This is a genomic window from Xanthomonas sp. 60 (genome assembly GCF_011761925.1).
Genome location: NZ_JAASQW010000003.1, coordinates 181,031 through 296,373, shown reverse-complemented (window position 1 = coordinate 296,373; position 115,343 = coordinate 181,031). Strand labels below are relative to the sequence as shown.

Genomic DNA, 115,343 nt, shown 5'->3' with positions numbered 1-115,343 from the left:
TGGTGGCCCAGGCGCAGCGGTTCGCCCCGCAGGCGACGGATGTGGCGGCCGGCCTGAACATCGCCGCGTTCAACGTGGGCATCGCGCTGGGTGCCTCACTTGGCGGGCTGGTGGTGCAGCACCTCGGGTTGATGCATACGCCCTGGCTGGGTGCGCTGGTGGTGCTGGGCGCCCTCGCACTGACCGTGCTCAGTGGCCGCCTGGACCGCCTTGACGCGGCAGCGGCCGCACTGGACGCGCTGGCGCCTGCCCCATCGGGCCTTGCACACGCTGACACGTGAACGCGACAGGCTGTTGCCCGAGCGCCCACATGCCCTGCCCTACCCTGCCTGCATCCCCCCACGCTGGAGATTTCCCATGACCCTTCCCGCCTTTGGCCTCGGCACGTTCCGGCTCAAGGACCAGATCGTGATCGATTCGGTGCGCAATGCCCTCGACGTCGGCTACCGCGCCATCGATACCGCTCAGATCTACGGCAATGAAGCCGAGGTCGGCCAGGCCATCGCCGAATCCGGCGTGCCCCGTGACGAGCTGTTCCTCACCACCAAGGTCTGGATCAGTTCATTCACCCGCGATGCGCTGCTGGCGAGCCTGCGCGAAAGCCTGCGCAAGCTGCGCACGGACCAGGTGGACCTCACGCTCATCCACTGGCCCTCGCCCGACGATGCGGTGCCGATGGAGGTCTATCTCGGTGCCCTCGCCGAGGCCCGCGCCGAAGGCCTGACCCGCGCCATCGGCATCTCCAACTTCACCATCGCGCAGACCCGGCGTGCGATCGACATCCTGGGTGCGGACGCGATCGCGACCAACCAGATCGAGATCCATCCGTACCTGCAGAACCGCCTGCTGGTGCGCTACCTGCAGGAACAGAACATCCCGGTCACCGCCTACATGAGCCTGGCCTATGGCGAGGTGCTCAAGGACCCGGTGATCCAGGCGATTGCCACGGGCCATCAGGCAACACCTGCACAGGTCGCACTGGCCTGGGCGCTGCAGCAGGGCTTCGCCGTGATTCCCTCCTCCACCCGGCGCGAGAACCTGGCCAGCAACCTGCAGGCGGCCTCGCTGCGGTTGACGGACGAGGACATGGCCCGCATCGCCACGCTGGAACGCGGGCACCGGCTGGCCAATCCGGACGGCATCGCGCCGGCCTGGGACTGAGATCGGCCTGGATGCGGTGGCCGTGCGCGCGCGTGGCGCGCGCACGGCCTAGTCCAGCAACTGCGCGGGCACCTGTTGCACCGGCAGGCTGACCAGCATCACCGTGGAATCGTCCGGATCGAGACGGGTGTTGAAGCCAAGGCTCTGGCACATGGCGATCATGGTGCTGTTCTCGCGCAGCACCTGGCCTTCCACCACGTCCAGCCCCAGCCAGCGGGCATACTCGATCATGATGGTCATCAACCGCCAGCCGATGCCGTGACCCTTCAGGTCCGAACGGATCAGGATGCCGTACTCACCGCGGTGGTAGTCCGCATCCGCATGCAGGCGCACCGCGCCGAGCATGTCGCCGCTGCGTGGATCGATCGCCACCAGGGCGATGGAACGCGCGTAATCGAGCTGGGTCAGGCGCGCGATGAACTCGTGGCTGAAATGCTTGACCGACTGGAAGAAGCGCAGACGCAGGTCTTCATCGGTCACGCGCGCGAAGAAGCTGCGGAACAGGGCATCGTCCTCGGGCCGCACCGGGCGCACGAATGCCGTGCTGCCATCGGAGAGCTGCAGTGTGCGCTCCCATTGCTTGGGATACGGGAACACCGAGAACCGTGGATGGCCACGGCCCTTGTGCAATATCCGCGACGGCGCGATGGCAACGCGCGCATCGAGCGCGAGAATGCCGTCTCGATCGGCGAGCAGCGGATTGATGTCCAGCGTGCGGATCTCCGGGATGTCGGCAGCGAGCTGCGCCAGTTTGACCAGCGCCAGGGCCACCACGCGTTCGTCGGCGGCGGGCACATCGCCATAGGCCTTGAGGATGCGCGAAACGCGGGTGCGGCCGATCAGTTCGTGCGCCAGCCGCAGGTCCAGCGGCGGCAGCGCGAGCGCCTTGTCGTTGATCACTTCCACGGCGGTGCCGCCGCGACCGAACACGATCACCGGCCCGAAGGTGGCGTCGTCGGCGATACCGGCGATCAGCTCGCGGGCCTTGGGGCGCACGATGGTGGGCTGCACCAGCAGGCCGTCGATGCGCGCATCCGGACGCTGCTCGCGGGCGCGGGCGAGGATGCCATTGGCCGCGGCCTGCACTGCTGGCAGCGTGGCCAGGTTCAGGCGCACGCCGTCGACCTGCGACTTGTGCGGAATGTCGGGCGAGAGAATCTTCAGTACCACGCTCGCACCGGCCTCGAGCAGCGTCTGTGCGTGGTCCATGGCTTCATGGGCATCGCGCGCATGCATCACCGGCGCTGAGGGAATGCCGTAGGCCTGCAGCAGCGCGTGGGTCGCCAGCGGATCCAGCCACGGCTGCCCGGCCGCCAGCGCCGCGTCGACGATCGCACGCGCGGCCGCGGTATCGACGACGAAATCCTCCGGCAGGCTCGGCGGCGTCTCCATCAGCGCGTTCTGTGCCTCGCGGTACCGCACCAGGTGCTGGAAGCCGCGCACGGCCTCGGCTTCGGTGGGATACGTGGGCACGCGTGCGGCGTTGAGAGTGGCGGTGGCGCTTTCATCGTTGCCCAGCCACACGGCGAAGATGGGCTTGTCGCGCTGGTGGCGGGGACGCTGGCCTAGCGTGCGGGTCAGCGCCTGCGCCGCATCGGCAGAGGAGGTGAACGCGGTGGGCACGTTGACCACCAGCAACGCATCGTTCTCGGTGTCGGCCAGCAGCGCCTCGATGGCCGCCGCGTAACGGTCGCCGTCGGCGTCGACCACGATGTCCACCGGATTGGCGCGAGACCAGCCCTGCGGCAGGACCTTGTCCAGCTGCTGCACGGTGGCCTCGGAGAGCCCGGCCAGGGTGCCGCGCAGTGCCGCCAGCTGGTCCACCGCCAGCCGTCCGACGCCCCCCCCGTTGCTCAGCACCGCCAGCCGGCGCCCGGGGAACGTGCCCAGCCGGCCCAGCGTTTCGGCGGCGGTGAACAGTTCGTCCAGTGCGCTCACGCGCAGCAGCCCGGCGCGGTTGAACGCCGCGCCATAGACATCGTCGGCGCGGGCCAGCGCCTGCACATGGGTGTCACTGCCGGGGACGATGCGCTCGGCACGACCGGATTTCACCACGACCACGGGCTTGGCGCGTGCCGCCGCCCGGGCGGCCGACATGAACTTGCGCGCGTCCTTGATCTGTTCGACGTAGAGAAGGATCGCGCGGGTACGGTAATCGGTGGCGAAGTAGTCCAGCAGGTCACCGAAATCGACATCCAGCGTGTCTCCGAGCGAGACCACGGCGGAGAACCCCACCGAGCGCGCGACGCCCCACTCCACCAGCGCCGCCGCGATGGCGCTGGACTCGGAGATCAGCGCCAGGTCACCGGCCTGGGGCGCATGCGCGGCGATGCTGGCGTTGAGGCGTGCGTGCGGTGCGATCACGCCCAGGCAGTGCGGACCGAGGAGGCGCAGGCCCTTGGCGCGCGCGGCCGCTTCCACCTGGGCGGCCAGCGAGCCGGGACCTTCACCGAGGTGCGCGGTCAGGATGATCGCCGCGGCCACGCCGAGGGCGGCGGCCTCGGCGATGACCTGCGGCACGATGGCCGCCGGCGCGGTCACCACCACCAGCTCCGGCACCCAGTCCAGGTCCTTCAGCCGCCGCGTGGTGCGGATGCCATCGATCTCCGCATGCCGCGGATTGACCCACGCCACCTTGCCGGCGAAGCCCGCGCCCCGCAGGTTGCGCATCACCGCACGGCCAGCGGAGCGCTCGCGCGGACTGCCCCCGATCACGGCAACCGACTGCGGACGGAATACAGACTGCAGGTGGTAGGTACTCATGCTCCAAGCATAAAGGGGACGGAGGGGATTGAGTCGGCCTCGCGCGCACGTTGCGTGCCTGTCCCCCCCCATTGTCCTTTCAGAGGAGGGTGCCGTGGAGGATGGCGGCGGCGATGCTGAAGTAGATGACCAGACCGGTGACGTCCACCAGCGTGGCGACGAACGGGGCCGAGGCGCTGGCCGGATCGAAGCCCAGGCGCTTCAGGGCGAACGGCAGCATCGAGCCGGACAGCGAACCGAAGGTGACGATGCCCACCAGCGCCGCGGCCACCGTGGTCGCCAGCAGCAGCCAGTGCTCGCCGTAATCGTGCAGTCCGCCGAGTTGCCAGATGACGATGCGGATCATCGCCAGCGTGCCCAGGATGGCCCCGAGCACCATGCCGGTCGGCACTTCGCGCAGCGCCACGCGCCACCAGTCGCGCAGCCGCAGTTCGCGCAGGGCCAGGCTGCGGATCAGCAGCGAGGTGGCCTGCGAACCGGAGTTGCCGCCGGAACTCATGATCAACGGGATGAACAGGGTCAGTACCACCGCGCGCGCGAGTTCATCTTCGTAATGCTGCATGGCGCTGGCAGTGAGCATCTCGCCCAGGAACAGCACGCTCAGCCAGCCGCCGCGCTTGCGCAGCATTTCCACGAAACCGATCTGCATGTACGGCTTCTCCAGGGCCTCCATGCCGCCGAACTTGTGCGCGTCTTCCGTCGATTCTTCGATCAGTGCATCCAGGACGTCATCCACGGTCACGATGCCGAGCAGCCGCCGCTGCGCATCCACCACCGGAATCGCGAGCAGGTCATGGCGACGGATCAGCTGGGCGACCTCTTCCTGGTCCATCAGCGGATCCACCGTGACCGGCGCATTGGTCTGCGCCACGTCGAGGATGGATGCTCCGGGCTGGCCGGTGATCAGCCGGCGCAGCGTCACCACCTGCTGCAGCTGCGCGCTGGCCGGGTCGAGCACGTAGATGGCGTACACCGTTTCGCGCGTCCGCTCGACGTCGCGGATGTGCTGCAGCGTCTGCGCCACCGTCCAGTCCGCCGGCACGCTCACGAACTCGGTGGTCATCAATGCACCGGCGGTGTCCGGGGCGTAGTTGAGCAGGGTCTGGATCACCTGCCGCGCCTGGATGCCGATCAGCGGCAGCAATTGCTCGCGCTCGGCCGGCTCCAGTTCAAGCACGATGTCGGTGGCGCGGTCATCGGCCATCAGGCCCAGCAGCGCCGCCGCGCGGACGCGCGGCAGGCGCGAGACAAGGCGGCCGGCCCGGTGCAGTTCAGGCGCTTCAAGCAGTTTCACGGCACGCGGCAGCGGCAAGGCGGCAAGGGTGTCGGTGGCGCGGTCAAGCGTGAGCGTGTTGAGGAATTCCACCGCATCGGCGGTGTTGCAGCCGGCCAGGGGCGCGGCGAGGGCTGCGTCAGCGTGTGCGCGCAGCATCTGCTTCTGGTTCATTGGATCTGCCTTCGTGGTTGCAGGAGCAACGCCAACGCAGGCAGCCCCCCGTCAGGCGGTCGCCTTCGCTGGCGTCGATCGAGGTCGACTTCGACTGTCGCTGGACATGGGGTTGGACTCCGGAAGGGTATGCAGGCAACGGACGCACCGGGATCGGCACGGCGTCGACTGCGCTGCCGGCGGTGCGGCAGCGGTGGGCAGGATGGACCTGGGAGGTTACCGGGTCAACCCCGGAGGCGGGCGCTACCCACCGTCGGTCAGCGGCGGTATGGGCAGCACGCTTGGCGCTGACGATGCCACGTCGATGCAAGCCAATGCACTGGCCGGGAGCGCGTGGCCCCCTTACTCGCGGAGGAAGCGAGCCATTGAAGACACGCCCGGTACGCGCGGTTCGAACTCGGCGGCCACGTCGATGAAGCCGCGCATCACTGCGATATCGCGTGGACTGCGGTTGAGCGTGTCGCGTGCGTCCGGGTCGGCACCGGCGCGCAGCAGCCGCTGCACCACCTGCAACAGGCCATGCAGCGCAGCCAGATGCAGCGGACCGAACCCACGCGGATCGCGCACGTCCAGCGCCACGTCTTCGTCGAGCAGGCGTTCCAGGCCCGCCAGCACCACCTGCTCATCGCAGGGCGTGCCGGGCTCGGCACGCGCCCCCAGCAGCAGCAGCAGGGGGGTCACCGAGCCGGCGGCGGCCTTGTCCGCTTCCGCGCCGGCCAGCAGCAGGGTGTCCAGCAGAGCGAGCAGCCGGGAACGGTCACGCGCAGAGAAGCCGTACAACGTGGCGCAGTGCAACGCACCCAGCTGCTGCGCATCGCAGGCGTGGACGTTCGCACGCGCACCCAGCAGACGGCCGACGATGTCCGGCAGCCCCAGCGCGGAGGCCAGCATCAGCACGGTCACCCCGCCCGGCAGTCGATGTTCGATGTCCGCACCGGCATCAAGCAGCGCCGCCACGATATCCACCTGGCGCATGCTGACCGCCGCCGACAACGGCGTGGCGCCGCTGGCCGCCGCGTGCTGCGCATCGGCCTTGCGCGCCAGCAGCAGGTCAACCACCGCCAGGTGGCCACCACCGGCCGCGCGCAGCAGCGCCGTGCAGCCCTGTGCGTCCACCGCGTCCACCGCGAAGCCCAGATCGATCAGGCGACGGACCGCATCGACATCGCCGGCCATGGCCGCGGCGGGCAGATCCTGCGCGCGCAGCGTGCGGCGCGGCAGCGGCCACACCCGCCAGTCCAGCCAGTCGGCCAGGTCACGGCGACCGCTGGCCAGGGCGACGCCAAGCGGCGTCTGGCCATCGGCGGCGCGCGCTTCGGGCGAAGCGCCGTTCTGCACGAGCATCTTAAGTGCAGCTTCGCGACCGAGCGCGGTGGCCAGGTGCAGCGCGGTCATGCCATGGCTGTCACGGGCCTCGCGGTCCACGCCCAACGCCAGCAGCGCCTGCTGCAGACGCAGCCACCCCAGCCGCACGGACAGCGACAACGGGGGGTCGCCGGTCGGTGCCGCAGCGAAGGGATCCGCCCCGCGCTCGAGCAGTTCCAGCGCGAGCTGCTCCAGCCCACGGCTGGCATGGTCCTGCTGCACGCAGGCGACCAGCAGGCGGGCGAGGCCCCCACGGCCGGCCGGCGACACACCATGGCCCAGCAGCGCCTGCAGCGAAGGCACCGCATCGACACCGCGCGAGAGCAGCGCGAACATCGGCGTGTCGCCGCAGGCATCGACGACGTTGGCATCGGCGCCGTGCGCCAGCAGCCAGCTGACCGCGCCCGGATCCAGTGCGATGTCCGCTTCGTGCAGCAGGGCGCCCAGCTCCTGCGGCTGGCACAGCTGTGCCATCGGCGCCATGCCCTGCACATTGCCGAAGCCGAGCGCTTCGCGCAGCAGATCCAGCGGGGGACGATCCGGGAGCAGCGGTTCAACGCCGGCGCCTTCTTCCCCCCCGGGCAGGCCATCGCTGACCGCGGCGGGCAGCGGGTAGGCGGGGTCGAGCATCGCTACGATCGCCCAGCGGCCGGCGCCGGCGGCGTAATCCACGGCGCTGCGTCCCAGCGGATCGCGCAGGTCGGCCACTGCACCGAGCTGCAGCAGCCGACGCACCAGCAACGGCGACACTTCATCGGCCATCACGGCGAGCAGCAGGGCGTTGCGGCCTTCGGTATCCACTACGCCCAGGTCGGGGGCGTGCGGCAGCAGGTGTTCGATGACAGCGGTACGACCGGCCGCAGCCGCTTCCAGCAGCGGGGTGCGCCCGGCCGCATCGCGTGATTCCAGATTGGCCCCGGCGGCAACCAGCGCATCGATGATCGCCACGTGCCCGGCGGCGGCCGCTTCGTGCAGCGCGCTGCGGCGCTGGCGATCGCGCGCGTCGGCACGGGCACGGTGCTTGAGCAGCAGCTGCACGCCCACTGGATCATCGTCTTCGGTCGCCGCAGCGGCCAGCAGCACGGGCGTACCATTGGCCGGCTCGGCACGCGCACCGCGCTCGATGAGGAAGCGTGCCATGCGCCAGTTGCCTACTTGGCAGGCCACCGCGAGCGGCGACCAGCCTTCGTTGTTCAGTGCGTCGATCTCGGCAGCGGCATCGCGCAGCAGCGCGGCAACGCCGGGATCGGAGCTGCGCGCGGCATGGTGCAGCGGCGTATTGCCGTCGGCATCGGTGGCGCGCGCGTCGGCGCCGTTGGCCAGCAGGGTCATCACCGCTTCGGGGCGGCCATGCCAGCTGTCGCGCGTGGCGGCGAGCAGCGGGGTCATGCCCCGGTGCGGTGCGTTGACATCCACGCCGCGGGCGATCAGCTCGCGCAGCAGGCGCAGGTCGGGCAGCACCGCGGCGAGCACCGGCAGGTGACGCTGGTCGCGCCATTGCGGATCCGGCAGCTGGCGCGGGTCTGCGCCAGCCTGCAGCAGCTGCAGCGCGCGGTCCACACGGCCCTGCCGCGCCGCATCGTACAGCGCAGGGGTCAGTGCGTCCTGGGCCATCGGCTCCAGCGGCGTTTCGATGCGCTCGGTGGCCAGCGCCTCATCCCATGCCGGCATCGGCGTGGCGTTCGCCATGCCTGTCACGGCAGGACGCGTCGAGGCATCGGCGGGTTCGATGCGCTGCAGCAGCAGATGCAGGACCGGCGCGAGCACCATGTTGGCGATCACCGATGGCCAGCGCCAGGCAGCCGGCAGCAGGTCCGGCCAGGCCGGAACCAGCACCACCGCGCACAGCGCCAGCACGCAGGCGGCCACGCCCAGGCCACGCCATGCACCGAGCCCACGCCCGGCAAGCGCCGCCGCGTGCTGCGGCAACGTGCCCTGCACGCGCTCGACATCGCTCCACAATGGCCACGTGCGCCAGGCCGCCAGCAGGCCGATGCTCAACAACACGGCCAGGCCCAGCGCCGCGGCCAGACTGCCGCTCTCGCGCAGCGCCGCCAGCGGCCAGGCCATCAACAGTGCGACGGCAGCCGGGCCGATGGCCCACACCACCAGCAGCGCCGGGAGGTCTTCGCGCAGCACGATCGGCAGAGCGCGAACGCGGCGCGTGCCACGCGCCCACGAAACGGCCAGTGCGAACGCCGGCTGCGCCAGCACGGCGAGCAGGACGCCCGGCAGGCCACCGAGCGCAGCCGCGCAGGCCAGCAGCACACCCACGCCGAGTGCGAGGGCGACCGGCCGGATGGGCCGTGGGTCAGTCATAGTGGCGCGCCAGCATGGGGACCACGCTGGGCGGCACCTGCAGGAAGAACCCGTTGCGGGTCAGCTCGTCACGGACGCGCACCGGGTCGGCCACGGCCAAGCGGCGGTCCTCGGTCAATGCGACCTCGAGCACGAACTGCAACGGCCCCAGCGACTGCGCCAACGGGGCCGGCAGAACCTGGAAATCATCGCGGCGTGCGAGGTAGACGTAGGTGCCTTCTTTGCGTTGGCTTTTGTAGACGAAGGCGTGCATGCCAGCGGAATCACCCGTAAAGACATGATTGTGTAGGAAAGCCGTCACCGGCGAAAGGCGTCAACCGTGGTCGACGGCACTTTCGCAGGTGTCCCGGCGCGATCCGATCAGCAATGTGACGATGGCGTAGAGAACGCCCGCGTGTGGCCGACGTTGCGCACCCGCTTCAGCGGACCTTGGCGTAGGTGCCCTTCAGCGCGACGCCCGCCATCAGCGTACCGGCGTAGCACTCATAGTGGGTGGCGCTGCGGAACTCGTTGCGCTTGTAGAAGCTCACCACGTCCACCACGGCGTTCGCACCACGCGCCTTGGCACCGTCCTGCAGGGCGAGCAGGGCGGAAAGCGCAACCCAGCGGCATGCCTCTTCATCGCTCTTGTTGGCCGCGTTGGTCTTCTTGTTGGTGACATCCTCACCGAAGCGCTGCTCGACGCTGACCGGCTGCCCTGCCAGGTAGAAGCGGACGCTGCCGTCGATGCCGACTTCGCGTGCCTGTGGCGAGGACAGCAGCGCCTGCAGCGACTGCTCGACACGGGTATCGCGGGCCTGGGCGGTGGTGGTGGCGGCCAGCAGGCCAGCGGCGAGGAACAGGATGGAACAGCGCATCAACTCATCTCCTTGTTGGGGTGCGGGGTGGATCAGTCCTGCCAGCGGCGGAACACCAGCGAGGTGTTGATGCCACCAAAGGCGAAGTTGTTGCTCATCACGTAGTCGGCCTGCAGCACGCGGTCGCTGCCGGTGATGTAGTCCAGCTCGGCGCAGCGGGGATCGACGGTGGACAGATTGAGGGTAGGCGCGAACCAGCCTTCGCGCATCATTTCGATGCTCAGCCAGGCTTCGTAAGCGCCGCAGGCGCCGAGCATGTGGCCGACATAGCTCTTGAGCGAACTGATCGGCATGCCGCTGCCGAACACCTCGGCAGTGGCCTGGGTCTCGGCGATGTCACCGTGTTCGGTGGCCGTGCCGTGTGCGTTGACGTAGCCGATCTGCGCGGCCTCCAGGCCGGCATCGTCGAGCGCCAGCCGCATGGCTTCGGCCATGGTGCCGGCGCTGGGCTGGGTGACATGCTGGCCGTCACTGTTGGTGCCGTAGCCGACAATCTCCGCAAGGATGGTCGCACCGCGGGCCTGCGCATGTTCCAGATCCTCGAGGATGAGCGTGCAGGCGCCCTCCCCCAGCACCAGCCCATCGCGGCCGGCGTCGAACGGGCTCGGCGTTGCCTGCGGCGTGTCGTTGCGCACGCTGGTGGCGAACAAGGTGTCGAACACCGCGGCTGCGGTGGCATCGAGCTGTTCGGCGCCGCCGGCGACCATCACCGTCTGTTTTCCGCTGCGGATGGCCTCATACGCCGAGCCGATGCCCTGGCTGCCCGACGTGCAGGCGCTGGAGGTGGTGTACACGCGGCCGGACAGTCCGAAGAACACGCCGATGTTGACCGGCGCGGTGTGACTCATCATCTTCAGATAGGTATTGGCGGTGATGCCGTGCGTGTTGAACTCCCTCATCATCCGCACGAACTCGCCGGTGGCGGCGTGGCAACCGGAAGACGAGCCATAGGCCACGCCGGTGCGCCCGCTGCGCAGCACGGGGTGGTCGGCGAGCTGGGCGGCCTGCAGGGCCAGCTCGGTCGCGCGCACGGCCATCAGCGCCACCCGTCCCATGGAACGGGTGGTCTTGCGGTTGTAGTGGTCGGGCAGCTCGAAGGCCTGCGCCGGCGCGGCCAGCTTGGTGTTCAGGCCCGCGTAGACATCCCATTCGGACATCCGGCGTACCGCATTGCGGCCGCTGCGCAGGTGCGCGCGGATGCTCGGCCAGTCGTGTCCCATCGGGCTGATGGCCGAGGCACCGGTGACCACCACGCGTCGTTCCTGGCGGGCCATCAGACCATTCCCCCGTTCACTGAAATGACCTGGCGGGTGATGTAGCCGGCCGGTTCGGACAACAGGAAGGCCACCGCTGCGGCGACTTCCTCGGGACGGCCCACGCGCCCGGCGGGAATCAGCTTGAGCGCATGCTCGACCACTTCGTCATTGAGCATGTCGGTGTCGATCAGGCCCGGGGCCACGCAGTTGACGGTGATCTGGCGGCTGGCCAGTTCCAGTGCCAGCGCCTTGGTGGCGCCGATGATGCCGGCCTTGGCCGCGCTGTAGTTGACCTGCCCGCGATTGCCCACCAGTCCGGACACCGATGAGAGCGTGACGATGCGGCCAGGCGTGCGCCGGCGCACCATCGGCATGATCAGCGGGTGCAGGACGTTGTAGAAACCATCCAGGTTGGTATGCACCACCTCGTCCCAGTCCTCGCCGGACAGCGCAGGGAATGCACCGTCGCGGGCGATGCCGGCATTGCACACCACGCCGTAGTAGGCGCCATGGATTTCCATGTCGGCTTCCAGCGCGGCACGCGTGGCGGCGCGGTCGGCCACATCGAAAGCAATCTGGCGTGCGCGGCCCCCTTCGCCTTCGATCAGGGCGACGACCTCGGCGGCCTCGGCCACGCGGCTGCGGCAATGCACCACCACGTCATGGCCATCGCGCGCGATGCGCAGCGCGACCGCCCGTCCAATGCCCCGGCTGGCGCCGGTCACCAGCACGCTCGTATTCCCTGTCATGCTTTTCCACTCTCCAGATACGCCATCGCGTCGTTCGGCTGGAACACCGAGACATTGGCGGCAGCCCATTGCACTCCATCCGCCTCGATCACGCAGGCGAACATCCCCAGACCATTGTCACCCAAGAGCTCGCAGTGCGTCCGCACCCGCAACAGGGTGCCACTCGGGAACAGGGTCCGTTCGCAGGCATAGCGGCGGCTGCCCAGCAGGAAGCCGATGCCGGGCGCGCGCCCCTCTGTCCGCGCGCGGCAGCCAGCCCACGCGGCGATGGCCTGGGCCATGTATTCGATGCCGACCCAGGCCGGCACGCCCCCGTCCTCGACGAACAGGCCGGCGTGCGGCACCACCAGTTCGGCCACCAGGGTGCTGTCGTCCCACGCCAGCACGCGGTCAAGCAGGCGCATCGGGCCCTGGTGCGGCACCACGTCTTCGATGGGGTAAAGGCTATGCGTGCTCATGGGCGGGCCAGCGCCAGTACGGCGTTGCTGCCACCGAAGGCGAACGAACTGCTGAGCACGCGCCGGGGCGGGTGCGGCAGGCGATCCCCCGGCGCGACCAATGCCAGCGCTGGCAGTGCGTCGTCGGCCTGCCCGTCCCACCAGTGCGGCGGAAGCCGGGCCTGCGGGTTGTCGGCCAGCAGCAGCCAGCACAGCGCCGCTTCGATGCCACCGGAGGCACCCAGCGTGTGGCCGGTCAGCGGCTTGGTGGAACTGGCCGGCACCGCGCCGCCCAGCACCTGTGCGATGGCCACGCTCTCCATTGCATCGTTATGGGGAGTGGCGGTGCCGTGCAGGTTCACGTAATCCACGTCCTGCGGCGCCCAGCCGGCACGCTGCAGCGCCTGCTGCAGGGCATCGATGGCCCCCAGGGCCTGCGGGTCCGGCGCGGACATGTGGTGCGCATCGGAGGATTCTCCCCAGCCGGCCAGGCACACCGGACCGGGTTCGCGGGTCAGCAGGAACAGGGCGGCTCCTTCGCCGATGTTGATGCCCGAGCGGTTGCGGGAAAACGGGTTGCAGCGCTGCGCGGATACCGATTCCAGCGCGCTGAAACCGGCCACGGTGAAGCGGCACATCGAATCGGCACCACCGGCGATCACCGCATCCACGATGCCCGCCCGCAGCAGCCGCGCGGCCGACATCAACGCCTTGGCGCTGGACGAGCAGGCCGTGGACAACGTCCATGCCGGTCCCTGTGCACCGATGCGCTGGCGCACGAACTGCGCGGCCGAGCCCATCTCCTGCTGTGCGTAATCGAAGCCTTCCGGCCAGTGGCCATGCTCGGCGCGGGTGCGCAGCGCCTGCTCGGATTCACCGATGCCCGAGGTGCTGGTCCCCAGTACCACGGCCACGCGACCGGCCCCGTACCGGGCGATGGCGGCATGCGCGGCCGGCGCGATCTGCGCCAGCGCGACATCCAGCAGCGCGTTGTTGCGCCCGCGCAGGGCCAGCGGCACATCCTCCAGCGATGGCAGCGCGGTGCGCACCTGGCCCAGCGCCAGCGTGCGCCCCGGCAGCAGCTGGTCGTTGTCGCTCAGGCCACCGGGATGGTCGGCGAACAGCGCCGCAGACACCGCCGCGCGGCCTTCACCGAGCGCGCAGACCACGCCCATTTCGTTGAGGAACACCGTGTGGCTGGCTGCGGACACGCTCAAGGCTCCTGCGGGTTCATGTCGATCGACTCGATCCGCAGCGAATAGCCTTCGGCACGGTTTTCCAGCTGCATGCTGCCATCGTTGCTGCGCTCCAGCTGCAGCCATGTGTGGCCCTGGTGGGTAAGCCTGCGCAGGCGGCCATCGTCGGCCACCTGCCAGCCGGCCGGCAAGGCCGAGGCAATGGCCTCGGTGGGCCACAGGGCGAACTGCAGATCGTCCAGCACGCGCTCGCCACGCACCTGCGGCGGCAGCCACGGTGCGCGCTGCTGCGCCAGTTGCCGGCCATCCCACTGCAGGCGTACACCGGTCTGGCCCATGGCCTGCACGGCCAGCCGCACCTGCTGCGCGTCCGCTTCCAGCAGCGCATCCAGATCACGCTCGTGGCGGCCGAAGCGGAAATGCAGCTGCTGCTGCAGCGCCAGCGGCGCCGGCAGGCTGGAAGGCGGCAGGCGCAGCGGCGGCAGGTCCGCCAGCGGGCGCGGCACGCGGCTGGCGCAGGCCGCCAGCAGCAGGCACAGCAGCAGGGCGGTGACGCGGACGATCAGGCGCTGCACAGTTCCTCCAGCACCCGCATGCGGCGACCCGTGGGGTCGGCCACGTAGGGGTTGTTGGTGTCCCAGGCGTAGCCAGCCAGGATGGAACTGATCATTTCGCGCACTTCCGGCTGCTGCGTAGGGTGGTAGATGATCTTCTGGAAGCCGCCCTGGTACCAGCTTTCCACGAAGCGGCGGAAGGTCTTCACGCCCGCGCGCAATGGAATGGAGAAGTCCGCTTCCCAGTCCACGGTCTCGCCGGCATAGCGGCGCGCCAGGCAATCGCTGGCCAGCTGCGCCGATTTGAACGCGATGGTGACGCCGGAGGAAAACACCGGGTCCAGGAATTCGCCGGCGTTGCCCAGCAGCGCATAGCCCGGTCCCCACAGCGAACGGACGTTGGCCGAGTAACCGGTGATGCGGCGCACCGGCAGGACCGCCCATTCGGCATTGGCCAGCAGGCCGGTCAGGTTCGGATCCTCGCCGACGATGGCCTGCAGCGTCTGCAGGTCATCGCCGGGGTAACGTTCGAAGAATGACGGTTCGGCCACCACGCCGAGCGAGCAGCAGCCGTTGGAAAACGGGATCGTCCAGTACCAGACGTCGATGTGCTCGGGATGGGTGGTGATCAGGATCTTGTTGCGGTCGAAATCCGCTTCGGCCGGGATGTTGTCGCGCACGTGGCAGAAGATCGCCCCGCGCACCGGGAAGTTGGATGGTGATTCCAGGTCCAGCAGGCGCGGCAGCAGGCGTGCGAAGCCGGAGGCGTCGAGGATGAAATCGGCTTCGATGCGGTACTCGCTGCCATCGGGGCGGCGTACCCGCACCACCGGCTGCTCGCCTGGCTCGACCGCCAGTACTTCGTCACCGAAACGCAGCGTGGTGCCCATGCGTTCGGCGCCACGCGCCAGCACGTTGTCGAAGTCGGCGCGCTGCACCTGGTAGGTGGTGCCCCAGCCCGGCGAGAACTTCTTCCTGAAGTCGAACGCGGTGCGCGCGTCGCCATGCACGAAGGCCGCGCCGTTCTTGTGCTGGAAACCGGCCTCCACCACGTCCTGCAGCAGGCCGGCCGCCTCGATGTATTCCATGCTCTGCGGCAGCAGGCTCTCACCGATGGAAAAGCGCGGAAACTGCTGGCGCTCGATCATCAGCACCTGGCGGCCCTGCTGGCGCAGCATCGCCGCAGCCACCGAACCGGCCGGGCCGGCGCCGATGATCAGGATTTCGGTACGTTCCACGTCTTCGTGGCTGGATAAATCAGCGGCATCCACAGCGGTAGTCATCGGTGCGTCCTTGTTGCTCGATCAGGTGGAAAAGCGGAGGAAACAGCATGAAGCGTGCCCGCTCAGGTCGGCGGCACGGCATGCGGCGCGGGCCGGAACAACGGTGATATCAGCCACACCAGTCCGATGCCGAACAGCAGCGTCAGGCCGAAGGCCCGCAGGGCAGGGGTCGCCGAAAGGCCCAGCAGGCCAAACGACAGCCAGGTGCTGGCCGCGCCCACGCACACCGCCAGCCACGCCGAAGGATCACCCTGGTGTTCCACCAGGAAGATGCCGTAGTCGATGCCCATGCCCAGCAGCAGCATCAACGCCAGCACATTGAACAGCTGCAGCGGTTGCCCGAACAGGCCCAGCAGCCCCAGGGTGAGCGCGCCGGCGATCAGTGTCGGAGCGAACACGCGCCAGGCCTGGCGTCGGTAGCGCAGCCACAACGCAGCGAAGATCAACACCACGCCGACCAGCAGCAGCCCGCCCATGAGCTTGCGGTAATGGCCCAGCAGCTGCGAGAAATCGGCCGTACGGTCGACCCAGCGCACGCCGTCCAGGCCTTCGGCAGTGCCACGCAGGGTGGCCAGCGCATCGGCACGCGACAGGTCATCGACCATCACCACACTGATCATCTGCCCTCCCACCTCGCCCACCCACAGGTGGCGGAACGGCTGCGACGCCGGCGAGGCAAGGAACGCCTCGGCGCTCAGTGGCGCGGCAGCGAACGCGGGACGCTGCAGGGACTCGCCCACGGCCTCACCTACGGCCGCCAGCACCGCAGGTTCCACGCGTGCAGTCAGGGCTGCATCGGCCTGCTGGCGGTGCGGCGAAGGCAGCCAGTCGCTGATCGCGCGATACCCGCCGATGCGCTTTTCGTCGGCCAGCGCACGCAGGCGTGCGGTCAGCGCCTCTTCGCGCTGCAACAGCTGGCCTGCGTCAGCGCCCTGCACCAGGTAGAACTGCGCCGGGCTGGGCATGCCCAGCAGCCGGCTCAGGCGGATCTGTTCGGCCATCAAGGCCGGCGGCGAAGACTGCAGGCTCCGCAGGTCGTCATCGCTCTGCAGCCGCGCCATGCCCAGCGCCGCGAAGGCCAGTGCGAGGACAACGAACAGCCCGACCTGCCTGCGCCGCTGCAGTCGGGGCCAGCGCCGCAGCGTACCGCCCAGCCATTGCGAAAAACGCGTCGGCCGGATGTCACCGCCGTCCAGCCACGGGAACCAGAGGATCACAGTGAGGAAAGCCGCCGCCAGTCCGACGACCGAGAACACGGCCATCTGCCGCAGGCCGGGGAACGGCGCCAGGCCCAGCGCCAGGTACGCCAGCGCACTGGTCAGCAGCGCCAGCCACAGGCCCGGCAGCAGGTGCCGCAGCAGTTTCCAGCGGCGGTCGGCCGGCTCGGCCTGGCGCGAAGCGAACCAGTGGATGCCGTAGTCCTCGGCCACGCCAACCAGCGAAGCACCGAACACCAGGGTCAGCACATGCACCTTGTCGAACACCAGCACGGTCACCGCCAGCGCCACGCCACAACCGATCAGCAGCGAAGCGGCCACCAGCAGGATCGGCCGCAGCGAGCGGAACGCCAGCCACACCAGCAGCAGCACCGCCGCCAGCGAACCCCAGCCGATCGTGTTGATCTCCTGGTTGGCCTGCACGGCAGCCGCCTCGGCATGCAGCGGCACGCCGGCATGCAGGATCTCCAGATCCGGTGCAGCGGCCTTGGCCACCTGTCCGGCGCGTTCGAGCTGGCCATCGAGATGGCGCTCGCCATCGAGCCTGAAGGCCGAGCCCGGCGTATCGAACTGCAAGGCTGCCCAATGCTTGCCCTCGGCCTCCAGCAGACCGTCATCGCCCAGGCGCAGCCCGGAGCCCTGCGCCTGCTGCTGCCACCACTGCGGCCACAGCGACAGCGGATCCTGCCGCCACTCGGTCAGGCGCGGCGCGCCCATCGGGCCGTACAGCGCACCGAGCGCCTGTTCGGCCAGCGCAGCGGGTTCGGCCTGCTGCAGCTGCCCGCGCTGGGCCGGGGTCAGCAGACGATCGCGGTACGGTGCGTAGAACGCACGCGCCTCATCGAACCAGCCTTCGATCGAACCACTGGGTACCAGCAGCGTGCGGTCTGCATCGGTGGCCATCGCGTCGGCGAAGGCGGCCTGTGCACGCTTGGCCGCGGCGCTGTCCCGGCTGCCGAGCAGCACAACTACCTGCCGCGAGCTGCCATCGGCGATGCGCCGTGTGACATCGCTGATCAGGCGGTCATGCGCGTCCTGTGGCAGCAGGGCAAGGATATCGGTATCGATCCGCGACTCCTGGCTCCACAGCCGCCACTGCTGCGCGCCCAGCACCAGCAACAGCAGCAGCCAGGCGATGCCCAGCCAGTGCCACCAGCGGCGCAGGCGATCCGGTGCGGCGCTGTCACTCAAAGCGGCGCGCCTCGTCGGCGTTCAACGTGGCCGGCGCTTCGCTCAGCGCGGTGAACTGGATGCGGGTGCGATCCTGGTTGGCTTCGACGATCTCCACCTGGCGCACGTAGCGGTCGCCCTGCAGCGTCAAGGACTCGAACGCCTTGGCCAGCATCGCCGACTTCGGCGTCAGCCGCAGCCGCCAGCCCTGCCCTTCGCGTGTGGCCGCCACCGCGAACTGGCTGGACAGGGCCTGCACATCGCCGCTCATCAGCGCGAACATGATCGCGTTCACCGAGCGCATCGCCGGCTGCTGGCGCGCATCGAGCTCCACGCGGCTGCTGCCGTCACGCTGGCGGCTGAGGATGCGGTCGGCGGTGACCACCACTTCGGACGGGAACGGCTTGAGCGTGGTCCAGATCACGCCGTGCTGGCGCGCCACCACGAACCGCCCCTGCGAACGCAGTGGGTTCCTGAAGCCGCTGACCTGCTTTTCCTGGGTGAACTGGCCGCGCAGCACGTCCGGGCGGGCCACCGCCTGGGTGATGGCATCCACCGCCGGATCGGCCGCGTACGCCTGCGGTGCGCACGCCGCGAGCAGCAGCACGCACAGCAGCAGGCGCGGCAAACGAAGCAGAGGGGTCATGGCGCGGGTACTCCCAGACGCTCCCACAGCACCGGCGGGCAGAGGTAGAGCATCTCGTTGCTGGCCGCATCCACCGCGACCTGGATGGTATGGGCGCGGGTCAGCACCTGGCCGCTGGCGGCGTCGAGAATCTCGTACTGGATCTTCAAGCGGTTCTCCCATTCGACGATGCGTGCGACCACGCGCAGCGGCTGGTTGAACAGCAGCGGGCGGATGTACTTCACCCGCGCATCCACCACCGGCCACATGTAGCCCGATTCCAGCATCTGCGGGTAGTCGTAGTCGTAGCGTTGCAGCAGTGCGCAGCGTGCGAGTTCAAGGTATTTGAAGTAGTGGCCATGCCAGACCACGTTCATCGGATCGCAGTCGTGGAAGGCGGGGGCCAGCGTGACCTCGCCGGTCAGTTCGTGGTGCTCATTCACCGGCATACAGCTCCCAACGTTGCGCGCGGATCTCCACCAGCAGTTCCCGCAGTTCGCGATCCAGCGCGCGGTCTTCCTCGACCAGGGCGATGCGCTGCCCGAGGTCGGCGTACATCTCGGCCAGACGGCCATGCAGCTGCGCGTTCATGCCAACCCGTTCACGCAGGGCCAGGCCCTGGCGGGCAGCGATCAGCATCGCAGCCACCACCTGTTCGGTCAGTTCGATCACCCGCAGGCAGTCGCGCGCGGCGATGGTACCCATGCTGACCTTGTCCTGGTTGTGGCATTCGGTGGAGCGCGAAAACACGCTGGCCGGCATGGTCTGCTTCAGCGCTTCGGCCGTCCATGCCGACACGCTGATCTGCAGCGCCTTCAGGCCGTGGTTGATCGCCGCGCGCGGCCCGGTGGCGGCCGACAGGTTGGCCGGCAGCCCATGGCTGTAGCGGGCATCGACCACCAGCGCCAGCTGCCGGTCGAGCAGGTCGGCGATGTTGGCCACGGTCGTCTTCAGCGTGTCCATCGCCAGCGCGATGTGGCCGCCGTAGAAGTGACCGCCGTGCAGGATGCGCTCGCCGTCGGCATCGATCAGCGGGTTGTCGTTGGCGCTGTTCAGTTCGGTTTCGATCAGCTGGCGCAGGAACGGCAGGGCGTCTTCCAGCACGCCGATCACGTGTGGCGCGCAGCGCAGCGAATAGCGGTCCTGCAGGCGTTGTTCGTTGCGTGGCGGGCGCTCGCTGTGCAGGTCACTGCGCAGGCGCGCGGCAATGCGCGACTGCCCCGGGTGTGGCTTGGCGGCGAACAGGGTGTCATCGAAGTGGTGCGCGTTGCCGTCGCTGGACAGCACGTTGAAGGCGGTGAGCCGGGTCGCCATGCGGGACAGGTAATCGGCACGCTGCCAGGCCAGGCAGGCCAGGCCGGTCATCACCGCCGTCCCGTTCATGATCGCCAGCCCTTCCTTCGGACGCAGTTTCAGCGGGGTCATGCCGATCTTCGCCAGCACCTCGGCCGCCGGCTGCACGCGACCGTCGTGCAGCACCTCGCGTTCGCCGCACAGCACGGCCGCCACGTACGACAGCGGGGTCAGGTCGCCACTGGCGCCCACCGAGCCTTCGGCGGGAATCAACGGCAGCACATCGTGCTGCAGCAGCGTGGCCAGGCCTTCCAGCAACGGCACGCTGACGCCGGACATGCCACGCACCAGGGAGGCCAGGCGTGCGGCGAGCACGGCGCGGGTCTCGGCCGGGTCCAGGTAACGGCCCAGCCCACAGCCATGATAGGTGTACAGGTGGTGCGGCAGCTCGGCGACCAGTGCCGGCGGGATGTTCACCGTGCACGAATCGCCGTAGCCGGTGGTCACGCCGTAGATCACCCCGTCCTCGCGCAGCAGCCGGTCGAGGAAATCCGCGCCCCGCTGGATGTGCGCGCGGAATGCGGGTGCATCGCTCAGCACGGCGTCGCACTGGCGCCGGGCGAGTGCGGTCACGTCTTCGATGGTGATCGGTGCATCGCCGAAACGGCACGCGGGTACAGCGTCAGTGGTCATGAGGAGCCTGGTCCCAGAAGGGGAAGAAATTGAACCAGTCCAACGGGGACTGGATGACCTGCAGTTCCAGCCAGCGCGCGAAGCGCTGCGCGTGTCCGGCCAGCGCGGCATCGCGCGAACCACGCGGCAGCACCACCCGCTCGGCGAACGTTTCGAACGTCACCCGGTAGCCATCACCGTCGTGCAGGCAGGCCATGGTGTACACCGGGCACCCGAGTGCGGCGGCCAGTACATAGGCACCGATCGGAAACGGCGCGCGGTGGCCGAGGAAATCGGCCATCACGCTGCGCCCGCCCTGCACCGGCACGCGGTCGCCGACGATGGCGACAAAGCCACCGGAGGCGACCTTGTCGGCCAGCAGCATCGCCGTGGCCGGGCCCATTTCGGTCACCTGCACCAGCTCCACCGCCGCCAGCGGGTCCAGCCGCTGCAGCAGTTGGTTGAAACGCTGCGCGTGCGCGGTATGCACCAGCACGGTGATGCGGAAGCCGGGCACCTGTTCGGCCAGTACCTGGCACAGTTCCAGGCAGCCGATGTGCGCGGTCAGGATCAGCCCGCCTTCGCGCCGCGCGATCTTCTGCAGTACCAGGTCACGCTGCAGGCGGAGGCGCTGCGGTGGATAACGTCCACCCAGGCCGAGAATCTTGTCCAGCATCGTATCGGCGAAGGCGAAGAAGTGCCGCAGGCTGTCACGCTGGCGCGGCACGCGGCCCAGCACGCCGGTGTGCGCCTGGAGCCGCTGCAGGTACTGGATGGATGCACGTCGGCCAACGCCATTGCTCAGCCAGTGGCAGGCCACCACCGGCCACACGCACAGCCGGAACGGCCAGCGCCCGAACCAGCGGTGCACCCAGCACAGGAACAGCACGCCGGCCACCGAGGTGGATTCGCCGATGTCGGCCCAGTGCGGCGCGTGGGGCAAGCGGTCCACGTCAGCCCTGCCCCTGCACGCGGCGCCACAGCAGGCGCGGTGCCCGCCGCAGCATGCCGAAGAACAGCCGGGTATGCATGCAGCTGATGCGCACGTTGTCACGCCACACATCGAAGTGCGAAACGCCGTCGGCCGGGTAGGTCACCCGGGTGGACAGGTGTTGCACCGGCACCTGCCGCCAGTACAGGCGGACCATGATCTCGGTGTCGAAATCCATGCGCCGTCCGATGGTCTCCTCGCCCATCAGGCGCAGCACCGGCGGCAACGGGTAGATGCGGAAACCACACATGGTGTCGCGCAGGTGCAGCGACAGCGTGTTGATCCACACCCAGATGTGGGTCGCATAACGACCGTAGAGACGCGCCTTGGGCACGCTGTCATCGTAGGCCGGGATCCCGCAGATCACCGCCTGCGGGTGTGCACGCGATGCCTCGGCGAAGCGCGGCAGGTCAGCGGTGTCGTGCTGGCCATCGGCATCGATCTGCAGCACATGGCTGTATCCGCGCTGCGCAGCTTCGGCGAAGCCGGCCAGCATCGCCCCACCCTTGCCCTGGTTCACCGGCAGGCGCAGCACCGCCACGCCCTCGCGCTGTGCCTGCTGCTGCAGCACGGCGGCACACGAAGGCTGCGATCCGTCATCCACCAGCAGGCACGGCAGGCCGGCGGCGCGTACGCCGTCCACCACCGCCGCGATGGCCTGTTCATGGTTGAACACCGGAATCACCACCAGCAATGGCAACGGTGCGTGCGCGTCAGCTGGCATCGGCGAACACCACTTTGCCGCTGGCATGGACGCCGTGCGCGGAGGTGAAACGGAACCCCAGCACGCTGCGCTGCACATCCCAGTCCAGCTGCAGTGAGAGCACATCGCCAGGCCGCGCCACGTGCTGGAACTTCACCGTGTCCATGCGTACGAAACGCGGCGGGATGGCGAACGCCTGGCGACCAAAGCGGATGGCCCAGTCAAGCTGCGCCACCCCGGGTAGGATGCGTGCCTGCGGGAAATGTCCTTCAAAGACCTGCAGCGCAGGGTCCAGGGTCATCTGCAGCATGGCCTGCGCCGCTTCGCGCTGCAGCCAGCGCGGATGCGGCACTGAGGGCTGGAATGTCGCCTCCAGCGCCGCCTGGGTCACCTTTCCCTGCGCATTGATGGGCAGCGCCGACAGCAGGCGCCAGCGCCGCGGACGGGTCACCGCATCGTGGCCACGCGCCAACACGTGGCCCAGCTCGTGCTGGAACGCGCGGCGCGCGGCGTCGTCGGCCTCCAGCAGCGAACGATCGGTCGGTACCACCGCCGCCGCCAGCTGTTCACGTGCCCCCGGCAGCACCAGCACACGCACGTCTTCGACCCGCGGATCGGCACGCAATGCCCGTTCCAGCGCATCCAGCGAGACACGACGTTCTTCGATCTTGACGATGCGGTCGGCGCGGCCAAGCAGGCCAAAGCAGCCCCCGTCCAGCGCTTCCACGCGGTCCTGGGTGCGCCACCAGTCACGGCCGGGCAGGTGCGGCGAGGCCACCGCCAGGCACCCATCCTCGATGCGCCACTGCACGCCAGGCAGCGGCTGCCACGGGGGCGACACCACGTTCCAGCAACGCCATGCGATGCCGCCGGTCTCGCTGCTGCCGTACACCTCGGTCGGTGCCACGCCCAGCAGCTCGCGCACCTGCAGGGCGGCCTCCGCGGGCAGCGCGCCGCCGGAGGAAAACACCGCATGCAGGCGCCCGTGCAGGCGCTGCCAGTCCAGCTGCGCCGGCAACCGCTTGAGGTGGGCCGGGGTGGCCACCAGCAGCGAATCGGTGCTGGCCAGGGCGGCCACCAGGTCTTCGTGGAAGAAACGCCGCGGCTGGATCACGCGGCCAGCGGCCAGCGGCCACAGCACGCGGAACAGCAGCCCGTAGATATGCTGGTGGGAGACCGTGCCCTGTACCTGCGCGTTGCCCAGCTGCGCCCCGAACGCGGCCTGCAGGGCCTCCACCTCCCGTGCCAGCTGGTCCAGCCGCTTGCCGATGGCCGTGGGTTCACCCGTACTGCCGGAGGTGAACACCACCAGCTCGCACTGGCGTTCCTCCAGCGCCTGCAGCGCGGGCGCGGGTTCGGCCGATGGTCCGGCAGGCCGCAGCGGCTGCCAGGCCGCGTCGATGTCGCCAACGAAGCCGCTTACATGGGGCTTCAATGCCTGCAGCGTGGCCGGCAGGTTGTCCGCTCCCAGGAAGACGCGCTTGCCCGCATGCCAGGCCCCGAACAGGGCGGCGGCGAAAGCCAGCGTGTCATCGAAGTACAGCGCCCAGTCGCGGCCCGGCGCGGACGCGAACGCCGATTGCCAGCGCAGCACCTGTGCGTGCAACGCGGCGTGGTCCAGCGCGCCACCGTCGGCCAGCACGCCGACCACGCGGGCCGGCAACGGCTGCAGCAGCAGGCGGTCCAGGGCAATCCACTCAGCCATGCGCGTGGGCCGCCTTGACCCTGCGCCGCACGCACCACTCACCGGCAAACAGCACACCCATCATCACGTAGGCCAACACTCCGTTGTACAGCGCCCAGACCCGGTCCGATGCATACAGCGCGGTGACCAGGGCGAGCCCTCCGTTGAGAACGAAAAAACCGCACCACACCTGGGTGACGCGGCGCGTGTAAACCACCGCGAACGGCGGCAGGTCCGGCTCCTGCAGGCGCGCCAGGCGTTCCACCAGCGGCGGGCCGAAGCGCAGGCTGGTGGCGAACATCGCCAGCATCACCGCATTGACCAGCGCCGGGTACAGCTTCAGCGGCAAGGCTTCGTTGAACACCGTGGCGGCCACGGCCAGCAGGCCGGCCCCGGCGGCGGCGCACCACCACAGCGCCTGGCGGGTGGTCAGCGCACGCAGCACCGCCAGCGCGAACAGCAGCAGCGCCAGCCAGCGTGGCTCGAAACGTCCCATGGCCAGGTAGACCAGCAACGGATAGGCCAGCGACACCAGGCCGAAGGCAGCAACGCGCGCGCGAGCCATGCCGGCGCTGCAGCCGGCGTCAGGCGGCGGCCTGGTCGGGCAGCAGACGGTGCACGACATCCACGATGTCCTGCACGGTGCGCACGGCCTTGAAGGCTTCCGGCTGCAGATTGCGGCCCAGCAGCGGCTTGAGCTGGACGATCAGGTCGACCGCGTCGATGCTGTCGATGTCGAGGTCCTCGTACAGCCGCGCGTCCGGCGTGATCCGGGCCGGCTCGATTTCGAAGCTGTCGTTCAGAATGCGGACGATGTGCTCGAACAGTTCATTCTTGGTCATGGCAGATCCTGGCGCCATTACGGCTGGCGGGCGGCGACGAACGCACTGAGCGCGCGCACACTGGAAAAATGACGACGGGTCTCTTCCGAGTCGGCGGACAGACTGACACCGTACTTCTTCTGCAGGGCCAGACCCAGCTCCAGCGCGTCGATCGAATCCAGGCCCAGCCCTTCGACGAACAACGGCGCGGTCGGATCAATGTCGTCCGGCACGATGTCTTCCAGCGAAAGCGATGAAATGATCAATTCCTTGATCTCGTGCTCAAGTGCCTGCACGGCGGTTGTCTCCAGACATGTCGAAGTAGCGGGTGAGGTGCTCGGTGAGCCGCCTGGCGGCCAAGGCTTCCCCCCTCGGCGCGTCCTCGGCGGTGGTCAGGAACGGGGCGATCGGAATGTCCTGCCCGACCTGCACCCGGACGTGAAAGCGCCGTGATGGAACACGATACCATTTCTGCCCCTTGGCAAGTGTCGAGGGGGTGCAGGTGATGGTGACCGGTGTGATGTCCAGCCGGCCCCGGACGGCGATGTTCGCCGCGCCCCGCTGCAGCCGCGGCGGCTGTCCGGGCACGGTGCGCGTGCCTTCCGGAAAGATGACCAGGTTGCCGCCCGCCTTGACCGCCGCGATGCAGTCGTCCACCAGTCCTGCTCCATCGTCGTTGGAAACGTAGCCGGCGGCACGTACCGGGCCGCGCATGAACGGGTTGCAAGCGACGGCCCGCTTCACCACGCAATCTGCATTGGGCAACAGCGAGATCAGGAAGACCACGTCGATCAGCGTTGGGTGGTTGGCCAGCACCAGCAGGCCATCACGTGCCAGCCGTTCGCGCCCCTCGATCTCATAGGTCAGCACGCCCAGGCGGTGCATCAGCGCCACATGCCCGGCGAACGCCCGCTGCACCAGCCGACGCCCAAGCCGCTGCCGACGCTCAGGAGCCCGCACGACCCGCAGCAGCAAGGGCAGGACCAGGCCGCCGAGCAGCAGCCCGCCCGCGCCGAATGCCGCAAAGCTCAGCCCCGTGGCGAACACCCGCCAGGCGTGGTTGAGCCGCTGGCTGGCGGGCTCAGCCATGGCGTGTCCAGCGCCAGCACTGACCATCGGCCCGGCGCTCCAGCGCCGCCTGGCCGGCCAGCAGGAACCGGTGCAGGTCCAGCGCATGCGGCAGCCCCCCCGCTTCGGGTACGCCAGCGGCCGGATCGATGGACCAGTCCAGGCGCAGCGTGGGCCTTTCCGGGTGGGGGGCGGTCACGCGCCAGCACCAGGCGAAGAACGGGTCGGGCTCGTCAGCGAAATCGGCATAGACCTCGGGCAGCGGAGACTCGTAGACCACCAGCCGGACTTCCTGCGCCCCGTCGGCCAGCAGCGCCGCCGCCTCGATGCAGGCCGCCTCCACGGTCGCTCGGCCGCCGGCCAGGGCCAGGTAGTTGCCGCGGTACCCGCGCGCGATGGAATACAGCGCCCCGATGGCATTGTGGACGGAAAGGCCGAAACCGGTCGGTGACAGGGGCAGGTCGCGGGTCAGGGCGTTGAGCAGCTCCATCGACCGGGCCACATCGCCGTGGCGGCTGGCAAACACCAGGGGTATGCCGCTGTCGGCGCCCTCGCCGTCTTCACACCAGCACGCGGCCTGGATGGCCATGCGTCCCAACCGCTCGATGCGCCGACGCTGCATGGCCGGCACCTCGGACAGCGCAGGCGTCTGTTCACCCAGCGGCAGATGGGGCGAGGCCGCCCAGTCCAGCCATTCGCTGCGGGCGGACAGGCCCGGCGCCCAGGCGGCCCAGTCGGCAACGGAAAACTCGATCATGGTGGCGGCGTACGGGGGAGACGACGACGGCAGGCCGTCAGAGCCGCGCACCGTATCACAGGGGTGCGCCTGGCCCACGTCGGGGCTGGCGCCTGCCCGGCGACCGGTCAGTGGTGGTAACCGGCGTCTGCTTCGATCTTGCCGCGGAACACCCGGTACGACCACGCCGTGTAACCGAGGATCACCGGCAGCAGCACCACCAGGCCGACCAGGCTGAAGCCCAGCGAGGACGGCGGCGCGGCAGCCTCCCAGAGGGTCATGGTCGGTGGCAGCAGGAACGGCCACATGCCCAGCACCAGGCCGGCGAAGGCCAGCACGAACAGGGACAGGCTCAGCAGGAACGGCGGCAGGTCGCGGGTGGGGTGCAGCACGCTGCGCCACAGGGCCAGCGCCACCCCGAAGGTCAGCAGGGGGATGGGCGAGAGCCACCAGAAGTTGTTGTCGGCGAACCAGCGCTCCATCACCCGCGACTGCAGGAAGGGCAGCCAGGTGCTGACCGCCACCATCGCCACGATCACGCCCACCACCAGCGGTCGGGTCATTTTCTTCGCCAGCGCCTGCACCGTGCCCGTTGTCTTCAGGATCAGCCAGGTACTGCCGAGCAGCGCGTAGCCGGCCACCAGCGCTACGCCGGTCAGCAGCGTGAACGGGCTCAGCCAGCCGAACGCGCCCCCCTGGTAGAGCCCCTCGACGATCGGCAGGCCTTCCACGATGGCGCCGAGGATCAGTCCCTGCGCGAAGGTGGCCAGTACCGAGCCTGCGGCGAAGGCCACGCTCCACAGCCGCTGCGAGCGGTGTGCCTTGAACCGGAACTCGAACGCCACGCCACGGAAAACCAGCGCCATCACCAGCAGCAGCACCGGCAGGTACAGCGCCGAAAGCAGGGCGGCATAGGCCTTGGGGAAGGCGGCCAGCAGGCCCGCACCGCCCAGCACCAGCCAGGTTTCGTTGCCGTCCCAGATCGGCGCGGCGGTGTTCATCATCTGGTCCAGCTCCTGCTCGCTGTGCGCGAACGGGGCGAGGATGCCGATGCCCAGCACGAAGCCATCGAGCAGCACGTACATCATCACGCCAAAGCCGATCACCGCGAACCACGCGACCGGCAGCCAGGTCATCAGCTCCATGTCAATGCTCCTCCAGCGGTTCTTCAGCGGCCGACAGCGGCCGCATCGGCGTCTGACTGCCACCGTCCAGCGACGGCCCGTCCTCATGCGGTTTCGGTCCCTGGCGCAGGATCTTCACCAGGTACCACACGCCCCAGCCGAACACGAAGGCGTAGCCGACCACGTATACGCCCAGCGAAAGCGCGGTCATCCATGCGCTCTGCGGCCCGACCGCATCGGCGGTGCGCAGCAGGCCGTACACCACCCATGGCTGGCGCCCCATCTCGGTGACGAACCAGCCGGAGATCAGCGCGACGAAGCCGCTTGGCAACATCCAGTTCCAGCCCCGCAGCAGCCACGGCGAGGAGAACAGCCGGCGTCGCCACAACGCCCAGACCGAGAACAGCGCCAGCACGAGCATCAGCGAGCCCAGCCCCACCATGATCCGGAAAGCGAAGAACACCGGCGTCACCGGCGGGCGCTCACTGGCCGGAACCGAGGCCAGCGGCTCGAACCGGCCTTCCAGGGAGTGGGTGAGGATCAGGCTGCCGAGGCGCGGGATGGCGACTTCGAAATCGTTGCGCTCCTGCTTTTCGTTGGGCAGCGCGAACACCACCAGCGGCACGCCTGCGCCTTCATCGCCCTCGTGCCAGTGCGCTTCCATCGCCGCGATCTTCATCGGCTGGTGCTCCAGGGTGTTCAGGCCGTGCAGGTCGCCGGCGACGATCTGCGCCGGCACGGTGATGGCGGCGAAGATCACCGCGGCGGTCAGCATGTGCCGCCCGGCTTCCACGTGCTTGCCCCGCCGCACGTACCAGGCGCCGACGCCGCCGATCACAAAGCACGTGGTGATGAACGAGCCCAGCGCCATGTGGGTCAGGCGGTAAGGGAAGGACGGATTGAACACCACCTGCCACCAGTCGTTGGGCTGGACGATGCCATCGACGATCTCGTACCCCGCCGGGGTATGCAGCCAGCTGTTGGAGGCCAGGATCCAGAACGTGGAGACCAGCGTGCCCAGCGCCACCATGCACGTGGAGAAGAAATGCAGCCGTGGCGACACCTTGCCCCAGCCGAACATCATCACCCCGAGGAAACTGGCTTCCAGGAAGAACGCGGTGAGCACTTCATAGGTCAGCAGCGGGCCGATGACCGTACCGGCCACTTCGATCAGCCGTGGCCAGTTGGTGCCGAACTGGAACGCCATGACGATGCCGCTGACCACGCCCATGCCGAAGGACACGGCGAAGATCTTCTGCCAGAAGAAATACAGCTCGCGCCAGACGGGCTTGTGCGTGCGCAGCCAGCGCCATTCGACGAAGGCGAGCCAGCTCGCCGTGCCGATGGTGAAGGCCGGGAACAGCACATGGAAACTGACCACGAATCCGAACTGGAAACGTGACAACAACAATGCGTCCAAGGACGCCTCCTGCCGGGCACGTGGAAAACCGCACCAGTGTGGTCATCATTGCGTGAAGGCGGAATGCGACCCGGTGACGCTGTGCTTCACTTTGTCGCAGGCATGAACGGCGAGGCCCCCATCGTGCTGCGTCGTGGGGCATCACCTGTGGCTCCGTGGGGCATGACCTGTGGCCCCCTCCCCACGGGCGGCCGGCTGCTACGCTTGCCGGGTTTCCTTTCCGGTCCCGCTGCCCATGTCCCGAGTGCTGCCCCTGTCCCTGCTGCTGTCCGCGCTGCTTGCCGCCCCTGCGGCCCATGCCGCGCCGACGCCCATCACCATCGAACAGGCCATGGCCGACCCGGACTGGATCGGCCCGCCGGTGGAGAAGGCGTGGTGGTCCTGGAACAGCCAGCAGGTGGAATACCAGCTCAAGCGCAAGGGCAGCCCGGTGCGGGATACCTTCCGCCAGCCGGTGGCCGGCGGCGTGGCCAGCCAGGTGGCCGATGACCAGCGCGGCACCCTGGATGTGGCCGATCCGGTGTACGACCGTACCCGCAGCCGCACCGCGTTCGTGCGCAACGGCGATGTCTTCCTGCGCGACCTGCGCAGCGGCGCGCTGACCCAGCTCACCCGCGGCAACAGCCGCGCCGCGAACGTGGGCTTTGCCACCGACGGCGGCGTCTACTGGCGCAGCGGCCAGGACTGGTTCCACTGGACCGCCGGCAAGGGCATCGCGCAGGTCGCCAGCCTGAAGGCCGAGAAGAATCCGGACGACGCCCCCAAGGCCGACCTGCTGCGCGAACAGCAGCTGCGCACGCTGGAAACGCTGCGCCGCGACCGCGAGCAGCGCGAAGCCCTGAAGGCGCAGGAACAGCGCTGGCGCCAGGCCGATGACAGCCGTGCGCCGGGCCCGGTTTTCCTTGGCGCGGACGTGCAGATTGCCGCCAGTGCGCTCTCCCCGGACCTGACCCATCTGATCGTAGTCACCAGCCCGAAGGAATTCGACGACGGCCGCACCAGCAAGATGCCGCTGTACGTCACCGAATCCGGTTATGAAGAAACCGAGGACACGCGCACCCGCGTGGGCCGCAATGGTTTTGAGCCGCACACCTTCTGGCGTGTGGATGCGCGTACCGGCAAGGCCGAGAAGATCGCGCTGGACAGCCTGCCGGGCATCGGCACGGACCCGCTCGCGGCCATGCGCAGGAAGGCCGGCAAGGAGCCGCTGAAGGGCGAGCGTCCGCTGCAGCTGATGGGCGAGTTCATGGGCGGTGGCATCAGCTGGAGCGCCGATGGCCAGCAGGCGGCGCTGATGCTGCGCGCCAACGACAACAAGGACCGCTGGATCATCAGCGTGGACGCCAAGGACGGGCGCGTGGAGAACCGCCACCGCCTCACCGACGCGGCCTGGATCAACTGGGGTTTCAATGATTTCGGCTGGATGGCCGACGGCCGCACGCTGTGGCTGCTGTCGGAGGAATCCGGCTATTCGCACCTGTACACGCAGAGCGGCAGCGCGCGTCCGCAGGCACTGACCAGCGGCAAGTGGGAGACCTCCGCGCCGGTCCTGTCGGCCGACGGCAAGAGCTTCTACGTCCTGTGCAACCAGGCCGCCCCGCACGATTATGAAATCTGCGCGGTGGACGCCGGCAGCCGCCAGGTGCGCGAGCTCACCAACCTCAATGGCGTGGAGGATTTCAGCCTGTCGCCGGATGGCCAGCAGTTGCTGGTGCGTTATTCGGCGGCCTACCTGCCGCCGCAGCTGGCGGTGGTGCCGACCGCCGGTGGCCAGGCCCGCGTGCTGACCGATACCCGCACGGCCGAATTCAAGGCGCGGCAATGGATCGAACCGAAGCGGGTGGCGGTGCCCTCCAAGCACGGCGCCGGCGTGGTCTGGGCCAAGTATTACGGGCCGGAAACCAAGGAACCGGGGAAGACCTATCCCATCGTGATGTTCGTCCACGGTGCCGGCTACCTGCAGAACGTGCACCAGCGTTACCCGGCCTATTTCCGCGAGCAGATGTTCCACAACCTGCTGGTGCAGCAGGGCTACATCGTGCTGGACATGGATTACCGCGGCAGCGAAGGCTACGGCCGCGACTGGCGTACGGCGATCTACCGCAACATGGGCCATCCGGAGCTGGAGGACTACAAGGACGGCCTGGACTGGCTGGTGGAAACCCAGCAGGGCGACCGTGGCCGCGCCGGCATCTACGGCGGCTCCTACGGTGGCTTCATGACCTTCATGGCGCTGTTCCGTTCGCCGGGCACGTTCAAGGCCGGTGCCGCGCTGCGTCCGGTGGTGGACTGGCACAACTACAACCACGCCTACACGGCCAACATCCTCAACACGCCGGACCTCGACCCGGAGGCCTACCGCACGTCTTCGCCGATCGAGTACGCCGACGGGCTGCAGGATCACCTGCTGATCGCCCACGGCATGATGGATGACAACGTGTTCTTCCAGGATTCGGTGAACCTGAGCCAGCGCCTGATCGAGCTGCACAAGGACAACTGGAGCATCGCGCCGTACCCGCTGGAGCGCCATGGCTATACCCGCGCCGACTCCTGGCTGGACCAGTACAAGCGCATCCTCAAGCTGTTCAACGAGAACGTGAAGTGAGCCCGGCCGCCGCCACGATCCACATCGTGGCGGCGGTGATCGAGGACGGCCGTGGCCGGGTGCTGGTGGTGCGCAAGCACGGCGCCACCGCCTTCATCCAGCCCGGGGGCAAACCGGAGCCGGGTGAGGCGCCGTTGCAGGCCCTGGCGCGCGAACTGCATGAAGAACTCGGGGTCCACCTGGTGGCGGGCTCGGCGCGTGCACTGGGAACGCACGAAGACCGGGCCGTCAACGAGCCCGGTTGCAGCGTGCGGGCCCAGGCATGGTGGGTGCAGGTGGCCGGCGTGCCGCAGGCCCGGGCCGAGATCGCCGAGCTGGCCTGGGTGCCGCTGCAGCCACCGCATGGTGTGACCTTGGCACCGCTGAGCGAACGCCATATCCTGCCTGCCGCACGCCGGCGCATTGCCAGGCGCTGACCGCACCTGCAAGGACACCGGATGTCATCGCTTCCTCCCCTGCCCGCGCGTACCGTCCCGCCGCCGGGAGCGGTCACCGATTTCGTGGGGCCGCTGGCGCTGGCCTCGCTGCTGGTGTGCGCGCTGCTGCTGGGCTGGTTCGTCCTGCAGGCGCTGATCGCCGGTGCGCTGGTGGACGGTGCGGGCTGGCGTCAGCTGGTCCAGCTTGCCTCCGAATACGAGATGCCACCGAGCGTGATGTGGCTGTTGGGGCACCCCGTGGCGGCGAGTGGGTGGCTGGGTGCGTCCTGCCTGCCCTCGCTGCTGTCCAGCTGGGGGCTGCTGCGGCGCCGGAGGTGGGGCCTGTGGGGCTACATCGCCCTGCTGCTGGGCACCGCCGCGGGCAATTTCGTCGCGCTGTGGTGGATGGACAGCGTGCTGGTGCATGTAATCGCTCGGGTCACCGATCCCTCGCTGCTGCACGAACTGCAGGTGCAGCGGGGCGTGTTCTCGCTGACGCTGCTTGGCACCTGCGTGCTGTTTGCCGCGTTGCAGGGCTGGCTGGCCTGGCGCCTGCTGCAGCCGGACATCCGCCGCCAGTTCTGACGTTCCCCCCCTATTCCCCCCCTACCCGCCTGGAGTCCCCCATGTCACTGATGACGATGGCAGCGCGCGCGCGTCGCCTGCTCGCCACCCTGCCGCTGCTGCTCGCCACCGCGTCCGCTTTCGCCATGGCGCCCCAGTGCGGGCAGTACGTGGAAGACGACATCGGCATCGTCGTGGACATCCTTTCGCCCAACCAGGGTGTGCGCCACGTACCGTCCTCGGCGGCCGATCCGCTGTGGCTGCAGTCCAGCGGCACGGCGCTGCAGGTGGCCCACCTCGATCTGGGACTGACCTCGACCTGGCAGGTGGAGGACGGCGGCCGCGTGCTGCGTGATAACACCACCGTCTACCGCCTGCAGACCCCGACGCCGTGCCGCCCGGCCGCGCCGGTGGCCCCGGGCAGCTGCCTGGCCGCGCCTGCAGCGTGCCTGGAGCGCCTGTACGGCGCACCGGCTGCCGAGCTGCAGCGCAGCTGCACCGAGGGCGTGCCCGCCGCCTGCAGCCGCCTGCTCACTACCTGGGAAAGTGACGCGCGCGAAGCCGACAGCCGTCCCCTCAACGAAGACCCCGACCTGCAGGAGCCGGCGGTGTGCAAGGAGGAATCGCCCTCGTACGACGAAGCAGCCTGCGAGGCCGCGGCGAAGGCCGCCATGGGCAAGGCCATGGGCCTGGCGCTGATGGGCGCGCTGGATACCCGTGACATCGCCCTGCCGGCCCCGCAGTTGCAGACCCTGCAGCAGCTGTGCCTGGCCCATTCCGGTGGTGGCTTCTGCCGCAGCGTGGCCGAACAGCAGTGGACGGCGGCCCACTACGCCGAAGCCATCGCCGCATTGCAGGCCGGCTGCAAGGCCGGTGATCCGCGCGCCTGCGACGCGCATGCCCCGCTGAACGCATTGGCGTCCCCGCTGCAGCTGCAGCCGGCCCAAGCCCTGCCCTGCGGCACCTACGCCAGTGCAGGCGGGCTGATGGACACGCTGGTGTTCGCCGACGGCGGGCGGGTCGAGGTGGGCATGGGCAGCACCCTGCGGGCGCGCCTGGAGGCGGGCCGCATCCGCATCCGTCATGATCGCGGCGGTGATTTCGTGCTCGCACCGCTGGCCAGCGGCGAGCTGCTCGGAACCGATGCGTGGACCCGCTTCCAGGTGTTCCGTCGCCAGGGTGCCGCGGGCACCTGCAGCGCGGGCGTGACGTTCAACGAAGTGCCGCTGCCACGCGACTGCCCGGCCGTGGCCACGCCCGGCGGCGCGGCGGCCTGCTGCGCGGCGGGGAAACTGCAGGGCTGCAACGCGCTGGGCAACCAGCTGGCGCTGGCCGACAACTGGGCCCAGGCCGCCACCCGGTACCTGCAGGTCTGCCGCGCCGGCATCCGCGAGGGCTGCGAGAACCTCGCCAGCGCGCAGGAGCACGACAGCGCAGTGGATGCGCGGGGCCTGCTGCAGCAGGCCTGCGATGCACAGGGGCCGACGCATGTGGCCTGTGACGTGGTGGCCACGCGCAACTGGGAAATGATGGCCTTCGGGGCGGCGCTGCGCCAGTCGCTGGAGGCGGTCGGGAACGAGGAGGACGAGGCGCCTGCTGCCTCCTCCAAAGCAGCCGCGCGCAACCGCAAGGGCCTCTGAGCGATCCGCAGGCGCCGGGGTAAACTGGCGCCATGAACGAATTCGAGCGCGTCCGCGCCTACCTGACCGATCTGCAGGACCGTATCTGCGCCGCCGTCGAGGCAGCCGACGGCAACGCCCGCTTCCGCGAGGACCTCTGGCAGCGGCCCGAGGGGGGCGGTGGCCGTACCCGGATCCTGCGCGAGGGTGCCGTCTTCGAGCAGGCCGGCATCGGCTTCTCCGACGTGGCCGGCAGCCGCCTGCCACCGTCCGCCTCGGCGAACCGGCCCGAGCTGGCGGGCGCTTCATGGCGCGCCACCGGGGTGTCGCTGGTGTTCCATCCGCTCAACCCCTACCTGCCCACCACCCATGCCAATGTGCGTTTCTTCCATGCCGAGCGCGATGGACAGCCCGTGGCCAGCTGGTTCGGCGGTGGCTTCGATCTCACCCCGTTCTACCCGTTCGAAGAGGACGTGCGGCACTGGCACGGCGTGGCGCGCGCGCTCTGCGCGCCGTTCGGGCCGGAGCGCTATCCGGCCCACAAGCGCTGGTGCGACGACTACTTCTTCCTGCGCCACCGCAACGAGACACGCGGCGTGGGGGGCCTGTTCTTCGATGACCTGCACGGCGATTTCGAGCGCGATTTCGCCTACCTGCGCGCCGTCGGCGACGGTTTCCTGGACGCCTACCTGCCGCTGGTGGCGCGTCGCCGCGACACCCCCTACGGCGAGCGCGAGCGCGCTTTCCAGCTGTACCGGCGCGGGCGCTACGTGGAGTTCAACCTGGTCTACGACCGGGGCACGTTGTTCGGTCTGCAGAGTGGCGGACGCAGCGAGAGCATCCTGATGAGCCTGCCGCCGATGGCACGCTGGGAGTATGGCTTCGAGCCCGAGCCGGGCAGCCCGGAATCGCGCCTGGCGGACTACCTGGTGCCACGCGACTGGGAGTGAGCAGCTGGCCATGCATCGCCCATAAAAAAGCCCCGCTGACCAGGGGGAGGTCAACGGGGCCGGGGAACGGGTGCTTGGGGAGGAGCCCCCGTTCCGAGATCTTCTCCAGGGGATGGGAGAGATCCACAACAGGCGTTGCGCCTGTTGAGGTGTATGTAATCACTTCAAACATTGATGAATCGTGAAAGCCCCCTATTCAACTGGGCAGGATCGGCGAAATATTCATCCGCTGGTCAGATAAATACGCAACGTCGCCAATTCAGCCAGCAAAACTCAGTGCGCCTCGTCCCAATTGACGCCAATGCCTGTATCGACGATCAAGGGCACCCGCAGCGTCGCGGCCTCCGACATGCACTTTACGACACCCTCGCGCAGCGCCTCGATGGCCTCGGCCTGGCACTCGAACACCAGTTCATCGTGCACCTGCATGATCATGCGCGCCGGCAACTGCGAGGTCTGCAGCCACTGGTCCACGTCCACCATCGCCAGCTTGATGATGTCCGCCGCCGTGCCCTGCATCGGCGCGTTGATCGCCGCGCGCTCGGCACCGGCGCGCAGCCCCTGGTTGCGCGCGTGGATGTCGTTGAGATACAGGCGTCGGCCGAACAGCGTCTCCACGTAGCCATCGTCCTTGGCTTTCTGGCGCATGCGCTCCATGAAATCCCGCACGCCGGGATAGCGGCTGAAATACAGGGAGACGTAATCCTGTGCCTGCGCGCGGTCGATGCCGAGGTTGCGCGCCAGACCGAAGGCACTCATGCCGTACATGAGCCCGAAATTGATGGCTTTCGCGGCCCGGCGCTCGTTCGCGGTGACCTCCTCCAGCGTGCGCCCGAAGACCTCCGCCGCAGTGGCGCGGTGCACATCGGCACCCTGTTCGAAGGCGCTGACCAGGCCAGGATCCTCCGACAGATGGGCCATGATCCGCAGTTCGATCTGCGAGTAATCGGCGGCCAGCAGCAGGCCGCCCGGCGGCGCGACGAAGGCACGCCGGATGCGGCGCCCGTCCTCACTGCGGATCGGGATGTTCTGCAGGTTCGGATCCGAAGACGACAGGCGGCCGGTGGCCGCGCCGGACTGGTGGTAGCTGGTGTGCACGCGGCCGGTGTCCGGGTTGACCATTTCCGGCAGCTTGTCGGTGTAGGTGCTGCGCAGCTTGGCCAGCCCGCGATAGTCGAGGATCACGCGCGGCAGCTCATGCTGGTCGGCGATGGCCTCCAGGGCCTCTTCGTTGGTGCTCGGCTGGCCCTTGGGCGTCTTCACCACGGCGGGCAGCTTGAGCTCGTCGAACAGCACCGCCTGCAGCTGCTTGGGCGAATCCAGGTTGAAGCTGCGGCCGGCCAGCTCGGTGGCCTTCTGCTGCGCGGCCAGCATGCGCGTGGAAAGCACCTGGCTCTGGCGGCGCAGCTCTTCGGTGTCCACGTGCACGCCGTTGGCTTCGATGCGCGTCAGCACCGGCACCAGCGGCATCTCGATGCCGGTGTAGACCTGGGCGAGCGTCGGTTCGGCCAGCAGCTGCGGCTGCAGCACGTGGTGCAGGCGCAGGGTGATGTCGGCGTCCTCGGCGGCATAGCGGCTGGCCTCCTCGATCCCCACCTGCGAGAACGAAATCTGCTTGGCGCCCTTGCCGGCCACGTCCTCGAAGCGGATGGTCGTGTAACCGAGGTAACGCTGGGCCAGCGAATCCATGTCGTGGCGCGTGGCGGTGGAGTTCAGCACGAAGCTCTCGAGCATGGTGTCGTCGTGGAACCCCTGCACGTCCACGCCATGGCGGCGCAGCACATGCAGGTCGTACTTGCCGTGCTGGGCCAGCTTCCTGCGCGAGGGGTCCTCCAGCATCGGGCGCAGCGCGTCCAGCACCTCTGCCAGGGGCAGCTGCGGCGGTGCGCCCGGGTAGTCATGCCCGACCGGGATATAGGCCGCACGCCCGGGCTCCACCGCCAGGCTGATGCCCACCAGGCGTGCGCGCATGGCATCCAGCGCATCGGTCTCGGTATCGAAACTCACCAGATCGGCCTGCGCGGCACGCGTGGCCCAGGCCTGCAGTTGTTCGCGGGTCAGCACGGTCTCGTACTCACCGGGCGCGGACAGCGCCGGATCCACCGCCAACGGCACCGCGTCGCCGCCACCGCGCGCGTAGCCTGCGGCCGTGGCCCGCAGGCTGGCCGGGCCCTCGGTCGCGGCCGCGGGCGTGCCCGCTCCGCCGTCCAGTTCCTTCAGCGCCTGGGTAAAGCCGTAACGGGCATACAGCTCGCGCAGGTCATCGGTGTGCGGCTCGCGCAGCGGCAGCGCCTGTGGGCCAGCCTCCAGCGCGATGTCAGTGCGGATGGTCACCAGTTCGCGGTTGAGCGGCAGGCGCTCCAGCGCGGCGCGCAGGTTCTCGCCGATCTTGCCCTTGATCGACGCCGCCGCCGCCATCACCCCGTCCAGGTGCTGGTACTCGGCCAACCACTTGGCCGCGGTCTTCGGGCCGCACTTTTCAACGCCGGGAACGTTGTCCACGCTGTCGCCCATCAGCGCCAGCAGGTCGACGATCTGATCGGCGCGCACCCCGAATTTCTCCATCACCGCGGCATCCGAATCCATGCGGCTGCCGGTCATGGTGTTGACCAGTTCGATGCCCGGCCGGACCAGCTGGGCGAAGTCCTTGTCGCCGGTGGAAATGGTCACCTGCAGATCGTGCGCGACCGCCTGCAGCGCCAGCGTGCCGATCACATCGTCGGCCTCCACGCCGGGGATGCGCAGGATGCTGATGCCCAGCGCATCGACGATGCGGCACATCGGCTCGATCTGGCTGCGCAGCTCCTCGGGCATGGGCGGGCGGTTGGCCTTGTACTGGTCGTACAGGTCATCGCGGAAGGTCTTGCCAGGCGCATCGACCACGAAGGCCACGTAGGCGGGGCGCTCCTTCAGCGTCGCGCGAAGCATGTTGACCACGCCGAACAGCGCGCCGGTCGGCTCGCCCTGGGCATTGGTCAGCGGGGGCAGCGCGTGGAACGCGCGGTACAGGTAACTGGACCCGTCGATCAGGACTAATCTGCTCATGGGACGATTCTACGCGTACCGCGCATGCACGGCCGCCACGCCGTGCTGGGGCATAATCAGGGCACGTTCCCGGCCGAGGTGCCTGCCCCCATGAAGACCCTGATGCTGTCGTCCCTGCTGGCCCTCGCGCTGGCTGGCTGCGCGAGTGGTGCCGGTGGCGCAGACGCCCCGCCCATGGACATGTCCGGTGCGGAGGTCGCGCAACGCACGCTCGACAACGGCGATGTTGTCGAGGAGTACCGCGTTTCCGGCCAGCTGCGCATGGTCAAGGTCACCCCCGCGCGCGGTGCGCCGTACTACATGTACGACCGCAACGGCGATGGCCGGATGGACAGCAACAAGGACGGCGTGTCGCCGGTGTACTGGAAACTGTACAGCTGGTGAGCCGGCACCGGGCCAGGAGTGCAGTCCATGCCGACGCCTGAGCGGCGCGCGGGCGACGCCGGTGATGCCCGGCTGCGGCAGGGGCTGACGGCGCCCCAGCGCGAGGCGCTGGCCACGCTGGAGCACTTCGGCTGGCAGCTGCGCTTCGTGCGCCGCCCGCTGTTCCGCGATCCGATCCCCGTGCTGTTCAGCCGCGAGGGGGATCGGTATGTCGTGCTGCAGGCCGACGGCAGTCTGGACGAATCCCAGTCGCTCACGCTGCGCGACTGAACCGCCCTGCCGGGCGCTGTACGGCCGCGCGTGGATGCGGCTTCAGCGCACCACGAGCACGGGCAGGGTGGTGCGTGCCAGCACCTCCGCCGTCTGGCTGCCCAGCAGCACCCGGGTCACGCCGCGGCGTCCGTGGGAACTCATCACGATCAGGTCAGAGCCCTGTTCGGTGGCGGTGTCGATGACCCCGTCGGCCGCATAGCGGTCCAGTACATGGATCCCGTTGGCCCGCACCCCCTGCGCCGCCGCCATCGCCAGAGCGGGCTGCAGCACCTTCTGCGCCGTTTCCTCACGGTCGGCCTTGTACTCGGGGCTGTTGGCGTAGCCCACACTCCAGCCCATGGCGTCGTACATGCCGACGGCCCACGGCTCGGAAACCGTCACGATATCCACTTCGGCATCGAGGCCCCTGGCCAGCTCCAGGCCCTTGGCCAGCCCTTTCGCGGACAGCTCCGAGCCGTCGGTGGCAATCAGGATGCGCGTATACATGGCAGTCTCCTCGGGCGTTCAGCAGTCGGGTGGGAAAGCATTGCACAGCCATCGTGCAGAGCGCGCCTTGAGCCGGATCAATGCACTGCAGCGTGGCACGCGCGCGCCCGCATGGCATTCTCTGCCCATGCGCCTGCCTGCCCTGCTCCTGATCTGTGCCTCGCTCCTGCCATGGCCTGCCGTCACGGCCGCGACGCCGGTTGCTGCCGGCGTGCCTGAAGCGGGCGCCATCCTGGTGTACACCCGTACCGCTAAATTCCGGCATGATTCCATCCCGGTCGCCGTGGAGACGCTGCGCACGCTCGCAGCCGAGACCGGACTGCGCACCGTGCATACCGAGGACGCCAGCGAATTCACGCCGGCGCGCCTGGCGGGCTATCGGGCGGTGGTGTTCGCCAACACCACCGGCGATGTGCTCGATGAGGCCCAGCAGAGCGCCCTGCAGGCGTACGTCGAGAGCGGTGGCGGCTTCCTTGGCCTGCATGCGGCCGCCGACACCGAATACGACTGGCCCTGGTACGGCGAGCTGATCGGCGCCTGGTTCCACAAGCACCCACCTGGGCTGCAGTCGGCCCGGGTGACGCTTCACGGCGGCGCGCAGGATGGCCAGCAATGGACGCTGCGCGATGAAATCTACAACTATCGGCGCAACCCGCGGCCGTGGGTGCAGGTGCTGGCGACGGTGGATGAGGCCAGTTATGAGGGCGGCACGATGGGGGCCGATCACCCCATTGCCTGGTGCCGGGCGGTGGGTCGGGGCCGCAGCTGGTACACCGGTTTCGGCCACGAGGCAGCGGTCTTCACCGATGCCCGGGTGCTGGCCTTGCTGCGCCGCGGGCTGGCCTACAGCACCGGCATGACACCGGAGTGCTGAGACACGCTGGCGGCAGCGTGCCCACCGCTCAATGTTCCTTCACCCGGGTCATCGGCCTGCCGCTCTTCGGATCCAGATACTCGGCCACCCGCTGCCGGACGGCATGGCCGCGGCGCGATGCTGCCGCCGGAGACGCGTCAGGGAGCCTCAGGTTGCGCAGCCGCGTCCTGAGCTGATCATCGGTGACGGGCGATGGGGAGGACGACGCGCCGGGCGCGTCCGGTGCCTTCAACAACGCCAGCCGCGTTGCGATCGCCGCATTGGCGGCGCTGCTGCTGATGGCGGCGTCCCGCGCCGCGCGGGCGGCCGCTTCCTGCCTGGCTTTCTCTGTCGCACGTTGTTTTGCCGCCTTGGCGGCCTCGGCCTGCGCGTGCGTGGCGACGCGCGCGGCCAGCGCGGCGGGAACCGCACGGCGTGCCTGCTGCGCGGCGTGGGACTGCGCTGAGCGGGTCGCACGTTCGCGTGCCTGCTCGGCAGCCTGCTTGCGTGCATCGACCTGGGCACTGGCCTGCACAGCCGCAACGACCTGCTGGGCCGCCTGGCTTACCGCGGCTTCGAGGTGCCCCTGTGCGGCCGCGTCCAGGTCCGATCCTGAGGGCGGCGGGCCGTCCACGCCGGCACCGCTGCGCACCATGGCGCGGATGCCGGTGCTGATCGCTTCTGCCCGCTGCGCCAGTTGTCCGCGGCGGTCGGCGATGGACAACTGCGGGTCCTCGAGCACGGCCTGCACGTAGCGCGCTTCGCCCTGCACGATCAACGCTTCGGCGTCGGCACGGCGCAGGCCGTGCAGGGTCTTCCGGTAATCGGCAAGCGCAACGTCCTGCTGCCCGCGCACCAGGTCGGTGGGCGCCGGGATCGACGACGGCAGTCGATGCTGGGTGAGCGCCTTCCTCCATGCCTCCGCCACCGCTTGGGCCACGGCATCATTGATGGCCTTGTCTTCCTCTGCGCTGGTCAGCTTCATCGTGGCATACACCTTCTCGCGCAGCAGGGGCAGTTCCATGTCGGCGATGCGCTGCGGGCCACAGGTGCGGACCAGGTGGTCAAGGATTCCACCGAGGTCCATCGCGGCGACGGCCTGCTGGGGTGCGGGCACGACGATGGGCTCGTCGCCGCGACGCGACGCATGGTTGACCTTCATGACGGCCAGGCTCCAGAGCGACCTCAGCCGGATGTATTCGGTAGTGGTCGACATCAGGCCGGCATTCTGGAGCACGCCGTCCCACTGCACGGATGCACCGGATGCGGCCAGCGCGGCGTAGAAGTTCGGGAAGCCCTTGATTTTCGCCGTCAGCAGGCGCTCGCGAAGCTGCGCTGGGGTGAGATCAGTGGACGCTGCCATCAACGTCTCCAGCAGCCCGATGAAGGCCATGCCCAGGGCAGGGTCCCTGCCCGCATGCACCCCGATGTTGGGCGGGTAGGCCGATCCTTCGAACGGTTCCAGCAGGCAGTTCGCCACCCGCTGTGCACTCAACGTCCCGCTTTGTACAAGCCGGTCGATCAGGATCATCCAGGCATGGTTGGCTTGGAACGCCGCGCGACTGCGCACCTGCGCGCCCGGCCCCATTTCCAGGTTCAACAGCAGCTGCCCGAAGAGGGACGGTGACAGCAGCTCCTCCGCGATGGCGGTGATCCGTGCCGGGTCGCCGCCAGTCTGCGCGGCCTGCAGGCGCTGGCAGCAGTCGTGCAGCAGCTGCAGTGAACGCAGCTCCCGGGTCAGGCCATTGATCGCCGCCTGCGCAGGCGCGATGCCGGGCAGCACCCCCTCGCTGACCGTGCGATGGCGGTGGTCCAGCTCTTCCAGGCACGGCGTCCCCGCGGCCCCTGGGCCGAATGCCTGGCGCACTGCCTCACGCATTTCCTCACGTACCTGCGCCGCACGCTCCGGATCGTCATTGACCCACTGCGCCAACGTGGCCGCATCGTAGCGTCCAAGCAGGGTGTTGCGGCGCGCATCGAGCTGCCGGATGAACGCGTCGGCATCGGGCCACGGCGTGGTCGATTGGGCCTCCGGCGCCTGCCACCCCTGCTGGACGATGGCGTCGATGGCCGTGCGGGGCAGCAGCGCCAGCCGGTAGCCCATCTCGGCCAGCGTGTCGGCCACGGCAGGGTCGGCCGCCACCGGGGGGCGCAGCATCTCGACGATCGATTCGGACTGGAAGCCATAGGGCCATCGAAGCGTATCCTGCAGCGCGCCCGGATCATCACCTCCCGTATCGAACAGGTCGGCCCGATGCACGTGCGCTTCGGGGATCGGAAACAGTGCAGCCGGTCGCTGGATGATCGCGATGTCACCGCTGGCGGCCTTCGGCAGCAGGGCGCCATTACGCAGGTTGCGGAAACCGAGCGGGCCGCACGAGCCAAAATCCACAGTCATCGCGCGCGGCTGTCCATCGCGGACGGTGTATCCGGTGTTTTCCATCCGATAGTTGAGATGGTCCCAGTTGTCCAGCCAGGTCGAGGCGACATAGTGCCGCAACTGCTCGCAGCGCAGGGCCACCGGCAGCATGCGGTTCATCGCCTCCAGCGCTTCGAAGCGGGCCTGGTCCTGCCGGGCATGCTCGGCCACCAGGTCCGGGCGCTGCAGCTGCCAGAAGTGCGTCACGCCTGCGCGCTGCAGGACGCGCTCGCAGGCGTCCACGGCACAGCCATGCCGTGCGCGGAGCTCGCGATACCGTTCGGCACGCGTAGCGTCGGCGCCGGCGACGACGCGTTCGGCGACATCACTGGTCAGGAACTGCCCAAGATCCTGGTAGCGGTCATCGAAGCGGGAGGCCACGTGGAGTTCGTCACGCGGGAGCATGTCCACGTTGCTGGCCAGTGCCATCTCCGGGGCCGTGAGTCCGGTCAGGCGGAAAAGCCGGCCCAAGGTGACTTCCACTGCACTGCAGCCGGTGTCGCCTGTGGATTTCGTCCGCCAGGTTGCCTCGCCACGACGCGTCGTCACCGCCATCATGCTGCCCCTGCCCGCCCAGGGATCGGCGGGACACCCGGAGAAATCGAGATGGGCCAGCGTATTTAGTCCAGGTGCCACCGGCTCGCTGTTTTCTACCAGCAGCAACGGCAACGCGGGACCGTCGCCCGGAACGTGCAACGACGCGCCGCCAGGCAGACGGTAGGCAGCATCCACCGCAGGTGTGGGGGAAACCATCGAAACTCCAGGACGTGAGAGGCCAGGGAGTCTCGGACAAGCGGTTGAAGTGCGCTTCTAACGATAAATCAGACCGATTGAATCGAGTATTCCGGTTTCCAGCATCTGTCCTTCAGGTCTTCGATCTCAGATCGAGGTCAGATTCGCATACGCCATCACCAGCCACTTGCTGCCGGCATCGGCGAATTCCACCTGCACCCGGGCATGGGCACCCACGCCTTCGTAATCGGTGACCATGCCCTCGCCGAACTTCGGATGGCTGACCAGCGTACCGAGCTTGAGCGGCGGCGCTTCGATGACCGCGTGGGCGCCGCCACGGCTGGCGCCGAGCGAGGCCGGCCGCGAGACCTGCACCTTCGGCCGCACCTCGTGCAGCAGTTCACGCGGGATCTCGCGCAGGAAACGCGACGGCACCCCGTAGTTGTCCTGCCCGTGGATGCGCCGCGATTCGGCGTAGCACAGCACCAGCTTCTGCCGTGCACGGGTGATGCCCACATACGCCAGGCGCCGCTCCTCTTCCAGCCGTCCGCTTTCCTCCAACGAGCGTGCGCTGGGGAACAGGCCATCCTCCATGCCGGCCAGGAACACCAGCGGGAATTCCAGCCCCTTGGCCGAGTGCAGCGTCATCAGCTGCACGCCTTCTTCGCCGGCCTGCGCCTGGCCTTCACCGGCCTCCAGCGCGGCATAGGCGAGGAACGCGACCAGCTCGTCCATGTCCTCCACTTCTTCCACGTCATCGGCGCGGCGCAGGAAGCGCGAGGCCACCGACACCAGCTCGTCGAGGTTGTCCGTGCGCGATTCGGAATCCAGCGAATTGCGGCTTTCCTTGCTCCAGTGCTCGCGCAGCAGCGAGCGCGCAAGCACGTGGTCGATGCGCTCGGCAAGGGTCATGTCCTGGGTCTGTGCATGCAGCTCGTTGACCAGAACCAGGAAGCCGGCGAGTGCGTTGCGCGCGCGCGCCGCCAGCGCGTTGCCCTGGGTCACCAGCATCGTCGCTTCCCACAGCGACAGGCCCTGCGCACGTGCCTCGCGCCGCACTTCGTCCAGCGTGCGGTCACCGATGCCACGCGTGGGCGTATTCACCGCGCGCTCGAACGCGGCATCGTCGTTGCGGTTGGACAGCAGCCGCAGGTAGGCCAGTGCGTCCTTGATCTCGGCACGTTCGAAGAAGCGCATGCCGCCATACACGCGGTACGGCACCTGTTCGCCGAGCAGCACTTCTTCCAGCGCGCGCGACTGTGCATTGCTGCGGTAGAGCACGGCCACCTCGCCGTAGCTGCCCCCATCGCGCACCCACTGCCGCGCGCGCTCGACGATGTAACGGGCCTCGTCCATCTCGTTGTACGCCGCGTACAGATCGATCGGATCGCCGTCGCCACTGTCGGTCCACAGTTCCTTGCCGATGCGGTCCGGGTTGTGCGAAATCACCGCGTTGGCCGCGCCGAGGATGTTGGCCGTGGAGCGGTAGTTCTGCTCCAGGCGGATGGTCTGCGCACCGGGGAAATCACGCAGGAAGCCCTGCACGTTCTCCACCTTCGCCCCGCGCCAGCCGTAGATGGCCTGGTCATCGTCGCCGACCACGAAGACGTGCCCTTCCTGCCCGGCAAGCACGCGCACGAAGGCGTACTGGATGGCATTGGTGTCCTGGAACTCGTCGACCAGGATTTCACGGAACCGCGCGCGGTAATGCGACAGCAGCGCCGGGTTGTCGCGCAGCAGCTCGTGGGCGCGCAGCAGCAGCTCGGCGAAGTCCACCAGTCCGGCGCGGTCGCAGCGCACCTGGTACTCGGCGTAGGCCTGGCGCATGGTGTCCAGCCACGCATCGTTCGGTTCGGGCTGGATGTGCTGCGGTCGGCGGCCTTCGTCCTTCTGTTCGTTGATCCACCACGCGATCTGCTTGGGCGGGTACTTGGCGTCGTCCAGCTCCAGCGCCTGCACCACGCGCTTGACCAGCCGCAGCTGGTCGTCCGAATCCATCACCTGGAAGGATTCGGGCAGCCTGGCGTCGGACCAGTGCAGACGCAGCAGGCGGTTGGCCAGGCCGTGGAAGGTGCCGATCCACGCGCCCCGGCTGCCGTTGGGCAGCTGCGCGTCGATGCGGTGGCGCATCTCGCCGGCCGCCTTGTTGGTGAAGGTCACCGCGAAGATGCCGTGGGTCGGCACGCCATGCACTTCATGCAGCCAGGCGATGCGGTGGGTGAGCACGCGGGTCTTGCCGGAGCCCGCGCCGGCCAGCACCAGGTGGTGGCCAGGGGGGGCGGACACGGCTTCGCGCTGGGCCGGATTCAGGCCGTCAAGCAGGTGGGAGACATCCATTCCACCATTTTACGGTATCGCCGCGTCCAGCTCGTGTAATGCCTGGCCGGCGGCATCGCGCGCCTGCTGGCGCAGTTCAGGCACCGCCAGGCTTTCCCACAACGTGCCGATGCGCAGGCTGCCCAGCACGCGCAGATCGGCCTGCGCCCGGCCGTTGCCATCGCGCAGGCACGCATCGTCCACACCGCTGTCCAGGCCCAGTCCATGCGGGCCGGGGCGCGCCAGGCCATCAGCGAGCAGCTGCCGCAGCAACGGATTGCGCAGGTGCGCGGCGCGCGTTTCCACACCGGTGGCATTGACCAGCGCGCCCAGCGCCCAGGAGCGTTCACCGCTCGGCGTGGCCGCCTTGAGCAGCAGCATCCCGTCCTGCTCGCTTACGCCCTGCAACCGCGCCCGCTGCAGCTGCAGCCGACCCTCGCGCAGGGCCTCGACCAGGCGGGCATGCACACGCGCGTCGATACGATGGCGGTGCACGTCCCACTGCCGCACCACGTGGCGCAGGAAGCGGCGCTGGTCAGCAGCGTCCAGGCTCAGCCAGAGCGACTGTCCCAGCGGACGGACGCGCTCCATCACACTCTGCCACGGGATGCCGCGCGCGGCGGCCTCGCGCACGCGCTCGCGCAGGAACCGCACGCGCTGCCGCAGCGACAGGGCCAGCAGCGGCTGCGGATCGAACACGGCCGGCTCACCGTGTGCATGGGGCAAGGGCATCAGGCCGTGCCGCGAGAACACGTGGATCGCACCGCGATGGCCCGCATCGAACAGCGAAAGCACGCTGTCGACCATGCTCAGCCCGGAGCCGATGATGCCGATGGCGTGTGCGCCGGCGAGCAGGCGCACGCCGTCGTAATCCCAGGCTTCGGCCAGGCGCTCGGCCGGCAGCAGCGCGGCGCCGCGCAGCGGCAGCGGGCGCACGTTGTTACCGCAGGCGATGACGGCCTGGCGTGCTGCGTACTGGACGCCCCCGGCGGTGGAGAGCTGCAGCCCGCCGGATGCGCCGCGATGCAGCGACAGCACGGGCTGCTGCACCACCTCGAACGTGCCGGCATGGGCCTGGGCCGCCTCGGCCAGACGTTGGCGCAGGTAGGGCGCGTAATGCAGCCGCGAGGCGAAGCGTGCTTCCAGGGTGGCGCGGTCATCGTCCGGATAGGCGCCGATGCGCTGCAGGTGATCGGCGAAATCCCCCGGGACGTCAGGCAACGCACTCATGCGCCCGGCGGGAACGTTCAGCAGGTGCACCGGCGAGGGCGTGGCATAGGCGATGCCCTCGGCGAGCGTGGAGGCGGCTTCAAAGAGCAGCACGCGCAGCGGGCGGCGGCTCTGGCGCAGGGCCTGCAGGGCCGTCATCACGCCGGCCGCGCCGCCCCCGATGATCGCAAGGTCGGCCGGCCCGGAGTTCGTGGCGTCATTCATGCGTGGATTGTAGGCCATCGCCTGCGGGGCTCACATCAGGGCATCGGCCAACCGTGCGATGCCCTCGCGGCTGCGCCGCCAGGTCGGGCGCTGCCGCCACTGCTGCAGGTCCAGCGGCGTGGCATGGGCGAGGTAATCGTCCTCGACGGCGCGCAGCTGCGTCACCAGCGCGCGGTTGTAACAGAGCAGGCCGATCTCGGCATTCAGCGCAAACGAACGGATGTCCAGGTTGATCGAGCCGAGCAGGGCGATGTCCTCGTCCACCGTCAGGTGCTTGGCGTGCAGGAAGTGCGGCGTGTACAGCGCGATCCGCACGCCGCTGCGCAGCAGCTCCTCGTAATAGGCTTCCTGCGCCCAGGCCGTGAGCGGCTGGTTGTTGCTGGCCGAAAGGATGAGCTGCACATCCACCCCGCTCAGCGCCGCGATGCGCAGCGCGCTCAGGGTGGCCTCGTCGGGGACGAAGTACGGGGTCACCAGCACGATGCGGCGACGCGCCAGATGGATCAGTGCGTTGACCGCATCGCGGGCGTTGCTGAAGGGATACGCCGGGCCGCTGGGCAGCAGCTGGGTCACCACATCCTCGGTGCAGGCAGGCACCTCGGCCAGCACGTCCAGGCGCTGCCCGGTTTCCATGTACCAGTCGCTGGCGAACACCGCCTCCAGGTGCGCCACCGCCGGGCCCCGCACGCGGGCCACCAGCTCGCGGTTGCTGAAGCCGCGCACGAACCCGGCGCTCGCCAGGTTCTGCGACCCGATGTAACCGACCTTGTTGTCGATCACCGCGATCTTGCGGTGGTTGCGCAGGTCCATGCGCCCACTGCGCCGCCAGCGCAGCCCGCCGGGCAACATCGCGCGTACCTCCACCTGGCGCGCCAGCAGGCGGGCACGGTAGGCCCGCAGGCCCCGCTTGGCGCCCACCGCATCGAGCAGCAGGCGACACTGCACGCCCCGCGCGGCCGCCCGCTGCAGCGCCTCTACGATGGCCTCGCCGACGGCGTCGTCGAACATCAGGTAGTAGAGCAGGTGCACCCGCTCTTCGGCCCGGTCGATGTCATCGATGAGGGTGGCCAGCGCATCGTCGTAGTCGGTATGCAGGTCGATCGCGTTGCCGTGCACCGGCATGAAATCGCCCTGCCGCTGCACCAGCGGAGCGATCTCGGCAATGGCTGTATCGGCCGGCGGTGTCCAGCGCAACGCATGCTGCAGTGCCTGCTCCTCGCGGATCACCTGCGAGGCTTCGGATTGCCGCCGGATGCGTTCGCGCGAAAGCCACGGATGGCCGAACAGCAGGTACAGCGGCAGGCCAAGCAACGGCACGAAGCCGACCAGCAGCAACCAGCTGCGCGCGGCGCCGGGTGTGGTGCGGGTGGGGATCCAGAACAGGGCGGCGAGCCGGATCAACCAGTCCAGCAGCAGCAACCATGAGCCCAGCAGCCATTCGAACAGCATCGCATCGCCTGTCGGGAGGGGGCTTCATTCTGCCATGGGCCCGGGGCAGGGCCGCGTGCCACCGACCACCGTGGCGCTGCGGGGCGGGCACGAAAAAACCCGCCTCGCGGCGGGTTTTTTCTTCATCGGGAAGACCAGCAATCCGTGTGGATTACTTGATCTTGCCTTCCTTGTACGGGACATGCTTGCGCACGACCGGATCGTACTTCAGGAATTCCATCTTCCCGGGGGTGTTCTTCTTGTTCTTGTCCGTCGTGTAGAAGTGGCCGGTACCGGCCGTCGAAATCAGACGGATCTTGTCGCGCTTGCCTGCCATGCTCGTTTACTCCTCAGACCTTTTCGCCGCGCGAACGCAGCTCAGCCAGAACGGAGTCGATGCCGTTCTTGTCGATGGTGCGCAGGGCATGCGCGGAAACGCGAAGCTTCACCCAGCGGTTCTCACTGGCCACCCAGAAACGGCGGTAGTGGACGTTCGGGAGGAAACGACGACGGGTCTTGTTGTTGGCGTGGGAGACGTTGTTACCCGTCTGCACGCCCTTGCCGGAAACCTGGCACTTGCGGGACATTGCGCACCTCGATGGTGTTGGGACCCCCCCGTAGCCCGGGGAGACAGCGGCCTCGACGGTTGCCCGCCACATGTCAGGAGAATCAAAGGGTTACGCTGTCGTTGAGCGGCCGGGGACATGTTCCCGGCTCCACCGCCCGGCCAGACCGGACACAGCGAGCCGCGCATTATGCACCACGGCCCGATCCGGCGCAATCCAGCGGCGGCGTGGACCCGATGCACACCCCTGGCCTGCTACACCACAGAGATGAAACTGCTTGCGCTGACCTACGGTACCGAAGGCGACACCCGTCCCCTGGCCATGCTCTGCCGCGGCCTGATCGACGCCGGCCATGACGTCACGCTGCTCGCCGAGCGCCGCACGCTGGCCAGTGCGCAGGCACGCGGCGTTCCGTCGGCAGCCCTTGAGGGCGACATCCACGAGGACGTGGTGAGCCTGCTTTCGCAGGGCAACAGCCCATGGGCGGCCCGCCGCGGACTGTCCCACATGGCCCACCAGCACACCGACAGCTGGATGCGACAGACCGATGCCGCTGCCGCGGACTGTGATGCGGTGCTGGCCGGTGGGCTGGCCGCGTTCGTCGGGATGAGCGTGGCCGAACATCGGGGCGTGCCGCTGATCGGTACCGGGATGATCCCGCTCACCCCGACACGGGCGTTTCCTTCCCCCTTCCTGCCACAGGTCTGGACGCCGGCGGTGCTCAACCGTGCCAGCTACCGCCTGGTGAACCAGCAGGTCTGGCACGCGTTCCGCGCACCGATCAACGCGGCCCGCGCGGCAGTGCTGGGCAGGGGGCCGCAGCGCACGCCGTGGCGCGATGTGCCGATGCTCTACGGCATCTCGCCCGCGCTGCTGCCCACCCCTACCGATTGGCCCGCGGATCACCTCTCGTGCGGCCAGTGGCGCGCGCCGGATGCCAGCGCCTGGTCGCCGGATGCGGCATTGCAGACCTTCCTGGCGGCGGGCCCGCCGCCGGTGTTCGTCGGCTTCGGCAGCATGACCGGGTTTGATCGGCAGACCGTGCTCGGCGCCCTGCTGCGCATGCTGGCCGGACGGCGCGTACTGCTTTCCCCCGGCTGGGCGGGCGTGCCGGAGGCCTTGGCCGCAACGCTGCCGGCGACGGTGCACAGCGTGGGCGCGGTGCCGCATGAAGCCCTGTTCCCGCGCTGCAGCCTGGTCATCCACCACGGCGGCAGCGGCACCACGCACTCGGCCTGCCGCGCCGGCGTGCCTTCCATGGTGATGCCCTTCGCCGCCGACCAGTTCTTCTGGGCGCGGCGCCTGCAGCGGCGGGGCGTGGCACCCGCGCCGCTGTCACCGCGACGGCTGGACGCCGACGGCCTGGCGGCGGCACTCGCCGTGGCCGACGCCCCTGCCACGCGTGCCCGCGCTGCGGCACTGGGCGCGGCGATGGCCCGGGAGGACGGCGTGGCCACGGGTGTGGCGGCCATCGAAGCGCTGCTCGGCCGACATTGACCCGGCGCGCTGCATGCCCTTCATCCTGCGGCCTGCGTTGCCATCAGGGCGGCCACCCAGTCGATGAACACCCGCAGTCGCTGGCTGCCATGGCGGTTGGGCGGGAACACCACGTGCATCGGCATGGACGGCGCCTGCCAGTCGCCCAGTACCGGCACCAGGGCCCCCTGCGCGGCGGGCGCTGCGCTCATGTACTCCGGCACGCAGACCAGGCCCAGTCCGGCCAGCCCCGCGGCCAGATAGGCATCGCCGTCGTCCACCGCCAGGTGCTGGCCTCCCTGCACGTCCACCACCTCCCCGTCCCGCTGCAGGCGCAGCGTGCGGGGGCGTCCGGTGCGTGGGCGCAGGAAACCGATCAGCCGGTGCGGGGCGGCGTCCAGTTCCCGGGGGTGCAGGGGCGTGCCATGGCGCTGGAGATAGGACGGCGCAGCGTGCAGGGCAAAGAACAGCGTGCCGATCGGACGTGCCACCAGCGACAGCCCGCTGGGCACGCCGCCACGGATCACGCAGTCCACGTTGTCTTCGATCAGGTCCACCTCGCGGTCGCTGACCCCGATGTGCAGCGCGATGTCCGGGTAACGCGCGTGGAAGTCCGGCAGCGCCGGCATCAGCAGCAGGCGTGCGAACGGGCTGGGGACGTCGATGCGCAGCCGGCCGCGCGGCGTGGCGCGGGCCTGCAGAAGGCGGCCTTCCGCCTCCTCCAGTTCAAGCAGCAGCGCCGCTGCGCGCGGATAGTACAGCGCGCCTTCGGCGGTCAGGGCGACCTTGCGGGTGGTGCGGTTGAGCAGCCGCACGCGCAGGTGGGTCTCGAGCTGCTGTACCCGTTCGCTCACCCGCGTGCGGCCCAGCTGCAGCGTCTGCGCTGCCTTGGTGAAACTGCCGGTCTCCACCACGCGGGTGAAGGCACGCATTGCCTCGAAACGGTCCACTGCCGCTCCCACCTGTCGGATCCAGCGAACAATCTAGGCGTCCGGACGGGGTTTATCCAGCGCCCCGGTACGCCGAAGCTGGCGTCCTGCCCGCAGCCCGCGGGCCCTGCATGGAGATCCGGATCATGGCCCCACGTGACGTTGTATTCCCCGCCGGCCGCCAGGCCCTGTATGAGCGCAACCGTTACTCGCCTGCGGTGCGCGCCGACGGCTTCCTGTTCGTGTCCGGACAGGTGGGCAGCCGCGAAGATGGCGCTCCCGAGCCGCAGCTCGACGCACAGGTGCGGCGTGCGTTTGAGAACCTCAACGCCGTGCTGGCGGCCGCCGGCTGCACCTTCGAGGATGTCGTGGATGTGACGATGTTCGTTGTCGACCCGGAGGCCAATTTCGAGACCGTCTGGGGCATCGTGCCGGAGTACTGGGGTCAGGCGCCCTACCCTGCCCTGACCGGCATCGGCGTGACCTGGCTGTACGGCTTCCAGTTCGAGATCAAGGTGATCGCGAAGCTGCCCCGCTGAGAAGGCCACGCGCCGGGCCCGGCCCGGCCCGGCGCTGCCATCGGCCGTGCGTGCGCCGGCGCTACCGTTCCCGCCGATGCAGCCAGCGGTACAGCACGGGCAGCACCAGAAGGGTCAGCAGCGTGGATGAGACGATACCACCGATCACCACCGTGGCCAGCGGGCGCTGCACTTCCGAGCCGGCACCGACGTTGAAGGCCATCGGTACGAAGCCCAGCGAGGCCACCAGCGCCGTCATCAGCACCGGCCGCAGCCGGCCCAACGCGCTCTCGCGCACGGCCTCCCCCACCGGCAGGCCCTGCGCCCGCAGCTGGCGCACGAAGGTCACCATCACCAGTCCGTTGAGCACGGCCACCCCGGACAGGGCGATGAAACCGATGCCCGCCGGGATCGACAGCGGCAGCCCGCGCGCCGCCAGCGCGAGCACGCCGCCGGTCAGCGCCAGCGGCACGCCACTGAACACGATCAGCGCATCACGCCCCGAACCGAAGGCCCAGAACAACAGCGCGAAGATCAGCAGCAGCGTCACCGGCACCACCACCGCCAGCCGCTGGCTGGCCGAGATCAGCTGTTCGAAGCTGCCGCCGTACCCGATCCAGTAACCGGCCGGCAGCGCCACCTGCGCTGGCAGCACGCGCTGCAGTTCCATCACGAACCCACCCAGGTCACGGTCGCGCACGTTGGCGGTGACCACGATGCGCCGCTTGCCGTTCTCGCGGTTGATCTGGTTCGGCCCTTCGCTGCTTTCGATCCGTGCCAGCTCACGCAGCGGCACCGCGCGTGGGTTGCCGGTGAGCGGGCCGGCGCTGCCGCCGCGGCTGAGCTCATCGGCGTTGCCGGTGGCCAGCGCCGCGTCCAGCGAAACCGGCAGATCGGCCAGCGCCGCAGGATCGCTGCGCAGGGTCTCCGGCAGCCGCACCACGATATCGAAGCGCCTGTCCCCTTCGAACAGCTGCCCGGCCACGGTACCGCCCACGGCCGTGGCGACCGTCGCCTGCACCTGGCCCGGATTCAACCCGTAACCGGCCAGCGCCTGGCGATCGGGCACCACGGTGAGCAACGGCAGTCCGCGGGTTTCCTCAAGCCGCACATCGGCGGCGCCCGGCACCCCGGCCACTACCCGCTCGATGCGCCTGCCCACCTGCGCCAGCGTGGCCAGGTCATCGCCGTACAGCACCACCGCCACGTCCGCGCGCACGCCGGAGATGAGCTCGTTCATGCGCATCTGGATGGGCTGGGTGAACTCATAGTGGTTGCCGGGCAGCTGCGCCACGGCGGTTTCAAGCTCGGCCACCAGCTCCGCGCGCGGCTTGCGTGGATCCGGCCAGTCGGCGCGCGGCTTCATCATGACGAAGGTATCGGCGACCGAAGGCGGCATGGGATCGGACGCCACCTCGGCGGTGCCGATCTTGGAAAACACCGTGGCTACTTCAGGGAAGCGCAGCAGCCGCTGCTCGATCTGCACCTGCATGCCGACGGATTGGCCCAGGCTGGTGCCCGGGATGCGCAGCGCATGCAGGGCGATATCGCCTTCGTCCAGGCTCGGCACGAACTCGCTGCCCAGGCGCGTGGCCAGCACACCGCATGCCACCACCAGCAGTACCGCGCCGGCGCCCACCCAGCGCCCCCGGACCAGCGCGGCCGCCAGCAACGGCTCATAGCGCGTGCGCAGCGTGCGCATCAGGCGGTTGTCATGCGCCGCCACCCGTCCGCCCAGCAACAGTGCGATCGAAGCGGGCACGAAGGTCAGGCACAGCAGCATGGCCCCGGTCAGCGCCAGCACCACGGTGATCGCCATCGGGTGGAACATCTTCCCCTCCACCCCGGTCAGGGCGAAGATCGGCAGGTACACGGCGGTGATGATGCCCAGCCCGAACAGGCTTGGACGGATGACTTCCGCCGTGGCGCTGGCTGTCTCGGCGAAGCGCTCGGCTGCAGTCATGACCCGGCCCAGCGCCTGCTGGCGCAGCCCGAAGCGGCGCAGGCAGTTCTCGATGATGATCACCGCGCCGTCCACGATCAGGCCGAAATCCAGCGCGCCAAGGCTCATCAGGTTCGCCGATACGCCACCGCGCGCCATGCCGGTGAGGGTGAACAGCATGGACAGCGGAATCACGGCGGCGGTGATCAGCGCCGCGCGGACGTTGCCGAGCAGTGCGAACAGCACCACGATCACCAGCAGCGCCCCCTCCAGCAGGTTCTTCGCCACCGTGCGCACGGTACGGTCCACGAGGGCGGTGCGGTCGTAGCTGGCCATCACGCTGACGCCCTCCGGCAGGCTGCGCTGGGCGACGCGCAGGCGCTCGGCCGACGCGCGCGCCACCTCGCGGCTGTTGGCGCCCACCAGCATCACCACCGTGCCCATCACCACTTCGTGGCCGTTCTGTGTGGCCGCACCGCTGCGCAGCTCCTCGCCCTCGGCCACACTGGCCACGTCACGCACATGGATCGGCACGCCTTCGCGGCGGTCGAGCACGATGTTGCCGATGTCCTGCAGGCCTTCCAGCTGCCCGGGAATGCGCACCAGGAACTGCTGGCCATTGCGCTCGATGTACCCGGCGCCGACGTTCTGGCTGTTGGCCTCCACCGCGCTGACCACGTCCTCCAGCGTGAACCCCAGTGCACGCAGGCGCGCCGGGTCCGGGGTGATGTGCACCTGGCGCTGGAATCCGCCGATGGTGTTGACCTCGGTGACGCCTGGAACCGTGCGCAGCTGCGGTCGGATCACCCAGTCCTGCAGCGTCCGCAGGTCGGTGGCGGTGTACGCCGAGCCGTCCGGCTTGCGCGCACCGGGCGCCGCATCGAGGGTGTACATGAAGATCTCGCCGAGCCCGGTAGCGATCGGCCCGAGCTGTGGATCGAGCCCCGCTGGCAGCTGCGAGCGGACCTGCTGCAGCCGTTCGGCGACCTGCTGGCGGGCGAAATACAGATCCGTGCCGTCCTCGAACACCACGGTCACCTGCGAAAGCCCATAACGCGAAAGTGAGCGCACCTGCGCCAGGCGCGGCAATCCGGCCATCGCGGTTTCCACCGCGTAGGTGATGCGCTGCTCGCTCTCCAACGGCGAATACCCCGGGGCAGCCGTGTTGACCTGCACCTGGACGTTGGTGATGTCCGGCGTGGCATCGATGGCCAGCCGGCCGAAACTCCAGCCACCGACCAGCACCAGCGCCAAGGTCATCGCCAGCATCAGCCAGCGCTGCGCGATGGCCGCAGCGACGATGCGCTCAAGCATGCCCGGGACAGGGCGGTACTCAGTGTTCATGGGACGCCCCCGCCTTGCCGATATCGGCCTTGACCGTGTAGCTCTGCGCCACGACCACCTGCTCGCCGGCCTGCAGCCCCTCGGTAACCGCCACCTGCCGTGCATCGCGCTTGCCCAGCGTCACCCGCCGCGCGGTGTAGGTATCGCCGTCGCGCACGAAGACCACGTCCTGTCCGTCCAGCGTCTGCAGTGCTGTCAGCGGCACCACGAGGGCAGCTGGCGTGCTGGCCACCACGATGCGCGCGCGCACCGCTGCGCCGGGTCGCCACAGGCCATCGCTGTTGTCCACGCTGGCCCGCGCGACCGTGCTCTGGCTAGCGGTGGCGGTGCCTGGCAGCACGCGCTCCAGCGTGGTGGCCTGGGTCACGCCGTCGGTCATGCGCGTGACCGTGACCGGTACGCCTGCGGTGATGTGCTGCGTATCGGCCCCGAACACATGCAGGTCCACCCACAACCGCGAGAGGTCACCGATCTCGTAGAGCAGCTGGCCTTCTGCAGCCACGGCACCCAGCTGGACCTGTCGGGAAAGTACGACGCCGCTGATCGGTGCGGCCACGCTGTAGGTGGTCAGGCTGAGGTTGCTCTCGATGCTCGCCAGCGGCTGCCCGGCGCGTACGCGGTCACCCACGTCCACACGCAGGGCGCGCACGGGTCCGGGAAAGCGTGCGGTGACCTGGGCGCTGCGACCATCCACCGGCGTCAGCAGGCCCTGCACATCGTGCTCGTCGGCGATGGTGCCCGGGCCCGCAGGCGCGCTGCGGATGCCGGCGGCCTCGGCCCGTGCGGACGCGATGGTGGTGCGCTCGGCATGTGCAGCGTCATTGTCCTCATCTTCATGTGCGCCGTGCTGCCGAGCTTCTTCGGAATGCGCTGCGGAAGGAGACGACGGCACGGGTCCGCATGCACTCAGCAGCGCAGCCATCAGAAGCGGCAGGAGGAGGCCACGCACGGTGGCCAGGCAAGGTAGTGTCGTCATGGCGTGGTCCCCTGGATGGATGCGGTCGCAACCAGCGGCTGGCCGACAAGGCGTTGCAGTTCGATGAGCGCGGACTGCGCGGCGAGCGCGGCGTCGAGCTGGCGCCGCCGCGCCTCGATCCGCATGGACTGCAGCTGTGCCCATTCCAGGTAACTGATGGCGCCGGCGCGCCATGCGGTGCCGGCGGATGCCTCGGCGCGGCGCAGGCCGGGCAGCACGTCACGTTCCATCCGGTCCACCTCCAGTCGCGCGGTTTCATAGCGGCCGTGCGCCTCGGCGAGCGTGGCATGCAGCTGCAGGGCCCGGGCATCGCGCTCCACCGCGCCAAGGGCCAGTTCGGCCTGTGCCTCCCGGATCTCCGGACCGGCGCGCCGTGCGGTGCCCAGGGGCAGCGTGAAGCCAGCCACCAGACCGCTGTCACCGCTGCCCTGGTTGTTGCGCACGCCGAGCTGCCAGGACACATCGCTGCGCTGCGCACTGCGTGCCAGCGCCAGCTGCGCCTCGCGCACGCGCTGGCTGGTCGCGATCACCGACAGCTCCGGCGTGCGTTCGAGCAGTACCGCCAGCTGATCGAACGGCTGCAGGGCGGGCAGTCGCAACGGGTCGCCCTGCACGCTCTGGAACGGTGCCTGGCGGGCCTTCCACAATGCCGCCAGCGCAAGCGCGGACGCACGCTCGGCCTGCGCCGCGCGATCCCGGTCAAGCTCTGCCTGGGCCAACATCGCCTGCGCGGTCAGCAGCGTGGAGTGCGGCGATGCGCCGGCCTCCAGCCGCGCGCGCGCGGCCTGCACCGCGCGTGCGCGCTGCTCGATGTCGTCCAGTGCGATCTGCCGTTGTGCTGTCGCAGCGGTGATCGCCAGGTAGCGACGCGCGACCTCGGCCAGCAGGTCCAGGCGCGCGATCTCACGTTGCGGCGCCAGGCTGTCGATGCGCGCGAGCGCGACCGCACGCCGGGCATCGACCTTGCCGCCGCGCTCGAGCACGCCGGCCAGCGACACGGTGGTCTGTGCACCGCGCAGGCCGCGGCTGCCCCCACGGCCCAGCACGTCTTCAAGCTCCACGCCAACGGTGAGCGGCGGCGCCAGCGAGGCGCTCTCAAGACGCGCCAAGGCGGCATCGCGCTGCAAGGGGTAAAGCTGCAGTTCGGGATGGGAGGCGGCGACGCGCTCGATGGCCGCCTCCAGCGTGAGTGCAGCAGGCGACGGCGATGCCTGCGCGTGGGCGCACGGCACGACCGCCAGGACCGCAAGCGCGGCCAGGCATTTCCACATGGGGGTACTCCGAAAAGACCAGGATGATCACGACGGCGCCGCGGCACGCGGCGTGGGCATCAGGCCTGGATCGGAGGACGCAGCAGGTTTTCGGTGCCGGCCGAAGGCAGGTGCCGGTGCAGTGCCCGGACCTGTACGCCTGCACTGGCGAGGCGCACGTCCCAGTCCATCGGTGGGAACGGCAGCACGCCGCCCTGTCCGTGGCAGTGCCCGCAATGGGCCAGCGCATGCAGCAGGCGCGCACCGGTATCTTCCTCGTCGTGCGCGGCGGCTTCGTCGTGGTCGGCGTGGGTGAGCGCGGCATGATCGGCATGCGACAGCTCATGCAGCTCACCCAATGCCGATGCCAGGGCCCCGCCCGCCGTGCCGAACGCCACGACCGCCAGCATCAGCAGGCGGAACAGGAACGTGGGACGGCGACGGAAGGCGCGGATCATGCAGTGAGGGTAGCGGCGCCGTTGCGCGTTACACAATCGCAGCGGCACGCGGTTCAGAGGTGGCTTGCCTGCAGGGAGACCTCGGTGGCCTCCTTCATGCCGCGGGGAAGGTTTGCCTTCAGCACCTCGAGCGCAGGGAAGCTGCGATCACGCAGTGCATTCCAGGCAGAGCGGGCACCGTCAGGCACCAGCAGTTGCCAGCCGTGGGCCGAAAACTTCAGGGGCGTGCACTTGAGCTGCGGTGCGAGCCCTCCCCGCGCACGATGCACGAGCATGTACCCGCCACCACCGCTGCGGCGGATGCAGTAGCGGCCCGGTTTTTCCAGCGCCTGGCAGAGCGCTCTGTACTCGGCATGGGCTGCAGCGTGTGCATCGTCGACAATGAACAGGCGATCCGGATTGTTCAGATTCTCCCCATGATTGGCGACATCAGCTTCGATCAGGAGCTGGTTGCTCAGGGACAGCATGCAAAGGGTGTCATCACGTTGCGCGGAGGCATAGAGCGGCATACCGGCCATCCACGTGGTGGTGGATGTGGGCGCGTTGCTGATGCCTGTCACTGGAAATCCAGGGGATGCTGCTGGCGCAACGGGCGTCTGCGGGTCGCGAAGCGCTGATCTGACGTGCTGGGCGACAACGTTGATTGGATACATTGGCGTCTCCTCAAGAGCGACCACCATGCTGCTCATGGACGGATCGCGCTACCAAGGACGCGTCAGCTCCATGCACAGGGTCCGGGTGCGCGGAGAATGCGGCGCACCCGCAGCGCCGGGAGGGCCCGGCGCGCACGCGTTGCGGCTCAGGCCGCTTTGCTGGCGGCGATGAATGCCTGGATCTGTTCTTCCAGTACCGGCAGCGGCACCGAGCCCTGCTGCAGCACGGCGTCGTGGAATGCTTTGACGTCGAAGCGCTCGCCGAGTTCTTTCTCGGCCTGCGCGCGCAGCCGCACGATGGCGATCTCTCCGAGTTTGTAGCTCAGCGCCTGTCCCGGCCAGGAAATGTAGCGGTCCACTTCGGTGGTGACTTCATGTTCGCTCAGCGCCGTGCGCTCACGCAGATAGGACAGCGCCTGCTCGCGGCTCCAGCCTTTGCTGTGCACACCGGTATCGATGACCAGGCGGGCTGCGCGCCACATCTCATAGGTCAGCCGGCCAAAGTCCTCGTATGGGGTTTCGTAGATGCCCATCTCCACGCCCAGCTTCTCGCAGTACAGGCCCCAGCCTTCTCCGTACGCGGAGATGTAGTTGTTGCGGCGGAACTCCGGCTGCGCGCCCTGCTCGGCCGCCAGTGCGCCCTGCAGTGCGTGGCCCGGATCGGACTCGTGCAGGGTCAGCGCAGGCAGGTTGTACAGCGGGCGGGCAGGCAGGTTGTAGGTGTTGACCCAGTAGGTGCCCATGCCGCCACGGCCAGCCGTCCAGAACGGCGCGATGTCCGGCGGCACCGGCACGATGGTGAAGCGCGCGCGCGGCAGCGTCATGTACTTGCCGATCACGGCATCCACGCGCTTGGAAATCCACGCGGCGCGGTGCAGCAGCTCGTCCGGCGTCTTTGCGTAGAACTGCGGGTCGGTGCGCAGGAAGGCCAGGAACTGCTGGAAATTGCCCTTGAACTGCAGCTGCTTGATGATGCCGTCCATCTCGGCCTGGATGCGGGCCACCTCGGCCAACCCGATCTGGTGGATCTGCTCGGGCGAAAGATCCAGCGTGGTGTATTCGTGGATCTGTTGTTTGTAGAAGGCCTTGCCGTCGGGCATGGCTTCGGCGGCGAGCGTGGTGCGCGCCTGCGGCACGTAGTCCTGCAGGAAGAAGGTGAGCAGTTTCTGGTAAGCGGGGATGACGCTGCCGCTGATGGCCTTGCGTGCCTCGGCCTGCAGCGCCGCACGCTGCTCGGCCGGGATGTTGTTCGGCAACCGGGTGAAGGGCGCATACAACGGCGACTGGGTGGGGTCTTTCAGCTCGGCGACATTGGCGATGGCCACTTCCCGTCCATCGAGCACGGCGCGCGGCACGCTGAAGCCACGCTTGAGGCCGGCGCGCATGTTGTCGGCCTGCTGGTCGAAGTACCGCGGCACATCCTCCAGGCGCGCGATGTAGTTGCGGTAGTCCTGCGCGGTCTTCATTTCACGACGCGCCATGAAGGACAGGTTGGACCAGAACGAGGAGTCCGAGTTGAACGGCATCTCATAGGTTTTCAGGCGCACGTCCTGCGCCAGGTTGAACACCTGGTCGCGGTAGATCGCCAGATTGATGCGGTTTTCGGCAGAAAGTACCTTGGGATCGATGCGGTCCAGCTGGACCAGCACGTCGTCCCACACTTTCAGCCGGGCCTGCTGGCTGGCCGGAGAAACGTCGGGCATGCGTGCGGCGCTGGCCGGTGCATCGCCATCTTCGCTGGCTTCGCCTCCGCCGGCCTGGCGCCATTTCCATTCCTTTTCGTAGATCGCGCGGAAGGCGGCATCGGCGGCGCTTTCGGGCGTTGCGCTGGTGGCCGCAGGGGCGGGCGCAGCGGCGGGCATGGCCAGCGTCACGGCAGGCGTGGAAAGGGCGAGCAGTAGGGCAACGGCAAGGCGGTTGTTCACGAGCGGCAGAGTCCCGGGGAAGGCAGTTGCCCGATGATGTCATCCCAGGCCGTGAGCGACATGGGTCGAACGTCCTGCATCGAGCGGGGGTGGGGTGCGGCGAACGGCGGAGCCCCTCGTGGCGGCGCCTCTGGGTAGGTCTCTGGAGCTGGCTGGGCGGGTGGAGGCGGCGGGGGACGGCAAGAGCTGCGTCCTGCGTGCCTCGCGTCGCGCCATCCTTGGCGCGACACGCCCCCGCCGCCCCCACCCGCCCAGCCCCGGACAGGCTCCGTGCGCCGCCACGGATGAGAAAATAAAAAGCAAAAGCAAAAGCAAAAGCAAAAGCGTCGGTGTCCGGGCGCACGAGGTGGGAGGGTTGTCGGTGGGGTTACGGCGAACGGCTGGGCCCCTCGTGGCGGCGCGGGACTTCTGGGTTTCTGTGGTTTGGCTGGGCGGGTGGAGGCGGCGGGGGACGGCAAGAGCTGCATCCTGCGGGCCTCGCGTCGCGCCATCCTTGGCGCGACACGCCCCCGCCGCCTCCACCCGCCCAGCCCCCGACACGCTCCGTGTGCCGCCACGGATAAAAAAATAAAAAGCAAAAGCAAAAGAAAAAAGCAAAAGCATCGGCGGCCGATGAGGCTGCTTTTGCTTTTGCTTTTTTTTTCTATTTCCCGTGGCGGACGCAGATCTGTCACAGGGCCGGGGGGTGGGGTTGGGTGGGGGCGTTGAGCGCCATGGATGGCGCGAAGCGAGGCCCGCAGGAGCGGCTTTTGCCGTCCCCCACCCAGCCCCACCGCCCGGCCCAGCCCGACCACGCGAACACCAGCACACCGCGTCCACCACGGAGGGGCCCAGCCGTTCGCCGGCCCCTGAACCTCAGCCGTCAACCGCCACGCGGGCCGCTGCGGCGCGGACCACCCGGCCCGCGGTTGCCACCCGGACCCCGATTGCCACCCGGCCCGCGATTGCCGCCGGGGCCACCCGGCCCACGGTTCCCACCCGGACCGCCCGCACTGCGGTTGCCCGAAGGGCGCGGCGTGCTGCCGTAGGGGCTGAAGCCCGGATTGGCATGGTCGGACGGGAAGGACGGCGCATTGCCCGGATGCCCGTACGGATGCTTGTTGCCCTGTCCACCCTGTCCGCCGCGATTGCCACCACCGCCGGCGCCCGGCGACTTCGGCTTGGCGTATCCGCCGCGACCGCCTTCACTCTGGCCCTGACCGTAACCGCCCTGACCACCCGGACCACGTGCACCTGGACCGCGTGCGCCCGGACCACGGGCACCAGGGCCACCGGCCGGACGGGGACCACCCGGACCACGTGCGCCAGGGCCCGCATTGCGGTGGCCGCTCGGACCGGTGCTGACACCGTCCGGCACATACCAGCTGCGGAAGGCCGCCGGGTTGCCCTCGGGCAGGCCACGATCGCTTTTCTGCGGGCGCGCCTTGAACGGACGCTGCGACTGCTTGGCCGCGGCTTCACCGGTCACGGTCAGGCCGCCCTTGAAACCACCGCCCTTGCCGCCGCGACCGCGGCCGCGCTCTTCGCGGACGTTGTCGAACCGGCGCAGCTCACGACCCTCATCAGCCGTGTTGTGGCCGTTGACGTACGCCGTGCCCCGGCCGCCATCGCGACCCATGCGGACGGTCGTCTTGGCCGCGCGACGCTGGCCGATCACCGGCTGCAGGGTGAGCGCGGAAGGGGCGCCTTCTTCCAGTTTCAGCTTGGCGCGCAGCGCATCCACCTGGGCACTGGTCAGTTCAACCGAATGCCCCCGGCTCAGTTCGCGCGGCAGGCTGACCGTACCGTAACGGGTGCGCTTGAGGCGGCTCACCTGGCAGCCCTGCGACTCCCAGAGGCGGCGCACTTCGCGGTTGCGGCCTTCCTTGACCACCACGCGGAACCAGTCGTGCGAGTCGGTCCCGCCGATGCGCTCCACTTCGTCGAACTTGGCCGGGCCGTCTTCCAGCGCGACGCCGCGCTGCAGGCGCAGCAGCGTGTTGTCGTCGACCGTGTCCTGGCCTTCCGGGGCGCGCACGCGCACCACGTACTCGCGCTCGACCTCGAACGACGGGTGCATCATGGCATTGGCCAGCTCACCGTCGGTGGTGGCCAGCAGCAGGCCGGTGGTGTTGATGTCCAGGCGGCCGATGGCGATCCAGCGCGCGCCCTTCAGGGCGGGCAGCGACTCGAACACCGTCGGGCGGCCTTCGGGATCTTCGCGCGTGGTCACTTCGCCTTCGGGCTTGTTGTAGATCAGCACGCGCGAGGGATCGGCCAGGGCGGTGGCGACGAAGCCACGGCCATCGAGCTCGATGCGGTCGCCGCTGCGCACGGACATGCCGGTCTGCGCGACTTCGCCATTGACCTTGACCAGGCCTTCGGCGATGCGCTGCTCGAGCGCGCGGCGCGAACCGAGGCCGGCCTGCGCCAGCACCTTGTGCAGGCGTTCTTCCAGCTTGAACTGTTCGGAGGTGGCTTCGCGCTTGAGCGAGAGCTTGTTCAACGACAGCTTACGGGGGGTGTCACTCATTAACTTTGGCTCCGGCCAACGTATCGTCAGCCTCTGGTTCGGAATCGGCTCGGTCAACAGCCACGGACGTCATCGCGACGGCGTTGTCTTCGCTCTCGTTTTCTGCACCCGCGCGTTCTCCCGGCGCGGTATCGGGGTGCCCGGAAGTGTCATCGGGCGAAGGTGCTGGCTCATTCGTCGCTGGGACGGCATCGGCCGTCCCGGCGGGGGAGGGGGTCGGGCGGTCATCGCCGCCGCCGGCGTCATCGGCCGCGGCATCCGGCGACGCGGCGCTGGCGACCAGTGTACCGGGGGCATCGTCTGTCGTGTCACCGCCCAGCGGCAGCTGCGGTTCCAGTTCAGCGATGTCTTTCAACTCGGAAAGCGGTGGCAGTTCGTCCAGGCGCTTGAGTCCGAAGTAATCAAGGAAGCCCTTGGTGGTGCCGAACAGCGCGGGTCGGCCGGGCACGTCCCGGTGGCCGACCACGCGGATCCATTCGCGCTCTTCCAGGGCCTGGATGATGCTGCTGCTGACCGCCACGCCGCGGACCTGTTCGATCTCGCCGCGGGTGATCGGCTGGCGGTAGGCGATCAACGCCAGGGTTTCCAGCGTGGCGCGGGTATAGCGGGTCTTGCGTTCGGTCCACAGCCGGCTGATCCAGCCATGCACCTCGCCGGTCACCTGGTAACGGAACCCGGAGGCCACCTCCACCAGTTCCACGCCGCGTCCGTTGCAGCCCTCGCGCAGCGCTTCGAGCGCGCGTTCGATGCTGCCTGCAGGGGCCGGCTCGTCTTCCGGGAACAGCTCCTTGAGCTGTCCCAGGGTCAGCGGCTGCGGCGATGACAGCAGCGCGCCTTCGACGATTCGGTTGATCAGCGGTTGATCCATATGCGATGTCAGGCCTGTGGGTCCCGGGAGGGCAGATCGGTGGTGTCGTCGAACTCACTGCTGAAGGACAGCGGCTCATTGGTGTTGCCGGCGGCCAGCGACTTGACGTAGATCGGCGCCAGCGGCGCTTCCTGCACCACGTCCAGCAGCTGCTCTTTGGCCAGCTCCAGCATGGCCAGGAAGGTCACCAGCACGCCGAGCCGTCCCTCTTCGGCGGTGAACAGCGATTCGAACCGGTAGAACACGCCTTCTTCCATGCGCCCGAGCAGGTCGCCCATGCGCTGGCGGACACTCAGCGCTTCGCGCTTGATCGCGTGGCCGCTGAACAGTTCGGCGCGCTTGAGTACATCGTGCAGCGCCACCAGCATTTCCTTCAGTTCCACCGGCGGCGGCAGCCGGATCGCCGCACGGTCGGGAACGAAGGCATGCGCCACGGTGGTGTCGCGGTCCTGCCGGGGCAGGCTGTCGATGTCCTCGGCGGCCTGCTTGAAACGTTCGTATTCCTGCAGCCGGCGCACCAGCTCCGCGCGCGGATCGTCCTCCTCACCCTCCACCGCGGCAGGGCGGGGCAGCAGCATCCGCGACTTCACCTCGGCGAGGATGGCCGCCATCACCAGGTACTCGGCGGCCAGTTCGAAGCGCAGCTCGCGCATCACGGTGATGTACTGGACGTACTGCCGGGTGATCTCGGCGACGGGGATGTCCAGCACGTCCAGGTTCTGGCGGCGGATCAGGTACAGCAGCAGGTCCAGCGGGCCTTCGAACGCATCCAGGATGACTTCCAGTGCATCCGGCGGGATGTACAGGTCCTGCGGAATCTGCAGGACCGGCTGTCCATGCACCACGGCCAGCGGCATTTCCTGCTGCTGTGGCGCGGGCGGCCGGGTTGACGGGGTCGCGCCGAGCGCGGGTTCAGAGGTCATCTAATGGACATCGGGGCGGCAACGGACCATTCGCGGCGCCACCCGCGCGCAGCCTCCGGGCCATCACACAGTGGGCAACCAGGACACGCCGGTCAGGGCGCGATTCCAAACAACACAACGCCGGGAGCTCCGCATGCAGGCGGCGGCACCGGAACTTTCAGGAGGTCGTCTACGCAGGCTGCTCGGTGACAGCGGACCAGTCATCGGGGGCGGGTGGGGCCGCTGCTCCGGTACGGTGCCGTGTCCAGCCACGTGCAATTGGGACAAGACTAAGGCTTTGCACGCACGGTGTCCAGTCACCGCGCGGTGGCGTCCGGGACCGCTAGAATCCGCCGCATCCCAAGCAAGCGCAGGAAGACAGCCATGTGGTACGTGATCGAAGGATATGACGGGGCCGAGGTGCTGGCCGCGCGGCAACAGGCGCGGCCGGCCCACCTGGCACGCCTGCAGCAGCTGCAGCAGGACGGCCGGCTGCTGGTGGCCGGGCCGTGTCCGGCCATCGACAGCGAGGATCCGGGCCCGGCCGGCTTCAGCGGCAGCGTGGTGATCGCCGCGTTCGCCTCTCTGCAGGAGGCACGCGCGTGGGCCGACGCCGATCCCTACGTGGCCGCAGGCGTCTACATCCGCACCGACGTCCGCCCGTTCCGCAAGGTGCTGCCATGAGCAACGCCGAACGGATGGAGCGAATGCGTGCCGCACTGCAGCAATCCCTGTCACCGACGCACCTTGTGATCACCGATGACAGCCACCTCCACGCTGGCCATGCCGGTGCGCGGGATGGACGCGGCCACTTCTCCGTAAACGTGGTCAGTGAAGCGTTCCGTGGCCGCCTGCCGCTGGCGCGACATCGCGCCATTTATTCTGCTCTTGGCAGCATGATGGAGACCGATATCCACGCGTTGTCCATCATCGCCAAGGCGCCCGGCGAGGTGGCCTGATGGGTGTCCGGGACTGTCCTGCGACCCGCGTGCAGGCCGGTGCAGGACAGGGTTCTGACCGCTCCATGACGCGGACGAGGGCGTGTCAAGACGGGCGCGAGCGTAACGGAGTGTTTACTTTGGACAATGGAAACGCTTACATTCCGCGCCAAGCCGCAAGGCTGGAGTCGTGGAGGGCGACTTTGTGATCAAGGCAGCTATCACCATCAAAGACGTCGCGCGCGAAGCCAAGGTATCGGTGGCTACGGTGTCGCGTGCGCTGAACGGACACGAGAACGTCGCCGAACCGGTGCGACAGGCCGTGCTCGAGGTGGCCGCGCGCCTGCGCTATAGCCCCCATGCCGCGGCCCGCAGCCTCAGCAGCCGTCGCACCAACACGGTGGGCGTGGTGCTGCCTGACCTGTATGGCGAGTTCTTCTCCGAGCTGATGCGCGGCATCGACCAGGTTGCGCGCCAGCGCCGCCAGCACCTGCTGGTGTCCAGCTACCACGGCGACCAGGTGCAGCAGGGCGCCGCGCTGCGCGCCATGCGCGGTCGCGTGGACGGACTGCTCGTGCTGTCGCCCTACGCGGAAAGCCCCGGCTTCCTGACGGACAACCTGCCGCAGTCGCTGCCGACGGTACTGATCAACACCTACCTGCCCGAGCAGGATCACCCGGTGTTGAGCATCGATGACCATGCCGGTGCGGTGGCCATGACCCGCCATCTGCTGGACGTGGGCCATCGCCGCATTGCCTTCATTTCTGGTCCGGACTCCAACTACGACGCACGGGAACGCCTGAGGGGCTTCCGTGACGCGCTGGCCGCCTTCGGCGGTGATGCGCAGGGGGTCGAGTTGCCCGGTGATTTCGACGAAGCTTCCGGCCATCGTGCCGGTCAGGAGATGCTGGCAGCCGGATCGCTGCCGGACGCGGTGTTCGCCGCCAACGACATGATGGCCCTGGGCTGCCTGTATGCCTTCGCGCAGGCCGGCATCCGCGTGCCCGACGACGTCGGCCTGGCGGGTTTCGATGACATTCCCCTGGCGCGTTTCGTTCACCCGTCGCTGACGACGATGCAGGTAAGCATCGCCGACCTCGGTGACAGGGCGATGACGCGCCTGATGCAGTTGATGGATGAGAAAAGCGCGGAGAGCGCGGGCGACAAGCAGACGCTGGTGCCCCGGTTGATCGTGCGTGATTCAAGCAGGCGTGGAGGCCGGCATCCCCAGCCGGGCGTGCCTGTGCCCCGCGGTTGAAAGTAGAGAAGCACTGCCATCCGGCCGCCGAAGCCGGAGGCATCCCGATTATTCGTTTGACATGAGAGGGGGCCGCTCGCGCGGTCGCCACCACCGGAGAGTTCCATGACGTATTCCAAGATGCATCGCCGCCTGCCGGCCCGCCGCCTGCTGAGCTGCGCACTGGTCAGCTGCCTGGCCCTGGCCGCCACCCCGGACGCGTTCGCGCAGTCGGCCAATGCCAGCCTGCGTGGCCAGGTCGCTTCGGCCCAGGCCGGCAGCGAAGTGGTCGCTACCAATATCGCCACCGGCTCGGTGCGCCGTTCGACCGTGCGTGCCGATGGCAGCTACTCGCTGCAGGGCCTGGACCCGGGTACCTACACTGTCGTGGCCAATGGCCAGACCCAGACGGTCACCGTGACCGTGGCCTCGGCCGCCACGCTGAACTTCTCCGGTGAAGCCACCGCCGCGCCCGTCGCCGGCGATGCCAAGAACATGGACACCATCACTGTCGTGGCGCCGACGCTGCTGCAGGAAGTGCGTACCTCCGAAGTCGGCAAGACCGTCAGCCTGCAGCAGATCCAGACCACCCCGCAGGTGTCGCGCAACTTCCTGGAGTTCGCCGATGCCGTGCCGGGCCTGATCTTCACCCGCGACGCCAAGGGCAACACCTCCCTGCGCGGCGGTGCGACCAATGCCGACGGCACCAACGTGTACATCGATGGCGTGGGCCAGAAGAGCTACGTCAAGGGCGGCGGCGTGGCCGGCCAGTCCGGCAGCGCCGGCAACCCGTTCCCGCAGCTGGCCATCGGTGAGTACAAGGTCATCAGCGGCAACTACAAGGCTGAGTACGGGCAGGTCTCCAGCGCCGCAGTGACGGCGGCGACCAAGTCCGGTACCAACGAGTTCAAGGGTGAAACCTTCTACCGTTACACCAACGAAGACATGCGCGCCAAGACGCCGGCCGAACGCCAGGGCGGCAAGGACAAGATGGTCTCGGCCGAGAAGGAATACGGCTTCGCACTGGGTGGCCCGATCATCCAGGACAAGGCGCACTTCTTCGTGACCTACGAGGCCAAGCGCTTCGACCTGCCGGTCACCATCGCGCCGGACGGTGCGGTGACCGGTGCGGCCGGCCTGCTGCCGGCCGACGCCGCCGCCGGCCTCGGCCCGGCCAGCCAGCCGTTCCAGCAGGACCTGATCTTCGGCAAGATCGACTTCGAGCCGACCGACAACGATCGCATCGAGCTGACCTTCCAGGACCGCGACGAGACCCAGCAGCAGTTCAGTGGCCAGACCGCGCCGGAAGCCGGCCGTGAAGTGGTCAACACCGACCGCCGCTACGCCCTGCGCTGGAACCACAGCGGCGAGCGCTACTACAACGAGCTGATGCTCACCCACGAAGACTCGTTCAACAACCCGACGCCGCTGACGCTGGCCAACGGCATCACCTACACCGCCCCGGACGGCACCGAAGACCGCACCGTGGTCAAGACCGGTGGCGCCTCGGCACTGGATTCGCAGGTGAAGGGCCAGAAGGGCTGGTCGATCGAAGACAACCTGACGCTCGATGGCCTGCAGTGGGCGGGCGACCACACCGTCAAGATGGGTGTGAAGTACAAGGAAATCGATCTCTACGCCTCGGATGCGGCGCAGATCAATCCGACCTTCACCTACAGCCTCGGTGATCGTGACTTCCCCGATTCCATCCCGTACAAGGCGCAGTTCGTCAAGCCGGTGACCGGCGTGTCGGGCGTGTCCGGCGAAGTGCGTTCCAAGTCCAAGCAGATCGGCCTGTTCATCCAGGACGACTGGCAGGTCAACGACCACCTGCAGCTCAACCTCGGCCTGCGCTGGGACTACGAAAAGACCCCGGCCTATCTGGACTTCGTGACGCCGAAGGAAGTGGTCGATGCGATCTATTCGCAGGATCCGCGCGCGGTCGCCGGCCAGACCTACGCCGATTCGATGGCGCTGGGCGGCCTGGACATCAGCGATTACATCAGCACCGGCAAGAACCGCAAGGCATTCAAGGATGCCTGGCAGCCGCGCCTGGGCTTCTCCTACGACATCAACGCCGACGAGCAGCACGTGATCCACGGCGGCGCCGGTCGTTCGTATGATCGCGACCTGTTCGACAACCTGCAGCTGGAAACTACCAAGCTGGCCCTGCCGCAGCCGACGATCTACTTCCGCAACCCGGCCACCGGCTCGTGCCTGAACGGCCAGGCCGCCTGCTATGACTGGAACCCGAACCTGCTCAACGGCATCGGCAACCTGCAGGCACTGGTCGGCTCGACCAGCAATGCGGGCCTGGAAGTGGACCTGCTGAACAACAACCTGAAGGCTCCGTATTCGGACCAGTTCAGCCTGGGCATGAGCAACCAGGTCGGCGAGTGGCTGACCGACGCCACCATCTCCCGGACCCTGAGCTACGACGGCTTCGCCTTCACCCTGGGCAACCGCTACCCGACCGGCCAGTTCTTCGATGACCCGCGCCTGTGCGGCGGCACCGAGCCGGGCCTGAGCCAGGCCTGGAGCTGCAACGTGCCGGGCTTCGGCAGCCTGATCATCGGCCAGCAGGGCATCAAGACCCGTGCGACCCAGGTGCTGCTGTCGGCGCAGAAGCCGTTCACCAAGGAAAGCGGCTGGGGCACCTCGGTGGCCTACACCTGGACCACCGCGCGCCACAACCGCGACATCAACGAGAAGTACGCCTTCGACCGCGGCCTGATCGAGGATTACCCGACCATCCGTTCCAATGGCGCGCCGCGCCACCGCCTGGTGGTCACCGGTTCGTATGCGGGCTTCTGGGGCATCACCTTCGGTGGCAAGCTGACCCTGGCCACCCCGACCGCGGTCAACGACTGGTACCCGATTCCGCAGGCCAGCGGCTATGACCTGCCGACCCCGCAGGCGGCAGTGCCCACCGCAAACGGCAAGTTCCTGCTGGGTGGCAAGATCTTCGGCTACCGTTCGGTGGATCTGCAGGCGACGAAGACGTTCAAGATGCCGGGCGAAACCGAGCTGTACGCTCGCCTGGACATCATCAACGTGTTCAACTTCGACAACTTCTCGACCTACAACTACGTCAAGAGCAACGGCAAGCTGCAGGCCAGCTACAACGAGACCGGTGACATCATCGGCACGCCGCGCCAGGTCAAGGCGGAAGTGGGCTTCCGGTTCTGATTCCGGGATACCGACACTGCATCGCCGGGAACGGCGGTGCAGGGGTTGCAACGCGCGGTGGCCTCCGGGCTGCCGCGCGGTGACGATGGCCGGCCTTCGGGCCGGTGCATTGTCCAACCCACTGCCTCGGAGGGGGCAGTGGGTTGGGCGATGGAAAACGACGTGCCGCCGCCACATCCCGTGGCGTTTTTCCACGCGGTTCTGTAAACGATTTCAGATCAATGGACGGTATGCTTTACCGAACCGAAACCCGACGAAGGAGTTCGCCGATGCAGGTACGTCACCTGTTCTCCGCCGCCGCAGTCACCCTGGCCGTGGCGGCATGCCAGCCGCAGGCCCAGCCGGAACCGGCCAAGCCGAGGCCCCAGGTGATCCTGGTCGAAGCCGATGCGCCACCGCGTGCGATGAAGCCGGACCTGCCCCCACTGTTCGATGACCTGCAGCGCCGCACGTTCCAGTTCTTCTGGGACACCACCAACGAACTCAACGGCCTGACGCCGGATCGTTATCCCTCGCGCCCGTTCGCCAGCATCGCGTCGGTGGGTTTCGCGCTGACCGCCTACCCGATCGGCATCGAGAACGGCTGGGTCAGCCGCACCCAGGCCGTCGACCGTACCCTGACCACGCTGAAGTTCTTCCGTGACCTGGACATGGGGCCACAGCGCACCGGCAAGGGCGGTTACAAGGGCTTCTATTACCACTTCCTGGACATGCAGCAGGGCCACCGCTATGACAGCTGGGTCGAACTGTCCTCGGTGGATACCGCGCTGCTGATGATGGGCGTGCTGTTCGCGCAGTCGTACTACGACGGCGGCGACTCGCGCGAGAAGGAAATCCGCGATATCGCCGAAACGCTTTACAAGCGCGTGGACTGGACCTGGCTGCAGGAGCGCTCGCCGCTGATCTCCATGGGCTGGTTCCCGGAGAGCGGCATCATCGAACACGACTGGATGGGCTACAACGAGGCGATGATCGTCTACATCCTGGCACTGGGTTCGCCCAGCCACCCGGTCAGCCCGGATGCGTGGACGGTGTGGACGCGCACCTACGACAACGACTGGGGTGTCTACCAGGGCCAGGAATACCTGTCCTTCGGGCCGCTGTTCGGCCACCAGTACAGCCATGTCTGGATCGATTTCCGTGACATCCAGGACGCGTACATGCGCGAGCGTGGCAGCACCTACTTCCTCAACAGCCGGTCGGCGGCGTTGGCGCAGCGCGAGTATGCGATCAACAACCCGATGAACTGGAAGGAGTATGGCGAGAACGTGTGGGGCCTGACCGCCAGCGATGGTCCGCAGAACACCACCCAGGAATACCGCGGCGAGCAGCGCCAGTTCCGCCACTACTCCTCGCGCGGTGCAGGCCTGCGCGAGAACTTCGACGACGGCACCATCGCACCGACCGCGGCCATCTCCTCCATCGTGTTCGCACCGGAGGAAGTGATCCCGGCCACGCAGGAAATGCACAAGCGCTTCGGCGACTACATCTACTCCAGTTACGGGTTCCTGGATTCGTTCAACCCGAGTTTCAGCTACGACATTCCGATCAAGACCGGGCGCCTGGTGCCCGATCGCGGCTGGGTCGCCAGTGACTACATCGGCATCGACCAGGGCCCGATTTTGACCATGATCGCGAACTACCGGAATGATTTCGTGTGGGACGTGATGAAGAAGAACCCGCACATCCGCAAGGGGCTCGAACGCGCCGGTTTCTCCGGTGGCTGGTTGACCCCTGAAGGCGAGCAGCAGCCGCTGCAGCTGCAGAAGGATGAGCAGGCCGCCGCCGCCCGATCGGGTGGCATCGCAGAGTCGCGCGCCGCGGCCGCACAGGAACAGAAGAATGCATCGCGCAGCAATTCATCCGGCAAGTAAGCCGGTGTCTGTAAAAACCTCCGGGGGCCGACGGCGCACGCGCTGGGCGGCTCCACTGCTCGCCCTGCTGGCACTTGCCGGCTGTGGCGGGCAGGACGACGGCACCACCGTGCGCTTCTGGGCGATGGGCCGCGAAGCGGAAGTGGTGGCCGAGCTGATCCATGAGTTCGAAGCCGAGAATCCGGGCATCAAGGTGGATGTGCAGAACATTCCCTGGACCGCTGCCCACGAGAAGCTGCTGACGGCCTTCGCGGCCGACGGACTGCCCGACGTGTGCCAGCTGGGCAATACCTGGATCCCCGAATTCGCGGAGCTCGATACGCTGCAGCCGCTGCAGCCGTATATCGACCGCTCCAGCGTGGTGCAGCCGGCCGATTACTTCCCGGGCATCTGGGACACCAACGTGGTGCATGGCGAGGTGGTCGGCGTGCCGTGGTACGTCGACACCCGCCTGCTGTATTACCGCAAGGACCTGCTGGCCAAGGCCGGGCATGACCACCCGCCGCGCACGTGGGCCGAATGGGAGCAGCAGATGGCCGACATCAAGGCCATGCAGGGCGCGAACCGGTACGCCATCCTGATGCCGATCAACGAGTTCGAGCAGCAGCTTTCGCTGGCGCTGCAGCAGCCCGATCCGCTGCTGCGCGAGGACGACACCCGTGGCAACTTCCGCAGCCCGGGCTTCCGCCGCACGCTGGGGTTCTACGCCAACATGTTCGAGCAGGGCTGGGCCCCGAAGATGTCCGAGACCCAGATCTCCAACGTCTGGGATGAGTTCTTCCGGGGCTTCAACGTGTTCTACATTTCCGGTCCCTGGAACATCCGTGAGTTCAAGAAGCTGGAGCCGAAGGCGCTGGCCGGGCAGTGGGGCACGGCCGCGCTGCCGGGTCCGGACGGTCCGGGCGCCGGCATCGCCGGCGGTACCAGCCTGGTGATCTTCCGCCGATCGGCGCAGAAGGAAGCCTCGTGGAAGCTGATCGAGTTCCTTTCGCGTCCGGCGATCCAGGCGCGGTTCCATTCGATCATCGGCGACCTGCCGCCGCGCCGCAGTACGTGGGACGCCCCTTCGCTGGCCAATGACCCGCTGGCCGCAGCGTTCCGTGATCAGCTCGAGCGCGTCAAGCCGACGCCCAAGGTGCTGGAGTGGGAGCGCATCGTGCAGGAAATGCGCATCGTCACCGAGAAGGTGGTGCGCGGTGGGCAGTCCCAGGAGGCTGCAGTGACCGAACTGGATGACCGCGTGGACAAGGTGCTGGCCAAACGCCGCTGGATGCATGAGCGTGATCGCCAGACAGCGACCGGCGATGCGCCGTCCACCGGGACCGAAGGAGGCCGGCCATGAACCGTCCTTCGCTCGCCGGCTGGATCTTCGCCGCCCCGGCGGTGATCGTGCTGGGGGTGTTCTTCGGCCTGCCGGTGGCTTCGGCGCTGGCGCTGAGCATCACCGATTTCGATCTGTACTCGCTGGCCGACGGGGGCAACCTGCGCTTCGTCGGACTGGGCAACTACATCGATCTGCTGCAGACCCCGATGTTCTGGAAGTCGCTGTGGAACACCACCTACTTCGTGGTGATCGGCGTGCCGTTGTCCATCGCGGTGTCGCTGGGCGCGGCGATCCTGCTCAACGCGCCGGCGGCCCGCTTCAAGGCCCTGTTCCGCACCGCGCTGTTCGCGCCGGTGGTGACCACCCTGGTGGCCGTGGCGGTGATCTGGCGCTACCTGTTCCACACCAGCTACGGCCTGGTGAACTATGGGCTGGGGCAGATCGGCATCGATGCGGTGGACTGGCTGGGTGATCCGCGCTGGGCCATGCCCACGATCATGATGTTCGCGGTGTGGAAGAACTTCGGCTACAACATGGTGATCTTCCTGGCGGGCCTGCAGGCGATCCCGCATGACCTGTACGAGGCGGCGCGCATCGATGGCGCCTCGCGCTGGAAGCAGTTCCTGCACATCACCCTGCCGATGCTCGGTCCGGTGCTGCTGGTGGTCGGTGTGATCACGGTGTCCGGCTATTTCCAGCTGTTCGCCGAGCCGTACGTCATGACCCGCGGCGACCCGCTGCAGAGCACCGTCAGCGTGCTGTACTTCATGTTCGAAGAAGGCTTCAAGTGGTGGAACCTGGGCCGTGCTTCGGCCGTGGCGTTCCTTTTGTTCCTGATCATCCTGGCGGTGACCTCGGTGATGATGCGCTTCGGGCGTAAAAGGCAGATGGTATGAGTCGCGAAATCGGCCAGTCGCGCTGGCACCCCTGGATGATCAACGGCGCGCTGGTCGTGCTGGCGCTGATCAGCCTGGCGCCGCTGTTGTGGATGGTCTCGGTGTCGTTCATGCCAACCGGTGAAGCCACCCACTTCCCGCCACCGCTGACGCCTTCGAAGATCAGCTTCAACAACTACCACGAGCTGTTCGCCCGCACCGGCATGGGCACCAACTTCGCCAACAGCCTGCTGGTGTCGGTGGCGATCACGCTGGGCTCGCTGCTGCTCAACACCATGGCCGGCTATGCCTTCGCCAAGCTGCGCTTCGTGGGCCGCGACCGGCTGTTCCAGGTGCTGATGGCCGCGCTGGTGATCCCGGCGCAGGTGGCCATGCTGCCGTTGTTCCTGCTGATGAAGCAGCTCGGCCTGGTCAACAGCTTCGGCGGCGTGATCGTGCCGGCGCTGGCCACGGTGTTCGGCATCTTCCTGGTGCGGCAGTACGCGCGCTCCATCCCGGACGAACTGCTGGAAGCGGCGCGCATGGACGGGGCAGGGGAGCTGCGGATCTTCTTCCAGATCGTGCTGCCGATGCTCAAGCCGGTGCTGGTGACGTTGTCGATCTTCACCTTCATGGGCTCGTGGAACGACTTCATGTGGCCGCTGATCGTGTTGACCGACCAGGAGCACTACACGCTGCCAGTGGCACTGGCCACGTTGTCACGCGAACACATCATGGACGTTGAGATGATGATGGCCGGCGCGGTCGTCACCGTCGTCCCGGTGCTGGCGCTGTTCCTGCTGCTGCAGCGGTACTACATCCAAGGTCTCATGCTGGGGAGTGTCAAAGGGTGAAACGTTCGATCGTCGCCGGCTCGGCGCTGTTGTGGTCCTGCGTGGCGCTCGCCGCCGCGCCTTCCCCCATCCCAGCGCCGAAAGTCATCGACGATTTCGACGATCCCTCTGCGTGGAAGCTGGTGCTTTCCGACCAGGTGAGCGGGTCGCTGCGCCCTGTCGCCGGCGCCAACGGTGGCCGCGCGCTGTGCCTGGATTACGATTTCCACGAGGTCTCCGGGCATGTGGGCATCCGCCGCGCGCTGGCCGTGGAGTACCCGGTCAATTACCAGTTCGGGTTCCAGCTGCGCGGTGATTCGCCGCGCAACGACCTGCAGTTCAAGCTGATCGATGCCAGCGGCGACAACGTATGGTGGGTGAACCGGCCAGGCTACGCCTTCCCCAAGGCATGGACGCCGGTGCAGTACCGCAAGCGCCATATCGACAAGGCATGGGGACCCTCGCCGGAAAAGGAGCTCAAGCGCAGCGCGGCCATGGAGTTCACGATCTACAGCAAGGTCGGTGGCCGCGGCACGGTGTGCTTCGACCGCCTGACGCTGCAGGGGCTGCCCGCCGAAGACACCTCGCCGCTGCGCCCGCAGGTGCTCGCCGATACCGCCACCGCCCTGCAGGACCGCATGATCGATGGCAAGCCGGACACGTTCTGGGTCAGCGGCGGCGTCAAGCAGCAGACGGTCAGCCTGGACCTGGGCAGCACGCGCGAGCTGGGCGGCGCGGTGATCGACTGGCTGCCGGGCCTGCAGGCCTCGCGCTATACGGTGCGCGCCTCGCAGGACGGTCGTGACTGGCGGGTGGTCCGCGAGGTCAGCGCCGGCGGCGGTGGCCGTGACTGGCTGGCGTTGCCGGAGACCGACGCGCGCTACCTGCGCTTCGATCTGCAGGATGGTCCGAACTGGCGCTATGGCATCCGTGACATCACGCTGAAGCCGCTGGCATTCTCCTCCACGCCGAACGCGTTCCTGTCCGCGGTGGCCGGCGACCTGCCGCGCGGCGCACTGCCGCGGGCCTATGTGGGCGAGCAGCCGACGTGGACGCTGCTCGGCCTGGACGGCGGCCGTGAACAGGCGCTCATCAGCGAAGACGGGGCCGTGGAAATGGCCCGCGGAAGCTTCAGCGTCGAGCCCTTCGTCAAGCTCGACGGCAAGGTGCTCAGCTGGGCTGATGTGACCACCTCGCAGTCGCTGCAGGACAACTACCTGCCCATCGCCAGCGTAGGCTGGCAGCATGCCAAGGCCGCACTGTCGGTGACCGGCTTCGTGCAGGGCAGCGCGGAGGCTTCGCAGCTGGTCTCGCGGTATACGCTGAAGAATCCGGACAAGGTGGCCCACGAGTACACGCTGGCCCTGGCCGTGCGGCCGTGGCAGGTCAATCCACCCACGCAGTTCCTCAATACGGTGGGGGGCTTCAGCCGCATCGACCGGCTGGAGGTCGGCAGCGACCGCGTGCTGGTCAACGGCGAGCCGCGGGTGTATCCGCTGCAGGCGCCGGACAAGCGCTTTGCCACGCCGTTCGATGCCAAGCTGGATGTCACCCACCTGGCCGGCGATGCGCTGCCGGCCACCACCACCGTGACCGACCCGACGGGCATGGCGTCCGGTGCGCTGCTGTATACGATCAAGCTGGAGCCGGGGCAGAGCCGCGAGGTCGCGCTGGTGTTCCCGCAATCGGGCAGCTTCAATCCGCGCGGGTTCGACCCGCTCAAGGCACAGGCGCAGGTCGCGGCGATGTGGCGGCAGAAGCTCGATGGCCTGCAGCTGCGGGTACCGGCCGCCGGGCAGCCGCTTGCCGACACCCTGCGCACCTCGCTGGCGCACATGCTGATCTCGCGCGTGGGGCCGCGCCTGCAACCGGGTACGCGCTCCTACGGACGCAGCTGGATCCGCGATGGGGCGATGATCTCCGAAGGCCTGCTGCGCATGGGTCGCAGCGATGCGGTGCGTGACTACGTGCAGTGGTATGCCCCGCACCAGTTCGACAATGGCAAGGTGCCGTGCTGCGTGGATGACCGTGGCAGCGATCCGGTGCCGGAGAACGACAGCCACGGTGAGCTGATCTACAGCATCGCCGAATACTGGCGCTACACCGGCGACGACGCGTTCCTGGAGGCGATGTGGCCGCATGTCATCGGCGCGTTCCATTACATGGAGCAGCTGCGCGCCAGCGAGCGTACCGAGGAAAACAGGGCACGCAACCCGGCCTTCTACGGCATGATGCCGGCCTCGATCAGCCACGAAGGGTATTCGGCCAAGCCGATGCACTCCTACTGGGACAATTTCTGGGCCCTGCGTGGCTACAAGGACGCGGCGATCATCGCCGAGCACCTGCAGAAGATGGAAGTGCTGGCGATCACCGCCGCGCGCGATGAATTCCGCACGGACCTGCAGGCCTCGCTGTACGCCGCGATGGCGCAGCATCGCATCGATTTCCTGCCGGGCTCGGCCGAGCTGGGTGATTTCGACGCCACCTCCACCACGATCGCCCTGGCGCCGGGCGGTGAGCAGGGGCGCCTGCCACAGCCGCAGCTGGACGCCACCTTCGAACGCTACTGGAACGAGTTCGTGCAGCGCCGCGATGGCAAGCGCGAGTGGAAGGATTACACCCCCTACGAATGGCGCAACGTGGCCGCATTCGTGCGCCTGGGCTGGCGTGAGCGGGCCTGGGAGGCGACCGGGTTCTTCTTCAAGGACCGTTCGCCGCAGGCCTGGAACCAGTGGGCCGAGGTGGTCTCGCGGACGCCGCGCAAGCCGTTCTTCGTCGGTGACCTGCCACACGCGTGGGTGGGCTCGGACTTCGTGCGCTCGGCGCTGGACATGTTCGCCTACAGCCGTGACGTGGACCAGTCGCTGGTGCTCGCCGCCGGCGTGCCGGTGCGCTGGTTCGAGGGGGAAGGGATCGGGGTCAAGGGCCTGCGCACGCCCGATGGCCTGCTCGACTACCGGCTGCAGCGCAGCGATCGCCAGCTTGTGCTGGAGGTGCGTCCGGGCGTGGTGCCACCTGCCGGCGGGCTGATCCTGCCGTGGCCGTATACGGGCGAACCCGGCGTGGCCACCGTCAATGGCGAGCCCGCCGAGTGGATCGACAACGAACTGCATGTGCATGCCGTTCCGGCGCGCGTGGAGATCGAGATCCCTGCGGCCGTGCGCCGTGGCGAACGACGGGGCGACTGAAATGGCAGGCAGGTGGATGCGGCGCTGCCTGAGGACGTTGGCGCTGGTCATGGCGTTGGCGCCCGGCGCGCTGAGCGCCGCCGACCGCAGCACCGGCGGCAGCGGGTCCAGGCCCGGCTCGACACCGGCCAGCCCCGCCGCGGGCATGACGATGGTGACGTTCAACCTGCATCATGACCGCGAGGACTGGCCGGCACGGCGACGCGCGATCGTCGCAGAGCTGGCTCGCCTCAAGCCCGATGCGATCGCGCTGCAGGAGGTGATCCAGAAGCGCAACGTGCGCAACCAGGCCGAATGGCTCGCCGCCAGGCTCGGCTATACGTACGTCTTTGTTTCCACCGACCCGGTGGGCGCACCGAAACGCTACGGCAATGCACTGCTGACCCGGCGTCCAGTGCTTGCGCGGGGCCAGCACCTGCTCCAGCCGCCCGACGACTACCGCACCGTCGCGCATCTGCGCATCGAGGTCGAGGGACGACCCGTCAACGTCTATGCCACCCATCTCAACGAACGCGCCGACGAACGCGGCCAGCAGATCCGCCGGGTGCAGGTCGAGGACCTGCTGCGATTCGTGTCCGAAACCTCGGCCGATGCCCCGGTGGTCATTGCCGGTGACTTCAACGCGCTGGTGGACGCCGGTGACCTGAGCGCGCTGCGCAACCGCTTTGGCGACAGCTACGGCAGCGTGCACGTCACCACCGACCTTGCTGCCACCAGCACGCTCAACCGCCATTATTTCCAGACGCCCTCGCGGATCGACCACATCTTCTTCCAGCAGGACGACATGGTGGCGCGCGAAGCCCGGCTGCTGTTCGACCAGCCCTACGAAGAGGGGCGCTGGGCGTCGGACCATTACGGGGTATGGACGCGGCTGCAGTTCGCGCCGGACTGAGGTGCGATCGTCCGGCGCGGGTGGCGCGGTGTCAGCCGTCGCAGGCCATGCCCCTGCCCTGATGTGCGTGCTTCAGTTGCATGGTGCGGATGCATCGGCAGGACGGCTCAGCCAAGGCACGTGTCCTGGTCGGGGCGGGCTGCTGAATCCCTGTGCGAATCTGCAACAAATCTGACGGCACATTAGACCGCTAACCAGCAGGCTGTGGATCCGGCAGATGTGCGAGGAGGACTGCCGTGCTGGCGTGCGGCATCAAGAAGAGTTTTCCGTTCAAGAGACGAGGGTAAGCGTTGGAAGCGTGTGTGGTCTGCCAAATAGCCTCCCGGTCGATACGTTCGCACATCGTTTACGATGACGAGCACATCATCTGCTTTCTCGACGCGGATCCCATCGCGGTGGGGCATGTACTCATCTGTCCAAAGGTTCATCTTGCTGATCTTGTGGATTTGCCGATCAACTTGGTCTGTAGAATATTTAGCCTGGCGAAAAGCGTGGCATCCGCGTTCGCGGAGGTGTTTGAGAGTCATGGCGTTTCAATGATCCAGAACAATGGCAAATTCAACGAGCTTGGTCATTTCCACCTTCATGTCTTCCCGAGGGCCGTGAACGACGGGTTCGCTTGGTCCCGAAGCCGTGAAGCCCTTGGGGGGCATCGGAATGAAGATTTCGTGCAGCGACGCCTGTCCAGCGCACTCCGATTGTCCAGCGGCGATCGACGAGATTGAATAGGGCAGCGAACCGGTGTTGTGAGTGCTCGTCATAACACTAGTACTTTAACTAGTGGAGCATCTTGTCGGGAGCAGGATCAAGCTACCGGGTGAGCGCCATGCTGTGCGTCGCAACGTGTTCAGCAGCAGCACGGCGTTGCGGGTGGAGACAGAGCCGCGGGTGGCGCGGTGTCAGCCGTCGCAGGCCAGCCAGATGGCGAGGTTGTTGCGCACCAGCTCGTCCCAGAAGCCCGTCGGCCGGTCGATGAAGTCGTCCGGGATCAGTTCGGCCGCCTGCCAGCGGATGTTGCTGAAGCCGGCGCGCTGGAACGCGGCCTCGTAATGCGCGCGCTCCCAGCGATAGACCGTGAGCTGGGCGGGCGGTGAGCCCGGCACGGCCATGGTGATGCACGCGCCCTCCTGCCACGGCACCTCGGACTGCACGGTGATGCCGTAGCGGGAGAAATCACCCAGTGCCAGGCGGTAATCCGGATTGATGGTTTCAAGCACCAGTCGCCCGCCCGGTGCGACGTGGCGACGGACCTTTGCGGCCATGTCGTCCAGTTGCTGCAGTGACTGCGCGTAGTTGAAGAGGAACGCGGCCACCACGAGGTCGAACTCTCCCGTATCACCGGACAGCTCCAGCACATCGCTGGCCTGGAACGTGGCGTTGTCGCCGAGTGCATGGGAGATGGCCCGCGCCTGCTCGATCATCACCGGGGACTGGTCCACGCCATGCGAGCTGGCGGCACCTTCTTCCAGGAAGCGGCGTCCGTAATAGCCGGACCCGCAGGCAAGGTCCAGGACGCGGGCGCCGCGCAGGTCGCCCGCAAGGCCGCGCATCATGCGGTACTCGGCGGCACGTGTGGGGGAGGCATTGACGTAGGCAAGATAGTCGGCGGCGATGGTGTCGTACTGGGGTCGGGTCATGGGAAGGCCTCATTGTGAAGGCGTTCACGCTACGTGCCGTGCCTCTTGGCATGAAGAGGCGGCTCCGTCGGATGACGTCGCATTGAAAGTCGGGCGTCATCCCGTACCTGCCGATGCCCGCGCATCCCCAGTGAAACAGGGCGCTGCCCGGCTGGCCCACGGTGTCCGGGGCTGTCCGTGCCCCCTTCGGAAGCGGGTAGGCGCGTCATCCCGCGCTGCGCCGCACGGCATTTGGCCGTCATCAGATCGCGTAATACGACACCGGTTCTCTGCAACGAACAACGCCCCTTGCGGGGCGTTGTTCGTGTCGCCTGCGCGCAGGGCGCGGATCAGCCCTGAGGGTGGTCCGTCTTCGGCGCGTTCTCTTCGTCGCGCTTGGCCTCGGCGTCAGCGTCAGCCTCTGCCGTGGTGACCGTCTGCGCTGCGATCGCCGCCTGCTCGGCGGCGTCGGTGCCACCGGCGAGGATGGCCGGCTCGGCGGCTTCCACGGCCTCCACGACCGCCGGGGCGGCGACGGTTGCAGGAAGCTCAGCGGCAGGTGCCGACTCGACCACCGGCGTGGACGTTGCCGGCTGCGTGTCGGCTGCCTTCTCGCCTGTCGGCGCGGGCTGCGGCGCACTGGCGGCGGGAGCGGGCACGACATGCTGCGCGGTCTCGACCGGCGACGCCTGGACGACCGGCGTGGCCTCCACGACCGCATCAGCCTTGGCCGGCGCATGCGGCGCAGGCTGCCAGCTGGGTGCCTCGACCGCCGTGGTCGCGGCGGGCAGGACACCCGGCTTCGGCGCGTGCGCCTCGGTGGCGTCCTGCACCGGGGCGGGTGCCGGCTCCGCGGCCGGGCTTGCCTCGCGCGTCGGCGACTCGGCCTGAGCCTGGGTCGTGCCCACCGGAGCTGCCGCCGTTTCCATCGTCTGCGGCAGTTCCGCAGCCACGGAGGGGGCCGGCGTCGGCGCTGCTGCGACGACGCTCGCGGCCACCGGGGTGATGGCCGCCGCGCTCAGTGCCGCAGGCGAGCGCTTCGGCTCGGTCGACGCCGTGTCCGGCTCATCATCGAAGTCGAACTCGGGCTGGGCATGCAGCGGACGGGCCGCGCGGGCCTCCGGCGCAGCATCGTCATTGCGACCAGATGACAGGTCCGGATCATGATCGCCCGCCTCGTTGTCATCCCCCTGGTCGTCCTGGCCCAGTCCATCGGTACCGGCAGTTTCGCCCGCACCACGGCGGCGGCGGCGGCCACCCCGACGGCCACGGCGACGGCGCGATCCGCCTTCACCTGCGCCTTCGTCATCGGCGGGCGTATCACCTGCCTCGGTGGCCTCACCCTGGACGGCGGCATTCTCGGCAGGATCAACCGCTGCGGCTTCACGGGCCGGTGCGGCCTCTGTGGCGGCGGGTGCCGCGACCGGGGCGGCAGCCGCGGCGTCGATCTCGCCACGCAGCAGCTGGTTGGCCAGGCGCGACGCGGCGGCCGCAGCGGCTTCGTCAACGACCGTCACGGCGGTGGCGGCCGGTGCGGCCGCCAGTGCGGCGGCGTTCTCGGCGGGCACGCTGTCTCGCGGCGGCTTGTCGGTGTCCTGACGCGGCTGGCGCGGCTGCTTGACCTTCGGCTGCGGCTGCTCGGTGCGCTCGCCGCGCGGCGGCCTCGGCTGCTCCTGGCGCTGCCGGGGCTGCTGTGCATTGCCGTTCGCGGTTCCATTGCCATTGGTCGCGGCACCGTTCTGGGCATTGCCGCCCTGGCGGCGCTCGCCACGCTCCTTGCGCGGCTGCCCCTGTTCCTTGTCCTGCGAACCATGGCCGTTGCCGTTGGCACGGGTGTCCTCGCGACGGTCCTTGCGGTCCTTGCTGCGGTCGCGGTTGCGGTCCTTGCTGCGGTCCTTGCGGCCTTCGTCAGTGCCGGTGGTCCGTGCACCCTGCGTCGGCGCGGGGGCCGGAGCGGGGGCGGTCTCGCCGCCGAAAATGCGCTTCAGCCAACCGACCACACCGCCGCTGGCGGCCGGTGCGGCCACCGGGGTCGGCACCGGAGCGGGCGCTGGCGCGGCCTGCGGTGCGGCTTCCTCCCGGACCGGGGCCGGCGAGTTGTGCTGGACCTGGGTCACCGCCGGCGGCGGGATGTTGAGCTGGCCCTTGGTCAGCGCATGCACCGGCAGCTTGCGCGGCGTGCCGCGCTGGTAGCTCGGCTTGGTGCTCTCTTCGCCCAGTTCATTCTCACGCAGGCGGGTGACGGTGTAGTGCGGCGTACGCAGCTGCTCGTCGGCCACGATCACGATGGGTGCTTCGTGACGCTGTTCGATCTCGCGCAGTGCGCTGCGCTTCTCGTTCAACAGGTAATTGGCGATCTCCACCGGGGCCTGGACCAGCACCTGCCCGGTGTTTTCCTTCATCGCATGCTCTTCGGCGACACGGATGATCGACAACGACAGCGATTCCACGCTGCGCATGCGGCCGTGGCCATCGCACTGCGGGCACACCAGCTGGCTCGACTCGCCCAGGCTCGGACGCAGGCGCTGGCGGCTCATTTCAAGCAGGCCGAAGCGCGAGATGCGGCCGACCTGCACGCGGGCGCGGTCGTACTTGAGCGCGTGGCTCAGGCGGTTCTCGACCTCGCGCTGGTGCTTGTTGGAGGACATGTCGATGAAATCGATGACCACCAGGCCGCCCAGGTCACGCAGGCGCAGCTGGCGGGCGACTTCCTCGGCCGCTTCCAGGTTGGTCTGGAAGGCGGTGTCTTCGATGTCGCTGCCCTTGGTGGCGCGCGAGGAGTTCACGTCCACGGCGGTCAGGGCTTCGGTCTGGTCGACCACGATCGAGCCGCCGGACGGCAGGCGCACGTTGCGCTCGTAGGCGCCTTCGATCTGCGATTCGATCTGGAAGCGGTTGAACAGCGGAATGTCGTCGGTGTAATGCTTCAGCTTGCGCAGGGTCTGCGGCATCACCTGCTGCATGAACTCGCGTGCGTGGTTGTACATCTCCTCGGTGTCGACGAGGATCTCGCCGATGTCGGCGCGGAGGTAGTCACGCAGGGCGCGCACGATCAGGCGCGATTCCTGGTAGATCAGGAACGGGGCCGGCTTGCTCAGCGCCGCTTCGGCGATGGCGCGCCAGACGTTCAGCAGGTAGTCCAGGTCCCACTGCAGTTCCTCGGCATCGCGGCCGACGCCGGCGGTGCGGATGATCACGCCCATTTCGTCGGGAATGTTCAGCTTGTCCAGCGCCTCCTTCAGGGCGGCGCGGTCCTCGCCTTCGATCCGGCGCGAGACGCCGCCGGCACTGGGCGAGTTCGGCATCAGCACCATGTAGCGGCCGGCCAGGGAGATGAACGTGGTCAGGGCGGCGCCCTTGTTGCCGCGCTCTTCCTTGTCCACCTGGACGACGATTTCCTGGCCTTCGCGCAGGAGTTCACGGATACCGGCCTTGTTGGGATCCACACCGGCCTGGAAGTAGTCCCGGGAGATCTCCTTCAGCGGCAGGAAGCCATGGCGGCTGCCGCCATATTCGACGAAGGCCGCTTCCAGGGACGGCTCGATGCGGAAGATCCGGCCCTTGTAGATGTTGGACTTCTTCTGTTCCTTGGCCGGCTGCTCGATGTCGATGTCGTACAACGACTGGCCATCCACGATGGCAACACGCAGTTCTTCTGCCTGCGTGGCGTTGATCAGCATTCGCTTCATTGTTGCGTTCCTCGCAAGCGGCTACCGCGCGGAACGCCATGGAGTTTCGCCTCTGGACACGGCTGGCCGCCCATTCGCGCAGGCGCGGGGAGGGTGGCCCGGGTTTCCAGCGCTACGACACCACGGCAGGCCGCGGGAGCGCTCGTTCTATCTGGTTTTTGGGTAATGCGGGACCGGCGGCAGCTGTCAGCAGAACTGGAGCGCCACGCGGGACATGTTCAGCGCGACTGCGTGTCAGGCAATCGGCGATGGCCGGGAGCGCCGGTGAGCCGCTAACATGGCCGCCCCGGGGGCGGTGGTCGCGCACTGTGCCGGATTCGTCGGAAACGGGGCTTCTGGCCCTGACCAACTTCCAACGAAATCAATCCCTTATCTCGCCGCCCGAGTGTAACAGAATAAACAGGCTGATGACTGCTCAAGACCCCGCAAACCCAACCCCCGGCAAGCTTTCCGTGCGCATGATCACCGTTCCAGACGATCGGGCGGGCCAGCGCCTGGACAATTTCCTGCTCGGCCAGCTCAAGGGGGCCCCGCGCAGCCTGGTGTACAAGCTGGTGCGCAGTGGGCAGGTCCGCGTCAATGGCGGCCGGGCCAAGGCCGAACGCAAGCTGGAAGCCGGTGAGGTGATCCGCATCCCGCCGGTGCAGATCACCGAGGAAGGCGACAAGGCCGGTCCGCCGGAGTCGTTCATGCGCCGGCTGGAGGCTGCCATCGTCTATGAGGACGAACGCCTGCTCGCACTCAACAAACCTACCGGCGTGGCCAGCCATGGCGGCAGTGGCATCAGTTTCGGCGCCATCGAAACACTGCGGGCGCTGCGGCCGGGACGGACGCTGGAACTGGTGCACCGGCTGGACCGTGACACCTCCGGCCTGCTGATCGTGGCCAAGAAGCGCTCCGCGCTCAGCGAGCTGCAGGCCCTGCTGCGTGAAGACCACGGCGCGGGCATCCGCAAGAAATACCTGACCCTCCTGTCCGGGCGCATGCCCGACGGCACCATGACGGTGGATGCGCCGCTTCACGTCGGGCTGCGACAGGGCGGGGAACGCCACGTGCAGGTCAATGCCATCGGCAAGCCGTCGATCAGCCATTTCAGGGTGCTGGAGCGTCGCGGCGGGCATTCCTACTGCGAGGTCCGGATCGAAACCGGGCGCACGCACCAGATCCGCGTGCACGCGCAGCATCTGGGGCATCCGGTGGCAGGCGACGACAAGTACGGCGATCCTGCGGTCAACAAGCGGTTTCGCGAGCAGATCGGGCTGAAGCGCCTGTTCCTCCACGCCGCCTCGCTGGAGTTCTCGCTTGACGACGGCAGGACCCCCTACGTGCTCAATGCTCCGCTGGCCGAAGAGCTGGTCGACGCACTGGACCGCCTGAAATAACGCCTTGCGCCGGTCGCACGTCGCGCCGGCGCCTCACCACTTGAACAGCACCAGGCTCAGCGCCAGGGTCATCATGCCGGCCACCAGGCCGTACACCGTTTCGTGGCCCTTGGCATAGCGCTTGGCGGCAGGCAGCAGTTCGTCCAGCGCCAGGAACACCATCACGCCGGCGATCAGCCCGAACACCCAGCCAAACGTCGCGTGGTTCAACGAGCCGGAGAGCAGGAAATAGCCGATGACGGCGCCGATCGGTTCGGCGAGGCCGGACACCAGACTTGCGGCAAACGCGTAGAACTTGCTGCGCGTGGCGAAGTAGACCGGCACCGCGATCGCAATGCCCTCGGGGATGTTGTGGATGGCGATCGCAAAAGCGAGCGGCATGCCGACCGAAGGGCTTTCCAGCGTAGCGAAGAACGTCGCCAGGCCTTCCGGAAAATTGTGCGCGGTGATCGCCACGGCGGTCATCAGCCCCACGCGCTTGATGTAGGAGGTGTTGTCGGCACGGAACGCCGGGTCACTCTCGTCCAGGCTCTCGTGCGGATTTGGCACGAGGTGGTCGATGGCGACGATCAGCAGGATGCCCAGCAGGAACGCGAAGGTACCGTAGGTGAAGCCGAGCCGGGCATCGTAGGCCTGCGTGAACGAGTCGATCGACTTGTTCAGTATCTCCGACAGCGAGACGTACACCATCGCGCCGCCGGCGAAGGCCAGCCCGAAGGCGAGCAGGCGCGGGTGCGGTCGCTTGGCGAAGAGCACCATCAGGCTGCCCAGCGCGGTGGCGAGGCCGGCGGCCAAGGTGACGCCGAGGGCCATCCAGAAGTTTTCGGGGGAGATGTCCTGCATGGTCCAGCGCGTTCCTTCGGAAAGCGGGCCCGGCTAGACGGGGCCCGGGCAGCAGGGGGCGGGCAGGGACGCCGTGCGCTGGCGGGCGCTCCCTGCTGGCGCGGGGCGGATCAGCCGCCGCGGCGCATCCGTTCTTCGATGGCGAAGCACTCATCCGGACGCGGGTTGGGCGGATTGAAGCTCACCGGTACCTGGATCGTTGCCGGGACCTTCTGGCCGTTGCGCGTGGCGGCGTTGAACTGCCAGCCGCGCACGGCGGCGATGGCCTGCTCGTCCAGCTGCGCGTTGCCGCTGCTGCCGATCTGCGTGACATCGCTGGGGCGCCCGTCGATGCCCACCACGACCTTGAGCGTGGTGGTGCCGCCGACACCAGTACAGCCAAGCTCCACGGGGTACTGCGGCGGCGGGGTCTTCACCGCCGCCACTTCGGTCGGCGCGACCTGCGGCCGGGCCGCCACGTCATCGCCACCGGTGCCGCCACAGCCAGCCAGGGCACCGACGAGGGAAAGGGACAACAGGGTCGTACGCAGGATCATCAGGGGTGCTCCGTCAGCGCCGAGGCCTTGGCCGCGCAGATGAAATCATTCTCGCTCAGGCCGCCGACATCGTGGGTCGAGTAACGCACCACCGCGCGGTCGTAGTGCACCCCCAGGTCGGGGTGGTGGTCTTCACGGTGGGCGATGAAGGCCAGCGCGTTCACGAACGCCATGGTGTGATGGTAGTCCTTGAACGGGAAAGTGCGTTGCAGCGCCTGGCCGTCCTCGACCAGCTTCCAGCCCGGCACCTGGGGCAGCAATTCGTTGATGCGCGCCTGTCCAAGCCGGTGCTCATGGCCTTTGCGGGCGATGCAGTGGGCCTGGGCGAGGGGTATGAGGTCATTCATGCAGCAATCCACCCGTGGAATCCATGACTGAACAATGCGCCGGGCAGTGTATAAAGCAAATGAGCGACCGGCCCGGACTTGGCTAGAATAGCCCGATGATCCAGATTTCCGACACTGCACAGACCCACTTCCGCAAACTCATCGAGCGCGAGGCCGTGCCCGGCATGGGCGTCCGCCTGAGCGCGGTCGATCCCGGAACGCCCCGCGCCGATGCGCGCCTGGAGTTCGCCGAACCCGCCGACCTGATGGGCGACGAATGGGCGGTGGACTGCGACGGATTCACGCTCTATGTGTCCGCCGACAGCGTCGGCTGGATGGACGGAGCCGAGATCGACATCGTGCCGGCCAAGGGCGGCGGTCACCAGCTCACCATCAAGGCGCCGCGGATCAAGGGCGAGGCCCCCGGCGATGCCGCGTCGCTGGTGGAACGGGTGCACTGGGTGGTGGAGAACGAGGTCAACCCGCAGCTTGCTTCGCACGGAGGCAAGGTGGCCGTGCAGGAGGTTTCAGCCGATGGCGTGGTGCTGCTGCGCTTTGGGGGTGGCTGCCAGGGCTGTGGCATGGCCGATGTCACGCTCAAACAGGGCATTGAAAAGACGCTGATGGGCCGCGTGCCCGGCGTGACGGCAGTGCGGGACGCGACCGACCACCACAGTGGCCAGGCCCCGTACATGCCGCGCGGCAACGCTGCCTGACCCGCGCCGCGTGCCCAACGCCCGTGCGGCGCAGCTGATCGAGCACCTGCTGGCCCGCCAGCAGGTGCTCCCCATTCTTGAAAAGAAAACGGGTCTGCCGTACGGCTGGGCGGTATGGCTGCGCGCGTTGCCGCCGCTGGCGCCGCCGCAACAGGCGCTGGCCATGCTGCAGGCGCTGCGCCCCCGTGCCGCCGCAGACATCGGCATCGCAGCGCAGCTTCCATTGCTGCGGGCGATGCGTCGGTTGCTGTGGCAGGGCTGGGACCCGGCTCCGCACGACCAGCGCTGGATGCGGCGTGGATCCGGAGCGATCAGTGTGCTGCTGCATCTGATGTTCTTCCTGTTGCTGGCCTGGGTGGCGGTGGTGCGCAGCCCGGTGGCACCGGAATCGGGCGAGCAGGGCGAGCGGACGCAGATCGAATTCGTCGGCGAAGGTGCGCAGGAGGGCGGCGGTGATCGTCCGGGCAGTGCCAGCGCCGTGATGGCCGAGAACGCGTCCGGCGGTGCTGCGCCCGGCGTGCCGCCCAGCCGCGCCGCCGCCCGTGCAGTGCCCGCCCCGGCCTCCACCCCGACCGCTGCGGCAGCGCCTGCGCCGCCCACGCCGGCACCGGCCAGCCCACCCGCCGCAGCGCCGCCTTCGCCACCGGTGCAGGCTACCGAGGTGGCGCAGGCGACGGTGGATTTCGTGGTGCCGCCGGTCAACGTGGCCCGAACGGAGGTCACCGTGGTGCCGCGCGCGCCGGCGCTGGACGTCGTCGAACGCACGGTTGAAACCGCGCCGGCGCCGCCGGCGACCGCGCGCGTGCAGCCTCTGGACGTGCAGGCGCCTGCGCTGCCCACGCCGGACGTACAGGTCCGCGAACGCGAGGTCGCCCCCGTGCTGGCGGTGAGGCAGCCGGTGCGGCTGCCACAGCCGACCGTCACCGCGCCGGCGCGCGCGCCCGAGATCCAGGTGCGCGAGCGTGAGATCCAGGCCGCACCCGCGCCACAGATCGCCATGGCCGAGGTACGCCCGCGTGACACTCCGCCGGCAACGACGGACCGGATGATGGCCACGCCCCGCGTGCGCGAACGCACCGTGGCCGATGCAGCGCCTGCTGCAGCGCCGGCGCCGCCTGCATCGGCTGCAGGCGCCGGTCCGGCGGCCCAGGCGGGCCCGCGTCCCGCGCCGGCGCCGGGCAACTGGGCCACCCCCGCGCGGGGGGACGATTGGGGCGCCGCTGCGCGCAACCGAGATGGCACGGCCGCCGCCGGTGCGGCGCCGGCCGGTCGCGCCGCGGGGCAGGGTACTGGCCTGTTCAACAGCGATGGCAGCGTGCGCGTACCCGGACAGGCGGGCGCGGGTGACAGCGGGCGCGGCGCACCGGGCGGTGACAACGACGGCTGGAGCAGGGAGCGGATCGCCCAGTCGGGCACCTGGCTCAAGCGCCCCCCGTACGACTACACACCGACCTCCTTCGACAAGTACTGGGCGCCGAACGAATCCCTGCTGGCCGAGTGGGTGCGGCGCGGGGTGAAGTCCATCGAGATTCCGCTGCCGGGCACCAGCAGCACGATTTCCTGCGTCATCTCCGTGCTGCAGTTCGGTGGCGGGTGCGGGCTGAGCGATCCCAACATGCAGGAGCAGCCGGCCATCGCGCGACCTCCCCCGGACGTGCCGTTCAAACCGGAATACCAGGACGACAATGGCAGCCGGTGAACCGGCGGCGTGTCCGGGTGCAGCGTCGCCGCCGGGGCGCTTGGCTATGCGCCTGGTTCCAGTGCGATGAACGCCCAGAACGGGACCTGACGGTCGGCCCAGAACTGGCTGGCCTCGTCGAGGATGTCCAGCAGCGTATCGAAGTCGACACCGGCGCCGTCGCGCAGGCTGTCGGCCTGGTCCAGGAAAAGGGCGTGCCCGCTGGCCTTGAGCCAGCCGAGGTCACGCAGGTTGTCCAGCAGGGCGTCCCAGTTGCCGCCGAAACCGCCTGGAAAATCCAGCTGTGCCGCCATGCGTGCCAGCAGCGTGCGCTTGTCGCTGACATCAAGCAGATCGATGCGGCTGACCCGCAGTCCGGCATCGCGCATCGTCGCGGCCAATGGGCCTACATCGGCGGTGCCAATGGCATACACGCCGGCATTGGCCAGATCATGCAGGCCGAGTTCGAACGCATCGTGGCTCACGGCGCCAGCTCCCCGGTGACAGTGAAACTGCGGAAAGACGCGTAGTGGTCGCTGGTGTAATACCACGCCTCCGGCGGCGTCCCGCCGGTGACGATGCGGCGTGTGCCGCGGGTGCCGGCGCCCGGCGTGGGCACGGTGTATTCGCGGTAATAGCCACGCGGTCGCTCGGGCAGCTGATGCTCGCGGTTGCCGAACACGGTCCCGTCCTGTGCGTGGGGAAACGGGCCGCCCCGCTGGATCAGTTCGATCGTCTGGCGTGCTTCGGCAGGCAGGAATGCGGGCAAGCCATCGTCGTGCCCGGCGGCGCGGGCGGCAGACCGCGCGTCCTGCGGCGCCACGCCTGTCGTCAGCGAGGGTGCGAACTGCGGCGGTGGCGGGCGCTGAAGCCGCTGCATGCCGAGCAGGCCAACCACGAGCAGGGCCAGGGCGATGAAGAAGCGGCGGGGATTGCGCATCGGGGCAGCGTTCCAGGCGTTATGGAAGCTGCCACTGTAGCGCCGCGCCGCTGCATGCGTCATGAGCTTGTGAGGAGCGCCACGCAGCTGTCACCGGCAGCACGCACTTTCCTTTACAGCACCCTTGGTAATCTCCCCCCACGACCCCATCATCAACGGGCACGGCCCGGCGACACCGCCGGGTTTTTCAAGCTATCAGGAGATCCAACATGGCCTATACCCTGCCGAAGCTGTCCTACGCCTACGACGCGCTGGAGCCGCATATCGATGCGGCGACGATGGAAATCCATCACACCAAGCATCACCAGACCTACATCAACAACGTCAACGCGGCGCTGGAAGGCACGGAATACGCTGATCTGCCGGTCGAAGAGCTGGTGAAGAAGCTGAAGTCGCTGCCGGAAAACCTGCAGGGTCCGGTGCGCAACAATGGCGGTGGCCATGCCAACCATTCGCTGTTCTGGACGGTGATGGCACCGAATGCGGGCGGCAATCCGGTCGGTGACGTGGCCAAGGCCATCGACGCGGATCTCGGCGGATTCGACAAGTTCAAGGATGCGTTCACCAAGGCGGCCCTGACCCGTTTCGGCAGTGGCTGGGCATGGTTGAGCGTGACCCCGGACAAGAAGGTGGTGGTGGAAAGCACCGGCAACCAGGACAGCCCGCTGATGGAAGGCAACACGCCGATCCTTGGCCTGGACGTGTGGGAACATGCGTATTACCTGAAGTACCAGAACCGTCGCCCGGAATACATCGGCGCGTTCTTCAACGTGATCGACTGGAATGAAGTCGAGCGTCGTTACCAGGAAGCGATCGCCTGACCCACGGGGTTTTTCGATCGAACGGCTGCGCAGCAATGCGCGGCCGTTTTTTTTTCCATATAACCGGGCCGGGCGCCCGAAACACCACGCTCAGCCTTCCGGCTGGCTCCCGGCGTTGACCGCCACTGGCTCCTGCAGCTTCAGCACGGCAAGCGTACCCAGCGCCAGCGTTGGCAGCGTTCCTTCGGCGGCCAGTTCGATACGCTTCTGGCGCAATCCGCTGAACGTCTTGACCTGGAACAGCACATCCATGCCGTGGCCGCTGCCACCGGAAGACGCCGGCAGGCCGGGCGTGCGTTCGATACGTGCGGAAGGATTCCGGCGCGCGGGCTGGAACCCCGGTGTGCTGCGCACCAGCTCGTCGGTCGGCGCGGCGAAATCACCGGCGATCAGGCTGGGATGCCCTTCGGCGGTCGCCGCGATCCATGCCATCAGATCGTTGGCCTGGTGCTGCCGCGCGGTGGCATCGGCGCCCTCCGGGCGCAGGCGTGCAGTGTAGACATTGACCTCGCTGGTGCCGGCGGCGATGCGGATCATGCCGGCGGCACTGTAGCGGCCCGGCGGATGCAGCAGAGTGACACCGTCCTCGCTGACCGCCAACCGGCTCAGCATCGCGCTGCCGCGCCGCTCGGGCTGGCTGGGTGGATCGGCGGTGATGAAATCACAGCTGTAACGCAGGCGCTGCGCGAGCCAGCAGGCCGCGTTGCGACGTCCCAGCTGCTGGACCTCCTGCACGGCGATGACATCCGGGCGCAGGGCATCGAGCACCTGGACCATCTGTTCGCGGCGCTGTTCCCAGGCCGGCTCATCGGCTGGCGGAAGCAGCAGCGTGGCGATGCTCAGCTCGACCGCCTGCGGGGTCGCCGGGACAGGGCGGGCGGGCAGGGCCTGCGCACCATCGGCAGAAAGCAGGCCGAGGCACAACAGAAAAGGGGTCATCGCAGCGCGCATAACGATAAGTTTACGCTTATCACGTGCATGAACCGTGACTTCCGGCAGGGTTTTCGGCCGCCTCACCGCGCCGCACGGATCGGTGGTGCAGCCCTGCAGCGTGCGCAGACCGGCGGCCTTCCGGTAACCTTGACGCTTTCGTGTCCGCAGGAATCTCTTACAGGATGAGCCAGAACGCAGCCGCCCCCGTCGGCAACGGCACCATGCCGCGCCAGATTCCGTACATCATCGGCAATGAGGCCTGCGAGCGATTCAGCTTCTACGGAATGCGCAACATCCTCGTGCAGTTCCTGATCACCTCGCTGCTGCTGCAGGAAATCACCGCCGAGGGACGGGCGGGCGAGGCGAAGGACATCATGCACAGCTTCATGATCGGCGTGTATTTCTTCCCGCTGCTCGGCGGCTGGCTGGCTGACAGGTTCTTCGGCAAGTACCACACCATCCTGTGGTTCAGCCTGATCTACTGCGCGGGCCACCTGTGCCTGGCCTTGTTCGAGAACAGCCGCGAAGGCTTCTTCCTCGGGCTGGGGCTCATCGCGCTGGGGGCCGGGGGCATCAAACCGCTGGTGGCGTCCTTCATGGGCGACCAGTTCGACCAGAGCAACAAGCACCTGGCGCGTTTCGTGTTCGATGCCTTCTACTGGATCATCAACTTCGGCTCGCTGTTCGCTTCACTGCTGATCCCGCTGGTGCTCAAGAACTGGGGTCCGCAGTGGGCCTTCGGCATCCCGGGCATCCTGATGTTCATCGCCACGTTCGTGTTCTGGCTGGGTCGGCGCCGCTACGTGCTCACGCCGCTGCCTCCGAAGGACCCGCACTCGTTCGCCAACGTGGTGCGGACCGCGCTGACTGCGCGCGTGGAAGGGCGCGGCCGCCCCGGAATGGCGCTGGCCATCGCCGGTGGGGTGCTCGCCGTGGCCTCCTTCGGGCTGGTGGGATCGCTCGGAATCGTGATCTGCCTGTGCCTTGCGCTGGTGGCCCTGCTGGTGGGCATCGGCGGCGGCACCTGGATGCAGTTGGACCGCGCGCGGGCCGTGCATCCGGCCGAGGCCGTCGAGGGCGTGCGTTCGGTGCTGCGCGTGCTGGTGATCTTCGCCCTGACCACGCCGTTCTTCTCCCTGTTCGATCAGAAAGCCTCCACGTGGGTGCTGCAGGGCCAGCAGATGGCGATGCCGAGCTGGTTCACCGCCTCGCAGATGCAGGCGCTCAACCCGCTGCTGGTGATGATCCTGATCCCCTTCAACAACCTGGTGCTCTATCCGGCGCTGCGTCGCTTCGGCTGGGAACCGACCGCGCTGCGCCGCATGACCGCGGGCATCGCCTTCAGCGGGTTCGCGTGGATCGTGGTGGGTGGCATCCAGGTGGTGATGGATGGTGGCAACGCGCTGTCGATCTTCTGGCAGATGCTGCCGTACGCCCTGCTGACCTTCGGCGAGGTGCTGGTCTCGGCCACCGGCCTGGAGTTCGCCTACAGCCAGGCCCCGCAGGCGATGAAGGGTGTGGTGATGAGTTTCTGGAACCTGACCACCACCATCGGCAACCTGTGGGTACTGCTGTCCAACGCCGCCGTGCGCAACGATACGGTGACCAGCCAGATCGCGAGTACGGGCCTGAGCGAAGCCGCGTTCCTGATGTTCTTCTTCGCCGGCTTCGCGTTCGTCGCCGCACTGGCCTTCGGCTGGTACGCGCGCCGTTACCGCATGGTCGACAACTACCGCGCTGCCTGAGCCTGACATGACGCCCGTAAACCTGCTGCTGATCGCCGTCACCGCCATCCTTTCCTGGATGGCGTTCAACAACCGCAAGCTGGCCGACCGGCTGATCCTGTGGCCGCCGGCGGTGGACCGCCATCGCCAGTACGACCGGCTGCTGACCTACGGCTTCATCCACGCCGACTGGCCGCACCTGATCTTCAACATGATCACGCTGTTCTTCTTCGGGGGGCATATCGAGCGGGTCATGGTGCAGATCAGCGGCAGCTACCTGACCTATCCGGCGTTCTATCTCGGTGCGCTGCTGGTCTCGATCCTGCCCAGCTACATCAAGAACCAGAAGAACCCGAACTACCTCAGCCTGGGCGCTTCAGGGGCGGTGTCGGCGGTATTGTTCGCCTTCATCCTGCTCAGCCCGTGGACCATGATCCTGGTGTTCTTCATCCCGGCCCCGGCCATCGTCTATGCGGTGTTCTATGTCGGCTACAGCATCTGGATGGACAAGCGCGGCGGGGACCGAATCAACCACAGCGCGCACCTGGCCGGCGCGGCATTCGGCGTGCTGTTCATGCTCGCCATGCAGCCCTCGGTGTTCAGCCATTTCCTGAGAGAACTGTCCAACCCGCGCTTCGGCTTCGGCTGAGGCGGACGGCACGCTGGCGCCGGGTGGACGGATCCGGCGCTTGCAGCCCTCGGGGGGCGGTGCTGCTCAGGCCGTGCGCGGGGCACTGGCGCCATAGGTTTCGAGCAGGCGACTGCTGACTTCCTCGCCGATCTGCTGGAACATGGCGGCGTCGGTCTGGCCTTCTAGCGCCAGCTGTAGCAGGCCTTCCAGCAATGTAATGTCGGCAGCGGCCGGTGCCGGGGTAGGGGTTTCGGTGGTCATGGGGTGTCCAGTCAGCGGCGGAGTCAGGGACGGCCGGGAAGTGGCGGAATCGGCCCTGTCGTCCTTGGTAACGGCCGCGGCGGTCCCGACTTTAGCGCTCGCCAGGCGCCCGGTTTCACGCCACCATGGCGGCGGTCTGCGCACCATCCGGGGTGCCGCAGAGGAGATGCTCCCATGGCTTCGGTCACGCCGCCCGGACTTGCCTACGAGATTGCCCATGATCAGGCGGGCCAGCGCTTCACCGCCCGCGTCCAGGGCCACCTTGCCCTGCTCGACTACCAGCTCAAGCGCCGCCGGATGGTCATTACACATACCGAGGTGCCCGACGCCATTGCCGGGCGGGGTATCGCCGGTGAACTGACGCGGGTGGCACTGCGCTGGGCCCGGGAGCAGCGCTACAAAGTGGTGCCCGCCTGCGCCTATGCCGAAGCGTTCATGGCGCGTCATGCCGAATACCAGGATCTGCTGGCGCCCTGACGCGCTGGCAGTGCTCATGCAGTTAAGGAAATGTTTGTGTTGATTGAACAGGGGAATTGGATGAAACGTACCACCGTGTCCCGCACCGCCGCCCCGTTGCTGGCGATGTCCCTGGGGATCACGTTGCTGGCCGGCTGCGGCCGTCAAGACGCCGCCCCGGCCGCACCCGTGGTTGACGCGCCGGCGCAGCCGACGACCGCGGCACCCGACGCAGCGACGGGCCCGGTCCAGCTCAAGGATGAGATCGAGACGACCCCGCAGGCCGTCATCGGTATCAGCTATGCGCCCGGCCTCGACCGGTACCCGGGATTGGCCCATGCACTGCACGCCTATGCAGCCGCAGCGCGTGCCGAGCTGCAGCAGGCCCTGGATGGCCTGGGCAACGACACGCCGAGCATGCCGTACGAGCTGTCGCTGGCCTTTGAAAAGCAGCTGGAGACGCCGCAGCTGGTGGTGGTCAGTGCAGAGGGCAGCCGCTACACCGGCGGCGCCCATGGTGAGCCGCTGGTGGCGCGCTTCGTCTGGTTGCCTGCGCAGGCGCGCCTGCTGACCGCCGAGGAACTGATTCCCGACGAGGCGGGCTGGAAGGCGGTGGGTCTGTACATCGCCGACCAGTTGCGCGAACGGGTGGCGACCCGGCTCAGCAGTGAGGATCTGGAGCCGGGCGAGCTGCAGGAATCGCTGCGCAACGCCTCGCGGATGATCGCCGAAGGCACCTCCGGCAAGGTGGCCAACTTCAGCCAGTTCGAGCCGCTGACCGATGCGACGGGACGGATCACCTCGCTGCGTTTCGTGTTCCCGCCGTACCAGGTGGGGCCTTACTCGGATGGTACGCAGACGGCCGAGGTGCCGGCTGCCGTGCTGTTGCCGCACGTGGCGCCTGCGTATGCGGGGTTGTTCGCGAACGGGTGAGGGTGGGCGAACGGCTGGGCCCCTCCGTGGTGGGCGCGGTGTGTTGGCGTGGTCGGGCTGGGCCGGGCGGTGGGGCTGGGCGGGGGACGGCAAGAGCCGCTCCTGCGGGCCTCGCTTCGCGCCATCCATGGCGCTCTACGCCCCCACCCAACCCCACCCCCCGGCCTTGTGACAGATCTGCGTCCGCCACGGGGAAATAAAAAAAGCAAAAGCAAAAGCAAGAGCAGGAGCAGGAGCAAGAGCGGAGCCATTCGCCGCTGATGCCTTTGCTTTTGCTTTTGCTTTTGCTTCTGTTTTTTCTTTAATTACGTGGCGGCGCACGCACGGTGTCGGGGGCTGGGCGGGTGGGGCCCGCGGGGGCGTTGAGCGCCATGGATGGCGCGAAACGAGGCCCGCAGGAGCGGCTCTTGCCGTCCCCCGCGGGCCCCACCCGTCCAGCCAGCAAGCCAGCTTCGAACGGCTCTGCCACGAGGGGCTTCGCCGTTCGCCGTTCGCCGCGACCGACTTACTTCGCGCCGGTACCGCTGGTCAGGCCACGCTTTTCCAGCAGCGGCTCGATCTGCGGCTCGTGACCGGCGAAATCACGGAACAGCTGCATCGCATCCACGCTCCCACCCCGCGACAACAGCGTCTTGCGGAAGTGATCGCCGTTCTTGCGGCTCAGGCCACCGTTCTCACGGAACCACTTCTGCGTGTTGGCATCGAGCACTTCGGACCAGATGTAGGCGTAGTAACCGGCCGAGTAGCCGCCCATGATGTGGCTGAAGTACGGCGTCTTGTAGCGCGGCGGAACCGGCGCGTAGAAGATGCCGTCCTTGGCCAGCGCGTCGGCCTCGAACTTCATCACGCCACCGGCGGCCGGCACCTGGTCCGGACCGATCTGGTGCCAGCGCTGGTCGAGCATGGCCGCACCCAGGTATTCGGTGGTGGCAAAGCCCTGGTTGAACTTGGCCGCCGCCACCACCTTGTCCAGCAGCGCCTGCGGCATCGCCGAACCGTTCTGGTAGTGCTTGGCATAGTTCTTCAGGATGGCCGGATCATCCGCCCACATCTCATTGACCTGCGAGGGGAACTCGACGAAGTCGCGCGGCACCGAGGTGCCCGAGAACGAGGGGTACTTCACGTTGGAGAACATGCCGTGCAGGGCGTGACCGAACTCATGGAACGTGGTGGTCACTTCATCCCAGGTCAGCAGCGTCGGCTGGCCGGCCGGCGGCTTGGGAATGTTGAGATGGTTGGCCACCACCGGCTTGTCACCGGTCAGCCCGGACTGCGATACGTAGGCGTTCATCCAGGCGCCACCGCGCTTGGAGGCGCGTGCGTAGGGATCGAAGATGAAGATCGCCAGCTGGCTGCCATCGGCATCGAACACGTCGTAGACAGTGACGTCCTCGTGGTAGACAGGCAGGTCGGTGCGCTGCTTGAAGGTCAGGCCGAACTCCAGGCCGGCGGCATGGAACACGCCGTTCTCCAGCACGTTCTTCATTTCGAAATACGGCTTGAGCTGCGATTCGTCGAAGTTGTACTTGGCCTGTCGCACCTTCTCGCTGTAGTACGCCCAGTCCCACGCTTCCAGCTTGAAGGTCGGCTTGCCGGCGGCCTTCTGCTCCTGGTCGATCATTGCCTGCAGATCGGCCGCCTCGCGCTTGGCGTTGGCCACTGCCGCCGGGGCCAGCTGGCCGAGCATCGCATTGACCGCTTCCGGCGTCTTCGCCGTCTGGTTGGTGAGGTTGTAGGCGGCGAAGTTCGGGAAGCCCAGCAGCGCAGCCTTGTTGGCGCGCAGGGTCATGATCCGCGACACCAGCGCGGTGTTGTCATACTCGCCACCGCGGCTGCCACGGGTCACCGAGGCTTCGTGGATCTTCTGCCGCAGGGCGCGGTTGGCCAGGTTGGTCAGCGGCGGCTGGCCGGTGGTGTTGAGCAGGGTGATCACGTACTTGCCGTCCAGGCCACGAGCCTTGGCGGCTTCGGCGGCGGCCGCGATCTGCTCCTGCGACAGGCCCTCGAGCTGCTTGACGTCGTCCACGGTGATCGCCGAGGCGTTCACTTCGGCCAGCACGTTCTGGCTGAACTTGGTGCCCAGGTTGGCCAGCTCGGCATTCATGTCCTTGAGCTTGGCCTTGTCCGCGTCGGACAGCTTGGCGCCGGCGCGCACGTAATTCTCGTAGTACTTCTCGACCAGGCGCAGGCCTTCAGCGTCCAGGCCCAGCGAGGCGCGGTTGTCGTACAGCGTCTGGATGCGGGCGAACAGCTTGCCGTTGAGCGCGATGGCATCGCTGTGGGCGGCGAACTTGGCCGAGTAGTCTGCCTGCAGCTTCTTGCGGGCGTCGTTGGTGTCGGCGCCGACCAGCGAGAAGAACACGGTGGTGGCGCGGTCAAGCACTTCGCCGCTCTTTTCCAGCGCGACGAGGGTGTTCTCGAAGGTCGGCTTGGCCGGGTTGTTGGCGATCGCTTCCACTTCCTTCAGCTGCTGCGCCATGCCGGCGTCGAAGGCAGGCGCGAAATCGGCGTCCTTGATCTTGTCGAACTGCGGGTAATGCAGCGGTAGCGGGCTTTCGGCGAAGAACGGGTTGGCCTGCTGGGCATTGGCCGTCGGTGTGGTCGCGGTGACGGAATAGGCGGGCGCCGCGAGGCCGAGGGTCATGGCCACGGCAAGGACAAGGCGGGTGGTCAAGGTCGTTACTCCAACTGAAAGGCAAGTACCCGAGCGTAACCCGCACCCGTGTGAAGGGGCTTGTGTCGAAAGGCATGGGCGCGCAGCCTTGACGCCTGCCCCTGTGGACACCGCCATGACGACCGCTTTCGACTTCGATACAACCGCCCTGGACGGCACGCCGCACCCGCTTGGCCAGCATCGTGGCCAGGTGCTGCTGCTGGTCAACGTGGCCAGCCGCTGCGGCTTCACCCCGCAGTACACGGGGCTGGAACGGCTCTGGCAGCAGTACCGCGCGCGCGGGCTGGTGGTGATCGGCTTTCCGTGCAACCAGTTCGGTGCGCAGGAGCCGGGCGATGCCGAGCAGATCCGCCAGTTCTGCTCGCTGGATTATCCCGTGACCTTTCCGCTGTCGGAGAAAGTGGAGGTCAACGGCGCTGGCGCACACCCGCTGTGGCAGTGGCTGAAAACCGAAAAGCGCGGCGTACTGGGCACGCAGGCCATCAAATGGAACTTCACCAAATTCCTGGTCGGCCGCGATGGCGGCGTGCTGCAACGCCACGCACCCACCGCCAGCCCGGAATCACTGGCTGACGAGGTGGAGGCGGCGCTGGGATGAAGCGGCGTCTCGACGTGCCGCGTCACTTCTCCACGAAGGCGCGCTCGAACACGTAGTGCCCCGGCGAGCCGATGCGCGGCGACACCTCGAACCCCTTGGCGTCGAGCACGCTGCGCAGGTCGGCCAGCATCTGCGGGCTGCCGCAGATCATCGCGCGGTCATGCGCCGGATCGAGTTCGGGCAGGCCGAGCGTACGCTGCATCGCGCCGGTTTCCAGCAGCGTGGTCAGCCGGCCCTGGTTGACGAACGGTTCGCGCGTCACCGCCGGGTAGTACAGCAGCTTGTCTCCGATCATCTCGCCCAGGAACTCGTGCTCGCGCAGTTCCTTCTCGAAATGTTCTCGGTACGCAAGGTCCCTTTCGTAGCGCACGCCGTGGGTGACGATCACCTTGTCGAAGCGCTCGTAGGTTTCCGGGTCCTTGACCACCGACAGCCATGGCGCCATGCCGGTGCCGGTGCCCAGCAGGTACAGGTGGCGGCCGGGGTGCAGGTCGCTGATCAGCAGCGTGCCCGTCGGCTTCCTGCCCACCAGCACCTTGTCGCCGGGCTGGATGTGCTGCAGGCGCGAGGTCAGCGGACCGTCCTGCACCTTGATGCTGAAGAACTCCAGGTTCTCTTCCCAGTTCGCGCTGGCGATTGAATACGCACGCAGCAGCGGGCGCGTCTCGGTCTCCAGCCCGATCATCACGAACTGGCCGTTCTCGAAGCGGAAGCCGCTGTCGCGGGTGAGGGTGAAGCTGAAGTAGGCATCGGTCCAGTGGCGGACCTCAAGCACCGTTTCGGCGCCAAAAGCAGCAGACATGGGGGCAGCGCATCCAGGAAATCGTCGTGGACATTCTACCTCGGATGCGACCGATTCTCATCAAGCGGAATGAGAGGCGTTCCGTCGGGTTCAGCGGTAACCTGCCGCCTGCAGCTCGAACAGTTCCGCATACCGGCCGCCCTGCGCCATCAGCTCGGCGTGGCTGCCGCTGGCTTCAATCCCGCCGTCGGCCAGCACCAGGATGCGGTCGGCCATGCGCACCGACGAGAAGCGGTGCGAGATCAACACCGCCGTCCGCTGATCGGACAGGTCGCGGAAGCGCTCGAACACTTCGAACTCGGCGCGCGCGTCAAGCGCGGCGGTGGGCTCGTCGAGGATCATCACCTGCGCCTGGCGCATGTAGGCGCGTGCGATGGCGATCTTCTGCCATTGCCCGCCCGACAGGTCCACGCCCTGTTTGAATCGCCGGCCGATCACCTGTTGATAGCCCAGTGCCAGGCCCTCGATCACCGCTTCGGCGTTGCCGCGCTGCGCGGCCTGCTGGATCCGTGCCTGGTCACCCAGGGCATCGACCTGGCCGACGCCGATGTTCTCGCCGGCGGTGAGGTTGTAGCGCACGAAATCCTGGAAGATCACGCCCAGGTTGGCGCGCAGGTCGTCCAGGTCGTAGTCGCGCAGGTCCTGCCCATCAAGCAGGATGCGCCCTTCGTCGGGGTCGTACAGCCGGGCCAGCAGCTTCACCAGGGTGGTCTTGCCGGCCCCGTTCTCGCCCACCAGCGCCAGCACTTCACCGGCGCGAAGGTGGAAGTCGAGATGGCGCACGGCCCATTTCTCCGCATCGGGGTAGCGGAAACCCACATCTTCGAACACGAACCCCTGGCTGATCGGGCGTGGGATGGGCAGCGCATTCTCGCGGGAATGGATTTCCGGCTCGATGCGGAAGAATCCGTAGAGATCGTCCAGGTACAGGGCCTGGCTGGCGACCTGGGAAAAGCCGGTCAGCAGGCCTTCCAGCAGCTGGCGCAGGCGCAGGAAACTGCCGGCCAGGAACGTCAGGTCGCCGATGCTGAAATCGCCGCGCACGGTGCGCCACGCGATATAGGCGTAGGCGGCGTAGTAACCGAGCGTGCCCAGTGCGGCCAGCAGGGTGCCCCACAGCGCACGGCGCCGGGCCAGCCGGCGGTTGGCCAGGAAGAAGCGCTCTGCCAGCAGGCGGTAGCGTTCGATCAGGAACCGGTGCAGGTTGAAGATCTTGACTTCCTTGGCCGTCTCCACGCTTGCGCCGACCTGGCGCAGGTAATCGAGCTGCCGGCGTTCGGGCGTCCACTGGAAGTTGAGGCTGTAACCGGCCGCGTTGAAATGCGACTCACCGATGAACGCCGGCACCAGCGCCAGCGCCAGCAGCACGATGAGCCACGGCGCATACACCACCAGGCCCACCGCCAGGCTGATCACCGTGATGCCGTCCTGCACCTGTCCGAACAACAGGCTCATCAGGTTCATGCGGCCCATGGTCTGGCGTCGCGCGCGGTCCAGCTTGTCCTGCAGTTCGGGGTCTTCGAAATCTTCCAGATCCAGCGACGCGGCATGCTCCATCAGCTGCACGCTGATCGCGTTGGTGAACAGTTCCGAGAGCAGTGAATCGGCGTAGCTGACCAGCCGGCCGAGCAGGTCGGAGCCGATGGCCAGCGCGAACTCCAGCGCCAGCAGGCCGAGCAGGGGATTGAGCAGGCCGCTTGCCAGTGCCTGGCCGAACGGCGGAAAGCCCGCCTCGTGCTGGCTCAGCAGCACCGCCGCGTCGATGATCAGCTTGCCCACATAAAGCATGGCCACCGGCAGCAGGGCCCGCACCAGCCGCAGCCCGAGGCTGACCAGGGTCAGCGCCGGACTGGTCTGCCAGACCTGGCGCAGGAAGGGAGGCAGGTTGCGCATGGCGCTCATGCGCTGGCGCAGGTTCGGGCGCGCGGCGGCAGCGGGTTCGTTCATCGCGCCAGTGTGCGCCGGTCCGCGTGAGAACGGCGCCGAGCCCACAGGCAGGGCCGCGCCGCGGAGGGTAAAATGGGCGGATTACCCCCGCCAGCCTCCCGCGAGCAAGCCGTGACATCGATCAAGCAGGAAGACCTCATCCAGTCCATCGCCGACGCGCTGCAGTACATCTCGTACTACCACCCGGTCGATTACATCAAGAGCCTGTCCGCCGCCTACGAGCGCGAGGAATCGCCGGCTGCGAAGGAAGCGATGGCCCAGATCCTGATCAACTCGCGCATGTGCGCCGAAGGCCACAGGCCGATCTGCCAGGACACCGGTATCGTCACCGTGTTCCTGGAAATCGGCATGAACGTACGCTGGGACGATGCCACCATGGGCGTGGAGGACATGGCCAACGAAGGCGTGCGCCGTGCGTACAACCACCCCGACAACAGGCTGCGCGCCTCGGTGCTGGCCGATCCGGCAGGCAAGCGCATCAATACGAAGGACAACACCCCCGGCGTGGTCAACGTCAAGGTGGTGCCGGGCGATACGGTGGAGGTCATCGTGGCGGCCAAGGGCGGCGGTTCGGAAGCCAAGAGCAAGTTCGCCATGCTCAACCCCTCCGACTCGATCGTGGACTGGGTGCTCAAGACCGTGCCCACCATGGGCGCCGGCTGGTGCCCGCCGGGCATGCTCGGAATCGGCATCGGTGGCACTGCCGAGAAGGCAATGCTGCTGGCCAAGGAATCGCTGATGGAGCCGATCGACATCAACGAGCTCAAGGCCCGTGGCGCGTCCAACCGTGCCGAGGAACTGCGCCTGGAGCTGTTCGACAAGGTCAATGCGCTGGGCATCGGAGCGCAGGGCCTGGGTGGCCTGACCACCGTGCTGGACATCAAGGTCAAGGATTTCCCGACCCATGCCGCCAACCTGCCGGTGGCGATGATCCCGAACTGCGCGGCCACGCGCCACGCACACTTCACGCTGGATGGCAGTGGCCCGGTGATGCTCGATCCGCCGTCGCTGGAAGACTGGCCGGAGATCACCTACGACGCCTCCAAGGGCACGCGGGTGGACCTGGATACCGTCACCCCGGAGGACGTGGCCAGCTGGAAGCCGGGCCAGACCCTGCTGCTCAACGGCAAGCTGCTGACCGGACGCGACGCCGCGCACAAGCGCATCGTGGAAATGCTGGACAAGGGCGAACCGCTGCCGGTGGATCTCAAGGGCCGCTTCATCTATTACGTGGGTCCGGTCGATCCGGTGCGCGGGGAAGTGGTGGGTCCGGCCGGTCCGACCACGGCCACCCGCATGGACAAATTCACCCGCCAGGTCCTGGAGCAGACGGGCCTGCTGGGCATGGTCGGCAAGGCAGAGCGCGGCCCGGCGGCGATCGACGCGATCCGTGACAACAAGTCGGCGTACCTGATGGCCGTCGGCGGTTCGGCCTACCTGGTGTCCAAGGCCATCAAGGCTTCGCGCGTGGTCGGCTTTGCCGATCTGGGCATGGAGGCCATCTATGAGTTCACCGTGCAGGACATGCCGGTGACCGTGGCGGTGGATTCCACTGGTGAATCCGTGCACCAGACCGGCCCGCGCGAATGGCAGGCCCGCATCGGCAAGATCCCGGTCGTGGTGGCCTGAGGCAGCGGCGCGGAACGGGTGGCGCTGCCTCCAGCGTCACCCATCCAGTGAGTGCGGCATCGGGCCGTTACAGAAGGTCCAGCACGCGGGTCGGCGGGCGGCACAGCCGCGTGCCCTTGGGCGTGATCACCACCGGCCGGTTGATCAACTGCGGGTGGGCGACCATGGCCGCCACCCGCGCATCGTCCGACGCCTGGGCCAGGCCGAGTTCCTCGAACACGGCCTCTTTGCTGCGGATCAGGTCCATGGGCGACATCGCGGCGTCGGCCAGCACCTTGCGCAGCTTCGCGGCGGTGGGTGGATGGGCCGCGTAATCCACGATGGTCGGCTCGATGCCGGCATCGCGGATCAGCTGCAGCGCGCCACGCGAATTGCTGCACGCGGCGTTGTGCCAGATCGTCACCGCCATCAGAACCATTCCAGCAGCGAGACACCCACGCCGATGTAGGTGGCCTTGTGGTTGTAATCGATCAGGCTCTCGCCGTACCCATCGAACACCTGCACGTGGCCGCGCAGCAGGTTGCTGATCGGGAAGCCATAGTCAAGCTGCAGCGCGCCGTGGGCGCGGTCACCGCCGCGCAGCGAATGCCGGGCCATCAGGGCGACTTCGTGGCCCTTGTGGTTCCACACCAGAGTGGCATCGCCGCGACCCATGTAGTCTTCGATATCCGGGTTGTTGTCCTCGCTGCGCGATTCCGGAATCCGGTACCACGGGCGCAGGGTGAGTGCCCAGTTCTCACGGTCCAGGCCGATATTGAGGATGACGCGGTTCCAGCTGCGCGAAAGCGGGTCGGCACGTCCGTTTGACTGGTGGTTCACGCCGATGGCGGTCATGCGCCCACGCCAGCCGCCGATGGAATAGCCGTTGCGGAAAACCGCCATCACTTCGGGTTCGTAGTTCGTCTCACGGAACGGGCGCGAATTTTCGGAGTTGTAGGCCTGCCAGCGCGAGCTCTGCGTGTAACCGGCCCAGATGTCGCCATTGTTGCCGAACAGATTTTCCACCACCTTGGTCTTGAAGCTCAGCTGGAACTTCAGCTCGTTGCTGTCCAGCAGCTGTGGCGTGGCGACGGTGTTGTTGGGGTTGGGCGACTGCGGGGTCTGGTTCTTGTCGCTGGTCCAGAACGCCGGCAGCAGGTACACCGGCTTGTAGGCGCGCAGCTGGAACGGCCCCAGCTTGGAGTCCTCGGCCAGCTCCCAGCGGCTGTCCAGCAGGGAGCCGCGACCGGCATTGGCGACCACGTCGTCCTGCGCGGCAGCGCGGAACATGCCGGTCACCCGTTCGCGCACCCGCTCCTCGCCCGCGCTGACCCGGGAGGCCTGGCGCTCTTCACGACGCGCCTGGCTGGCCGCTGCCGCCGCGGCATCTGCCTGCGCGGTGGAATCCGGCGAACGCCCGAACTGCTGGTCGTAGCAGGCAAGGCGCTGCGCATCGATGGTGATGGCGGCGCAGGCGGTCGGGGAGGCCGCACCGGTAGCGACGATTTCCTGGGCGGCCGCGGGACTGCCGGCCAGCAGCAGGGCCAGCGCCAGCGGCGTCGGGCGGGGGAGGGGAGGCGTCATTTCGCAGCTCGGGTGGGATGATTGCGCGCAAGGGTAGCGCGGACCACGTGAGCGTGGGAGAGGGGCGCAGCGCCCGCCACCGTGCGCTGCCGGTCAGACGTACCAGGCGAAAGCGAACAGCCCGAGCATGGCGACCACCAGCGCCAGCTTCAACGCGACGCCGAGCAGGATGCCCAGCCAGGTGGCCAGACCCACGCGCGTGGAGCGCCCCAGCTGGCGGGTGTGCCAGTACTCGCCGGCCAGCGCCCCCAGCAGCGGACCGGCGAGCAGGCCGATGGGCATGAACAGCAGACCGGCGAAGCTGCCGATGAAGGTGCCCCACAACGCCTTGCGGCTGGCCCCCACCCGTTGCGCGCCGAACACCGTGGCCAGGATGTCGACCACGAACGACAGCACGGTCAGCACTGCCAGCGCGGTCAGGGTGGGCCAACCAACATTGGCGAAACCGTCAGCCCAGGCCACCAGCAGGAGCCCCAGGAACACCAGTGGCACGCCGGGTAGTGCAGGCAGCACGATGCCGGCCACGCCGATCACGATGCTGACGACGGCGAGCAGGTACAAAATGAATGAATGGTCCATGCGGATCCGTACGTTTCAGGGAATGGGGTTGACAGGCAGCATATTTTATTCGTTGATTTTTGCATCCACGCGGGGTAACTTGAACCCGCTGAGCTTGGCAAGGTCACCGTGGACCGTGGCCTGGTGCAGCCGGTCTCCCTGACCGGATGCATCGTTGCACCCCGCCTCCTCCTTGCTTGTCAGCCACCTGTACGGGTGTACCCAGCAATCCAGACAGTCAGGGAGTAGGACCGATGTCAGAACGTGGAACAGTGAAGTGGTTCAACGATGCCAAGGGCTTTGGCTTCATCAGCCGTGAGAGCGGCGAGGACGTGTTCGTGCACTTCCGTGCGATCGAGTCGACCGGCTTCAAGTCGTTGAAGGAAGGCCAGGCCGTTGAGTTCGACGTGGTCAACGGTCAGAAGGGCCTGCAGGCGGACAAGGTCAAGCCGCTCTGAGCGGACGCCGGTTTCCGTCCTGATCGAAAAAGGGCCCGCGCGAGCGGGCCCTTTTCCGTATCGCCGTGGCGTATGTGGCCGATCAGCGCAACACCACGCGGCCGTTGACCACGCGCACGTAGGTGTTCTCGCGGATTCCACCCAGGTCACGCTGGTTGACCACGATGGTGCGGCCATCGTCCATCCGCACCGAGATGTCATAGGTCTCGCTGGTCACGTTCTTCTGGATCTGGTTGCCGGCAAGCGCACCGCCCACCGCGCCTGCCGCGGCGGCGATGTTCTTGTTGCCACGGCTGCCGCCGGTGTGGTCGGAGATTTCGTGGCCAGCGACCGCACCGACGATGCCGCCGAGCACGGCACCGGTGGCGGTCGGGGCGGTACGCCCGGAGGCCACGGTATTGATGCGGGTGACGATGCCACAGTCGGCGCAGCGGTTGGTGTTGTAGCTGCCGCCGTTGTTGTAGCCGCCATTGTTGCTGTACCCGCCGCCACCGCCATAGCCCGGCGAGGTGGCGCAGCCGGCCAGGGCAAGGGTAGCGATGGCGCTGGCAGCGATGAGTTGGATCTTCATGGACATTCTCCGGGCCGAGGGCTGCAGGGGCGCAACCGGGTTGGTGGCTGAATCCTCACTGCTGATGCGTGAACGGAGCGCCAATCGCGTCGGTGTTTCGTGGCTGCCACCTGAATGCGTCCGCTTGCGCCGCGTTGCACCGGGCCGACTGCGTGGCAGACGCGTCCAGACGCTAAAATGGGCCGATGAACGAACAGGTCAAAGAACGATTTGCCGGCATCGAGCGTCTGTACGGTGTGGGTGCATTGCAGCGGCTTACGCACAGCCGCGTCGCGGTGGTGGGCATGGGCGGCGTGGGGTCGTGGGTGGCCGAGGCGCTCGCGCGCTCGGCGGTCGGCCACCTCACGCTGATCGATGCCGATGACATCTGCGTCTCCAATACCAACCGGCAACTGCCAGCGCTGGAAGGCAACTACGGCCGCAACAAGGCCGTGGCGATGGCCGAACGCTGCCGGGCCATCAACCCCGGCATGAGCGTCGACGCGGTGGAAGCGTTCCTGACGCCATCGAACATGGAGGTGCTGCTGGGCCACCCGTTCGATCTGGTCATCGATGCCTGCGACAGTTTCCGGGTGAAAGTGGAGACCATCGCATGGTGCCGTCGCCGCAAGCTGCCTTTGCTCACCGTCGGTGCCGCGGGCGGGCGCACCGACCCCACCCTGGTACGCATCCGTGATGTGTCGCGTACCGAGCACGATGCCATGCTGGCGCTGATCCGCAAGAAGCTGCGCAGCGAATTCAATTTCCCTAAGAATGCCAAGCGCTACTTCGGCGTGCCGGCGGTGTATTCGCTGGAAAATGTGAAGTATCCGCAGGCCGACGGCAGCGTCTGCGGCACGCGTCCCCAGCTGGGCGCGGACGCGGCGTTGAAGCTGGACTGCGGGGCAGGGCTGGGCGCGGCGACGCACATCACGGGCGCGTTTGCATTCGCCGCCGTTGGCAAGGCACTGGACATGCTGCTGCACCCGAAATCCGGCGCGTAGAGCCGGGCGACGAGCGGCCGCGCGTTATCGCCACCCAAACAGCCGCTGCGCGTTCTCCGAGGTAGCATGCACCAGCGCGTCCACCTCCATGCCGCGCAGGCGTGCGATGTGCGCGGCGATCACCGGCAGCCGTGCCGGTTCGTTGCGCTGCCCCCGGATACCCGCGTCGGGCTGGTCGGGCGCATCGGTTTCCAGCAACAGCTGCTCCAGCGGCATGTCACGCGCGATGCGGTGCAGGCGCTGGGCGCGGTCATAGGTCACCGGCCCGCCGAGGCCGAGCATGAAACCGTGCCGGTGCAGCATGGCGGCCTGCTCCGGGCTGCCGGAGAAGCTGTGCACCACCCCGGTCAGTCCTCCCACGCGCCGGATCGAGGCGATGACTGCGTCCACCGCGCGGCGGGCGTGGACGATCAAGGGCAGCTGGAAGGTGCGGGCCAACCGCAGCTGCCCGTCGAAGAACCGCTGCTGGCGCTCGCGGTCCAGGCCGTCGAGGAAATAGTCCAGCCCGCATTCTCCGATGGCGAGCGGCTTCTCGCGCTCGATCCACGCGGCCAGTGTCTCCAGGTCGGCCTCGCGGTGGGCGTCCAGGAAGACCGGATGCAGGCCATAGGCCGGAAACAGCCCCGGCGCCTGCCCGCACACTTCGCGCAGCTTCGGCCAGCTGGCGGCCGTGACCGCCGGGACGAGCTGCCGGGTCACGCCGGCACGCTGCGCGCGGAGGATGACCTCGCTGCGGTCCGCGTCGAACTCTCCCGCATCCAGGTGGCAGTGGCTGTCGACCAGCATGCTCAGCGCCGCTGCACGGAAACGGGGGGCGGCGAGCGCCGTTTCCAGTTCGCCAGCAGCAGCGTGCCCAGACCGAACAGCAGCTCGTCGATGAAGGGGATCGGATCAGGAACCAGCAGGGTGACGAGGAACAGACCCGCGGTGATCTTGAACAAGGTGGGGTAGCGCAGGCGGCGCGCCCAGGCGAGGGCGGGCGCCATAAGCGGATTGATCATGGGACACCTTTCGGGGGGGATGCGCGGAAACGCTATCACGCGCGGTGTGTGGGCGTTACCTGAATGGGGGTCGGGGGTGACCGCTTTCCGTGGCGTTTCTGTTCAGGCACCGCGTGCTGCAATCCACTGCGTCAAATGCGGGCGGTCCGCAGGGAGCACGTCATGAAATCCACTACTACCACCATTCTTGTCGGGGCCGGCGCGCTTCTGGTTGGTGGCATCGCCACGGCCGCCTTCATGAAAAGCGGCGATACCGCGCCCGATCGCCTTACGGGATCGGGTACCGCGATTGGCGCCACGCTGGATGACGGCGCGCGCAGCGACGCGCTCGATCCGGGGGCGGCGCGCGGGCTGGAATACGCTGATGTGATGAAGATCGACCCCATCACGCAGAAGGAAAAGGCGTACGCCACCGTGGTCGGCTCTGAAGCTGTGCGCGAGACGGCGACCACGCGCACGCCGCATGAGGTCTGTCAGGACGTGGTGGTGCAGGAGCGCCTGCCCGAGCGCGATGGCAACGTGGGTGGCACGGTGGCTGGCGCGGTGATCGGCGGCTTGCTCGGCAACCAGGTCGGGGGCGGCAACGGGCGCAAGGTCGCCACGGCCGCCGGTGCCGTGGCCGGTGGGGTGATCGGCAACACCGTGGACAAGCGGCATGTGGGCGGCCGGGTGGTCAACCGTACCGAGCGCCAGTGCCATACCGAGACCAGCACCGCTGAGTCCAGCCGCGTGGTCGGTTACAACGTCACCTACCGCAACGAAGATGGCACCACGGGCACCATGCGCATGGACAGCAAGCCGGGCAACCGCATCGCCATGGGCAACCAGGACGTGGTCAAGGGGTACAACGTGACGTACCGCTACGACGGCGTTGAAAAGACGATCCGCATGGATGACAAGCCGGCCAGCGATCGTCTGCCGGTCGTCGACGGCCAGCTCGTGACCCAGACCGCGGCGGCGGCCGACGTGGCCGCCAGCCGCCAGTAAGCGGTACGCCGCGCGCCTGCCGCATGCGGTCCACGTGTGGGGCGCTGGCATGGACAACGCAGGGCCGACGTGACGTCGGCCCTTTTTCATGGGCAACGGCGGGCCGCACGAATGCAGCAATCCACGCGCGACCTTGCGACAATGCCCCGATGAACGCCGTGGTCGTCCCGGCGCAGGAACCCGATGCATGTGTGGATTGGCTGGAATCATGGTGCCGGCGCCGAGCGTGGACGCCGAGTCCCTGCATGCGCAGGCACGCGCGATGGGTGATGCGTTGCGGCACCGGGGACCGGACGACGCGGGGGTCTGGGTGGATGCCGCGGCGGGCATCGCGCTGGCGCACCGACGGCTGAGCATCCTGGATCTCTCGCCGCTGGGCCACCAGCCGATGGCCTCTTCCGACGGTCGCTACGTACTGGCCTACAACGGTGAGATCTACAACTTCGCCGCCCTGCGCACCGAGCTGGAGCCCTGGGGCCACGTATTCCGCGGGCATTCGGATACCGAGATCCTGCTGGCGGCGGTGCTCGAATGGGGGCTGGAAGAGACGCTGCAGCGATGCAACGGCATGTTCGCCATCGCGCTGTGGGACCGGCAGGAGCAATGCCTGTGGCTGGCCCGTGACCGGGTGGGCAAAAAGCCGCTGTACTACGGCTGGGCCGGCGAAACCCTGGTCTTCGGCTCCGAACTGAAGGCGCTCTGGCAGCATCCTGCGTTCGACAACGATATCGACCGCGATGCGCTGACGCTGCTGCTGCGGCTGGATTACATCCCCGCGCCGCACAGCATCCACCACCACTGTTACAAGATGATGCCCGGGCGCCTGCTGCGTCTGGATGCGGCCACCGTGCAGGCAGGCGCTGCGGCGCACCGTCCCGACCAGGCACAGCGGCCGTGGTGGGACGCCCGCGCACGCATGCAGGCCGCCTTGGCAACACCCTTCGAGGGCGGCATCGAGCAGGCCGAGGAACAGCTCGACGCCCTGCTGCGCGATGCGGTCGGGCTGCGCATGGTGGCCGACGTGCCGGTCGGCGTGTTTCTCTCCGGCGGCACGGATTCCTCGCTGGTGGCCGCGCTCATGCAGGCGCAGAGCGCGCAGCCCGTGCACAGCTTCAGCATCGGGTTCCGCGATTCGCACCACGACGAAGCCCCGTTGGCCAGGGAGCTGGCCCTGCACCTGGGCTGCGACCACACCGAGCTGTACGTGAGTGGGGCCGACGCATTGGCGGTGGTACCGCAGTTGCCGGCGATGTTCGATGAGCCGTTTGCAGACGCCTCCCAGGTGCCCACCGCCCTGGTGGCCCGGCTCGCGCGGCAGGGGGTCACCGTGGCACTGTCCGGCGATGGCGGCGATGAGCTGTTCATGGGCTACACCCGCTACGTGCGCGCGCTGCGCAACTGGCAGATGCTGGGCCGCGTGCCCGCGCCGCTGCGCACCTTCATGGCGGCGCGGGCGACCGGCCGCGGCGAGGCGTCACGCACCGGTGGCCTGGCTGCGCTGCTGGCTGAAGCCGGGGCACGCGGCATCGGTGATGTCTACCGCAACCGCATCTCACGCTGGCGCGACCCGGCGTCGGCGGTGCCGGGGGCGCAGCTGGCCGGCAGTTTCTACGACCTCGCCGAGCCGCTGCATGGGGCGGGTACGCCTGCCGACGCCATGATGCTGGCCGATTTCGTGACCTATCTGCCGGACGACCTGCTGTGCAAGGTCGACCGCACCTCGATGGCCGTCGGCCTGGAGGCCCGTGCCCCCCTGCTGGACAGCCGGGTGGCCGAGTTCGCCTGGTCGCTGCCGCTGGCCTTCAAGCGCAGCGATGAAACCAGCAAGGTGCTGCTCAAGCGCGTGCTCGGGCGCTACGTGCCGCAGGCCATGGTGCACCGTCCGAAGCGGGGTTTCGGCGCTCCGGTCAGCGACTGGTTGAAGGGTGACCTGCGGCCGTGGGCCGATGACCTCCTGCAGCCGGCGCGCCTGGAGCGCGAGGGGGTGCTGGCCGCCTCCGCGATCCAGCCCTTGTGGCAGCAGTTCCTCGGCGGCCAGCGCAAGTGGCACACCCATCTCTGGAACGTGTTGATGTTCCAGGCCTGGCAGGCGCACTGGCGGCAGGTGCGCGCAGCGGTACGGCCTGTCTGACGTACCGGCGCCGTTGCGGTCTTCACTGCTGCGCAAGGCGATGTTCCCTAGGCTGGCGTTTTCCCCTGAAGGAGATGCCGCATGGCCGAACATACGATTGCTGTCCTGGTGGGCAGCCTGCGCCGGGAATCGATCAATCTGCGCCTGGCCAAGGCCCTGGAGCGGCTCGCCAAGGGCAGGGCGCGCTTCGATTACGTGGAGATCGGCGATCTGCCGTTGTACAACCAGGATTTCGACGGTGATTACCCGGCCGAAGGCAACCGCCTGAAGCAGCAGGTACGCGCGGCCGACGCGGTGCTGTTCGTCACCCCCGAATACAACCGCTCGGTACCGGGCGTGCTGAAGAATGCCATCGACATCGGTTCACGGCCTTACGGCGACAGCGCGTTCGCCGGCAAGCCGGCGGCGGTGATCGGCGCGTCGATCGGAGCAATCGGCACCGCGACCGCCCAGCAGCACCTGCGGCCGATCCTGGCGTACCTGGACATGCATGTGCTGAACCAGCCGGAGGCCTTCATCCATTTCAAGGAGGGCCTCATCGGGCCGGACGGGGTGATCGACAACGAGGGCACGCGCACCTTCCTGCAGGGCTACGTGGACAGCTTCCTGGCACTGATCGAACGGCTTGGCACCCCGGCCTGACGCATCCCTGACGCGGCCCTGCGGCAAGGTCCCGGGGACGGTGACGCATCTGCGATAATGACGGCACGGTCGCACGCCAGCGGCCGCTGCCTACTGCCCCAGGGGAACCTCCGCTCCATGTCCGCTCGTTCCGGCTTCCGTTCCGACCGCAAGGAGCGCTCAGACCGCTTTGATCGCGATGATGCGCGCATTGACCAGCTGCGCGTGCCACCGCACTCGGTGGAAGCCGAGCAGGCGGTGCTGGGCGGCCTGATGCTGGCACCCGATGCCTTCGACCGCGTCAACGACCAGCTGACCGAAGGTGATTTCTACCGTCGCGACCATCAGATGATCTACCGCGCGATCCGCGAGCTGTCCGAGCGTGATCGGCCGTTCGATGCGGTGACGCTGGGTGAGTGGTTCGAATCGCAGGGCAAGCTCGATCTGGTCGGCGATGGCGCCTATCTGATCGAACTGGCCAGCACCACGCCGTCGGCGGCCAACATCGTGGCGTACGCGGAAATCGTGCGCGACAAGGCGGTGCTGCGGCAGCTGATCCAGGTGGGCACGGACATCGTCAACGACGGTTTCCAGCCCGAGGGGCGCGACAGCAGCGAGTTGTTGTCGGCTGCGGAAAAGAGCGTGTTCGCCATCGCCGAGCAGGGCGCGCGCGGCCGGACAGACTTCGTGGCCATGCCGGGCGCGCTGAAGGATGCGTTCGAAGAGCTGCGCAACCGGTTCGAGAATGGAGGCAACATCACCGGCCTGCCGACCGGTTACGCTGATTTCGATGCCATGACCGCCGGCCTGCAGCCGACTGACCTGATCATCCTGGCGGCCCGCCCGGCGATGGGAAAGACCACGTTCGCGCTGAACATCGCCGAGTATGCGGCGATCAAGTCCAAGAAGGGCGTGGCGGTGTTCTCGATGGAAATGTCGGCCTCGCAGCTGGCGATGCGCTTGATTTCCTCCAATGGCCGCATCAATGCGCAGCGCCTGCGGACCGGCCAGCTGGAGGATGAGGACTGGAGCCGCGTCACCGGTGCGATCAAGATGCTGAAGGAGACCAAGATCTTCATCGACGATACGCCGGGCGTGTCGCCGGAGATCCTGCGTTCCAAATGCCGCCGGCTCAAGCGCGAGCATGATCTGGGCCTGATCGTGATCGATTACCTGCAGCTGATGTCGGTGCCGGGCAACAGCGAGAACCGTGCGACCGAGATTTCGGAGATTTCGCGCTCGCTCAAAGGGCTGGCGAAGGAACTCAACGTGCCGGTGATCGCGCTGTCGCAGTTGAACCGGTCGCTGGAAACGCGGCCGGACAAGCGTCCGGTGATGGCCGATCTGCGCGAATCCGGCGCTATCGAGCAGGATGCGGACATGATCGTCTTCATTTACCGCGATGATTATTACAACAAGGAAAATTCGCCGGACAAGGGGCTGGCGGAGATCATCATCGGCAAGCACCGAGGCGGTCCGACGGGGTCGTGCAAGCTGAAGTTCTTCGGTGAGTACACGCGGTTCGACAATCTGGCGCACGATTCGATCGGGTCGTTCGAGTAACGGGCGAACGGCGGGGCCCCTCGCGGCTGGGCTGTGTGATGTGTGGGGGTGGGGTCGGGCGGGTAGAACGTGCGGGGGACGGCAAGGGCTGCGTCCTGCGTGCCTCGCGTCGCGCCCTCCATGGCGCGACACGCCCCCGCACGTCCCACCCGCCCGACCCTCGGACACGCTGCGGGCGCGGTTAGCCGCGTTGAAGAGAATCAAAAGCAGAAGCAAAAGCGGATCGCGGCTTCGCCGCTCGGTGGGGCTGGGTGGCCGGCGAACGGCGGGGCCCCTCGCGGCTGGGCTGTGTGATGTGTGGGGGGTGGGGCCGGGCGGGTGGAACGTGCGGGGGACGGCAAGGGCTGCGTCCTGCGTGCCTCGCGTCGCGCCATCCATGGCGCGACACGCCCCCGCACGTCCCACCCGCCCGGCCCTCGGACACGCTGCGGGCGCGGTTAGCCGCGTTGAAGAGAATCCAAAGCAGAAGCAAAAGCGGATCGCGGCTTCGCCGCTCGGTGAGGCTGGGTGGCCGGCGAACGGCGGGCCCCTCGCGGCTGGGCTGTGTGATGTGTGCTGGGGTGGGGCCGGGGGGGGGGGGGGGGGGGGGGGGGGGGCGGGGGGGGGGGGGGGGGGGGGGGCGGGGGGGCGGGGGGGGGGGGGGCCCCCCCCCCCCCCGCCCCGGCCGC

Annotated in this window: 100 protein-coding genes (1 of these 100 cut by a window edge); 39 read left to right on the top strand and 61 right to left on the bottom strand. The window is 68.0% G+C overall.

Annotation, left to right across the window (positions count from 1 at the left end; translation table 11 throughout):
• On the top strand, positions 1-281 hold the final stretch of the coding sequence (locus FHY09_RS08270) for an MFS transporter (protein WP_166926040.1). It extends 955 nt beyond the left edge of the window; 281 of the gene's 1,236 nt are visible here — the last part of the coding sequence; its start codon lies beyond the left edge, outside the window; the stop codon is at positions 279-281.
• A gap of 76 nt (positions 282-357) precedes the next feature.
• Entirely contained in the window at positions 358-1,161 is an 804-nt protein-coding gene (dkgB, locus tag FHY09_RS08265) for a 2,5-didehydrogluconate reductase DkgB (RefSeq protein WP_166926038.1), read from the top strand.
• A 48-nt stretch (positions 1,162-1,209) separates the two neighbouring features.
• On the opposite strand, the gene FHY09_RS08260 is transcribed toward dkgB, so the two are convergent.
• The 25 genes from FHY09_RS08260 to FHY09_RS08140 form a co-directional block, all read right to left on the bottom strand.
• Entirely contained in the window at positions 1,210-3,924 is a 2,715-nt protein-coding gene (locus FHY09_RS08260; RefSeq protein ID WP_166926036.1) for a bifunctional acetate--CoA ligase family protein/GNAT family N-acetyltransferase, read from the bottom strand.
• 79 nt (positions 3,925-4,003) lie between these two features.
• On the bottom strand, positions 4,004-5,371 hold the full coding sequence (gene mgtE, locus FHY09_RS08255) for a magnesium transporter (RefSeq protein ID WP_166926034.1): 1,368 nt from the start codon (positions 5,369-5,371) through the stop codon (positions 4,004-4,006).
• Between the two features lie 342 nt (positions 5,372-5,713).
• Positions 5,714-9,055, bottom strand: a complete 3,342-nt coding sequence (locus FHY09_RS08250; protein ID WP_166926032.1) for an ankyrin repeat domain-containing protein — start codon at positions 9,053-9,055, stop codon at positions 5,714-5,716.
• Positions 9,048-9,308, bottom strand: a complete 261-nt coding sequence (locus tag FHY09_RS08245) for a YcgL domain-containing protein (protein WP_166926030.1) — start codon at positions 9,306-9,308, stop codon at positions 9,048-9,050. The genes FHY09_RS08250 and FHY09_RS08245 overlap by 8 nt, the downstream gene beginning before the upstream one ends.
• 166 nt (positions 9,309-9,474) lie before the next feature.
• The gene (locus FHY09_RS08240; RefSeq protein ID WP_166926028.1) at positions 9,475-9,912 is read right to left on the bottom strand and encodes an excinuclease ATPase subunit; all 438 of its coding nucleotides are present in this window, start codon (positions 9,910-9,912) and stop codon (positions 9,475-9,477) included.
• Positions 9,913-9,944: 32 nt separating this feature from the next.
• A complete protein-coding gene (locus FHY09_RS08235) occupies positions 9,945-11,186 on the bottom strand; it encodes a beta-ketoacyl-ACP synthase (RefSeq protein WP_166926026.1) in 1,242 nt (413 codons plus the stop codon).
• Positions 11,186-11,917: a 3-ketoacyl-ACP reductase FabG2 gene (locus FHY09_RS08230; RefSeq protein ID WP_166926024.1), complete on the bottom strand. Its 732-nt coding sequence runs from the start codon at positions 11,915-11,917 to the stop codon at positions 11,186-11,188. The genes FHY09_RS08235 and FHY09_RS08230 overlap by 1 nt, the downstream gene beginning before the upstream one ends.
• Entirely contained in the window at positions 11,914-12,375 is a 462-nt protein-coding gene (locus tag FHY09_RS08225) for a hotdog family protein (RefSeq protein ID WP_166926022.1), read from the bottom strand. Before FHY09_RS08225 ends, FHY09_RS08230 begins: the two co-directional genes overlap by 4 nt.
• Positions 12,372-13,565: a beta-ketoacyl-ACP synthase gene (locus FHY09_RS08220; RefSeq protein ID WP_456362741.1), complete on the bottom strand. Its 1,194-nt coding sequence runs from the start codon at positions 13,563-13,565 to the stop codon at positions 12,372-12,374. The genes FHY09_RS08225 and FHY09_RS08220 overlap by 4 nt, the downstream gene beginning before the upstream one ends.
• Before the next feature lie 2 nt (positions 13,566-13,567).
• Complete coding sequence (locus FHY09_RS08215; protein WP_166926018.1) at positions 13,568-14,125, bottom strand: DUF3261 domain-containing protein; 558 nt, start codon at positions 14,123-14,125, stop codon at positions 13,568-13,570.
• Positions 14,113-15,387 (bottom strand): tryptophan 7-halogenase, encoded by a 1,275-nt coding sequence (locus FHY09_RS08210; RefSeq protein ID WP_166926015.1) that lies wholly within the window; start codon positions 15,385-15,387, stop codon positions 14,113-14,115. The genes FHY09_RS08215 and FHY09_RS08210 overlap by 13 nt, the downstream gene beginning before the upstream one ends.
• Before the next feature lie 62 nt (positions 15,388-15,449).
• Positions 15,450-17,795, bottom strand: a complete 2,346-nt coding sequence (locus FHY09_RS08205) for an MMPL family transporter (protein ID WP_166926013.1) — start codon at positions 17,793-17,795, stop codon at positions 15,450-15,452.
• A complete protein-coding gene (locus tag FHY09_RS08200) occupies positions 17,788-18,420 on the bottom strand; it encodes an outer membrane lipoprotein carrier protein LolA (RefSeq protein WP_166926011.1) in 633 nt (210 codons plus the stop codon). The genes FHY09_RS08205 and FHY09_RS08200 overlap by 8 nt, the downstream gene beginning before the upstream one ends.
• Positions 18,417-18,848, bottom strand: a complete 432-nt coding sequence (locus FHY09_RS08195) for an acyl-CoA thioesterase (RefSeq protein ID WP_166926009.1) — start codon at positions 18,846-18,848, stop codon at positions 18,417-18,419. Before FHY09_RS08195 ends, FHY09_RS08200 begins: the two co-directional genes overlap by 4 nt.
• Positions 18,835-20,385, bottom strand: a complete 1,551-nt coding sequence (locus tag FHY09_RS08190; protein ID WP_166926007.1) for an aromatic amino acid ammonia-lyase — start codon at positions 20,383-20,385, stop codon at positions 18,835-18,837. Before FHY09_RS08190 ends, FHY09_RS08195 begins: the two co-directional genes overlap by 14 nt.
• A complete protein-coding gene (locus FHY09_RS08185) occupies positions 20,375-21,316 on the bottom strand; it encodes an LpxL/LpxP family acyltransferase (protein WP_166926005.1) in 942 nt (313 codons plus the stop codon). Before FHY09_RS08185 ends, FHY09_RS08190 begins: the two co-directional genes overlap by 11 nt.
• 1 nt (position 21,317) lies before the next feature.
• Positions 21,318-22,079 (bottom strand): glycosyltransferase family 2 protein, encoded by a 762-nt coding sequence (locus tag FHY09_RS08180; RefSeq protein WP_166926003.1) that lies wholly within the window; start codon positions 22,077-22,079, stop codon positions 21,318-21,320.
• Positions 22,069-23,763, bottom strand: coding sequence for an ApeI family dehydratase (locus tag FHY09_RS08175; RefSeq protein WP_166926001.1), 1,695 nt, complete (start codon positions 23,761-23,763; stop codon positions 22,069-22,071). Before FHY09_RS08175 ends, FHY09_RS08180 begins: the two co-directional genes overlap by 11 nt.
• Positions 23,756-24,307, bottom strand: a complete 552-nt coding sequence (locus FHY09_RS08170) for a COG4648 family protein (protein ID WP_166925999.1) — start codon at positions 24,305-24,307, stop codon at positions 23,756-23,758. The genes FHY09_RS08175 and FHY09_RS08170 overlap by 8 nt, the downstream gene beginning before the upstream one ends.
• Positions 24,308-24,326: 19 nt before the next feature.
• Positions 24,327-24,584 (bottom strand): acyl carrier protein, encoded by a 258-nt coding sequence (locus FHY09_RS08165; protein ID WP_166925997.1) that lies wholly within the window; start codon positions 24,582-24,584, stop codon positions 24,327-24,329.
• 17 nt (positions 24,585-24,601) lie between these two features.
• Positions 24,602-24,859, bottom strand: coding sequence for a phosphopantetheine-binding protein (locus FHY09_RS08160; RefSeq protein ID WP_166925995.1), 258 nt, complete (start codon positions 24,857-24,859; stop codon positions 24,602-24,604).
• The gene (locus FHY09_RS08155; RefSeq protein ID WP_166925993.1) at positions 24,846-25,652 is read right to left on the bottom strand and encodes a lysophospholipid acyltransferase family protein; all 807 of its coding nucleotides are present in this window, start codon (positions 25,650-25,652) and stop codon (positions 24,846-24,848) included. Before FHY09_RS08155 ends, FHY09_RS08160 begins: the two co-directional genes overlap by 14 nt.
• Entirely contained in the window at positions 25,645-26,388 is a 744-nt protein-coding gene (locus FHY09_RS08150) for a beta-ketoacyl synthase chain length factor (protein WP_166926565.1), read from the bottom strand. The genes FHY09_RS08155 and FHY09_RS08150 overlap by 8 nt, the downstream gene beginning before the upstream one ends.
• 107 nt (positions 26,389-26,495) lie before the next feature.
• Entirely contained in the window at positions 26,496-27,512 is a 1,017-nt protein-coding gene (gene cydB / locus FHY09_RS08145) for a cytochrome d ubiquinol oxidase subunit II (protein ID WP_166925991.1), read from the bottom strand.
• A gap of 1 nt (position 27,513) precedes the next feature.
• A complete protein-coding gene (locus FHY09_RS08140; RefSeq protein ID WP_166925989.1) occupies positions 27,514-28,911 on the bottom strand; it encodes a cytochrome ubiquinol oxidase subunit I in 1,398 nt (465 codons plus the stop codon).
• 235 nt (positions 28,912-29,146) lie between these two features.
• Here FHY09_RS08140 and FHY09_RS08135 point away from each other — a divergent pair, with 235 nt between their 5' ends.
• The 5 genes from FHY09_RS08135 to hemF are packed head-to-tail and all read left to right on the top strand — an operon-like array spanning position 29,147 to position 35,065.
• Complete coding sequence (locus FHY09_RS08135) at positions 29,147-31,516, top strand: alpha/beta hydrolase family protein (protein WP_166925987.1); 2,370 nt, start codon at positions 29,147-29,149, stop codon at positions 31,514-31,516.
• On the top strand, positions 31,513-31,932 hold the full coding sequence (locus FHY09_RS08130) for an NUDIX hydrolase (protein ID WP_166925985.1): 420 nt from the start codon (positions 31,513-31,515) through the stop codon (positions 31,930-31,932). The genes FHY09_RS08135 and FHY09_RS08130 overlap by 4 nt, the downstream gene beginning before the upstream one ends.
• A gap of 21 nt (positions 31,933-31,953) precedes the next feature.
• Positions 31,954-32,517 (top strand): hypothetical protein, encoded by a 564-nt coding sequence (locus FHY09_RS08125; protein ID WP_166925983.1) that lies wholly within the window; start codon positions 31,954-31,956, stop codon positions 32,515-32,517.
• 41 nt (positions 32,518-32,558) lie between these two features.
• Positions 32,559-34,136: a hypothetical protein gene (locus FHY09_RS08120; RefSeq protein ID WP_166925981.1), complete on the top strand. Its 1,578-nt coding sequence runs from the start codon at positions 32,559-32,561 to the stop codon at positions 34,134-34,136.
• Between the two features lie 32 nt (positions 34,137-34,168).
• Positions 34,169-35,065, top strand: coding sequence for an oxygen-dependent coproporphyrinogen oxidase (gene hemF, locus FHY09_RS08115; protein ID WP_166925979.1), 897 nt, complete (start codon positions 34,169-34,171; stop codon positions 35,063-35,065).
• 273 nt (positions 35,066-35,338) lie between these two features.
• On the opposite strand, the gene polA is transcribed toward hemF, so the two are convergent.
• On the bottom strand, positions 35,339-38,110 hold the full coding sequence (gene polA / locus FHY09_RS08110; RefSeq protein WP_166925977.1) for a DNA polymerase I: 2,772 nt from the start codon (positions 38,108-38,110) through the stop codon (positions 35,339-35,341).
• Positions 38,111-38,200: 90 nt separating this feature from the next.
• On the opposite strand from polA, the gene FHY09_RS08105 reads away from it, so the two are divergent.
• Both FHY09_RS08105 and FHY09_RS08100 read left to right on the top strand, forming a co-directional pair.
• The gene (locus FHY09_RS08105; RefSeq protein ID WP_166925975.1) at positions 38,201-38,494 is read left to right on the top strand and encodes a DUF2782 domain-containing protein; all 294 of its coding nucleotides are present in this window, start codon (positions 38,201-38,203) and stop codon (positions 38,492-38,494) included.
• Positions 38,495-38,521: 27 nt separating this feature from the next.
• Positions 38,522-38,764 carry a hypothetical protein gene (locus FHY09_RS08100; RefSeq protein ID WP_166925973.1) on the top strand — a complete coding sequence of 81 codons (243 nt, stop codon included), beginning with the start codon at positions 38,522-38,524 and terminating at the stop codon, positions 38,762-38,764.
• Between the two features lie 42 nt (positions 38,765-38,806).
• Here the strand turns inward: FHY09_RS08100 and FHY09_RS08095 are convergent, their stop codons facing one another.
• On the bottom strand, positions 38,807-39,253 hold the full coding sequence (locus FHY09_RS08095) for a universal stress protein (protein WP_166925971.1): 447 nt from the start codon (positions 39,251-39,253) through the stop codon (positions 38,807-38,809).
• Positions 39,254-39,380: 127 nt separating this feature from the next.
• Here FHY09_RS08095 and FHY09_RS08090 point away from each other — a divergent pair, with 127 nt between their 5' ends.
• A complete protein-coding gene (locus FHY09_RS08090; protein WP_166925969.1) occupies positions 39,381-40,127 on the top strand; it encodes a ThuA domain-containing protein in 747 nt (248 codons plus the stop codon).
• Positions 40,128-40,155: 28 nt separating this feature from the next.
• Here the strand turns inward: FHY09_RS08090 and FHY09_RS08085 are convergent, their stop codons facing one another.
• From FHY09_RS08085 to rpmB, 6 genes are all read right to left on the bottom strand, one after another.
• Positions 40,156-43,278 carry a hypothetical protein gene (locus FHY09_RS08085; RefSeq protein ID WP_166925967.1) on the bottom strand — a complete coding sequence of 1,041 codons (3,123 nt, stop codon included), beginning with the start codon at positions 43,276-43,278 and terminating at the stop codon, positions 40,156-40,158.
• A gap of 126 nt (positions 43,279-43,404) precedes the next feature.
• Positions 43,405-45,594, bottom strand: a complete 2,190-nt coding sequence (gene uvrD / locus FHY09_RS08080; protein ID WP_166925965.1) for a DNA helicase II — start codon at positions 45,592-45,594, stop codon at positions 43,405-43,407.
• A 9-nt stretch (positions 45,595-45,603) separates the two neighbouring features.
• Complete coding sequence (locus tag FHY09_RS08075; RefSeq protein ID WP_166925963.1) at positions 45,604-47,025, bottom strand: FAD/NAD(P)-binding protein; 1,422 nt, start codon at positions 47,023-47,025, stop codon at positions 45,604-45,606.
• A gap of 12 nt (positions 47,026-47,037) precedes the next feature.
• Positions 47,038-48,456, bottom strand: a complete 1,419-nt coding sequence (cls, locus tag FHY09_RS08070) for a cardiolipin synthase (RefSeq protein ID WP_166925961.1) — start codon at positions 48,454-48,456, stop codon at positions 47,038-47,040.
• A 151-nt stretch (positions 48,457-48,607) separates the two neighbouring features.
• Positions 48,608-48,772, bottom strand: coding sequence for a 50S ribosomal protein L33 (gene rpmG, locus FHY09_RS08065; protein WP_042613882.1), 165 nt, complete (start codon positions 48,770-48,772; stop codon positions 48,608-48,610).
• Positions 48,773-48,785: 13 nt separating this feature from the next.
• Positions 48,786-49,022, bottom strand: coding sequence for a 50S ribosomal protein L28 (rpmB, locus tag FHY09_RS08060; RefSeq protein ID WP_166925959.1), 237 nt, complete (start codon positions 49,020-49,022; stop codon positions 48,786-48,788).
• Between the two features lie 246 nt (positions 49,023-49,268).
• Here rpmB and FHY09_RS16365 point away from each other — a divergent pair, with 246 nt between their 5' ends.
• Positions 49,269-50,498 (top strand): glycosyltransferase, encoded by a 1,230-nt coding sequence (locus FHY09_RS16365; protein ID WP_208407672.1) that lies wholly within the window; start codon positions 49,269-49,271, stop codon positions 50,496-50,498.
• Between the two features lie 20 nt (positions 50,499-50,518).
• Here FHY09_RS16365 and FHY09_RS08050 read toward each other — a convergent pair whose 3' ends face one another.
• Complete coding sequence (locus FHY09_RS08050; protein ID WP_166925957.1) at positions 50,519-51,427, bottom strand: LysR family transcriptional regulator; 909 nt, start codon at positions 51,425-51,427, stop codon at positions 50,519-50,521.
• A gap of 125 nt (positions 51,428-51,552) precedes the next feature.
• On the opposite strand from FHY09_RS08050, the gene FHY09_RS08045 reads away from it, so the two are divergent.
• Complete coding sequence (locus tag FHY09_RS08045) at positions 51,553-51,945, top strand: RidA family protein (protein WP_166925955.1); 393 nt, start codon at positions 51,553-51,555, stop codon at positions 51,943-51,945.
• A 61-nt stretch (positions 51,946-52,006) separates the two neighbouring features.
• Here FHY09_RS08045 and FHY09_RS08040 read toward each other — a convergent pair whose 3' ends face one another.
• The 9 genes from FHY09_RS08040 to FHY09_RS08000 all read right to left on the bottom strand — a co-directional run bounded on the left by FHY09_RS08040 (position 52,007) and on the right by FHY09_RS08000 (position 64,775).
• Positions 52,007-55,180 carry a CusA/CzcA family heavy metal efflux RND transporter gene (locus tag FHY09_RS08040; RefSeq protein WP_166926564.1) on the bottom strand — a complete coding sequence of 1,058 codons (3,174 nt, stop codon included), beginning with the start codon at positions 55,178-55,180 and terminating at the stop codon, positions 52,007-52,009.
• A gap of 19 nt (positions 55,181-55,199) precedes the next feature.
• Entirely contained in the window at positions 55,200-56,186 is a 987-nt protein-coding gene (locus tag FHY09_RS08035) for an efflux RND transporter periplasmic adaptor subunit (protein WP_166925953.1), read from the bottom strand.
• Positions 56,183-57,457, bottom strand: a complete 1,275-nt coding sequence (locus FHY09_RS08030) for a TolC family protein (protein WP_166925951.1) — start codon at positions 57,455-57,457, stop codon at positions 56,183-56,185. Before FHY09_RS08030 ends, FHY09_RS08035 begins: the two co-directional genes overlap by 4 nt.
• A gap of 59 nt (positions 57,458-57,516) precedes the next feature.
• Complete coding sequence (locus FHY09_RS08025) at positions 57,517-57,894, bottom strand: hypothetical protein (protein WP_166925948.1); 378 nt, start codon at positions 57,892-57,894, stop codon at positions 57,517-57,519.
• 53 nt (positions 57,895-57,947) lie between these two features.
• Positions 57,948-58,583, bottom strand: coding sequence for a hypothetical protein (locus tag FHY09_RS08020; protein WP_166925946.1), 636 nt, complete (start codon positions 58,581-58,583; stop codon positions 57,948-57,950).
• Positions 58,584-58,693: 110 nt separating this feature from the next.
• A complete protein-coding gene (locus tag FHY09_RS08015) occupies positions 58,694-60,409 on the bottom strand; it encodes a DUF885 family protein (protein WP_208407713.1) in 1,716 nt (571 codons plus the stop codon).
• A gap of 925 nt (positions 60,410-61,334) precedes the next feature.
• Positions 61,335-62,984 carry a pseudouridine synthase gene (locus tag FHY09_RS08010; protein WP_166925942.1) on the bottom strand — a complete coding sequence of 550 codons (1,650 nt, stop codon included), beginning with the start codon at positions 62,982-62,984 and terminating at the stop codon, positions 61,335-61,337.
• Positions 62,977-63,852, bottom strand: coding sequence for an SMC-Scp complex subunit ScpB (scpB, locus tag FHY09_RS08005; RefSeq protein WP_166925940.1), 876 nt, complete (start codon positions 63,850-63,852; stop codon positions 62,977-62,979). Before scpB ends, FHY09_RS08010 begins: the two co-directional genes overlap by 8 nt.
• A gap of 8 nt (positions 63,853-63,860) precedes the next feature.
• A complete protein-coding gene (locus tag FHY09_RS08000; RefSeq protein WP_166925937.1) occupies positions 63,861-64,775 on the bottom strand; it encodes a segregation and condensation protein A in 915 nt (304 codons plus the stop codon).
• A gap of 363 nt (positions 64,776-65,138) precedes the next feature.
• Between FHY09_RS08000 and FHY09_RS07995 the strand changes: the two genes are divergently transcribed.
• The 11 genes from FHY09_RS07995 to FHY09_RS07945 all read left to right on the top strand — a co-directional run bounded on the left by FHY09_RS07995 (position 65,139) and on the right by FHY09_RS07945 (position 79,829).
• On the top strand, positions 65,139-65,438 hold the full coding sequence (locus FHY09_RS07995) for a YciI family protein (RefSeq protein ID WP_166925935.1): 300 nt from the start codon (positions 65,139-65,141) through the stop codon (positions 65,436-65,438).
• A complete protein-coding gene (locus FHY09_RS07990) occupies positions 65,435-65,713 on the top strand; it encodes a BolA family protein (protein ID WP_166925933.1) in 279 nt (92 codons plus the stop codon). Before FHY09_RS07995 ends, FHY09_RS07990 begins: the two co-directional genes overlap by 4 nt.
• A gap of 169 nt (positions 65,714-65,882) precedes the next feature.
• Complete coding sequence (locus FHY09_RS07985; RefSeq protein ID WP_166925931.1) at positions 65,883-66,950, top strand: LacI family DNA-binding transcriptional regulator; 1,068 nt, start codon at positions 65,883-65,885, stop codon at positions 66,948-66,950.
• 105 nt (positions 66,951-67,055) lie between these two features.
• Complete coding sequence (locus FHY09_RS07980; protein WP_166925929.1) at positions 67,056-70,118, top strand: TonB-dependent receptor domain-containing protein; 3,063 nt, start codon at positions 67,056-67,058, stop codon at positions 70,116-70,118.
• A 269-nt stretch (positions 70,119-70,387) separates the two neighbouring features.
• Positions 70,388-71,992, top strand: coding sequence for a glucoamylase family protein (locus FHY09_RS07975; RefSeq protein WP_166925926.1), 1,605 nt, complete (start codon positions 70,388-70,390; stop codon positions 71,990-71,992).
• Positions 71,993-71,996: 4 nt separating this feature from the next.
• Positions 71,997-73,334 carry a sugar ABC transporter substrate-binding protein gene (locus FHY09_RS07970; RefSeq protein WP_456362740.1) on the top strand — a complete coding sequence of 446 codons (1,338 nt, stop codon included), beginning with the start codon at positions 71,997-71,999 and terminating at the stop codon, positions 73,332-73,334.
• On the top strand, positions 73,331-74,212 hold the full coding sequence (locus FHY09_RS07965; protein WP_166925922.1) for a carbohydrate ABC transporter permease: 882 nt from the start codon (positions 73,331-73,333) through the stop codon (positions 74,210-74,212). Before FHY09_RS07970 ends, FHY09_RS07965 begins: the two co-directional genes overlap by 4 nt.
• On the top strand, positions 74,209-75,045 hold the full coding sequence (locus FHY09_RS07960) for a carbohydrate ABC transporter permease (RefSeq protein WP_166925920.1): 837 nt from the start codon (positions 74,209-74,211) through the stop codon (positions 75,043-75,045). Before FHY09_RS07965 ends, FHY09_RS07960 begins: the two co-directional genes overlap by 4 nt.
• Positions 75,042-78,212: a discoidin domain-containing protein gene (locus FHY09_RS07955; protein ID WP_166925918.1), complete on the top strand. Its 3,171-nt coding sequence runs from the start codon at positions 75,042-75,044 to the stop codon at positions 78,210-78,212. Before FHY09_RS07960 ends, FHY09_RS07955 begins: the two co-directional genes overlap by 4 nt.
• A 16-nt stretch (positions 78,213-78,228) precedes the next feature.
• On the top strand, positions 78,229-79,104 hold the full coding sequence (locus FHY09_RS07950) for an endonuclease/exonuclease/phosphatase family protein (protein ID WP_166925916.1): 876 nt from the start codon (positions 78,229-78,231) through the stop codon (positions 79,102-79,104).
• A gap of 302 nt (positions 79,105-79,406) precedes the next feature.
• A complete protein-coding gene (locus FHY09_RS07945; protein ID WP_166925914.1) occupies positions 79,407-79,829 on the top strand; it encodes an HIT domain-containing protein in 423 nt (140 codons plus the stop codon).
• A gap of 174 nt (positions 79,830-80,003) precedes the next feature.
• Here the strand turns inward: FHY09_RS07945 and FHY09_RS07940 are convergent, their stop codons facing one another.
• Together FHY09_RS07940 and FHY09_RS07935 are read right to left on the bottom strand one after the other, a co-directional pair.
• Positions 80,004-80,741, bottom strand: coding sequence for a class I SAM-dependent methyltransferase (locus tag FHY09_RS07940; protein WP_166925912.1), 738 nt, complete (start codon positions 80,739-80,741; stop codon positions 80,004-80,006).
• A gap of 329 nt (positions 80,742-81,070) precedes the next feature.
• Complete coding sequence (locus tag FHY09_RS07935) at positions 81,071-84,409, bottom strand: Rne/Rng family ribonuclease (protein WP_166925910.1); 3,339 nt, start codon at positions 84,407-84,409, stop codon at positions 81,071-81,073.
• 407 nt (positions 84,410-84,816) lie between these two features.
• On the opposite strand from FHY09_RS07935, the gene FHY09_RS07930 reads away from it, so the two are divergent.
• On the top strand, positions 84,817-85,791 hold the full coding sequence (locus FHY09_RS07930) for an RluA family pseudouridine synthase (RefSeq protein WP_456362739.1): 975 nt from the start codon (positions 84,817-84,819) through the stop codon (positions 85,789-85,791).
• Positions 85,792-85,824: 33 nt separating this feature from the next.
• On the opposite strand, the gene zupT is transcribed toward FHY09_RS07930, so the two are convergent.
• From zupT to FHY09_RS07915, 3 genes are all read right to left on the bottom strand, one after another.
• On the bottom strand, positions 85,825-86,634 hold the full coding sequence (gene zupT, locus FHY09_RS07925) for a zinc transporter ZupT (protein WP_166925906.1): 810 nt from the start codon (positions 86,632-86,634) through the stop codon (positions 85,825-85,827).
• 110 nt (positions 86,635-86,744) lie between these two features.
• On the bottom strand, positions 86,745-87,173 hold the full coding sequence (locus tag FHY09_RS07920; protein ID WP_208407709.1) for an energy transducer TonB family protein: 429 nt from the start codon (positions 87,171-87,173) through the stop codon (positions 86,745-86,747).
• A complete protein-coding gene (locus FHY09_RS07915) occupies positions 87,170-87,517 on the bottom strand; it encodes a 4a-hydroxytetrahydrobiopterin dehydratase (RefSeq protein WP_166925901.1) in 348 nt (115 codons plus the stop codon). The genes FHY09_RS07920 and FHY09_RS07915 overlap by 4 nt, the downstream gene beginning before the upstream one ends.
• A 95-nt stretch (positions 87,518-87,612) precedes the next feature.
• On the opposite strand from FHY09_RS07915, the gene FHY09_RS07910 reads away from it, so the two are divergent.
• The gene (locus tag FHY09_RS07910) at positions 87,613-88,212 is read left to right on the top strand and encodes an NfuA family Fe-S biogenesis protein (RefSeq protein WP_166925899.1); all 600 of its coding nucleotides are present in this window, start codon (positions 87,613-87,615) and stop codon (positions 88,210-88,212) included.
• A gap of 10 nt (positions 88,213-88,222) precedes the next feature.
• The gene (locus tag FHY09_RS07905) at positions 88,223-89,911 is read left to right on the top strand and encodes a ribonuclease E domain-containing protein (RefSeq protein WP_166925897.1); all 1,689 of its coding nucleotides are present in this window, start codon (positions 88,223-88,225) and stop codon (positions 89,909-89,911) included.
• Positions 89,912-89,955: 44 nt separating this feature from the next.
• Here FHY09_RS07905 and FHY09_RS07900 read toward each other — a convergent pair whose 3' ends face one another.
• Together FHY09_RS07900 and FHY09_RS07895 are read right to left on the bottom strand one after the other, a co-directional pair.
• Entirely contained in the window at positions 89,956-90,375 is a 420-nt protein-coding gene (locus tag FHY09_RS07900) for a barstar family protein (protein WP_166925895.1), read from the bottom strand.
• Positions 90,372-90,830, bottom strand: a complete 459-nt coding sequence (locus FHY09_RS07895; RefSeq protein ID WP_166925893.1) for a ribonuclease domain-containing protein — start codon at positions 90,828-90,830, stop codon at positions 90,372-90,374. The genes FHY09_RS07900 and FHY09_RS07895 overlap by 4 nt, the downstream gene beginning before the upstream one ends.
• Before the next feature lie 209 nt (positions 90,831-91,039).
• Here FHY09_RS07895 and FHY09_RS07890 point away from each other — a divergent pair, with 209 nt between their 5' ends.
• Entirely contained in the window at positions 91,040-91,651 is a 612-nt protein-coding gene (locus FHY09_RS07890) for a superoxide dismutase (RefSeq protein ID WP_166925891.1), read from the top strand.
• A gap of 90 nt (positions 91,652-91,741) precedes the next feature.
• On the opposite strand, the gene FHY09_RS07885 is transcribed toward FHY09_RS07890, so the two are convergent.
• A complete protein-coding gene (locus tag FHY09_RS07885; protein ID WP_456362738.1) occupies positions 91,742-92,590 on the bottom strand; it encodes an endonuclease/exonuclease/phosphatase family protein in 849 nt (282 codons plus the stop codon).
• 176 nt (positions 92,591-92,766) lie between these two features.
• On the opposite strand from FHY09_RS07885, the gene FHY09_RS07880 reads away from it, so the two are divergent.
• Positions 92,767-94,329, top strand: a complete 1,563-nt coding sequence (locus FHY09_RS07880; RefSeq protein ID WP_166925887.1) for a POT-type proton-dependent oligopeptide transporter — start codon at positions 92,767-92,769, stop codon at positions 94,327-94,329.
• 7 nt (positions 94,330-94,336) lie between these two features.
• Complete coding sequence (locus FHY09_RS07875; RefSeq protein WP_166925885.1) at positions 94,337-94,957, top strand: rhomboid family intramembrane serine protease; 621 nt, start codon at positions 94,337-94,339, stop codon at positions 94,955-94,957.
• 66 nt (positions 94,958-95,023) lie between these two features.
• Here the strand turns inward: FHY09_RS07875 and FHY09_RS07870 are convergent, their stop codons facing one another.
• Entirely contained in the window at positions 95,024-95,200 is a 177-nt protein-coding gene (locus FHY09_RS07870) for a hypothetical protein (RefSeq protein WP_166925883.1), read from the bottom strand.
• A gap of 174 nt (positions 95,201-95,374) precedes the next feature.
• Between FHY09_RS07870 and FHY09_RS07865 the strand changes: the two genes are divergently transcribed.
• Both FHY09_RS07865 and FHY09_RS07860 read left to right on the top strand, forming a co-directional pair.
• Positions 95,375-95,677, top strand: coding sequence for a GNAT family N-acetyltransferase (locus tag FHY09_RS07865; RefSeq protein ID WP_166925881.1), 303 nt, complete (start codon positions 95,375-95,377; stop codon positions 95,675-95,677).
• A 60-nt stretch (positions 95,678-95,737) separates the two neighbouring features.
• Positions 95,738-96,589 carry a DUF3298 and DUF4163 domain-containing protein gene (locus tag FHY09_RS07860; protein ID WP_166925879.1) on the top strand — a complete coding sequence of 284 codons (852 nt, stop codon included), beginning with the start codon at positions 95,738-95,740 and terminating at the stop codon, positions 96,587-96,589.
• A 505-nt stretch (positions 96,590-97,094) separates the two neighbouring features.
• On the opposite strand, the gene FHY09_RS07855 is transcribed toward FHY09_RS07860, so the two are convergent.
• Positions 97,095-99,263 (bottom strand): M3 family metallopeptidase, encoded by a 2,169-nt coding sequence (locus tag FHY09_RS07855; RefSeq protein WP_166925876.1) that lies wholly within the window; start codon positions 99,261-99,263, stop codon positions 97,095-97,097.
• A gap of 115 nt (positions 99,264-99,378) precedes the next feature.
• Here FHY09_RS07855 and FHY09_RS07850 point away from each other — a divergent pair, with 115 nt between their 5' ends.
• Entirely contained in the window at positions 99,379-99,861 is a 483-nt protein-coding gene (locus FHY09_RS07850) for a glutathione peroxidase (protein ID WP_166925873.1), read from the top strand.
• A gap of 22 nt (positions 99,862-99,883) precedes the next feature.
• Here FHY09_RS07850 and FHY09_RS07845 read toward each other — a convergent pair whose 3' ends face one another.
• Positions 99,884-100,663 carry a ferredoxin--NADP reductase gene (locus FHY09_RS07845; protein ID WP_166925871.1) on the bottom strand — a complete coding sequence of 260 codons (780 nt, stop codon included), beginning with the start codon at positions 100,661-100,663 and terminating at the stop codon, positions 99,884-99,886.
• A gap of 90 nt (positions 100,664-100,753) precedes the next feature.
• On the bottom strand, positions 100,754-102,610 hold the full coding sequence (locus tag FHY09_RS07840; protein ID WP_208407670.1) for an ABC transporter ATP-binding protein: 1,857 nt from the start codon (positions 102,608-102,610) through the stop codon (positions 100,754-100,756).
• Positions 102,611-102,721: 111 nt separating this feature from the next.
• On the opposite strand from FHY09_RS07840, the gene FHY09_RS07835 reads away from it, so the two are divergent.
• Positions 102,722-104,239, top strand: coding sequence for a fumarate hydratase (locus FHY09_RS07835; protein ID WP_166925869.1), 1,518 nt, complete (start codon positions 102,722-102,724; stop codon positions 104,237-104,239).
• A 67-nt stretch (positions 104,240-104,306) separates the two neighbouring features.
• On the opposite strand, the gene arsC is transcribed toward FHY09_RS07835, so the two are convergent.
• The 3 genes from arsC to FHY09_RS07820 all read right to left on the bottom strand — a co-directional run bounded on the left by arsC (position 104,307) and on the right by FHY09_RS07820 (position 106,381).
• A complete protein-coding gene (gene arsC / locus FHY09_RS07830) occupies positions 104,307-104,648 on the bottom strand; it encodes an arsenate reductase (glutaredoxin) (protein WP_166925867.1) in 342 nt (113 codons plus the stop codon).
• Positions 104,648-105,802: a phospholipase A gene (locus FHY09_RS07825; protein WP_166925865.1), complete on the bottom strand. Its 1,155-nt coding sequence runs from the start codon at positions 105,800-105,802 to the stop codon at positions 104,648-104,650. The genes arsC and FHY09_RS07825 overlap by 1 nt, the downstream gene beginning before the upstream one ends.
• Before the next feature lie 93 nt (positions 105,803-105,895).
• Entirely contained in the window at positions 105,896-106,381 is a 486-nt protein-coding gene (locus tag FHY09_RS07820) for a DUF456 domain-containing protein (protein ID WP_166925863.1), read from the bottom strand.
• A 233-nt stretch (positions 106,382-106,614) separates the two neighbouring features.
• On the opposite strand from FHY09_RS07820, the gene FHY09_RS07815 reads away from it, so the two are divergent.
• On the top strand, positions 106,615-106,818 hold the full coding sequence (locus FHY09_RS07815; RefSeq protein WP_166925861.1) for a cold-shock protein: 204 nt from the start codon (positions 106,615-106,617) through the stop codon (positions 106,816-106,818).
• A gap of 82 nt (positions 106,819-106,900) precedes the next feature.
• Here the strand turns inward: FHY09_RS07815 and FHY09_RS07810 are convergent, their stop codons facing one another.
• Entirely contained in the window at positions 106,901-107,389 is a 489-nt protein-coding gene (locus FHY09_RS07810) for a glycine zipper 2TM domain-containing protein (RefSeq protein WP_166925860.1), read from the bottom strand.
• 185 nt (positions 107,390-107,574) lie between these two features.
• On the opposite strand from FHY09_RS07810, the gene FHY09_RS07805 reads away from it, so the two are divergent.
• Positions 107,575-108,372: a tRNA threonylcarbamoyladenosine dehydratase gene (locus FHY09_RS07805; protein WP_166925857.1), complete on the top strand. Its 798-nt coding sequence runs from the start codon at positions 107,575-107,577 to the stop codon at positions 108,370-108,372.
• A gap of 24 nt (positions 108,373-108,396) precedes the next feature.
• On the opposite strand, the gene FHY09_RS07800 is transcribed toward FHY09_RS07805, so the two are convergent.
• Both FHY09_RS07800 and FHY09_RS07795 read right to left on the bottom strand, forming a co-directional pair.
• Positions 108,397-109,164 carry a TatD family hydrolase gene (locus FHY09_RS07800; protein WP_166926562.1) on the bottom strand — a complete coding sequence of 256 codons (768 nt, stop codon included), beginning with the start codon at positions 109,162-109,164 and terminating at the stop codon, positions 108,397-108,399.
• Positions 109,161-109,373: a DUF6116 family protein gene (locus tag FHY09_RS07795; RefSeq protein ID WP_166925855.1), complete on the bottom strand. Its 213-nt coding sequence runs from the start codon at positions 109,371-109,373 to the stop codon at positions 109,161-109,163. The genes FHY09_RS07800 and FHY09_RS07795 overlap by 4 nt, the downstream gene beginning before the upstream one ends.
• 162 nt (positions 109,374-109,535) lie before the next feature.
• Here FHY09_RS07795 and FHY09_RS07790 point away from each other — a divergent pair, with 162 nt between their 5' ends.
• The 4 genes from FHY09_RS07790 to FHY09_RS07775 all read left to right on the top strand — a co-directional run bounded on the left by FHY09_RS07790 (position 109,536) and on the right by FHY09_RS07775 (position 114,675).
• Positions 109,536-110,360, top strand: a complete 825-nt coding sequence (locus FHY09_RS07790) for a glycine zipper 2TM domain-containing protein (protein ID WP_166925853.1) — start codon at positions 109,536-109,538, stop codon at positions 110,358-110,360.
• Positions 110,361-110,547: 187 nt separating this feature from the next.
• A complete protein-coding gene (asnB, locus tag FHY09_RS07785; RefSeq protein WP_166925851.1) occupies positions 110,548-112,491 on the top strand; it encodes an asparagine synthase (glutamine-hydrolyzing) in 1,944 nt (647 codons plus the stop codon).
• An 81-nt stretch (positions 112,492-112,572) separates the two neighbouring features.
• Positions 112,573-113,133 carry an NADPH-dependent FMN reductase gene (locus tag FHY09_RS07780; protein ID WP_166925849.1) on the top strand — a complete coding sequence of 187 codons (561 nt, stop codon included), beginning with the start codon at positions 112,573-112,575 and terminating at the stop codon, positions 113,131-113,133.
• Positions 113,134-113,250: 117 nt separating this feature from the next.
• A complete protein-coding gene (locus FHY09_RS07775; protein WP_166925847.1) occupies positions 113,251-114,675 on the top strand; it encodes a replicative DNA helicase in 1,425 nt (474 codons plus the stop codon).
• The last annotated feature ends 668 nt before the right edge of the window (positions 114,676-115,343 follow it).

Excerpts from the sequence above, each read along its gene's own strand:
- rpmG (WP_042613882.1), bottom strand. The coding sequence starts at position 48,772 with ATGGCAGGCAAGCGCGACAAGATCCGTCTGATTTCGACGGCCGGTACC.
- FHY09_RS08045 (WP_166925955.1), top strand. The coding sequence starts at position 51,553 with ATGGCCCCACGTGACGTTGTATTCCCCGCCGGCCGCCAGGCCCTGTAT.
- FHY09_RS08125 (WP_166925983.1), top strand. The coding sequence starts at position 31,954 with ATGTCATCGCTTCCTCCCCTGCCCGCGCGTACCGTCCCGCCGCCGGGA.
- FHY09_RS08120 (WP_166925981.1), top strand. The coding sequence starts at position 32,559 with ATGTCACTGATGACGATGGCAGCGCGCGCGCGTCGCCTGCTCGCCACC.
- FHY09_RS08015 (WP_208407713.1), bottom strand. The coding sequence starts at position 60,409 with ATGCCCGCCGCTGCGCCCGCCCCTGCGGCCACCAGCGCAACGCCCGAA.
- cydB (WP_166925991.1), bottom strand. The coding sequence starts at position 27,512 with ATGGAGCTGATGACCTGGCTGCCGGTCGCGTGGTTCGCGGTGATCGGC.
- FHY09_RS08085 (WP_166925967.1), bottom strand. The coding sequence starts at position 43,278 with ATGGTTTCCCCCACACCTGCGGTGGATGCTGCCTACCGTCTGCCTGGC.
- FHY09_RS07775 (WP_166925847.1), top strand. The coding sequence starts at position 113,251 with ATGTCCGCTCGTTCCGGCTTCCGTTCCGACCGCAAGGAGCGCTCAGAC.
- FHY09_RS08000 (WP_166925937.1), bottom strand. The coding sequence starts at position 64,775 with ATGACCTCTGAACCCGCGCTCGGCGCGACCCCGTCAACCCGGCCGCCC.
- FHY09_RS07790 (WP_166925853.1), top strand. The coding sequence starts at position 109,536 with ATGAAATCCACTACTACCACCATTCTTGTCGGGGCCGGCGCGCTTCTG.
- FHY09_RS08175 (WP_166926001.1), bottom strand. The coding sequence starts at position 23,763 with ATGGCTGAGTGGATTGCCCTGGACCGCCTGCTGCTGCAGCCGTTGCCG.
- FHY09_RS07965 (WP_166925922.1), top strand. The coding sequence starts at position 73,331 with ATGAACCGTCCTTCGCTCGCCGGCTGGATCTTCGCCGCCCCGGCGGTG.
- scpB (WP_166925940.1), bottom strand. The coding sequence starts at position 63,852 with ATGGATCAACCGCTGATCAACCGAATCGTCGAAGGCGCGCTGCTGTCA.
- FHY09_RS08240 (WP_166926028.1), bottom strand. The coding sequence starts at position 9,912 with ATGCGCTGTTCCATCCTGTTCCTCGCCGCTGGCCTGCTGGCCGCCACC.
- FHY09_RS08095 (WP_166925971.1), bottom strand. The coding sequence starts at position 39,253 with ATGTATACGCGCATCCTGATTGCCACCGACGGCTCGGAGCTGTCCGCG.
- FHY09_RS07815 (WP_166925861.1), top strand. The coding sequence starts at position 106,615 with ATGTCAGAACGTGGAACAGTGAAGTGGTTCAACGATGCCAAGGGCTTT.
- rpmB (WP_166925959.1), bottom strand. The coding sequence starts at position 49,022 with ATGTCCCGCAAGTGCCAGGTTTCCGGCAAGGGCGTGCAGACGGGTAAC.
- FHY09_RS07935 (WP_166925910.1), bottom strand. The coding sequence starts at position 84,409 with ATGAAGCGAATGCTGATCAACGCCACGCAGGCAGAAGAACTGCGTGTT.
- FHY09_RS08150 (WP_166926565.1), bottom strand. The coding sequence starts at position 26,388 with ATGATCGAGTTTTCCGTTGCCGACTGGGCCGCCTGGGCGCCGGGCCTG.
- cls (WP_166925961.1), bottom strand. The coding sequence starts at position 48,456 with ATGCTGTTCGAATGGCTGCTGGGCTCATGGTTGCTGCTGCTGGACTGG.
- FHY09_RS08040 (WP_166926564.1), bottom strand. The coding sequence starts at position 55,180 with ATGCTTGAGCGCATCGTCGCTGCGGCCATCGCGCAGCGCTGGCTGATG.
- FHY09_RS08235 (WP_166926026.1), bottom strand. The coding sequence starts at position 11,186 with ATGGCCCGCCAGGAACGACGCGTGGTGGTCACCGGTGCCTCGGCCATC.
- FHY09_RS08020 (WP_166925946.1), bottom strand. The coding sequence starts at position 58,583 with ATGAGCAGCATGGTGGTCGCTCTTGAGGAGACGCCAATGTATCCAATC.
- FHY09_RS07865 (WP_166925881.1), top strand. The coding sequence starts at position 95,375 with ATGGCTTCGGTCACGCCGCCCGGACTTGCCTACGAGATTGCCCATGAT.
- FHY09_RS08105 (WP_166925975.1), top strand. The coding sequence starts at position 38,201 with ATGAAGACCCTGATGCTGTCGTCCCTGCTGGCCCTCGCGCTGGCTGGC.
- polA (WP_166925977.1), bottom strand. The coding sequence starts at position 38,110 with ATGAGCAGATTAGTCCTGATCGACGGGTCCAGTTACCTGTACCGCGCG.
- FHY09_RS07915 (WP_166925901.1), bottom strand. The coding sequence starts at position 87,517 with ATGAATGACCTCATACCCCTCGCCCAGGCCCACTGCATCGCCCGCAAA.
- zupT (WP_166925906.1), bottom strand. The coding sequence starts at position 86,634 with ATGCAGGACATCTCCCCCGAAAACTTCTGGATGGCCCTCGGCGTCACC.
- dkgB (WP_166926038.1), top strand. The coding sequence starts at position 358 with ATGACCCTTCCCGCCTTTGGCCTCGGCACGTTCCGGCTCAAGGACCAG.
- FHY09_RS08135 (WP_166925987.1), top strand. The coding sequence starts at position 29,147 with ATGTCCCGAGTGCTGCCCCTGTCCCTGCTGCTGTCCGCGCTGCTTGCC.
- FHY09_RS08195 (WP_166926009.1), bottom strand. The coding sequence starts at position 18,848 with ATGCCGGTGAATGAGCACCACGAACTGACCGGCGAGGTCACGCTGGCC.
- FHY09_RS07890 (WP_166925891.1), top strand. The coding sequence starts at position 91,040 with ATGGCCTATACCCTGCCGAAGCTGTCCTACGCCTACGACGCGCTGGAG.
- FHY09_RS08200 (WP_166926011.1), bottom strand. The coding sequence starts at position 18,420 with ATGACCCCTCTGCTTCGTTTGCCGCGCCTGCTGCTGTGCGTGCTGCTG.
- FHY09_RS08170 (WP_166925999.1), bottom strand. The coding sequence starts at position 24,307 with ATGGCTCGCGCGCGCGTTGCTGCCTTCGGCCTGGTGTCGCTGGCCTAT.
- FHY09_RS07910 (WP_166925899.1), top strand. The coding sequence starts at position 87,613 with ATGATCCAGATTTCCGACACTGCACAGACCCACTTCCGCAAACTCATC.
- FHY09_RS07995 (WP_166925935.1), top strand. The coding sequence starts at position 65,139 with ATGTGGTACGTGATCGAAGGATATGACGGGGCCGAGGTGCTGGCCGCG.
- mgtE (WP_166926034.1), bottom strand. The coding sequence starts at position 5,371 with ATGAACCAGAAGCAGATGCTGCGCGCACACGCTGACGCAGCCCTCGCC.
- uvrD (WP_166925965.1), bottom strand. The coding sequence starts at position 45,594 with ATGGATGTCTCCCACCTGCTTGACGGCCTGAATCCGGCCCAGCGCGAA.
- FHY09_RS07975 (WP_166925926.1), top strand. The coding sequence starts at position 70,388 with ATGCAGGTACGTCACCTGTTCTCCGCCGCCGCAGTCACCCTGGCCGTG.
- FHY09_RS07940 (WP_166925912.1), bottom strand. The coding sequence starts at position 80,741 with ATGACCCGACCCCAGTACGACACCATCGCCGCCGACTATCTTGCCTAC.
- FHY09_RS07895 (WP_166925893.1), bottom strand. The coding sequence starts at position 90,830 with ATGCGCAATCCCCGCCGCTTCTTCATCGCCCTGGCCCTGCTCGTGGTT.
- FHY09_RS07930 (WP_456362739.1), top strand. The coding sequence starts at position 84,817 with ATGACTGCTCAAGACCCCGCAAACCCAACCCCCGGCAAGCTTTCCGTG.
- FHY09_RS08030 (WP_166925951.1), bottom strand. The coding sequence starts at position 57,457 with ATGTGGAAATGCCTGGCCGCGCTTGCGGTCCTGGCGGTCGTGCCGTGC.
- FHY09_RS07885 (WP_456362738.1), bottom strand. The coding sequence starts at position 92,590 with ATGACCCCTTTTCTGTTGTGCCTCGGCCTGCTTTCTGCCGATGGTGCG.
- FHY09_RS08010 (WP_166925942.1), bottom strand. The coding sequence starts at position 62,984 with ATGAGTGACACCCCCCGTAAGCTGTCGTTGAACAAGCTCTCGCTCAAG.
- FHY09_RS16365 (WP_208407672.1), top strand. The coding sequence starts at position 49,269 with ATGAAACTGCTTGCGCTGACCTACGGTACCGAAGGCGACACCCGTCCC.
- FHY09_RS07990 (WP_166925933.1), top strand. The coding sequence starts at position 65,435 with ATGAGCAACGCCGAACGGATGGAGCGAATGCGTGCCGCACTGCAGCAA.
- FHY09_RS08225 (WP_166926022.1), bottom strand. The coding sequence starts at position 12,375 with ATGAGCACGCATAGCCTTTACCCCATCGAAGACGTGGTGCCGCACCAG.
- FHY09_RS08075 (WP_166925963.1), bottom strand. The coding sequence starts at position 47,025 with ATGGCCTACAATCCACGCATGAATGACGCCACGAACTCCGGGCCGGCC.
- FHY09_RS07850 (WP_166925873.1), top strand. The coding sequence starts at position 99,379 with ATGACGACCGCTTTCGACTTCGATACAACCGCCCTGGACGGCACGCCG.
- FHY09_RS07860 (WP_166925879.1), top strand. The coding sequence starts at position 95,738 with ATGAAACGTACCACCGTGTCCCGCACCGCCGCCCCGTTGCTGGCGATG.
- hemF (WP_166925979.1), top strand. The coding sequence starts at position 34,169 with ATGAACGAATTCGAGCGCGTCCGCGCCTACCTGACCGATCTGCAGGAC.
- FHY09_RS08245 (WP_166926030.1), bottom strand. The coding sequence starts at position 9,308 with ATGCACGCCTTCGTCTACAAAAGCCAACGCAAAGAAGGCACCTACGTC.
- FHY09_RS07795 (WP_166925855.1), bottom strand. The coding sequence starts at position 109,373 with ATGATCAATCCGCTTATGGCGCCCGCCCTCGCCTGGGCGCGCCGCCTG.
- FHY09_RS07960 (WP_166925920.1), top strand. The coding sequence starts at position 74,209 with ATGAGTCGCGAAATCGGCCAGTCGCGCTGGCACCCCTGGATGATCAAC.
- FHY09_RS07870 (WP_166925883.1), bottom strand. The coding sequence starts at position 95,200 with ATGACCACCGAAACCCCTACCCCGGCACCGGCCGCTGCCGACATTACA.
- FHY09_RS07950 (WP_166925916.1), top strand. The coding sequence starts at position 78,229 with ATGCGGCGCTGCCTGAGGACGTTGGCGCTGGTCATGGCGTTGGCGCCC.
- FHY09_RS08035 (WP_166925953.1), bottom strand. The coding sequence starts at position 56,186 with ATGACGACACTACCTTGCCTGGCCACCGTGCGTGGCCTCCTCCTGCCG.
- FHY09_RS08090 (WP_166925969.1), top strand. The coding sequence starts at position 39,381 with ATGCGCCTGCCTGCCCTGCTCCTGATCTGTGCCTCGCTCCTGCCATGG.
- FHY09_RS08155 (WP_166925993.1), bottom strand. The coding sequence starts at position 25,652 with ATGGCTGAGCCCGCCAGCCAGCGGCTCAACCACGCCTGGCGGGTGTTC.
- FHY09_RS07880 (WP_166925887.1), top strand. The coding sequence starts at position 92,767 with ATGAGCCAGAACGCAGCCGCCCCCGTCGGCAACGGCACCATGCCGCGC.
- FHY09_RS08100 (WP_166925973.1), top strand. The coding sequence starts at position 38,522 with ATGCCGACGCCTGAGCGGCGCGCGGGCGACGCCGGTGATGCCCGGCTG.
- FHY09_RS07840 (WP_208407670.1), bottom strand. The coding sequence starts at position 102,610 with ATGAACGAACCCGCTGCCGCCGCGCGCCCGAACCTGCGCCAGCGCATG.
- FHY09_RS07825 (WP_166925865.1), bottom strand. The coding sequence starts at position 105,802 with ATGACGCCTCCCCTCCCCCGCCCGACGCCGCTGGCGCTGGCCCTGCTG.
- FHY09_RS07780 (WP_166925849.1), top strand. The coding sequence starts at position 112,573 with ATGGCCGAACATACGATTGCTGTCCTGGTGGGCAGCCTGCGCCGGGAA.
- FHY09_RS08230 (WP_166926024.1), bottom strand. The coding sequence starts at position 11,917 with ATGACAGGGAATACGAGCGTGCTGGTGACCGGCGCCAGCCGGGGCATT.
- FHY09_RS08180 (WP_166926003.1), bottom strand. The coding sequence starts at position 22,079 with ATGCCAGCTGACGCGCACGCACCGTTGCCATTGCTGGTGGTGATTCCG.
- FHY09_RS08210 (WP_166926015.1), bottom strand. The coding sequence starts at position 15,387 with ATGACTACCGCTGTGGATGCCGCTGATTTATCCAGCCACGAAGACGTG.
- FHY09_RS07980 (WP_166925929.1), top strand. The coding sequence starts at position 67,056 with ATGACGTATTCCAAGATGCATCGCCGCCTGCCGGCCCGCCGCCTGCTG.
- arsC (WP_166925867.1), bottom strand. The coding sequence starts at position 104,648 with ATGGCGGTGACGATCTGGCACAACGCCGCGTGCAGCAATTCGCGTGGC.
- asnB (WP_166925851.1), top strand. The coding sequence starts at position 110,548 with ATGTGTGGATTGGCTGGAATCATGGTGCCGGCGCCGAGCGTGGACGCC.
- FHY09_RS07810 (WP_166925860.1), bottom strand. The coding sequence starts at position 107,389 with ATGAAGATCCAACTCATCGCTGCCAGCGCCATCGCTACCCTTGCCCTG.
- FHY09_RS07820 (WP_166925863.1), bottom strand. The coding sequence starts at position 106,381 with ATGGACCATTCATTCATTTTGTACCTGCTCGCCGTCGTCAGCATCGTG.
- FHY09_RS08250 (WP_166926032.1), bottom strand. The coding sequence starts at position 9,055 with ATGACTGACCCACGGCCCATCCGGCCGGTCGCCCTCGCACTCGGCGTG.
- FHY09_RS08165 (WP_166925997.1), bottom strand. The coding sequence starts at position 24,584 with ATGACCAAGAATGAACTGTTCGAGCACATCGTCCGCATTCTGAACGAC.
- FHY09_RS07845 (WP_166925871.1), bottom strand. The coding sequence starts at position 100,663 with ATGTCTGCTGCTTTTGGCGCCGAAACGGTGCTTGAGGTCCGCCACTGG.
- FHY09_RS07875 (WP_166925885.1), top strand. The coding sequence starts at position 94,337 with ATGACGCCCGTAAACCTGCTGCTGATCGCCGTCACCGCCATCCTTTCC.
- FHY09_RS08260 (WP_166926036.1), bottom strand. The coding sequence starts at position 3,924 with ATGAGTACCTACCACCTGCAGTCTGTATTCCGTCCGCAGTCGGTTGCC.
- FHY09_RS08190 (WP_166926007.1), bottom strand. The coding sequence starts at position 20,385 with ATGACCACTGACGCTGTACCCGCGTGCCGTTTCGGCGATGCACCGATC.
- FHY09_RS07805 (WP_166925857.1), top strand. The coding sequence starts at position 107,575 with ATGAACGAACAGGTCAAAGAACGATTTGCCGGCATCGAGCGTCTGTAC.
- FHY09_RS08025 (WP_166925948.1), bottom strand. The coding sequence starts at position 57,894 with ATGATCCGCGCCTTCCGTCGCCGTCCCACGTTCCTGTTCCGCCTGCTG.